General features: G+C 73.6%; 111 protein-coding genes (2 of these 111 cut by a window edge). 52 read left to right on the top strand and 59 right to left on the bottom strand.

The genetic code is table 11. The features are described from left to right. Positions 1-2124 carry the 3' portion of a glycosyl hydrolase 2 galactose-binding domain-containing protein gene (locus ACIBAD_RS04345; RefSeq protein WP_398904363.1) on the top strand. Its footprint begins 579 nt before the window's first position, so 2124 of the gene's 2703 nt are visible here — the last part of the coding sequence; its start codon lies off the left edge, out of view; its stop codon occupies positions 2122-2124. Between the two features lie 190 nt (positions 2125-2314). Next, positions 2315-3418 carry a mechanosensitive ion channel family protein gene (locus tag ACIBAD_RS04350; RefSeq protein ID WP_398904365.1) on the top strand — a complete coding sequence of 368 codons (1104 nt, stop codon included), beginning with the start codon at positions 2315-2317 and terminating at the stop codon, positions 3416-3418. A gap of 9 nt (positions 3419-3427) precedes the next feature. Here the strand turns inward: ACIBAD_RS04350 and ACIBAD_RS04355 are convergent, their stop codons facing one another. Then, on the bottom strand, positions 3428-4003 hold the full coding sequence (locus ACIBAD_RS04355) for a MepB family protein (RefSeq protein ID WP_134068937.1): 576 nt from the start codon (positions 4001-4003) through the stop codon (positions 3428-3430). Positions 4004-4147: 144 nt separating this feature from the next. Between ACIBAD_RS04355 and ACIBAD_RS04360 the strand changes: the two genes are divergently transcribed. After that, positions 4148-4864 carry a hypothetical protein gene (locus ACIBAD_RS04360; protein WP_398904367.1) on the top strand — a complete coding sequence of 239 codons (717 nt, stop codon included), beginning with the start codon at positions 4148-4150 and terminating at the stop codon, positions 4862-4864. A gap of 3 nt (positions 4865-4867) precedes the next feature. Here ACIBAD_RS04360 and ACIBAD_RS04365 read toward each other — a convergent pair whose 3' ends face one another. Continuing rightward, positions 4868-5983, bottom strand: a complete 1116-nt coding sequence (locus ACIBAD_RS04365; protein ID WP_398904369.1) for a sensor histidine kinase — start codon at positions 5981-5983, stop codon at positions 4868-4870. Then, positions 5976-6743: a response regulator transcription factor gene (locus tag ACIBAD_RS04370; protein WP_398904768.1), complete on the bottom strand. Its 768-nt coding sequence runs from the start codon at positions 6741-6743 to the stop codon at positions 5976-5978. The genes ACIBAD_RS04365 and ACIBAD_RS04370 overlap by 8 nt, the downstream gene beginning before the upstream one ends. Before the next feature lie 267 nt (positions 6744-7010). Between ACIBAD_RS04370 and ACIBAD_RS04375 the strand changes: the two genes are divergently transcribed. Together ACIBAD_RS04375 and ACIBAD_RS04380 are read left to right on the top strand one after the other, a co-directional pair. Next, positions 7011-7367: a hypothetical protein gene (locus ACIBAD_RS04375; protein WP_398904371.1), complete on the top strand. Its 357-nt coding sequence runs from the start codon at positions 7011-7013 to the stop codon at positions 7365-7367. After that, complete coding sequence (locus ACIBAD_RS04380; protein ID WP_398904373.1) at positions 7364-8047, top strand: class I SAM-dependent methyltransferase; 684 nt, start codon at positions 7364-7366, stop codon at positions 8045-8047. The genes ACIBAD_RS04375 and ACIBAD_RS04380 overlap by 4 nt, the downstream gene beginning before the upstream one ends. Positions 8048-8116: 69 nt before the next feature. On the opposite strand, the gene ACIBAD_RS04385 is transcribed toward ACIBAD_RS04380, so the two are convergent. Next, positions 8117-8521, bottom strand: a complete 405-nt coding sequence (locus tag ACIBAD_RS04385) for a hypothetical protein (RefSeq protein ID WP_134068942.1) — start codon at positions 8519-8521, stop codon at positions 8117-8119. Then, positions 8521-9669 (bottom strand): molybdopterin-dependent oxidoreductase, encoded by a 1149-nt coding sequence (locus ACIBAD_RS04390; RefSeq protein WP_398904376.1) that lies wholly within the window; start codon positions 9667-9669, stop codon positions 8521-8523. Before ACIBAD_RS04390 ends, ACIBAD_RS04385 begins: the two co-directional genes overlap by 1 nt. A gap of 367 nt (positions 9670-10036) precedes the next feature. Between ACIBAD_RS04390 and ACIBAD_RS04395 the strand changes: the two genes are divergently transcribed. The 4 genes from ACIBAD_RS04395 (at position 10037) to ACIBAD_RS04410 (ending at position 16105) form a co-directional block, all read left to right on the top strand. Then, positions 10037-12346 (top strand): family 20 glycosylhydrolase, encoded by a 2310-nt coding sequence (locus tag ACIBAD_RS04395; RefSeq protein ID WP_398904378.1) that lies wholly within the window; start codon positions 10037-10039, stop codon positions 12344-12346. Between the two features lie 319 nt (positions 12347-12665). After that, the gene (locus tag ACIBAD_RS04400) at positions 12666-13901 is read left to right on the top strand and encodes a cytochrome P450 (RefSeq protein ID WP_398904380.1); all 1236 of its coding nucleotides are present in this window, start codon (positions 12666-12668) and stop codon (positions 13899-13901) included. Between the two features lie 87 nt (positions 13902-13988). Then, the gene (gene mptB / locus ACIBAD_RS04405; protein ID WP_398904382.1) at positions 13989-15482 is read left to right on the top strand and encodes a polyprenol phosphomannose-dependent alpha 1,6 mannosyltransferase MptB; all 1494 of its coding nucleotides are present in this window, start codon (positions 13989-13991) and stop codon (positions 15480-15482) included. 215 nt (positions 15483-15697) lie between these two features. Then, on the top strand, positions 15698-16105 hold the full coding sequence (locus ACIBAD_RS04410) for a VOC family protein (RefSeq protein WP_398904384.1): 408 nt from the start codon (positions 15698-15700) through the stop codon (positions 16103-16105). 98 nt (positions 16106-16203) lie between these two features. On the opposite strand, the gene ACIBAD_RS04415 is transcribed toward ACIBAD_RS04410, so the two are convergent. After that, on the bottom strand, positions 16204-17715 hold the full coding sequence (locus tag ACIBAD_RS04415; protein WP_398904386.1) for an FAD-dependent monooxygenase: 1512 nt from the start codon (positions 17713-17715) through the stop codon (positions 16204-16206). A 128-nt stretch (positions 17716-17843) separates the two neighbouring features. Here ACIBAD_RS04415 and ACIBAD_RS04420 point away from each other — a divergent pair, with 128 nt between their 5' ends. Then, positions 17844-18524, top strand: coding sequence for a TetR/AcrR family transcriptional regulator (locus ACIBAD_RS04420; protein WP_398904388.1), 681 nt, complete (start codon positions 17844-17846; stop codon positions 18522-18524). A gap of 41 nt (positions 18525-18565) precedes the next feature. On the opposite strand, the gene ACIBAD_RS04425 is transcribed toward ACIBAD_RS04420, so the two are convergent. After that, the gene (locus ACIBAD_RS04425; RefSeq protein ID WP_166681991.1) at positions 18566-19435 is read right to left on the bottom strand and encodes a hypothetical protein; all 870 of its coding nucleotides are present in this window, start codon (positions 19433-19435) and stop codon (positions 18566-18568) included. 270 nt (positions 19436-19705) lie between these two features. Here ACIBAD_RS04425 and ACIBAD_RS04430 point away from each other — a divergent pair, with 270 nt between their 5' ends. Next, positions 19706-20260: a DoxX family membrane protein gene (locus ACIBAD_RS04430; protein WP_134068950.1), complete on the top strand. Its 555-nt coding sequence runs from the start codon at positions 19706-19708 to the stop codon at positions 20258-20260. Positions 20261-20288: 28 nt separating this feature from the next. On the opposite strand, the gene ACIBAD_RS04435 is transcribed toward ACIBAD_RS04430, so the two are convergent. Further along, on the bottom strand, positions 20289-20540 hold the full coding sequence (locus ACIBAD_RS04435; RefSeq protein WP_054223381.1) for an EF-hand domain-containing protein: 252 nt from the start codon (positions 20538-20540) through the stop codon (positions 20289-20291). Positions 20541-20741: 201 nt separating this feature from the next. On the opposite strand from ACIBAD_RS04435, the gene ACIBAD_RS04440 reads away from it, so the two are divergent. From ACIBAD_RS04440 to ACIBAD_RS04465, 6 genes are read left to right on the top strand one after another with little or no spacing between them, the layout of a single operon-like run. Then, the gene (locus ACIBAD_RS04440; RefSeq protein WP_398904391.1) at positions 20742-21329 is read left to right on the top strand and encodes a DUF5133 domain-containing protein; all 588 of its coding nucleotides are present in this window, start codon (positions 20742-20744) and stop codon (positions 21327-21329) included. Between the two features lie 59 nt (positions 21330-21388). Further along, positions 21389-21838, top strand: a complete 450-nt coding sequence (locus ACIBAD_RS04445; protein ID WP_398904393.1) for a hypothetical protein — start codon at positions 21389-21391, stop codon at positions 21836-21838. Between the two features lie 2 nt (positions 21839-21840). Next, positions 21841-22176, top strand: coding sequence for a hypothetical protein (locus ACIBAD_RS04450; RefSeq protein ID WP_398904395.1), 336 nt, complete (start codon positions 21841-21843; stop codon positions 22174-22176). Then, positions 22173-22511 (top strand): DUF4288 domain-containing protein, encoded by a 339-nt coding sequence (locus tag ACIBAD_RS04455; protein ID WP_166681993.1) that lies wholly within the window; start codon positions 22173-22175, stop codon positions 22509-22511. The genes ACIBAD_RS04450 and ACIBAD_RS04455 overlap by 4 nt, the downstream gene beginning before the upstream one ends. Positions 22512-22514: 3 nt before the next feature. After that, complete coding sequence (locus ACIBAD_RS04460) at positions 22515-23810, top strand: MFS transporter (protein ID WP_398904398.1); 1296 nt, start codon at positions 22515-22517, stop codon at positions 23808-23810. Continuing rightward, positions 23807-25048: an anhydro-N-acetylmuramic acid kinase gene (locus ACIBAD_RS04465; RefSeq protein WP_398904400.1), complete on the top strand. Its 1242-nt coding sequence runs from the start codon at positions 23807-23809 to the stop codon at positions 25046-25048. The genes ACIBAD_RS04460 and ACIBAD_RS04465 overlap by 4 nt, the downstream gene beginning before the upstream one ends. Before the next feature lie 32 nt (positions 25049-25080). Here ACIBAD_RS04465 and ACIBAD_RS04470 read toward each other — a convergent pair whose 3' ends face one another. From ACIBAD_RS04470 to ACIBAD_RS04485, 4 genes are all read right to left on the bottom strand, one after another. Next, positions 25081-25815: an SOS response-associated peptidase gene (locus ACIBAD_RS04470; protein ID WP_398904402.1), complete on the bottom strand. Its 735-nt coding sequence runs from the start codon at positions 25813-25815 to the stop codon at positions 25081-25083. Positions 25816-26106: 291 nt separating this feature from the next. Next, positions 26107-27324 carry a monooxygenase gene (locus ACIBAD_RS04475; RefSeq protein WP_398904404.1) on the bottom strand — a complete coding sequence of 406 codons (1218 nt, stop codon included), beginning with the start codon at positions 27322-27324 and terminating at the stop codon, positions 26107-26109. Between the two features lie 121 nt (positions 27325-27445). Beyond that, positions 27446-29086, bottom strand: coding sequence for a phosphoglucomutase (alpha-D-glucose-1,6-bisphosphate-dependent) (gene pgm, locus ACIBAD_RS04480; protein WP_398904406.1), 1641 nt, complete (start codon positions 29084-29086; stop codon positions 27446-27448). A gap of 221 nt (positions 29087-29307) precedes the next feature. Further along, a complete protein-coding gene (locus tag ACIBAD_RS04485; RefSeq protein WP_398904408.1) occupies positions 29308-30312 on the bottom strand; it encodes a class I SAM-dependent methyltransferase in 1005 nt (334 codons plus the stop codon). 78 nt (positions 30313-30390) lie between these two features. On the opposite strand from ACIBAD_RS04485, the gene ACIBAD_RS04490 reads away from it, so the two are divergent. After that, positions 30391-31047, top strand: a complete 657-nt coding sequence (locus tag ACIBAD_RS04490; protein ID WP_398904411.1) for a helix-turn-helix domain-containing protein — start codon at positions 30391-30393, stop codon at positions 31045-31047. A gap of 11 nt (positions 31048-31058) precedes the next feature. Here the strand turns inward: ACIBAD_RS04490 and ACIBAD_RS04495 are convergent, their stop codons facing one another. Next, entirely contained in the window at positions 31059-31808 is a 750-nt protein-coding gene (locus tag ACIBAD_RS04495) for an anti-sigma factor domain-containing protein (RefSeq protein WP_398904413.1), read from the bottom strand. Then, a complete protein-coding gene (sigK, locus tag ACIBAD_RS04500) occupies positions 31805-32329 on the bottom strand; it encodes an ECF RNA polymerase sigma factor SigK (protein WP_053693623.1) in 525 nt (174 codons plus the stop codon). The genes ACIBAD_RS04495 and sigK overlap by 4 nt, the downstream gene beginning before the upstream one ends. A 368-nt stretch (positions 32330-32697) precedes the next feature. On the opposite strand from sigK, the gene ACIBAD_RS04505 reads away from it, so the two are divergent. The 5 genes from ACIBAD_RS04505 (at position 32698) to ACIBAD_RS04525 (ending at position 37610) form a co-directional block, all read left to right on the top strand. Then, positions 32698-33960, top strand: coding sequence for an NAD(P)/FAD-dependent oxidoreductase (locus ACIBAD_RS04505; RefSeq protein ID WP_398904415.1), 1263 nt, complete (start codon positions 32698-32700; stop codon positions 33958-33960). Between the two features lie 86 nt (positions 33961-34046). Beyond that, a complete protein-coding gene (locus ACIBAD_RS04510) occupies positions 34047-34814 on the top strand; it encodes a DUF1365 domain-containing protein (protein ID WP_166682112.1) in 768 nt (255 codons plus the stop codon). 38 nt (positions 34815-34852) lie between these two features. Then, complete coding sequence (locus ACIBAD_RS04515) at positions 34853-36112, top strand: class I SAM-dependent methyltransferase (RefSeq protein WP_398904771.1); 1260 nt, start codon at positions 34853-34855, stop codon at positions 36110-36112. Continuing rightward, the gene (locus ACIBAD_RS04520; protein WP_134068961.1) at positions 36109-36918 is read left to right on the top strand and encodes a DUF1295 domain-containing protein; all 810 of its coding nucleotides are present in this window, start codon (positions 36109-36111) and stop codon (positions 36916-36918) included. Before ACIBAD_RS04515 ends, ACIBAD_RS04520 begins: the two co-directional genes overlap by 4 nt. Then, positions 36915-37610, top strand: coding sequence for an alpha/beta fold hydrolase (locus ACIBAD_RS04525; RefSeq protein WP_398904417.1), 696 nt, complete (start codon positions 36915-36917; stop codon positions 37608-37610). Before ACIBAD_RS04520 ends, ACIBAD_RS04525 begins: the two co-directional genes overlap by 4 nt. Before the next feature lie 11 nt (positions 37611-37621). On the opposite strand, the gene ACIBAD_RS04530 is transcribed toward ACIBAD_RS04525, so the two are convergent. Both ACIBAD_RS04530 and ACIBAD_RS04535 read right to left on the bottom strand, forming a co-directional pair. Further along, complete coding sequence (locus ACIBAD_RS04530; protein ID WP_398904419.1) at positions 37622-38242, bottom strand: hypothetical protein; 621 nt, start codon at positions 38240-38242, stop codon at positions 37622-37624. A gap of 135 nt (positions 38243-38377) precedes the next feature. Further along, positions 38378-38788 carry an organic hydroperoxide resistance protein gene (locus tag ACIBAD_RS04535; protein ID WP_119094526.1) on the bottom strand — a complete coding sequence of 137 codons (411 nt, stop codon included), beginning with the start codon at positions 38786-38788 and terminating at the stop codon, positions 38378-38380. 124 nt (positions 38789-38912) lie between these two features. On the opposite strand from ACIBAD_RS04535, the gene ACIBAD_RS04540 reads away from it, so the two are divergent. From ACIBAD_RS04540 to ACIBAD_RS04600, 13 genes are all read left to right on the top strand, one after another. After that, positions 38913-39386 carry a MarR family transcriptional regulator gene (locus ACIBAD_RS04540; RefSeq protein ID WP_134068963.1) on the top strand — a complete coding sequence of 158 codons (474 nt, stop codon included), beginning with the start codon at positions 38913-38915 and terminating at the stop codon, positions 39384-39386. Between the two features lie 177 nt (positions 39387-39563). After that, on the top strand, positions 39564-39950 hold the full coding sequence (locus tag ACIBAD_RS04545) for a VOC family protein (protein WP_134068964.1): 387 nt from the start codon (positions 39564-39566) through the stop codon (positions 39948-39950). A 57-nt stretch (positions 39951-40007) separates the two neighbouring features. After that, a complete protein-coding gene (locus ACIBAD_RS04550) occupies positions 40008-40712 on the top strand; it encodes a class I SAM-dependent methyltransferase (protein WP_398904423.1) in 705 nt (234 codons plus the stop codon). Between the two features lie 202 nt (positions 40713-40914). Beyond that, positions 40915-42522 carry a benzoylformate decarboxylase gene (mdlC, locus tag ACIBAD_RS04555; RefSeq protein ID WP_398904425.1) on the top strand — a complete coding sequence of 536 codons (1608 nt, stop codon included), beginning with the start codon at positions 40915-40917 and terminating at the stop codon, positions 42520-42522. Between the two features lie 58 nt (positions 42523-42580). Continuing rightward, entirely contained in the window at positions 42581-43987 is a 1407-nt protein-coding gene (locus tag ACIBAD_RS04560) for an FAD-linked oxidase C-terminal domain-containing protein (RefSeq protein WP_134068967.1), read from the top strand. Then, the gene (locus tag ACIBAD_RS04565; protein WP_398904427.1) at positions 43984-45411 is read left to right on the top strand and encodes a cytochrome P450; all 1428 of its coding nucleotides are present in this window, start codon (positions 43984-43986) and stop codon (positions 45409-45411) included. Before ACIBAD_RS04560 ends, ACIBAD_RS04565 begins: the two co-directional genes overlap by 4 nt. A 118-nt stretch (positions 45412-45529) precedes the next feature. Further along, on the top strand, positions 45530-46885 hold the full coding sequence (locus ACIBAD_RS04570; RefSeq protein ID WP_398904429.1) for a hypothetical protein: 1356 nt from the start codon (positions 45530-45532) through the stop codon (positions 46883-46885). A gap of 46 nt (positions 46886-46931) precedes the next feature. Next, positions 46932-48842 (top strand): peroxidase family protein, encoded by a 1911-nt coding sequence (locus ACIBAD_RS04575; RefSeq protein ID WP_398904431.1) that lies wholly within the window; start codon positions 46932-46934, stop codon positions 48840-48842. Beyond that, the gene (locus tag ACIBAD_RS04580) at positions 48839-49096 is read left to right on the top strand and encodes a hypothetical protein (protein WP_398904433.1); all 258 of its coding nucleotides are present in this window, start codon (positions 48839-48841) and stop codon (positions 49094-49096) included. Before ACIBAD_RS04575 ends, ACIBAD_RS04580 begins: the two co-directional genes overlap by 4 nt. Positions 49097-49176: 80 nt before the next feature. After that, entirely contained in the window at positions 49177-50223 is a 1047-nt protein-coding gene (locus ACIBAD_RS04585; protein WP_398904435.1) for a cation diffusion facilitator family transporter, read from the top strand. Positions 50224-50438: 215 nt separating this feature from the next. After that, positions 50439-50795, top strand: coding sequence for an SAV_915 family protein (locus ACIBAD_RS04590; RefSeq protein WP_398904437.1), 357 nt, complete (start codon positions 50439-50441; stop codon positions 50793-50795). A gap of 13 nt (positions 50796-50808) precedes the next feature. Then, a complete protein-coding gene (gene lysA / locus ACIBAD_RS04595) occupies positions 50809-52146 on the top strand; it encodes a diaminopimelate decarboxylase (RefSeq protein ID WP_398904439.1) in 1338 nt (445 codons plus the stop codon). A 143-nt stretch (positions 52147-52289) separates the two neighbouring features. After that, on the top strand, positions 52290-53933 hold the full coding sequence (locus ACIBAD_RS04600) for an FAD-dependent monooxygenase (protein ID WP_134068975.1): 1644 nt from the start codon (positions 52290-52292) through the stop codon (positions 53931-53933). On the opposite strand, the gene ACIBAD_RS04605 is transcribed toward ACIBAD_RS04600, so the two are convergent. Then, positions 53858-54652, bottom strand: coding sequence for a DUF4386 domain-containing protein (locus tag ACIBAD_RS04605; protein ID WP_398904442.1), 795 nt, complete (start codon positions 54650-54652; stop codon positions 53858-53860). The two genes, ACIBAD_RS04600 and ACIBAD_RS04605, sit on opposite strands and share 76 nt — an antisense overlap. A 107-nt stretch (positions 54653-54759) precedes the next feature. Here ACIBAD_RS04605 and ACIBAD_RS04610 point away from each other — a divergent pair, with 107 nt between their 5' ends. Continuing rightward, a complete protein-coding gene (locus ACIBAD_RS04610; protein ID WP_134068977.1) occupies positions 54760-55476 on the top strand; it encodes a TetR/AcrR family transcriptional regulator C-terminal domain-containing protein in 717 nt (238 codons plus the stop codon). A 9-nt stretch (positions 55477-55485) separates the two neighbouring features. Then, positions 55486-56106 carry an L-threonylcarbamoyladenylate synthase gene (locus ACIBAD_RS04615; RefSeq protein WP_053693549.1) on the top strand — a complete coding sequence of 207 codons (621 nt, stop codon included), beginning with the start codon at positions 55486-55488 and terminating at the stop codon, positions 56104-56106. Positions 56107-56195: 89 nt separating this feature from the next. Here ACIBAD_RS04615 and ACIBAD_RS04620 read toward each other — a convergent pair whose 3' ends face one another. Next, a complete protein-coding gene (locus ACIBAD_RS04620) occupies positions 56196-56612 on the bottom strand; it encodes a ribonuclease domain-containing protein (RefSeq protein WP_398904444.1) in 417 nt (138 codons plus the stop codon). Positions 56613-56799: 187 nt separating this feature from the next. On the opposite strand from ACIBAD_RS04620, the gene ACIBAD_RS04625 reads away from it, so the two are divergent. From ACIBAD_RS04625 to ACIBAD_RS04635, 3 genes are all read left to right on the top strand, one after another. Continuing rightward, entirely contained in the window at positions 56800-57468 is a 669-nt protein-coding gene (locus tag ACIBAD_RS04625; protein ID WP_398904447.1) for a 1,4-alpha-glucan branching protein, read from the top strand. A 121-nt stretch (positions 57469-57589) separates the two neighbouring features. Then, the gene (locus tag ACIBAD_RS04630) at positions 57590-57817 is read left to right on the top strand and encodes a DUF6296 family protein (RefSeq protein WP_134068980.1); all 228 of its coding nucleotides are present in this window, start codon (positions 57590-57592) and stop codon (positions 57815-57817) included. Between the two features lie 246 nt (positions 57818-58063). Then, complete coding sequence (locus ACIBAD_RS04635) at positions 58064-59485, top strand: Ig-like domain-containing protein (protein WP_398904450.1); 1422 nt, start codon at positions 58064-58066, stop codon at positions 59483-59485. 84 nt (positions 59486-59569) lie between these two features. Here the strand turns inward: ACIBAD_RS04635 and ACIBAD_RS04640 are convergent, their stop codons facing one another. Together ACIBAD_RS04640 and ACIBAD_RS04645 are read right to left on the bottom strand one after the other, a co-directional pair. Beyond that, positions 59570-60232: a DUF4360 domain-containing protein gene (locus tag ACIBAD_RS04640; RefSeq protein WP_134074208.1), complete on the bottom strand. Its 663-nt coding sequence runs from the start codon at positions 60230-60232 to the stop codon at positions 59570-59572. Positions 60233-60282: 50 nt separating this feature from the next. Continuing rightward, on the bottom strand, positions 60283-60939 hold the full coding sequence (locus ACIBAD_RS04645; RefSeq protein ID WP_398904452.1) for a DUF4360 domain-containing protein: 657 nt from the start codon (positions 60937-60939) through the stop codon (positions 60283-60285). 209 nt (positions 60940-61148) lie between these two features. Here ACIBAD_RS04645 and ACIBAD_RS04650 point away from each other — a divergent pair, with 209 nt between their 5' ends. Continuing rightward, positions 61149-61565, top strand: a complete 417-nt coding sequence (locus ACIBAD_RS04650) for a hypothetical protein (protein WP_134068982.1) — start codon at positions 61149-61151, stop codon at positions 61563-61565. A 6-nt stretch (positions 61566-61571) separates the two neighbouring features. Here the strand turns inward: ACIBAD_RS04650 and ACIBAD_RS04655 are convergent, their stop codons facing one another. Beyond that, complete coding sequence (locus ACIBAD_RS04655) at positions 61572-61835, bottom strand: hypothetical protein (RefSeq protein WP_398904454.1); 264 nt, start codon at positions 61833-61835, stop codon at positions 61572-61574. A gap of 674 nt (positions 61836-62509) precedes the next feature. On the opposite strand from ACIBAD_RS04655, the gene ACIBAD_RS04660 reads away from it, so the two are divergent. Then, a complete protein-coding gene (locus ACIBAD_RS04660; protein WP_134074209.1) occupies positions 62510-63349 on the top strand; it encodes a class II glutamine amidotransferase in 840 nt (279 codons plus the stop codon). Between the two features lie 33 nt (positions 63350-63382). Here the strand turns inward: ACIBAD_RS04660 and hypE are convergent, their stop codons facing one another. From hypE to ACIBAD_RS04750, 18 genes are all read right to left on the bottom strand, one after another. Continuing rightward, positions 63383-64444 (bottom strand): hydrogenase expression/formation protein HypE, encoded by a 1062-nt coding sequence (hypE, locus tag ACIBAD_RS04665; protein WP_398904773.1) that lies wholly within the window; start codon positions 64442-64444, stop codon positions 63383-63385. Between the two features lie 4 nt (positions 64445-64448). Beyond that, positions 64449-65585, bottom strand: a complete 1137-nt coding sequence (hypD, locus tag ACIBAD_RS04670; RefSeq protein ID WP_398904457.1) for a hydrogenase formation protein HypD — start codon at positions 65583-65585, stop codon at positions 64449-64451. Further along, positions 65582-65911: a HypC/HybG/HupF family hydrogenase formation chaperone gene (locus tag ACIBAD_RS04675; RefSeq protein WP_134068985.1), complete on the bottom strand. Its 330-nt coding sequence runs from the start codon at positions 65909-65911 to the stop codon at positions 65582-65584. The genes hypD and ACIBAD_RS04675 overlap by 4 nt, the downstream gene beginning before the upstream one ends. Further along, positions 65880-68285, bottom strand: a complete 2406-nt coding sequence (gene hypF, locus ACIBAD_RS04680) for a carbamoyltransferase HypF (protein WP_398904459.1) — start codon at positions 68283-68285, stop codon at positions 65880-65882. Before hypF ends, ACIBAD_RS04675 begins: the two co-directional genes overlap by 32 nt. Then, the gene (hypB, locus tag ACIBAD_RS04685; RefSeq protein ID WP_398904461.1) at positions 68285-69079 is read right to left on the bottom strand and encodes a hydrogenase nickel incorporation protein HypB; all 795 of its coding nucleotides are present in this window, start codon (positions 69077-69079) and stop codon (positions 68285-68287) included. Before hypB ends, hypF begins: the two co-directional genes overlap by 1 nt. Before the next feature lie 3 nt (positions 69080-69082). Continuing rightward, the gene (locus tag ACIBAD_RS04690; protein ID WP_134068988.1) at positions 69083-69514 is read right to left on the bottom strand and encodes a hydrogenase maturation nickel metallochaperone HypA; all 432 of its coding nucleotides are present in this window, start codon (positions 69512-69514) and stop codon (positions 69083-69085) included. A 168-nt stretch (positions 69515-69682) separates the two neighbouring features. Next, entirely contained in the window at positions 69683-69787 is a 105-nt protein-coding gene (locus tag ACIBAD_RS04695) for a DUF6893 family small protein (RefSeq protein ID WP_398904464.1), read from the bottom strand. An 11-nt stretch (positions 69788-69798) separates the two neighbouring features. After that, entirely contained in the window at positions 69799-70347 is a 549-nt protein-coding gene (locus ACIBAD_RS04700) for a hydrogenase maturation protease (RefSeq protein WP_398904466.1), read from the bottom strand. Next, positions 70344-71765, bottom strand: a complete 1422-nt coding sequence (locus ACIBAD_RS04705) for a hypothetical protein (protein WP_134068990.1) — start codon at positions 71763-71765, stop codon at positions 70344-70346. Before ACIBAD_RS04705 ends, ACIBAD_RS04700 begins: the two co-directional genes overlap by 4 nt. Then, positions 71762-72463, bottom strand: coding sequence for a DUF6084 family protein (locus ACIBAD_RS04710; protein ID WP_398904468.1), 702 nt, complete (start codon positions 72461-72463; stop codon positions 71762-71764). Before ACIBAD_RS04710 ends, ACIBAD_RS04705 begins: the two co-directional genes overlap by 4 nt. Beyond that, positions 72460-73077, bottom strand: a complete 618-nt coding sequence (locus ACIBAD_RS04715; protein ID WP_398904775.1) for a DUF5947 family protein — start codon at positions 73075-73077, stop codon at positions 72460-72462. Before ACIBAD_RS04715 ends, ACIBAD_RS04710 begins: the two co-directional genes overlap by 4 nt. 104 nt (positions 73078-73181) lie before the next feature. Beyond that, positions 73182-73703, bottom strand: coding sequence for a hypothetical protein (locus ACIBAD_RS04720; protein WP_398904470.1), 522 nt, complete (start codon positions 73701-73703; stop codon positions 73182-73184). Continuing rightward, positions 73700-75484, bottom strand: a complete 1785-nt coding sequence (locus ACIBAD_RS04725; protein WP_134068993.1) for a nickel-dependent hydrogenase large subunit — start codon at positions 75482-75484, stop codon at positions 73700-73702. Before ACIBAD_RS04725 ends, ACIBAD_RS04720 begins: the two co-directional genes overlap by 4 nt. A 100-nt stretch (positions 75485-75584) precedes the next feature. Next, positions 75585-76643 carry a hydrogenase expression protein HypE gene (locus tag ACIBAD_RS04730; RefSeq protein WP_053693570.1) on the bottom strand — a complete coding sequence of 353 codons (1059 nt, stop codon included), beginning with the start codon at positions 76641-76643 and terminating at the stop codon, positions 75585-75587. A 115-nt stretch (positions 76644-76758) separates the two neighbouring features. Then, entirely contained in the window at positions 76759-78540 is a 1782-nt protein-coding gene (locus ACIBAD_RS04735) for a hydrogenase maturation protein (RefSeq protein WP_398904473.1), read from the bottom strand. Between the two features lie 211 nt (positions 78541-78751). Continuing rightward, on the bottom strand, positions 78752-79342 hold the full coding sequence (locus ACIBAD_RS04740) for an NIPSNAP family protein (RefSeq protein ID WP_134068995.1): 591 nt from the start codon (positions 79340-79342) through the stop codon (positions 78752-78754). A 92-nt stretch (positions 79343-79434) separates the two neighbouring features. Then, positions 79435-81081, bottom strand: coding sequence for an ABC transporter substrate-binding protein (locus ACIBAD_RS04745; RefSeq protein ID WP_134068996.1), 1647 nt, complete (start codon positions 81079-81081; stop codon positions 79435-79437). Between the two features lie 50 nt (positions 81082-81131). After that, positions 81132-83252 carry a hypothetical protein gene (locus tag ACIBAD_RS04750; protein ID WP_398904475.1) on the bottom strand — a complete coding sequence of 707 codons (2121 nt, stop codon included), beginning with the start codon at positions 83250-83252 and terminating at the stop codon, positions 81132-81134. A 266-nt stretch (positions 83253-83518) separates the two neighbouring features. On the opposite strand from ACIBAD_RS04750, the gene ACIBAD_RS04755 reads away from it, so the two are divergent. From ACIBAD_RS04755 to ACIBAD_RS04765, 3 genes are all read left to right on the top strand, one after another. Then, on the top strand, positions 83519-83875 hold the full coding sequence (locus ACIBAD_RS04755; RefSeq protein ID WP_134068998.1) for a hypothetical protein: 357 nt from the start codon (positions 83519-83521) through the stop codon (positions 83873-83875). 91 nt (positions 83876-83966) lie between these two features. Beyond that, entirely contained in the window at positions 83967-85106 is a 1140-nt protein-coding gene (locus ACIBAD_RS04760) for a site-2 protease family protein (protein ID WP_398904478.1), read from the top strand. Between the two features lie 37 nt (positions 85107-85143). Further along, on the top strand, positions 85144-85884 hold the full coding sequence (locus tag ACIBAD_RS04765) for a PP2C family serine/threonine-protein phosphatase (protein ID WP_134068999.1): 741 nt from the start codon (positions 85144-85146) through the stop codon (positions 85882-85884). An 81-nt stretch (positions 85885-85965) separates the two neighbouring features. Here ACIBAD_RS04765 and ACIBAD_RS04770 read toward each other — a convergent pair whose 3' ends face one another. Further along, positions 85966-86793: a LysR family transcriptional regulator substrate-binding protein gene (locus ACIBAD_RS04770; RefSeq protein WP_398904481.1), complete on the bottom strand. Its 828-nt coding sequence runs from the start codon at positions 86791-86793 to the stop codon at positions 85966-85968. Between the two features lie 58 nt (positions 86794-86851). Here ACIBAD_RS04770 and ACIBAD_RS04775 point away from each other — a divergent pair, with 58 nt between their 5' ends. Together ACIBAD_RS04775 and ACIBAD_RS04780 are read left to right on the top strand one after the other, a co-directional pair. After that, positions 86852-87256: a DUF5997 family protein gene (locus ACIBAD_RS04775; RefSeq protein WP_134069001.1), complete on the top strand. Its 405-nt coding sequence runs from the start codon at positions 86852-86854 to the stop codon at positions 87254-87256. A 133-nt stretch (positions 87257-87389) separates the two neighbouring features. After that, on the top strand, positions 87390-88076 hold the full coding sequence (locus ACIBAD_RS04780) for a beta-glucanase (protein ID WP_398904483.1): 687 nt from the start codon (positions 87390-87392) through the stop codon (positions 88074-88076). 83 nt (positions 88077-88159) lie between these two features. Here the strand turns inward: ACIBAD_RS04780 and ACIBAD_RS04785 are convergent, their stop codons facing one another. From ACIBAD_RS04785 to ACIBAD_RS04815, 7 genes are all read right to left on the bottom strand, one after another. Beyond that, positions 88160-88840 carry a hemerythrin domain-containing protein gene (locus ACIBAD_RS04785; protein WP_134069002.1) on the bottom strand — a complete coding sequence of 227 codons (681 nt, stop codon included), beginning with the start codon at positions 88838-88840 and terminating at the stop codon, positions 88160-88162. A gap of 109 nt (positions 88841-88949) precedes the next feature. Beyond that, entirely contained in the window at positions 88950-89708 is a 759-nt protein-coding gene (locus tag ACIBAD_RS04790; RefSeq protein ID WP_134069003.1) for a carbonic anhydrase, read from the bottom strand. Positions 89709-89778: 70 nt separating this feature from the next. Beyond that, positions 89779-90075, bottom strand: coding sequence for an SHOCT domain-containing protein (locus ACIBAD_RS04795; protein ID WP_398904486.1), 297 nt, complete (start codon positions 90073-90075; stop codon positions 89779-89781). Positions 90076-90208: 133 nt separating this feature from the next. Continuing rightward, entirely contained in the window at positions 90209-90874 is a 666-nt protein-coding gene (locus ACIBAD_RS04800; protein WP_398904489.1) for a response regulator, read from the bottom strand. Next, positions 90871-92082 carry a sensor histidine kinase gene (locus tag ACIBAD_RS04805; protein WP_398904491.1) on the bottom strand — a complete coding sequence of 404 codons (1212 nt, stop codon included), beginning with the start codon at positions 92080-92082 and terminating at the stop codon, positions 90871-90873. Before ACIBAD_RS04805 ends, ACIBAD_RS04800 begins: the two co-directional genes overlap by 4 nt. A 122-nt stretch (positions 92083-92204) precedes the next feature. Beyond that, positions 92205-93113, bottom strand: a complete 909-nt coding sequence (locus ACIBAD_RS04810) for a serine hydrolase (protein WP_398904493.1) — start codon at positions 93111-93113, stop codon at positions 92205-92207. Beyond that, positions 93110-94078 carry a LysR family transcriptional regulator gene (locus tag ACIBAD_RS04815; RefSeq protein WP_398904495.1) on the bottom strand — a complete coding sequence of 323 codons (969 nt, stop codon included), beginning with the start codon at positions 94076-94078 and terminating at the stop codon, positions 93110-93112. The genes ACIBAD_RS04810 and ACIBAD_RS04815 overlap by 4 nt, the downstream gene beginning before the upstream one ends. 85 nt (positions 94079-94163) lie before the next feature. Here ACIBAD_RS04815 and ACIBAD_RS04820 point away from each other — a divergent pair, with 85 nt between their 5' ends. From ACIBAD_RS04820 to ACIBAD_RS04830, 3 genes are all read left to right on the top strand, one after another. Further along, positions 94164-95210 (top strand): alpha/beta hydrolase family esterase, encoded by a 1047-nt coding sequence (locus tag ACIBAD_RS04820; RefSeq protein ID WP_398904497.1) that lies wholly within the window; start codon positions 94164-94166, stop codon positions 95208-95210. Positions 95211-95345: 135 nt separating this feature from the next. Further along, a complete protein-coding gene (locus tag ACIBAD_RS04825) occupies positions 95346-96104 on the top strand; it encodes a 3-hydroxybutyrate dehydrogenase (protein ID WP_134069009.1) in 759 nt (252 codons plus the stop codon). 88 nt (positions 96105-96192) lie between these two features. Then, positions 96193-96876 (top strand): HAD family acid phosphatase, encoded by a 684-nt coding sequence (locus ACIBAD_RS04830; RefSeq protein WP_398904500.1) that lies wholly within the window; start codon positions 96193-96195, stop codon positions 96874-96876. Positions 96877-97006: 130 nt separating this feature from the next. Here the strand turns inward: ACIBAD_RS04830 and ACIBAD_RS04835 are convergent, their stop codons facing one another. The 10 genes from ACIBAD_RS04835 to ACIBAD_RS04880 form a co-directional block, all read right to left on the bottom strand. After that, the gene (locus tag ACIBAD_RS04835; protein ID WP_398904502.1) at positions 97007-98248 is read right to left on the bottom strand and encodes a cytochrome P450; all 1242 of its coding nucleotides are present in this window, start codon (positions 98246-98248) and stop codon (positions 97007-97009) included. A 26-nt stretch (positions 98249-98274) separates the two neighbouring features. Further along, positions 98275-99666, bottom strand: a complete 1392-nt coding sequence (locus tag ACIBAD_RS04840; RefSeq protein ID WP_398904504.1) for an NAD(P)/FAD-dependent oxidoreductase — start codon at positions 99664-99666, stop codon at positions 98275-98277. Next, positions 99659-99916: a ferredoxin gene (locus ACIBAD_RS04845; protein ID WP_398904778.1), complete on the bottom strand. Its 258-nt coding sequence runs from the start codon at positions 99914-99916 to the stop codon at positions 99659-99661. Before ACIBAD_RS04845 ends, ACIBAD_RS04840 begins: the two co-directional genes overlap by 8 nt. A 118-nt stretch (positions 99917-100034) precedes the next feature. Continuing rightward, on the bottom strand, positions 100035-100664 hold the full coding sequence (locus ACIBAD_RS04850) for a hypothetical protein (RefSeq protein ID WP_398904506.1): 630 nt from the start codon (positions 100662-100664) through the stop codon (positions 100035-100037). Between the two features lie 108 nt (positions 100665-100772). Continuing rightward, the gene (locus tag ACIBAD_RS04855) at positions 100773-101579 is read right to left on the bottom strand and encodes an IclR family transcriptional regulator (protein WP_398904780.1); all 807 of its coding nucleotides are present in this window, start codon (positions 101577-101579) and stop codon (positions 100773-100775) included. Positions 101580-102529: 950 nt separating this feature from the next. Next, positions 102530-103108: an RNA polymerase sigma factor gene (locus ACIBAD_RS04860; protein WP_398904508.1), complete on the bottom strand. Its 579-nt coding sequence runs from the start codon at positions 103106-103108 to the stop codon at positions 102530-102532. A gap of 422 nt (positions 103109-103530) precedes the next feature. Beyond that, a complete protein-coding gene (locus ACIBAD_RS04865) occupies positions 103531-104142 on the bottom strand; it encodes a nucleoside/nucleotide kinase family protein (protein ID WP_134069014.1) in 612 nt (203 codons plus the stop codon). A 16-nt stretch (positions 104143-104158) separates the two neighbouring features. Continuing rightward, positions 104159-106249 (bottom strand): SpoIIE family protein phosphatase, encoded by a 2091-nt coding sequence (locus ACIBAD_RS04870; RefSeq protein ID WP_134069015.1) that lies wholly within the window; start codon positions 106247-106249, stop codon positions 104159-104161. 132 nt (positions 106250-106381) lie between these two features. Then, on the bottom strand, positions 106382-107587 hold the full coding sequence (locus ACIBAD_RS04875) for a beta-ketoacyl-[acyl-carrier-protein] synthase family protein (RefSeq protein WP_134069016.1): 1206 nt from the start codon (positions 107585-107587) through the stop codon (positions 106382-106384). After that, positions 107584-107835 (bottom strand): acyl carrier protein, encoded by a 252-nt coding sequence (locus ACIBAD_RS04880; RefSeq protein WP_134069017.1) that lies wholly within the window; start codon positions 107833-107835, stop codon positions 107584-107586. Before ACIBAD_RS04880 ends, ACIBAD_RS04875 begins: the two co-directional genes overlap by 4 nt. 154 nt (positions 107836-107989) lie before the next feature. On the opposite strand from ACIBAD_RS04880, the gene ACIBAD_RS04885 reads away from it, so the two are divergent. Then, positions 107990-108772, top strand: a complete 783-nt coding sequence (locus ACIBAD_RS04885; RefSeq protein ID WP_398904512.1) for a lysophospholipid acyltransferase family protein — start codon at positions 107990-107992, stop codon at positions 108770-108772. Between the two features lie 38 nt (positions 108773-108810). Here ACIBAD_RS04885 and ACIBAD_RS04890 read toward each other — a convergent pair whose 3' ends face one another. Further along, positions 108811-109872: a beta-ketoacyl-ACP synthase 3 gene (locus ACIBAD_RS04890; protein ID WP_398904514.1), complete on the bottom strand. Its 1062-nt coding sequence runs from the start codon at positions 109870-109872 to the stop codon at positions 108811-108813. Positions 109873-109893: 21 nt separating this feature from the next. Beyond that, positions 109894-110481, bottom strand: partial view of a hypothetical protein gene (locus tag ACIBAD_RS04895; protein WP_398904516.1) — the end only. The gene runs 906 nt beyond the window's last position; the window shows 588 of its 1494 coding nt (coding positions 907-1494); the start codon falls outside the window, past its right edge; it ends in the stop codon at positions 109894-109896.

Consider the following 110481-nt stretch of genomic DNA (forward strand, 5'->3'; position numbering starts at 1 on the left):
CCGCCCCCGGACCAGAACATGGGCATCGTCCGCGACGTGCTCGTACGGCGCGGCGGCCGCGTCGCCCTGCGCGACGCGCACGTGGTGACCAGCCTGGCGATGCCGTCGCCGGCCTCCGCGGACCTGACGGTGAAGGCGAAGGTCCGCAACGAATCGGCCGAGGACGTCACCGCCGCGGTCTCCGGCACCATCGGGTCGGGCATCGCGTTCCGGCGGGAGGTGCCGCTGCGCGCCCACGAGACGAAGACGGTGGCCTTCACCCCGGCCGACACCCCGCAGCTGCACCTCGACCGGCCGCGGGTGTGGTGGCCGGCCGGAATGGGCGCACAGGAGCTGTACGAGCTCGATCTGACGGTCACGGTCCCGGAATCCGGCTCCGGCTCCGGCTCCGTCGTCTCCGACCGGACCCGCCGCGGCTTCGGCATCCGCAGCGTCCAGGCGCCGCTCAACAAGGACGGCGCCCGCCAGTACTCCGTCAACGGCCGGCCGCTGCTGATCCGGGGTGCCGGCTGGTCCCCCGACGAACTGCTGCGCTGGGACCCCGCCTACGCGGAGGACAGGCTGGCCTACGCCCGGGACCTGGGCCTCAACACCCTGCGCCTGGAAGGACACCTCGAACAGGACGAGTTCTTCGACCTCGCCGACCGGTACGGGATCCTGACCCTGCCCGGCTGGCAGTGCTGCACCAAATGGGAGGGCGAGGTCAACGGCACCGAGGCCGGAGAGGGCTGGACGGCGGCCGACTACCCCGTGGCCAAGGCCTCCATGGCGGCCGAGGCCGCCCGCCTGCGCGATCACCCCAGCGTCATCTCCTTCCTCATCGGCAGCGATTTCGCCCCGGACACGGAGATCGAGCGGGGCTACGTCGACGCGCTGAAGGCCGCCGACTGGCCCACCCCGGTGATCCCCGCCGCTGCCGCCAAGTCGGCGCCGCTCACCGGCGCTTCGGGGATGCGGATGCCGGGACCGTACGAGTGGGTGCCGCCGGGCTACTGGTACGACAAGCGGGAGGGCGGGGCCACCGGATTCAACTCCGAGACCAGCGCGGGCCCCGACATCCCCACCCTCGACACCCTGCGACGCATGATGTCCCCGGCCGAGCTGACCTCCCTCTGGAAGGACCCGGCCGCACCGCAGTACCACCGCTCGCCCTCGCGCACGTACGCCACGCTCAAGCTGTACGACGATGCGCTGAGCGCCCGGTACGGCGCCCCGCGCAGCCTGGAGGACTACGTCGCCACGGCGCAGCTCGCCCAGTACGAGAACGTCCGCGCGCAGTACGAGGCGTACGCGCGCAACGCTACCGACGCCTCGAAGCCGTCGACGGGGGTGATCTACTGGATGTTCAACAGCGGCTGGACCTCGCTGCACTGGCAGCTCGTGGACCGCTACCTCGACCAGAACGGCGCGTACTTCGGCGCGAAGAAGGCGAACGAGCCGCTGCACGTCCAGTACTCGTACGACGACCGCACCGTGGCCGTCGTCAACCGCCGTACGACGGCGGTGTCGGGGCTGACCGCGCGGGTCTCCCTCTTCAACACCGACGGAACGCAGAAGTACGACCGGACGGTGACCGGCCTGGCGGTCGGCGCGGACGGGGCGAAGGCCGTCGCGCTGACCCTGCCTGCGTCGGTGGACGGGCTGTCCGCGACCCATCTCGCGCGGCTGGTCCTGACCGACGCCGCCGGGCGCGAGGTGAGCCGCAACGTGTACTGGCTCTCCACGCGCCGCGACGTCCTCGACTACACCGAGAGCGACTGGTACCACACGCCGACCACGGCCTACGCCGATCTCACCGGGCTGCGGTCGATGGCTCAGGCCGCCGTCTCCGCCACGGCGACGACGAGCACGGGCGGCGACGCGCCGTCGACCTCCACGACGGTCGTCACCGTACGGAACACCGGCACCGGGAACACCCCGGCCCTGCTCACCGACCTCCACCTGGTCGACGGCAAGGACACCCCCGTCCTGCCCGTGCAGTGGTCCGACAACCAGATCAGCCTCTGGCCCGGCGAGTCGGCCACCCTGACGGCGACCTACCGCACCGCCGACCTGCACGGGTCGGCGCCCCGGATCCGGATCTCCGGATGGAACACGCCGACGGCCACGGTCCCGGCCACCTGACACCGGCCCACCTGCAGGGGGCGTCGGGCCATGGGGCAGGATGGCAACCCGTTCCGGAATGCGTACACGCGCCCGAACGAGGCTCCACGCACGAGAAACTGACAGGTGACAAGGTGACGACACACCTCATACGACGGCCCGCCGGGCCCGTCGCCGCTCCCCCGGTCCGGCGCCGAGCGGAGGGCCTCCGTTGAACCGGGAACTCCTCCTGCACGACTGGCTGGTGGCCGGGATCGCGGTGGCCGCGGGCGCCCTGGCCGGGCTGCTGCTGCGCGCCCTGATGCGCTGGCTGGGCCGGCACGCCGAACGGACGCGGTGGACCGGCGACGACATCATCGTCGACGCGCTGCGCACCCTCGCCCCTTGGGCGGCCGTCATCGCCGGCGTCGCGGTGGCCGCCTCGACCCTGCCGCTCACCGCGCGGGTCCTGGGGTTCGTGAACCAGTCCCTGACCGCCGTGCTCATCCTCATCGCCACGCTCAGCGCGGCCCGGGTCATCGCGGGTCTCGTCCAGTCGGTGGCGGGGGCCCGGACGGGCGTCGCCGGATCGGCGTCCATCTTCGTCAACATCACGCGGATCGTGGTCCTCGTGATGGGTGTGCTCGTCGCGCTCGAAACCGTGGGCGTGTCCATCGCACCGCTGGTCACCGCCCTCGGGGTGGGCGGTCTGGCGGTGGCCCTGGCCTTGCAGGACACCCTCGCCAACCTCTTCGCGGGCGTCCACATCCTCGCCTCCAAGACCGTGCAGCCCGGTGACTACATCCGCCTCAGCAGCGGGGAAGAGGGATACGTCGTCGACATCAACTGGCGCAACACCGTGGTGCGCAACCTGTCGAACAACCTGGTGATCATCCCCAACGGGCGTCTCGCACGGACGAACATGACCAACTTCACCCAGCCCGAACAGCAGTTGTCGATCCTCGTCCAGGTGGGCGTGGGCTACGAGAGCGATCTGGAGCACGTGGAGCGCGTGACGCTCGACGTGGTCGACAGCGTGATGGCCGACATCAACGGCGCGGTCCCCGACCACGAGGGCAAGGTCCGGTTCCACACCTTCGCCGAGTCCAGGATCAACTTCACGGTCATCCTGGGCGTCGGCGAGTTCAGCGACCAGTACCGGATCAAGCACGAGTTCATCAAGCGCCTGCACGAGCGGTTCCGGGCGGAGGGCATCTCGATCCCCGCGCCCACGCGGACGGTCCAGCTCCACCACGACGGGCTCCAGGCATCGGCGCTCCCCCCGGTCCCGCACCAGCGCGAGGCCCCGCCCCGTTCCCCCGCCGCCACCGGCTGAGCCGACCCCTTACGGGTGGTACAGCTCCTCGGCGCGGGCCAGGTCGACGGCGCCGTCCTGTGGCAGGTGGAGGAAGTGCTCCACCTGCCACTTCTGAGCGCCCTCAGCCTGGCGGTTTGCGGTGGCCACCCACGGCGGGTAGACGCGGAATCCCCTCTTCCCGCCGGAACCGTCCACCGATACGACGCCGTTCCGCCGGAGGTCTTCCACCGGGAAGACGAACTGGCCGAAGCCGTGGTCGTCGTGGCAGCTGATGACGAAGAGGTCCACGCGATCCGCGGTGTCGAAGGGCTGGATGGGACCGCCCGGGGACCGCTTCCACACGGTGACGAACTGCCCCGCCTTGGTGGGCGTCGTCTTGGCCGCGCGGAACCGGACGGCGCGTGCGTCCAGGGTGAATTCGTGCGCGGCGTACGCGGCGCCCTCGGCCTCGGGAACCGGCTGCGAGCAGGTGAATCCGCACGGGTCGTAGACGCGTGACTTCGCCGCGAGGAGATCGCCGTGGATCCGGAACGCGTCCGGCCACGGTGCGGGGCCGGAAGGGACGGGACGGGGCTCGACGGAGCGCTCGCGGTGGGTCGTCATCCGGCCACCCTGTCATGGATCCGAGACCTCGTGGCCCACGGCGCCTTCGGGCCCCGCCCGATATCCTGGTGGTCCGACATCGGGGGCTTTCCTCTCAGGAAGGGCAGCACGATGAATCGGCAGACGAACCGGTACCGGAGTCTCTTGCTTCTCGCGGCCCCGCTCCTCGCCTCCTCGCTCGCTCTCACCCCCGCCTTCGCGGCCCAGGGCCGCACCGCCGGGGCGGGAGCCGCCCGGGCTCCCATGGCGCCCTCCTGCGAGCTGACTCCGCGCAGCGGCGGCGGCAACCCGGGCGGGAAGATGGGCTACGACCTCCACCTCAGCGGATTCGCCCCGAACCAGTCGGTGCGGGTCGAGGGGAAGTCGTCCTTCCGGACCACGGTGGACGACACGGGCTCACTCGACCGGCAGGGCGTCCGCTACGGCACATATACGGTCAGTTACCGGGAGAGCGGGTCGCGGCAGGGCAAGCACATCGACTGCGCCACGCCGTCGCGGGAGAAGCCGGGTGACGGCAAGGGGGACGTGAAGGTCACCAAGGTCGAGGTGGTGACGCTGACCAAGTCGGGGAGCACCGTCGACTGCACCAGCCCGCCCAAGTTGGAGTTCGACGGCAAGATCACGGCCACCGGGCAGGGGAAGGTCCGCTACTTCTGGACGTACGCCTCCAGCGCCGATCCGATCTCCTCGGGCACGGCCGAGTTCACCCCCGGCATCACAAGCGTCTCCCTCCTCAAGGTGGTGGAGGGGTCCGTGATGGCGAACACTCCGACGGTGAGCGCGTTCGTGACCCTGCACGTGCCGGATTTCAACATGACCGCGCAAAGTGAAACCGTGCACGTCACCTGCAAGCAGCCCTGACCGCTACGCGGGCGCCGGGAGGGTCAGTTCGAAGCGGCATCCTCCGGTGACGTTGCGGACGTGCGCGTGCCCGTCGTGCGCCTCGACGATGCCGCGGACGATTGCCAGGCCCAGGCCCGCGCCCCCGGGAGGCGTACGGGCCTGGGTCCCGCGCCAGCCGGTGTCGAAGACGCGCGTGAGGTCCTCCTCGGGGATGCCGCCGCAGGCATCGGTGACGGACAGCACCACCGTGCCCTCACGGGCTTCGGCCGCGATCGCGACCGTGCCGTCGGCCGGGGTGTGACGAATGGCGTTGACCAGCAGGTTCGACAGGACGCGGGACATTTCCTTGCCGTCCACCTCCACCGGGAGCGAGGCGGTCCCGTCCCCGACCAGCCGTACGCCGTGCTCCCGGGCGAGGGCGTCGGTGCCGGCCAGGGCGTCGCCCACCAGGTCGTGGAGGTTCAACCGGGTGGGGCTGAGGCTCAGGGCGCCCGCGTGGATGCGGGAGAGCTCGAACAGGTCGCCCACCATGGAGTTGAGGCGGTCGACTTCGGTGCGCATCTGCCGGTGGTAGCGGGCGGGATCGGCGGCCATGCCGTCCTCCAGCGCCTCCGACATGGCGCGCAGCCCGGCCAGCGGGGTGCGCAGATCGTGCGAGATCCAGGCGACGAGCTCCCGTCGTGAGGTCTCCAGGGCCCGCTCGCGTTCCCTGGACGCGGCCAGGCGTTCGCTGGTCAGGGCCAGTTCGCGGCTGAGCGCGGTGAGTTCGGCGGGGGCCGGCACGGCGGGTGTGGTGAAGGTGCCCTCCTCACCGAACACGCGTGCTGCGGCGGCGAGTTCACGGCAGCGCAGGACGACCTGGCGCCCCAGCAGCAGGGCCGTGCCCAGCGAGACGGCGGCGGCCACGGCGGCGACGACCGTCACCACGGTCAGGTCGTGGGAGGAGAGGAACATCGCCCAGGCCACGGCGAGCGTGCCGGCGAGCATCGCGAGCACGGCGACGGCGGTCACCACGGTGAGGGAGACGGCGACGCTTCGCCGGCGCAGTATCCGCAGGGCCACGGCGCCCAGCGCTCCGGCGCCGCCCGCACCGAGGAGGGCGTACAGGGCGATCAGCAGCAGGTCCTCGTCAGGCATGTTCATGACCGTCCGCCCTTCTGTGGTCCATGGCGGGGGCCGCCGGGGTGGGGTGGGTGTCGAAGCGGTAGCCGGCGCCCCAGACGGTCTGGATCAGCCGGGGGTTCGCCGCGTCGTCCTCGATCTTGCCGCGCAGCCGGCGGACGTGGACGGTGACGGTGGACAGGTCGCCGAAGTCCCAGCCCCAGACCTCGCGCATGAGCCGCTCCCGGTCGCAGACCTGCCCGGGATGGCTCAGGAAGAAGGCGAGCAGATCGAACTCCCTCAAGGTGAGGGCGAGTTCCTTGCCGTCCTTGCTCACGCGGCGCGCCGCCGGGTCCAGGCTCAGGCCCGCCGCGGTGAGCCGGGGGCCGGCGGCCGGTGCGGCGGGGACGGCCCGGCGCAGGACGGACCGCACGCGCAGGACGAGCTCGCGCGGGCTGAAGGGCTTGGTCACGTAGTCGTCCGCGCCGACTTCCAGGCCCAGGATCCGGTCGTCCTCGTCGCCGCGCGCGGTGAGCATGATGACCGGGACGGGCGGGATCGCGCCCCGGCCACCGTGCGGGTCGGCGGCGCGCTCGCGCGCCCGCAGCCGCCGGCAGACCTCCAGCCCGTCCATGCCCGGCAGCATGAGGTCGAGGACCACCAGGTCCGGGCGCTGCTCCTCGGCGGCGCGCAGGGCGGCCGGTCCGTCGGCGGCCAGGCGCACGGTGAAGCCAGCCCGGTCCAGGTACCCGGCCACGACCTCGGAGACGGTCGGGTCGTCGTCCACGACCAGGATGCTGCCGAGGACGGGGTCCGGTGCGCCCGCCCCGCCCGTCCCGGCCGCCCCGCCCGTCCCGGCCGCCTCGCCCGTCCCGGCCGCCTCGCCCGTCCCGGCCGCCTCGCGGCCGTCGTCCGTATGCTGCGTATCGCTCACTGGCATGGTCACAGCCTGTCATCCGCGGCGGTCCGGGTGCACGGCGCCCTCCTCGGATCGGGCACGGCGTCCGCGTTTCGTAAGGAGTTGAAGCCCCTTTCGTCCGCGCCCGCTTCCTACGGTGTGGACGTGACTGATTCTGCTTGTGTGCCGCCCCGGGCGGACCTCGTACCGCCGTGTCCCGACGAGGCGGAGGCGCTGCCCCGGCTGCCGGCGCGGGTGCCGGCCGGTTGGCGGCCCGGCGTCGCCGGCAACGGCGCCGCCGACGGCTCGGCCGATCTCGCCCCCGGCCCGGGAGTGCCGGTGTCCGTCTCCGACACCGGGATGGTGCGGCGCCCGCGGCCGACCGGGCCGGGGCGGCCCGTACGGGACCTCCCGGCGCTGCGCGACGTCGACGCGCCGTACGACGCCGCCGAGGTCGCCGCCTCCGCGCGCCGCACCCGGTTCGCCGCCCTGCAGGCCGAACTCTCCGCGGCCGTACGGTGACCGCGCAGACGACGGCACGGACGGCCGCGCGGCCGGTGGAGCCCGCCGCCCAGGCCTGGCGGGCCGACCCGTACTCCGATGCCGTGCGCACCGGCCGGGGGCCCCTCTTCCTGCGCCGCAGCGACGGCTGGCTGCTGCCGCTCGACGTGGAGCGCTGGTGCGCCGAGGCCGACGCGGCCGATTCCACCGTCCTGGCCCGCTGCGAGGGCCCGGTGCTGGACATAGGCTGCGGTCCGGGCCGCCTGGTCGCCGCCCTCACCCGCCTCGGGCAGCCCGTCCTCGGCGTGGACGTGGCCCCGGAGGCGGTGGCCCGTACGGTGCGCACCGGCGGCAGCGCCCTGTGCCGGTCCGTGTTCGACCCCCTGCCCAGCGAGGGCCGGTGGGGCACGGTCCTGCTCATCGACGGGAACATCGGCATCGGCGGCGACCCCGGCGCACTGCTGCGCCGGGCCTCGCGGCTCGCGGCCCCCGGCGGCACCCTCCTGGTCGAGGTGGCCACCGTGGACGTCGACGAGCGCGTCGAGGTGCACGTCGAGGACGGGAACGGCGGCCGCGGGACGCCCTTCCCGTGGGCCCGGCTCGGTACCGGCGCGCTCCGTGCCCAAGCGGCGGACGCGGGCTGGACCCGGGCGGTGCCCTGGCGTGCGGCGGGCCGCGCCTTCGTCCAGCTGCGGCGCTGAGGGCTCACCGGGACGTACGGAAAGCGGCTGGCGCGAGAGCGCGTCAGCCGCTTTCGCGTGTCCGGTCGCTCAGGTGCGCCGGCGCGCCGCGCGCAGCGCGGCGCCCGCCGCGAGGTACACGCCCGTGGCCACGGCGATGGCCGCCATCGTCAGCAGCCAGTTGCGCAGGTAGTCCAGCGGCACCACGGTCGGGTTGGCCGCCCCGCCCGGGCGCAGGAGCGGCGGGAGGGCGACCGCGGTCACGGAGCCCGCGACGATCAGGGCGGCGCGCGGGACCCCGCGCAGGCGCAGGCCGACGGCGCCGGTGAGGGCGGCGACCGCGATCACGAGCGGCGCGACCAGTCCGTCGTGCACCACGACCGCACCCGCGAGCCACAGCGCGATCCGCCAGGGCGAGGGCTGCTGGACCAGCAGGGCGCCGCCCAGGCCCATCAGGACCAGGCCGGTGCCGGCCACCGCGTACCGGTACGCCATCACGCCACCTCCAGTCGGCCGACCCACTTGGTCTGGAGCACGCCGGGCCGGTTCGGGGCGATGATCCGCGCCGGGTAGCCGTGGTCCGGGGAGAGTTCCTCGGCGCCCAGGCGCAGCGCGAGCAGGGTGAGCGGGTCCTGGGCGTACTCGGGGCCCATCTCCGTCACCCGGTACGCGCCGACCGGCTCCAGGGACTCCACCCGGGCGCGGGCGTCCGGGCCGCCGCCCGCGCGTTCCAGCAGGTCGCGCACGCGGACCCCGGTCCACCGGGCGTTCTTGCTCCAGCCCTCGACGCACGCGATGGGCAGCGTCACCTCGTGCTGCGGCATCGCGCGCAGTTCGTCGAGGGTGAGGGTGTACGGGCGAGGTCCGGCGACGGTCAGCCGCCAGTCCCGTACGGAGGCCGCGGTGATCCCGGCCGCCTTCGCCGTACGGTTCACCGGGAGCCCCTGCGGTCCGACGGCGGGGTGGCGCGGGGCGAACAGGTCGAGGCGCCCGAGCGCGGTCACGGACTGCCCGGCGGTCGTCAGGGTCACCGCCCCCACCGCCGCGGCGACGCCCGCCAGCAGCGCGCGCCGGTCCGGGCCGTCGGCCTCGGGCAGTGCGAGCGTGCCCGGCGAGGTGCGGGTCCAATGGTCTTGGATCTCGGGCCACTTCACTGCGATGTGCACCATGAGCGCGCCCGCCAGCAGCCAGGACAGCGCGAAGTGGACGGGGACGAAGGAGAAGGGCCAGGGGTACCACTGGAAGGTGTTCAGCAGGCCGGTGAACAGCTCGAAGACGCCTGCCGCCACCAGGACCGCCACAGAGGCCCGTTCGAGCGCGTGCCGCACCGACCGCAGCGGCGGCCATTCGAACAGCCGGGGGTAGACCGCCCACAGCTTCGCCGACAGCAGTGGGATCGCCGCGATCCCGGAGACCACGTGGAGTCCCTGGGTGAACCGGTAGCCCCAGTAGGGGCGGCTCGGTAGCCGGTCGGCGAGCCAGTGCGGCGGGTGCTGGAGGTAGTGGCTGAGCACACCGGTCGCGAAACAGACGGCGAAGGCGAGCCCGAGCCAGCGGCCGATGGCGGTCGCCGTCCGGGCGTCGTGCAGCCGCGCCTTGAAGGTGATGGGCGGTGCGGAAGGAAGAGGGATGGGGAAGCGCATGGACCCATGACACCCCCGGGAAGCCGCTCGGAGGCGGTTCGGACTCCTTACGAAACGCGGACATGGGCGGCGCGGGACCCCGTTGCGCGCCTTCCCCGGAACGCCGCGGCGGTGAACCTGCGTACCGGCCCCTGCCCTTCCGCACTCCCCGCGGTACCGATCGGGGCCGTGAACAACGCGCCCGTCGACGTGCCGGGGGTACTGCCGGCCGTCGGGTACCTCGGCGGATACACGGCGTGCGCGATCCTGCTCGTTGGGGCGGGGTTTCGAGCAGGTATTGACATGCATCCGGCGCTGCGCTGCACTTTGCCTGCACCTTGGCTGCCTCTGTAACTCCCCCTTCCCTCCCATGACTTGGGGACTCGCCATGCGTCTGCTCAGATTGCTGATCGCCGCCGTCTGCGCGGTGGCCGCGCTCTCGTTGCCCGGTACCGCCGTCGCCGCACCCGCACCGACCGCCGCCGGGCCGCCGCAGACCGTTCCGGCGCTGCGGCAGTGGACGGCCGGCACCGGCGCCTACACCTTCACCGGGACCAGCCGGATCGCCGTCGATCCCGCCTACGCCGCCCAGCTGTCCGACGACGCCGCCACCTTCGCCGAGGACCTGGGCGCCCTGGCCGGACGTCCCGTCGCCGTCGTCACCGGGAGCGCCTCGCCCGGCGACATCGCGCTGGGCCTCGGCGACCCGGGGCTCCCCGCCGAGGGCTACCGGCTGACCGTCGGAGCGTCCGTCGCGATCCGGGCCGGAACCGACGCGGGCGCGTTCTACGGCACCCGTACCGTGCTCCAGCTCCTGCACCAGTCCGCCTCGGTGCCCGCCGGCACGGCGGTCGACTGGCCCGCCAAGGCGGAGCGCGGGCTCATGATCGACCAGGGTCGGAAGTTCTTCACCGTCGACTGGGTGAAGCAGCACATCAAGGAGCTGGCCTACCTCAAGCTCAACTACTTCCACTTCCACCTGTCGGACACCTTCGGGTTCCGCCTCGAAAGCTCCACCCACCCGGAGATCGTCTCCGCCGACCACTACTCCAAGCAGGACATCGCCGACCTCGTCGCGCTCGGGCAGAAGTACCACGTCACGATCGTTCCCGAGATCGACACTCCGGGGCACATGAACGCCGTCCTGGCCGCCCACCCGGAGCTCAGGCTCAAGAGCAGTTCCGGCGCGGCCAGTCTCGATTTCATCGACCTCTCGCTGCCGGCCTCGTACACCCTGATCAAGGACCTGGTGAACGAGTACCTGCCGCTGTTCCCGGCCCCGTACTGGCACATCGGCGCGGACGAGTACGTCACCGACTACGCCAAGTACCCGCAGCTGCTCAGCTACGCCCGTGCCCACTACGGGGCGGGCGCCACCGCCAAGGACACCTACTACGGGTTCGTCAACTGGGCCGACGACCTGGTGCGGGCGGCCGGCAAGACCACCCGGATGTGGAACGACGGCATCAAGGCCGGGGACGGGACGCTGACCCCGCACCCCGGAATCCTCGTCGAGTACTGGTACAGCTACGGGCTCACCCCGCAGCAGCTGGCCGCGGCCGGCCACAGCGTCGCCAACGAGTCCTGGACGCCGACGTATTACGTCCTGGGGGGCGCCAAACCCGACACCAAGTGGATGTACGAGACCTGGACCCCCGACCGCTTCGAGGGCGGGGCCACCCTCACCGACCCCTCGAAGAACCCCGGCTCGCTGATCCACGTGTGGTGCGACAACCCCACCGCCGAGACGCAGGAGCAGATCGCCGCGGGCATCATGTACCCGCTGCGCGCGCTGGCCCAGCAGACCTGGGGCTCCCCCAAGCCGGCCGCCACCTACGCCGCGTTCACCCCGATCGCCGCCGCGGTCGGGCACAACCCCGCATGGCCCGGTCTCGCCCAGCCCGGCAACCTCGCCCGCAACCGGCCGACCACCGCCTCCAGCACCGAGACCGCCGACTTCCCGGCCTCGTCGGCCACCGACGGGGACCCCGGCACCCGCTGGTCCAGCGCGTACGCCGACCCGCAGTGGCTCCAGGTCGACCTGGGATCCAGCCAGGCCGTGAGCCGCGTGGTGCTGCGCTGGGAGGCGGCGTACGGAAAGGCGTTCCAGATCCAGCTCTCCGACGACGCCGCGACCTGGCGCACGGTGTACGCCACGACGGCCGGCGCCGGCGGGGTCCAGGAGCTCGCCGACCTGTCCGGATCGGGTCGCTACATCCGCGTGTACGGGACCAAGCGCGGTACCGCCTACGGCTATTCACTGTACGAGTTCGAGGTGTACGGCGGCCCGTTGAGCGGCACCCGGACCCTCGGCGCGGCCGGCAAGGCCCTCGACGACCCGGGGAGTTCGAGCACCGCGGGTACCCAGCTGATCACCTGGACCCCGCACGGCGGCCCCAACCAGCAGTGGCAGCTGGCGCTCAACTCCGACGGCTCCTACTCCATGGTCAACGGGGCGTCGAGGCTCTGCGCGGACGTATCGGGCGGATCCACGGCGCCCGGCGCGGCCGTCGTCCAGGCCGCCTGCACGGGCGGAGACGGCCAGCGCTGGCTGCTCACCGCGCTCGGCGGGGGCGACTACTCGGTGGCCAACAAGAAGAGCGCGCTCCTGCTGACCACCGCGTCCGGGGCGGACGGCGCGCTCGCCACGCAGCAGCCGGCTTCCGGTTCGGCCTATCAGCGGTGGCAGATCGCCTGACCGGACGGCGGTGTACGGGCGTCCCCCCTGCGGTGCGGAGTCTTCGCCCCCCGGGGGGGGACGTTCGGCGTTCGGGGCGGGGGCCCGGGCCGCCTCGGCCGCCAGGTCCGGGCGGCCGCCCGGACCGCGCGCCGTTCCGGGGCGGGGAGCGGCCGGACCTACAGCGAAGCGATCTTCCCGCGCGACCGTCCCAACTCACGGGTAACACCCTGTCCGTCCGCGGAACACCCCGCCCACCACGCACGTTGTGCGGGAGATGGAGAAGCCCTCACACCGCAATGAACACCTCTTACACGACGACCTCTCGAAGGAGTCCCGCGTGAACCAGGCCCCCACCGAACCGCTGGTCCTCGACCCCGCCGGCGCCGACCGGCACGCCGAGCACCGGCTGCTGCGCGCCCAGGGGCAGGCGGCCCGCGTCGACATACTCGGCGTCACGGCCTGGGCCGTCACCGACCCGGCCCTCCTCAAGGAGTTGCTCACCAGCCCTGACGTGTCCAAGGACGCCCGCGCCCACTGGCCGGAGTTCGAGCAGGCCGTCCAGACATGGCCGCTCGCCCTCTGGGTCGCGGTGACCAACATGTTCACCGCGTACGGAGCCGACCACCGGCGGCTGCGGCGGATGGTGGCTCCGGCGTTCAGCGCCCGCCGGGTGGCGCTGCTCCGCGACACCGTCGAGGGCATCGTCACCGGCCTCCTCGACGAGCTCGCCGCCCTCCCGCCGGGCGAGGTGGCCGACCTGCGCGAAGGGCTCGCCTACCCGCTGCCCATCGCGGTCATCGGACATCTGATGGGGCTCCCCGAGGAGCAGCGCGGTGACTTCCGTACGGTGGTGGACGGCGTCTTCGACACGACCCTCACCCCCGAGGAGGCCGCGGCGAACACCGCCCGGGTCTACGAGGTCCTCGCAGAGCTCATTGCCGCCAAGCGCGCCGCGCCCGGTGATGACATGACCTCGCTGCTCATCGCCGCCCGCGACGAGGAGGGCGACGGCTCCGCGCTTTCGGACTCCGAGCTGAGCGACACCCTGATCCTGATGATCAGCGCCGGGTACGAGACGACCGTCAACGTCATCGACCAGGCGGTCACCGCCCTGCTCACGCACCCCGACCAGCTGGACCACGTCCGTTCCGGTCGCAGCAGCTGGAGCGACGTCGTCGAGGAGACGCTGCGGCACGAGTCGGCCGTGAAGCACCTGCCGATGCGCTTCGCGCTGGCGGACATCCCGCTGGCCGACGGGCGGACCATAGCCAAGGGGGAGGCGATCCTCGCCTCGTACGCAGCGGCCAACCGGCACCCCGACTGGCACGGCCCGGACGCCGACACCTTCGACGTCACGCGGGTCACGAAGGACCACCTCGCGTTCGGGCACGGGGTCCATTTCTGTCTCGGCGCCCCGCTCGCCCGGCTGGAGGTCGCGACCGCCCTCGAAGCACTGTTCGACCGATTCCCCGACATCGAGCCGGCGGTGCCCGCCGACGAGCTGCTGCCCGTCACCTCCCTCATCAGCAACGGCCACCGTTCACTGCCCGTCCGGCTCGGCCCGTCGGCATGAGCCGCTTGGAGTAAGGACGCCCGAAGTTCACCTCTCCGACGCCCCGGGCAGGCCGATCATCAGCCTCGGCCACCCTAGGCTGCCGCCATGTCAGAGGTGGGGATCACGGTCCGGGGTTGCCGGCTGCTCGGAACGCTCGGGTCGGTGCTGCTGGCCGCCGGGAGCTGGTCGGCGGGCGCGCTGCCCTTCGGCGTTCCGGACGGAGTCTGGGCGCAGCGGAGCCCTGCGCACACGGTGCTGGGAGCGGCGGCCGCGTACGCCGGGCTGGTCCTGCTCGTGGTCGCCTGGTGGCGGCTGGGCGGCCTGTTGCGGGCCGGGGAGCCGGTCGGCCCGAGACGGCTGCGCTCCGTGCTGTGGCCCTGGGTCCTGCCGCTCGTCCCGGGCCCGCTGATCTTCAGCAACGACGCGTACAGCTACGTCGCGCAGGGCGCGCTGGCCGTGCGGGGCTGGGACGTGTACCGGCTCGGGCCGTCGGTGCTCGGCGGAACCGTCGCCGACAACGTGCCCGAGCTGTGGCAGGACGCACCGGCGCCGTACGGACCGGTGGCCGTGGCGGCGACGCGGGCCGTGGTGGCCGTCACGGGCGAACACCACACGGTGGCCGCCGTGCTGGGGATGCGGCTGCTGGCCCTGTGCGGGCTGGCGCTGATCGTCTGGGGCGTGGGGCGGCTCGCGTCCGAGTGGGGTGCCGAGCGGGGTTCCGCAGTCGGCGGCGGGGAGGCCGGGGCGCTGTGGGCGACCGTGCTCAACCCGCTCGCCCTGGTGCACCTGGTGGGCGGGGCCCACAACGAGGCGCTGATGATCGGCCTGATGGTGGCGGGGCTGGTGGCGTTCAGGCGGGGGCACTGGATGCTGGGCACCGTCGTGCTCGTCGCGGCCGCGCTGGTCAAGGTTCCCGCCGCGGTGGCTCTGCTGTGCGCCGCCGCGTGGTCCGTGGGCGGGCGGCCGGACCGGCGCGCGGGCTGGCTGCGGGCGGCCGGGATCACGCTGGTGGGGCTCGCGGCGCTGGTGCTGGGCGTGGCCGTGTGCGGCCAGGGCTGGGGGTGGCTGTCGACGCTGCGGGGCCCCGCGCAGGTCTACACGGTGCTTTCACCGAGTACGGACGTGGGCCGGGTGCTCGGGCTGCTGTCCGAGGGGCTCGGCGTGGGTACCGCGGCCGATGCGATCGCCGCCGCGCGGTCGGTGGGGATGGTTCTGGGCGTGTGCCTGGTGGGCTTCTGCGCGTGGCGTGCACCGCGCACGGGTCCCGAGTACGCCACCGGCGCGGCGCTGCTGGGGCTGGTGGTGACCGCTCCGGTCGTGCAGCCCTGGTACGTGCTGTGGGGGATGGTGCCGCTCGCGGCGGCTGCCTGGCGACTGCTGGAGAACACGCGGGCACGGCTGGCCATGCTGGTGCTGCTGTTCCTCGTGCTGCCCAGTGGGACGTCGGCGACCTGGTCCTACGGGTTCGCCGCCATCACGGGGGCGACAGCGGCGTCGGCGGCGCTCGTGGCATGGGGTCCGCCGGTGCTCGGGACGCTGCCCGGCCTTCGCCTGCAGGAGCGCGCGTGGGTGCGGGCGGCGGCCAGAACGCGCCGGTGACCCGGCGGGGAAATGCACGTTGCGCAGACCGGTGATGATCACTAAGGTCGACCGGGTGACTGCCGGGTCGGCCATGGGCCATGTACGAGTAGGGTTCCCGGCCTCGGCGTGAGCCCGAGGCGGGCCAGGAGCCCGCCCTTCCTCCGCGTTTCTTGCGCCCGGCGCCCGCGTGCGGCGCCTTTCCACGGGAACCCGAAACCGGAGACACACCACTCATGTCGAACACGCAGCAGTACCCGAACGCCGTCCAGTTGAACCACACCGTCGTCCACGCCAGGGACCGAGGTCTGTCGGCCGAGTTCCTCGCCGTGGTCCTGGGGCTGGAGGTCGGCGCTCCGTTCGGGCCGTTCCTGCCCGTCGACCTCGGCAACGGCGTCACGCTCGACTACTACGCGATGACCGACGAGCCGATCCAGCCGCAGCACTACGCGTTCCTCGTGCCCGACGAGCGGTTCGACGCGATGATCGCCCGTCTGGAGGCGGTCGGGGTCACCTACTACGCCGACCCCCACCACACCGAACCGGGGCGGATCAACCGCCTGTTCGGTGGTCGCGGTGCCTATTTCGCCGACCCGGACGGCCACAACATGGAGATCATGACCCGTCCCTACGTTCGCCCGTAAGGGGCCGGGCGCGGGGCCCGGGCGCGCTTCGCCCGATCGGGCGCGGAAGGTCTGCCGGCCGGCCGCGCCACCCGGTCGCCCGTGCCCTGCGAGTCCCCTCACACACCCGCCCGGGCGGGCCGTGCGACCCGGGATGCCCAGGTGCGCAGGTCGTCGGCCGAGGCTTCGAGCGCGGCGCCGCCGGGACCGGCCCAGGCTATGTATCCGTCCGGACGGATCAGGTACAGGCCGCGTCCGTAGGCCTCGTACGCACCTGTCCGTTCGGCGCGCAGGCCCGGGATCGGCGGGAGGCGCTCCGGCAGCTCGGTGTCGACCGCGAGCAGGGTGAAATGGGGGCCGCGGTAGAGGTCGAAGAGCCGCAGCCCGTCGCGCTTGCCGTCCGGGGCGCGGTCTCCCGCGGTCAGGGCGTCGTCGGCCAGCCCGCTGCGCGTCTCCCGGGTGAGTGAGGAGTCCCGCTGGTCGAGGCCGAGTTGGCGGGTGGCGGCGCCGCGCCGCTCCTGGCCGCGGTGGATGCGGGTGGACAGGCCCAGAACGGCGGCGGCATTGGGGAGCCGCTCCTCCTCATACGTGTCCAGCAGTGCCTCCGGGGCTCCGTCGCGCAGCACGGCGGCGAGCTTCCAGCCCAGGTTGTAGGCGTCCTGGACGCTGGTGTTGAGCCCCTGGCCGCCCGCCGGCGAGTGGATGTGGGCGGCGTCGCCCGCGAGGAAGACCCTGCCGTCACGGAAGCGGTCGGCGAGTGCGGCGTTCACGGTGAAGTCCGATGCCCACAGGACCTCGGTGACCTCCTCGGCCGGTATGTGGGTGAACGCGGCTACCAGCGCGCGCACTTCCTCCACCGTGACCTCCTTGCCCACCGGCGCCGGCTGGGCCACGAACTGGAACTCCCGCGTGTGCGGCAAGGGGCAGAGGACGGCGAAGCCCGTGCCGCCCGCGACGGGCGGGAAGACGTGCCAGTTGTCCCGGTCGAGCGTCGGTATGACCACGTCGGCCACGAGCATCGGGGCGGGGTCGACGCGCTCACCGGTCATCTTGATGCCGACGAGCCGGCGGACCGTGGACCGGCCGCCGTCGGCGGCGACGGCGTATCCCGCGCGGACGGACTTCGGGCTCCCGCCTCCCGCCGGTATGAGGGTGGCGGTCACGGACTCGGCGTCCTGGGTGAGACCGGTCAGCTCCGCTCCGAACACCACGTCACCGCCCAGTTCGCGGAGCCGGTCGAGCAGGATCCGCTGGGTGCGCCACTGGGGCAGCAGCCAGGGCCCGGTGTAGGGCGCCTCCTCGGTCGCTGCGACGTCCTCGAACATGCGGTACTCGCCGGCACGGCATCCGCCCTGCCAGGTCATGCCGATCGGCGCCCGGCCGCCCCATCGCAGGGCTTCCCCCAGGACACCGAGGTCGTCGAAGACCTCCAGGGTCCGCGGTTGGACGCTCTTGCCGCGGGAACCGGGAAACAGCTCCGGCGACCGCTCGACGACCAGCGCGCGCACACCGCGCCGGGCGAGGTCACAGGCCAGTACGAGGCCGGTGGGACCGGCGCCCACGATCAGTACATCGCTCCGGACTTCGCTCCGGACATCGCTCCGGTCCTCTTCGACTCGCCGCTGGTTCATCGATCTCCCCGCCCTCTCCGACACCACTCCTTAACGCCATTAAGGAGCCTCGTCACCCAAGAGTGCCCTTAACGTTGTTAAGCTGTCAACGCCACGGAAGAGTGAACCCCCGGGAGACGGAGCAGACGATGAACGCCAAGCCGCAGCAGACTCCGCCGCGCGTCCCGCCCCTGACCCGCCAGACCGTCGCCGAGACCGCACTGCGGCTGCTCAACGAGGCCGGGCTCGACAAGCTCACCCTCCGCTCCATCGCGCAGGAGCTGGACGTGAAGGCGCCGGCGCTGTACTGGCACTTCAAGAACAAGCAAGAGCTGATCGACGAGATGGCCACGGAGATGTTCCGGCGCATGGTCACGAACCCGGAGGAAGCCTGGCCGGACGGCTCCCCGACGCATTGGCGCGAGCGGATGCTGGCCGCCAATCGCGGTCTGCGCCGGGCCCTGCTCGCCTACCGCGACGGGGCCCGCGTGTTCACCGGCTCCCGCTTCACCGGAACCGAGCACGCGGAACAGTCCGAGACCCATCTGCGCGCCCTGCTGGCGGACGGGTTCGAACTGTCGCAGGCCGTAAGGGCCATGGCGACGACCTTCTCCTACACGCTCGGGTTCGTGATCGAGGAACAGGGCGTCCACCCCGTCCCGGGCGAGCGCCGGGAGGGCTACGAGGTGGCGGAGCGCGGCGAGCACCTGGCCGACTACCCGCTCGCCGCGGCCGCCGGTCCGCACCTCTTCCAGGAGTACGACCAGCACTTCGAAGAGGGTCTGCAGATCGTCATCGAGGGCATCGCCGCGCGGTACGCGATCCGCTGACCGCCGCACCGCGAGCACGGGTGGCCACCGCCTGCGGGGCGTTACGGGACGTTCGCCACGGTCTCGCAGCGGACCGCGACGTCGGCTCCGTCCGTCCCGTCGCAGGTGTCCTTCGCGTCGTCGCCCCCGTCGATGACGTCGTTGCCACCCGCTGCCGCGTCCGGGACGGGCGAGACCGGTGCGACCGGGGCGACGGGCGCGCCCTGCGCGGGCTTCACCGCAGGGGTCGGGCGGCCCGGGCGCGCGGGCTTGCCGGTCAGGCCGCTCCCGCCCTTCCCGTGCGCGGCGTGGCCGGAGTTGCTGTCGCCGATGATGGCGTCGACGCCGGCTCCGCCCAGCAGTACGTCCGCGCCGCGGCCGGTCGCGCTGCCCTCGGCGGACGAGTCGCCGGTGATGCTGTCGTCTCCGGGTCCACCGTCGATGACGTCCCTGCCGCCGCCGGTCGCGTTGATGCCGCCGCGGCTGTCACCGATCATGGCGTCGTTTCCCGCCTCGCCGAACAGGACGTCGTCGCCCCCGCCCGACGCGGTGGAGCCGAAGGCCATGCTGTCGCCGCCCATGCGGTCGTCGCCCGGCCCGCCGAAGAGGACGTCGTTGCCCCCGCCGTCCACGGGAGACCCGGTGGACAGCAGGTCGCCGCGCATGAGGTCAGCGCCTTCGCCGCCGTCCAGCTGGTCGTCGCCCAGGCCGCCGGCGATCGTGTCGTTGCCGCCGAGACCGCAGATCAGGTCGTTGCCGCCGAGGCCGTCGATGGTGTCCGCCTCCGCCGACCCGATGATGACGTCATTGCCCTCCGTCCCGGTGATCGTGCCCGACCCGGTGATGGTCGCGGGCTTCCCGAAGCAGGTGGCGTCGGCCGCGTGGGCGACCGTCGCGGGCGCCCCCAGGGAGAGCAACGCGGCTGCGGCCATCAGCGTGAGTGACGTACGGCAAGGCATACAGACCTCCGGTCGGAGTGTGCACAGCCGTTCCGGCTGTCCAGGGAAGCAGGCTCGAATCCGTGGGGAACGTATGGCGCAAATGCCTTGAATGCAATCAAATGCATAGCCTTTTGTATGCCTTACACCTGGTTGGCCCGCTGCCGGTGGGGCCGGACGAGTACACAGCGCGTGCGCACGCGCTGTGCTCGCGTGAAGCTTGAGACCAGGTGACACGCAACCCCTTCGGAAGGGTCTGTCCTCATGCCGCTCACGCATCGCAAGGATCTCGGACTGCTCGCCCTGCGCCTGGGGGCCGGCGGTGTGCTGCTCGCCCACGGCTCGCAGAAGCTCTTCGGATGGTTCGGCGGGGCGGGCCTCGAGGGCACGGCCCGGGGGATGGAGCACATGGGATTCACCCCGGGCCGGGAGAGCGCGATCGCGGCCGGGCTCGGCGAGGCGGGCGGCGGGGTGCTGCTCGCGCTGGGGCTGGCGACTCCGGCGGCCGGTGCCGCCGCCGCGGGTGCCATGGCCGGCGCCGCCGCCGTGCATGCGCCCGCCGGGTTCTTCGCCCAGGGCGGCGGCTTCGAGTACCCGGCCTTCCTCGGCTTCGTGGCGGCCTGCCTGGGCCTGTCCGGGCCCGGCCGCTTCTCGCTCGACCATGCCACCCGGCACCGCTTGGACCGGCCGGCCACGGTGGTGGCGGCCTTCGCGCTCAGCGCGGCCGCGGCCACCGTCGTACTGAACCGCCGGGCCGCGACGCTCGGCGCCGCCGAAGCGTCCGACCCCGACGGGGACGCCGACAGCCGGACGGCGTAGCCGCCGTCACCGATTCGCCGGGGCGGGGCTACCAGCCGAAGCGGCGGTCGACCTCCCGGGCGAACTCCTCGAACGTCAGCACGTTGTCGCCGTTTTTGTCCGCGGCGTCGAAGAGCGCGGACGAGGCGTCCACGTCCCCCAGGCCCCAGAACGGCAGGTCGCCGTCGGCGGCCAGCGTCGGGCCCTTCGCCCGCAGGGCGGTGATCACTTCCAGGCGGGTCAGGGTGCCGTCGTGGTTGAGATCGAGCGCCTCGAACAGTTTGCGGGCCTTCGCACTCATGCGTACGTCCTTCCGGGAGGAATCGGCAAGGGCTGCCAGCCGCCAGCGTACGGCGCACCGCACCAGGGCCGACGGGGGCGGGGGCGCTGCGGCGGCCGCCCGGGCCGCGGAGCCGTTTCGGCCGGATCCGAACCGACCGGTACACCAGGCCAGGCCGTGCCACACCCCGAACCAGCAGCGGAGGAATGAGGAATCACGCGGATGAGCAAGACACCACCCCAACGGGCCGCGGAGCAGGCCGTCACCGTCCTGATGGCGGTGGTGCCGTGCGGCGCCGATACCGCGCGGCAGATCCTGGGAGTCACGGCGCGGGCCGCCGGTACCGGACTGCGTGAGACGGCCGAGGCCGTGCTCCTCCTGAGAGGCGGCCGCAAGCCCACGGCCCCTCTCGGCCGGGCGCTGGCGGACGCGATGGACGAGGCCCGGTCCGCCGCCGAGCCCGAGACCCGGCCGTACACGCGGCTGCTCCCCGACCCGCAGGCCATCGGCGAGCTGCTGAAGCGGCACCGCGGACTGCGCCGCCGCGCCCTGGCCGCGCCCCACGACCCGGCCGTGCGCGATGAACTCGACGACGCCACGTACACCCTGTGCGTCCTGATGGGGCAACGGAACGCCTACACAGCACTGCGATCGGCCGAACTCCTCCTCGGCGCCGAGTGGCTCGGCACCACGACCTCCGGCACCACGACCTCCGGCACCACGACCTCCGGCACTGCCGCCCCCGGCACCACCGGGCTCCGCAGCCCCGGTAGGCGTCAACAGGACGCCACAGGGCGCGACTTTCCGTAGTCGAACTGCTACCTTTCGTGATCGCCGAGGGAAGTGATCACGCGTAGAAGGGTGCGTCCATGAAGACGGTCGGGAAAACGACCCGTGCACTGGCGTTCGCGCTGGTGGGGCTGCTGGCGGCGGCAGCCGTACCGGCCGGGACGGCCTCCGCCGCGACGGGGCGGGCGGCTGCGTGCCGCAACATCGGAACCTCGTTCACCGACAAGCTGATCCCCGGACAGTGCATCAGCCATGGCGCCAACCGCCTGGAGATGCAGTACGACGGCAACCTGGTCCTCTACTCGGGCAGTCGGGCCTGCTGGGCGAGCGGCACCGACGGAACCGACGGGGTGTACGCCGAGTTCTCGGGCGACTGGAAGCCCGACTCCCCGTACCTTTCCCTGGAATCGCAGTTCGGGCAGCTCAGGAAGTACCGCGGGAAGTACACGGGCCTGCACAAGACCGGCAACGTCAGCATCAACGACAAGGGCGAGGTCTGGATCGCGTACGGAAAGCTCGCGGGCTGCTGATCATGGCCGTCAACGGAAAGGCGGCGCGTGGCGCCGCCGCGCTCGTCCTCGCCTGCGCCGTCCTGTTCGGGGCGCCGACTGCCGCCGGAGCGGCGGGCGGCGCACAGCGGGCACCCGGCACCGCTGCCGTGCAGGTGCGGCCGGCGGACGCGTGCGTGGCGGGCGAGAACCTGGGCGAGATCGCGAACAACTTCATCTCGCGGTGCCGCAGGGGGTCCATCCGGCAGGCGTTCCCCGGGGAGCACTACGGGGACACGCTCGGGTACATCCGCGGCTGCGGGCTCAAGTCCTGCCAGACGGCGTGGAAGCTGCTGAACGACAACCGGTTCAGGAAGTGAGGACGTACGTCGCCGTTCTCGTCTGCGTCGCCGAGGCCGCGGCCTCGGCGACGTCCGGCAGTCGGGCGCCCCTGTACCGGGAGAGCTTCGTCCTGCTGACCGCCCGGACCGAGGACGAGGCCAGATCGAAGGCCCGGGCCCACGGCGAGGGACTGGAGACGAGCTACCGCAACGAGCGGGGTGAGCTGATCACCTGGACGTTCCGGCAGCTCGTGGACGTCGCGGAGCTACCCGCCGAGCGCCTGGGCGACGGAACGGAGCTCTACACGAGACACTTCCGGGACTTCGCCGCGTACGCGGCGTTCGAACCCCTCCTCTCGGGCGAGGACCTCTGACGCGTGAGACCTCTTGAGCTCCGCTCCCCGGCCGTCCGCCGCAGCACGTCCCGGCGGGCGCTGCTCGCCGGATCGGTCGGCAACCTCGTCGAGTGGTACGAGTTCGGCGTCTACGGGTGCCTGGCCACGGTCATCGCCGCGAACTTCTTCCGGCCCGAGGGGAGCAGCGGAGCCGAGGCGCTCGTGGCCGCGTACGCCTCGTTCGCGCTGGCCTTCTTCTTCCGGCCCGTCGGCGCCGTACTGTTCGGGAGGCTCGGCGACCGGCTGGGCCGGCGGCCCACCCTCATCGTGGTCGTCGGCCTCATGACCCTCGCCACCGTGACGATCGGGCTGCTGCCGACCCGCGCCGCCATCGGCTCCGCCGCGCCCTGGCTGCTCACCCTCCTGCGGGTGCTGCAAGGGCTCTCCGCGGGGGGCGAGTTCGGCGGGGCCGTCGCCCTCATGACGGAGTACGCGCCGGTGGGCCGCCGCGGTCTCTTCGGCGCCTGGCAGTCCTTCACCGTCGCGCTCGGCCTGCTCACGGGGGCCGGTACGGCCGCCGCCCTGGCGAGCGCGCTGCCCGCCGGAGCCCTGCACGCGTGGGGCTGGCGCATCCCGTTCCTGCTGGCCCTGCCGCTGGGTGCGGTGGCGCTGTGGTTGCGTACGGCCTTGGAGGAACCTCCCCCGCCGCCGGCTCCCGCGGCGGATCCCCGTCGCGTCGGACCCCGGGAGCTCGCGCGGGCCGTCGTCCTCGGCATCGGCCGGATCATGGGCTGGTCCGCGGCCGGGTACACCTTCCTCGTCGTCCTGCCGTCGTACCTCCAGGCGACCCTGGGCGCCTCCCTGCGCGAGGCCCTGCTCGCCACCGCCCTCGCCAACGCCGGGTTCGCCGCCTCGATCCTGCCCGCCGGGGCGCTCAGCGACCGGATCGGCCGGCGCCCGGTGATGCTGGCCGGGGCCGTCGGCGTCGTGGTGCTCGCCCTCCCCCTCCTGCACGTGCTCCAGTCCCCCGGCGCCTCGCCGTGGTCCAGGGCCGGGGCCGTACTGCTCGCGGGTGCGCTGGTCGGCCTGATGGCCGGACCGGGGCCGGCCATGCTCGCCGAGATGTTCCCGCGCCGGGTGCGCTGTACCGGGCTCGGACTGGCCTACGCCCTCGCCAACGCGGTGTTCTCCGGCTGCGCCGGGCTCGTCATCACCGCACTGACCGCCCGGACGGGAGACACCTCCGTGCCCGCCTACTACGCCGCCGGCGCGTGCGCCCTCAGCTGCCCCGCCCTGCTCGGCCTGCGCAGCCGTGATCACGGGGAGCCGCTGCGATGAGGGTGATCGGGCTGATGTCGGGGACCTCGTACGACGCCGTCGACGCCGCGGCCGCCGACCTCGAACTCTGCGCCGAGGACGGTGCACTGCACCTCGTGCCGCTGGGCATGGTCAGCGAGCCTTACCCGGACGACGTACGGGAGGCCCTCGCCGCCGCCCTGCCGCCCGCGGCGACCACCCTGGCCGAGGTCTGCCGCCTCGACACCCGGATCGGGCAGGCCTTCGCGGCCGTCGCCGCCCGCGCCGACCGGGAACTGTGTGCGGGGCGCGCCGAGTTGGTCTCCTCGCACGGGCAGACGGTGTACCACTGGGCCGAGGACGGCCGGGTGCGCGGCACGCTGCAGCTCGGCGAACCGGCCTGGATCGCCGAGCGCAGCGGCTGCCCGGTCGTCTCCGGATTCCGGCCGCGCGACGTGGCGGCGGGCGGGCAGGGCGCACCCCTGGTGAGTCTGATCGACCTGATGCTCCTGCGCGGGCGCCCCGGCGTGCCGGCCGCCCTGAACATCGGGGGGATCGCCAACGTCACCGTGCTGCCGACGGGCGGCGGTCCCGTGGCGTTCGACACCGGCCCGGGCAACGCGCTGATCGACGCCGCGGTCCGTGAACTGAGCGCCGGGAAGCGCGCGTACGACGCGGACGGCGCGCTCGCCGCCGCCGGGCGCGTCCACGAGGGACTGCTGGAGCGGCTGCTGTGCGGGGAGCCGTACTACCGGATGCCGGCGCCCCGGACGACGGGCAAGGAGCTGTTCCACGCGGACTACCTGCGGACGCGGCTGGCGGGGTTCGGCGAGCTCCGGCCGCAGGACCTCGTCGCCACCCTCACGCGTCTGACCGCCCGGACGGTGGCCGACGCGCTGCGCCCGCTCGGAACCACCGAGGTGTTCGTCTCCGGTGGCGGAGTACGGAACCCCGCGCTGATGGCGATGCTCCGCGACGAGCTGGCGGACGGCACGGGCAGTACGGGCAGTACGGCGGTGCGCATGTCGCAGGAGCTGGGGCTGCCCCCGGAGGCGAAGGAGGCCTACGCCTTCGCGGTGCTCGGGTACCTCACCCTGCACGGCCTCCCCGGCAATGACCCGGGGTGCACCGGCGCCGCGGGGCCGCGCGTCCTCGGGTCGCTCACCCCGGGCAGCCGCACCCTGCGCCTTCCCGGGCGTCCCGGCCGCGCCCCGCACTCCCTGACCGTGCGCGGCCTGCTGGACGGGAACGCGAGCCGGAGTCCTCGTCCCCGATGCTGATGGCGGCCATCGGCGCCTGACCGGGTCCGGTCTCAGCGCTCGGCCGGGGGTTCGAGCAGTTCGGGGCCGTTGTTCCGCACGCTGTTGACCGCCGTGGAGACCGCCCGTACGTCGAGGTGGCCGTCGGACGGGGTGTGGAGCAGCGCCCGGAGCTCGTCGACATCCTCGTGGGCGGGGTCCAGCCAGGCGTCCTGGTCTTCCGCGGCCACGGCCAGGGGCATGCGGGGGTGGATGCGGCCGGCCGCATCGGTGGCCTCGGTCGTGATGATCGTGGTGGTGGTGAGCCAGGCGGCCGGGTCGTCCTCGTCGGTCACGGACGGGTCGCGCCAGAACTCGTACAGCCCGGCCATGGCCATCACCCCGGCGTCCTCGGGAGTGATGAAGTACGGCTGCTTGTACGCCTTCGCCGTGGCGGTGGCGGCCACGGCCTGCCACTCGTAGAAGCCGTCGGCGGGCAGCAGGCAGCGGCGCCGGGTGAAGGCGCGGCGGTAGGCCGGTTTCTCGTGCACCGTCTCCACCCGCGCGTTGATCATCCGGGCGCCCCCGTTCGGGTCCTTCGCCCAGGACGGGACCAGGCCCCACCGCACGGTGCGCAGTCGGCGCTCCACCTCCCCCGTCGTGCGGTCGGGGCGTTCGAGGACGGCCCACACCTCGTCGGTGGGGGCCACGTTCCAGCTCGGTGCCAGCGTCTCCCGGGGGTCCCAGCGGGCCTCGAACAGGCCGGCCAGGTCTTCGGGGGCGCGGCTGGACGCATATCGACCGCACATGGCATCCACTGTCCCACCCCGAGGGCACTTCCGGTGCGGCGCGGCACGGCGCGGCTCCGCACCGTGCCGGCGCCGCGGGCGCGGGGTTCAAGGAGGGGTACGTGCCCGCAGCCACCGGGGCGGCCGCCCGGGCCGCTCACCGCGGACGGCCGCCGTCTCCAGGGTAGGCCGCAGTGCCGCCACCGCGCTCAGTGGCGGTCGGCATGCTGGTCCCGAGCCGGTTCGGGCTCGAAGCGCGTCAGGCGCGCCGGGATCACCGCAGGGCCTGCGGTACGGCTCCTCGGGTACGGTCTACGGCCTCATGGCCTGGCCGCCGATGCCGGCGGCGCCGTCCAGCAGCTCCTGCCACCACGACTCCACCTCGCGGTGGTTCATCGCGGCCCAGGCGGGGGTCTGCTCCACCTGGCCCCGGCCGAGGCGGCGGGCCAGCGCCACCATCTCCCGGCCCGCCGCACCGCGTGCGGCGTGGTACCCGCCCAGCAGCTCGGCCCAGGTGCCGGCCCGGCGCCAGGCGTCCTCGAACGCCGTGGCGTCCTGGAGGGCCTTGGCCACCCCGCTCGTGTTGTGCGGGCGCACCACCGTGGCCGCGTCGCCCGCGAGCAGCAGGCGCCCGGCCGCCGTACGCACGGTCTCGAGGTCGTAGATGGGCTGGACGTAGGTGTCCGCGGGCTCCGTCATGGCGAGCACCCGCGCCCAGTGGGGCGGGAACTCCCGCTCCAGCAACATGCGCAGGTGCGCGGTGAGTTCCTCGGTCACCCGCCCCGGCGGGAAGCTCGTCGGGTCGTCGAACGGCAGTCGGCCGGCCCGCGGGGGCATGGCGTACAGGACCCAGTTCACCCGGGGGCCGTCCGGGCCGGGGATGGGGTAGATCACGCAGCTCCCGCCGGTGAAGCAGATGGTGGTCACCGCGTCGGAGGGCACGCCGCCGTTGCCGAGCGCGGCCGGCCCCCGGGCGTCGAGGTTGCCGCGCCAGCAGACGTACCCGGCGTAGACCGGCCGGGAGCCGGGGCAGACCGCCTCGCGCACCACCGAGCGGTACCCGTCGGCGCCGACGACCAGGTCGAACGTCTCGGCGGTCCCGTCTGCCAGCCGTACCTCGGCACGCCCGCCGGCGGCGGCCACTCCCGTCACCGCCGTGCCCTGCCGGTAGACCACCGAGTCGGGCGTCGCCTCCCGCAGCCCGCGCCACAGCAGGCCCCAGTGGTACGAGTGGAAGGGGAACGGCTGCTCCCAGAACACCCGCCCGGCCGGCCCGGCCGCCGCGTCGTCCCGGACGATCCAGCGGCGCCGGGTCAGGGGGTGCGCGGCGATGCCTGCGGGCAGCGCGCCGCCGGCTGCGAGTTCGGCGGCCCGGCCGTCGTGGATGCAGAGCCCCAGGCCCCGGTCCGCCAGCCGTCCGCGGGTGCGCTCCAGCACGACCACCTCGTCGGCGCCCGCGCGGGCCGCCGCCGAGGCCAGCGCGCACCCGGCGACGCTCCCGCCCACCACCGCGACCGAACCGCCCCGCATGCCTGCCCCCTCCGCGCGAACTCCCGGAGCCCGCCACCCTACTGAGAAATCTCCGGCCGGGGTGGCGGTTCGTCCAAGGGAGGCCGGCGAGGGGTTCGCGGGAGGTCCGCCGGCGGGAGGGTCAGCCGGACAGTGCCGCCGCGACGACGGAACGGGCCTCCTCCTGTACGCGGGCCAGGTGGTCGGCGCCGAGGAAGGACTCGGCGTAGATCTTGTAGACGTCCTCGGTGCCCGACGGGCGGGCCGCGAACCAGGCGTGCTCCGTGGTGACCTTGATGCCGCCGATGGCGGCCCCGTTCCCCGGGGCCGCCGTCAGCACGGACGTGACCGGCTCACCCGCCAGGGTGTCGGCGGAGACCTGTTCGGGGGACAGCCGGCCCAGCACCGCCTTCTCCTCCCGTGTGGCGGGGGCGTCGATCCGCGCGTACGCCGGCTCGCCGAACCGGGCCGTGAGGCCCGCGTACCGCTCGCTCGGGGTCTGACCCGTCACGGCGAGGATCTCCGAGGCCAGCAGGGCGAGGAGGATGCCGTCCTTGTCCGTGGTCCACACCGAGCCGTCGCGGCGCAGGAAGGAGGCCCCGGCCGACTCCTCGCCGCCGAAGCCGATGCCGCCCGCGGAGAGGCCGTCCACGAACCACTTGAAACCGACGGGCACCTCCACCAGTTCGCGGCCCAGGTCCGCGGCCACCCGGTCGATCATCCCCGAGGACACCAGCGTCTTGCCGACGCCCGCGTCCGCCGGCCACTGCTCGCGGTGGCTGTAGAGGTACTCGATCGCCGTGGCGAGGTAGTGGTTGGGGTTCATCAGCCCGCCGTCCGGTGTCACGATGCCGTGCCGGTCGGCGTCCGCGTCGTTGCCGGTGGCGATCTGGAACCGGTCCCGGCCCTCGATCAGCGAGGCCATCGCGTACGGGGAGGAGCAGTCCATCCGGATCTTGCCGTCCCAGTCCAGCGTCATGAACCGCCAGGTCGGGTCGGTGTACGGGTTGACCACGGTCAGGTCGAGGCGGTGCTCCTCGGCGATCCGCCCCCAGTACGCCACGGAGGCACCGCCGAGCGGGTCGGCCCCGATGCGCACGCCCGCGGCGCGTACGGCGTCCAGGTCGAGCACGGACGGCAGATCGCGCACGTACGTGCCGAGGTAGTCGTACGTCCCCGTGGTCGAGGCTGCCGAGGCGCGCGCGAACGGGATCCGGCGGACCTCCTTCATGCCTCCGGTGATGATCTCGTTGGCGCGCTCCTGGATCCAGCCGGTCGCATCCGATCCGGCGGGCCCGCCGTGCGGCGGGTTGTACTTGAAGCCGCCGTCCGCGGGCGGATTGTGCGAGGGGGTGACCACCACTCCGTCGGCCAGGGCCGAGGTGCGACCGCGGTTGTGGGTGAGGATCGCGTGCGAGACGGCCGGCGTGGGGGTGTAGCCGTCGGCGGTGTCGACGAGCACGGTCACGTCGTTGGCGGCGAAGACCTCCAGGGCGGTCACCCGGGCGGGTTCGGACAGGGCGTGGGTGTCCGCACCGAGGAAGAGGGGGCCGTCGATGCCCTGCTGGGCCCGGTACTCGCAGATCGCCTGGCTGGTCGCGGCGATGTGGTCCTCGTTGAAGGCCGTGGCGAGGGAGGAGCCGCGGTGGCCGGAGGTGCCGAAGCTGACGCGCTGGCCGGGATCCGCGGGATCGGGGTGCAGGGCGTAGTACGCGGTCACGAGCCGGGCCACGTCGACCAGGTCCTCCGGGCGCGCCTGCTGCCCCGCTCTGTCGTTGAGCATCCGCCCATTCCTCCGTACTGGATCAAAGAGAACAACAGTGGTCATTGTGTCGCCCCCTGAACGTGCCCGCACCGCCGCGTCCCCACTCGGCCCCCACCTGTGCCCCCGGTCACGCCACCGGGGGCCTCCCGTCCGGTGAGCCGGCCGGGGCGCAGCGGACCGAGGTCGCGTTCGGCTGCGCGCCCCGGTCTTCGCCGCCACGCGCCCTGCCGGGGAGGGTCTCATCGTGCGGTCGGCCCGGTGGCGGCCTCGCGCACGCCGGTGAAGACGGTCGTGGCGGACAGGAGGAAGGCGTCGGGGCGGCGCATGATGCCGTGCCGCGCCTCGGGATCGAGCAGCACGTCGAGGGTGTCGAGGTCGTCCGCGTCGAGCATGTCGCTCGCGGCCTCCCGCAGCCGGGTCAGCTGGGTGTGCAGGAAGGTGCGGGCCGTCCCGCCCAGCGGGGCCGGCAGGTCGAGGAGGTAGGTGAAGCTCCCGACACGGGACAGCCCGGCGCGGCCTAGCATCGCGGGCCAGTCCTCGACGACGGGGGTGCTGCCGGGGAGCTCGGTCCGCATGACCGAGAACCAGTGTTCGTGGACGGCGTCGAGCCGGGCCTGCAGGCCCGGCTTGCCGATCCCGATGTCGCGCGGGAGGAAGCGCATCGGCAGGCCGCCCTCCGCCACGGCGAGCACCCCGCCGGGCCGCAGCGCACCGGCCAGCGCGTCCAGCGCGCCCTGCTGGTCGCCGAGGTGGTGGACGGCCCTGCTGCTCCAGATCAGATCCGCTGTGCCGAGGCCGTCCCCGGCGGCCCCGTCACCGCTGCCCAGGCCTTCGGGCAGTTCCGCGTGCCGCACGGCCACCCTGTCGCCGAGGCCGAGCTTCTCGGCGCGGGCCAGGGTGCGGTCCAGCAGGCCGGGCGTGGCGTCGACGGCCACGGTCTCGGCGCCGGCGAAGGCCTCGGCGAGCACGCAGGTCATCACGCCGGGGCCGCTGCCGATGTCGAGGATGCGGCGGACCTGGGCCGATGGGCCGAGCAGCTCGCCCAGGTGGGCCGCCGTCCGGCGCAGTCCGGGGAGCTGCAGTTCGGCGCCGTTCTCCAGCTGGGTGGCCATGACGTCCCAGTCGAGGTCGGTGCAGTGGTGGCCGGAGCCGTGGCCGGGCGCACGCCCGTGGCCCTGGCCGTGTTCGTGGCCGCTGCCGCTGCCGTTGCGGTGTGAGGGGTGGGAATCGCTGCGTGGGCTCATGGCGCGGAGCCTGCCCCCTGCGGATCCGGTACGACAACTCTTGTTGCTGTTTCCGGGACAGCGCGGTGGAATGCCCCCATGGACACACCAGCCGATACACCAGCCGACGTACCGGCCGACGCCCCGCCGCCCTACCAGAGCGTCCTCGAGGGGGTCGGCCCCCGGCTCAAGCGGCTCCGTGTCAAGCGCGGGCTGACGCTGGCCGCGCTCTCCGAGACCACCGGCATCTCCAAGAGCACCCTGTCCCGGCTGGAGTCCGGGCAGCGCCGCCCCAGCCTGGAGCTGCTGCTGCCGCTGGCCGGCGCGTACCGCGTGCCGCTGGACGACCTGGTGGGGGCGCCCGAGGTGGGCGACCCCCGGGTACGGCTAACCCCGCACGAGCTGCCGGGCGGCGGTACGTTCGTCCCGCTGTCCCGGACTCCGGGACCCCTCCAGGCATACAAGATGATCATCACGGACCGGGGTTCCGAGCCGGATCCGCGTACCCACGAGGGCTACGAGTGGATGTACGTGCTCCAGGGCCGGCTGCGGCTGGTACTCCCCGACCACGACCTGGTCCTCGGCCCCGGCGAGGTCGCCGAGTTCGACACGCGGCTGCCCCACTGGTTCAGCAGCGCCGACGGCCGGCCCGTCGAGGTGCTCAGCCTCTTCGGCCGGCAGGGCGAGCGCATGCACGTCCGCGCGAAGCCCGCTCCGAAACCGGCTGGACCGGGCGGCACCGACCGGCCCGCGTGAAACGGCGCGGGTCAGGCCGGCAGGTTGAGGAGGACCAGCGGGCGGCTGCTGGGCCGGGTGGATCCGCCGGCGGGTTCGACGGTGAGTCCCACCCCGGAGGCGCCCTGGATGCCGCCCTGCATGAGCGTGGCCCCGTCCTGCGTGAGCAGCCCGGCGGGGCGCATCGTGCCGTGGTCCTCGAACCAGAGCTGGTACGTGCGGTCCGCGCCCGGGTCGGGGAGCCCCGCGCCGATGAAGACCGCCCTGTTCTGCGCCTTGGAGCTGACCACGGAGGCGGCCGCGCCGGTGCTGGTGCGGCCCCGTACCGTACGTGCGTCGGCGGCGGCCACGACGGCGGAGACGTCCTGGAGGCGGCGTTCGGTGGCCTGGGCCTGCTGCCGGGCCTCCTCGGCGAGCTGGTTCTGCCGGACGGTGACTCCCCCGAGCACGGCGACCCCGGCGACGCTCGCGGCGATGGCCAGCGTGATCGCCTTGCGGCGCAGGATCGCGGTGAACGTCATCGGCCGGCCCGTGGCCGGGAGCAGCGGGGGCAGTTGGCGGACGGACTCGATGCCGTACAGGACCGCGTCCTTCATGTGCGCGGGCGGCGGCAGGGTGGCGGCCCCGGCCAGGCGGGCGGCGGTGGCGGAGAACTCGGCCACTTCCTGTCGGCAGGACGGGCAGTCGGCGAGGTGTGCGGTGAACACCTCGTGTTCCGTCGGCGTGAGTGCGTGGAGGGCGTACGCGCCGGTGAGGGTGTGCAGTTCCCCGTCGTGCTTCATGTGGTCACCCCCATGCAGTCGCGCAGCCGGATGAGTCCGTCGCGCATGCGTGTCTTGATCGTGGGCAGTGGAGTGCGCAGGGTCTCTGCGACCTCACGGTAGGTCAGCCCCTGGTAGTAGGCCAGGGTGACGGCTTGTCGCTGGATCTCGGTCAGGCCGCGCATGCAGCGCCGTACCTGTTCGCTCTCCAGCCGGGTTTCGACCTGTTCCGCCACTTCGTCGAACGGGCGCGCCTGTTGGCGGGCGGCCTGGTCGTGTTCGCGGTTGATCGCGGCCTGGGCGGAGCGGACGCGGTCGACGGCCCGGCGGTGGGCGAGGGTGGCGGCCCAGGCGGGCACGCTGCCCTGTTCGGGTCGGTAGCGGGCGGCTTGCCGCCACAGGTCGATCATCACCTCTTGTGTCACCTCCTCGGACTGGGCGCGGTCGCGTACGACCCGGACGACCAGTCCGAACACGGTTCCGGACAGGGCGTCGTAGAGGGTGGAGAAGGCGTCCTTGTCGCCGCGGGCCACCCGGGACATCAGTTCTTCGAGCCGGGGGGCCGCGGTGTCGGGGACGCCGAAGGGCAGCGGTTGCCCGGTGGTGGCGGAAGGTCCGCCGGGGTCCGTCCGTCGCATGACAGTCCTTTCCTGTCGAAAGGACCGGCCCTCAACTCAGAGGGCCGACCGCTCCGGATGCTGCCAGGTTCCCGTTCTTGACCGGTCTTCGGAGCAGACATCTGTGCGGATTGGTCAACCAGGTCGCCAATTGCCGATCGATGTGCAACCCCCCGCACCGCTGCTGACTCAGCTTTCGGCAACTGGCACCAATCCGCGGGCCCTGCGGCCGCGAAGCAAGGGGAAACGCCGTCCCGGACGGCGGCGTGGCGACCGGTGGGGAGTGACGGACTGTGCGTACCCAGAGTGTGGCCGTGATCGGCGGCGGGGTTGCGGGACTGACCGCGGCCTACGTCCTGCAAAAGGCGTGCGACGTCACGCTGTACGAGGCGGACCCCCGGCTGGGGGGCCATGCCCACACCCATGAACTGCCGGCCCCGGGCGGTGGCACGGCGCGGGTGGACTCGGGGTTCATCGTCCACAACGAGCGCACCTATCCCCTGCTGATCCGGCTCTTCCGCGAACTCGGAGTGGCCACGCAGGACTCCGAGATGAGCATGTCGGTGCGGTGCGACGGCTGCGGGCTGGAGTACGCCGGTGCCCGCGGGGCCGCGGGACTGTTCACCGGGCGCGCCGCCCTGCGCGGCCGGTACCTGCGGCTGCTGGCGGAGGTGCCGCTCTTCCACCGCCGCGCCCGCCGCCTGTTGGCCGCGGACGGGCTCCCGCAGCAGCTCACCCTGCGCGACTTTCTCGCCGACGGCGGGTTCTCCGCGTACTTCGTCAGCCACTTCATCACGCCGCTGGTGTCGGCCGTGTGGTCCTGCCCCCCGGCGACCGCGCTGGAGTACCCGGCCGCGTACCTGTTCCGCTTCCTCGACCACCACGGGCTGCTGTCCGTGACGGGCTCCCCGCAGTGGAAGACGGTCACCGGCGGCAGCGCGGCCTACGTGGACAGGGCCGCCAAGGAGATCAGCAACGTCCGGACCGGCACCCCGGTCATCCGGGTGGACCGGATACCGAGCGGCGTCCTGGTGGGCACCGAGCACGGCACCACCGACGCCTACGACGCGGTCGTCATCGCCACCCACCCCGATCAGGCACTGCGCCTGCTGGCCGATCCCACCCGGGACGAGCAGCGGATCCTCGGGGCCTTCCGGTACGAGGCGAACCCGACGGTGCTGCACACCGACACGGGCCTGCTGCCCCGCTCGCCCAGAGCCCGGGCCTCCTGGAACTACCACCTCGACGACTGCCACCCGGGGGCGGGCGGGGTCCAGGTCAGCTACGACATGACACGCCTCCAGCGGCTGCCGGGCGCCACCCGGTACGTCGTCACCCTGAACTCCGGCGGGCGGATCGACCCCGAGCGCGTGCTGGCCCGCATGGACTACGCGCACCCCGTCTACACGCCCCGGTCGGTGGCCGCGCAGCGGGCGCTGCCCCGCCTCAACACGCGGGTCACCGCCTTCGCCGGGGCCTACCACGGGTGGGGCTTCCACGAGGACGGCTGCCGTTCGGGGGTACAGGCGGCCGCGGCGCTGGGGGTGCGCTGGTGAGCGGGGTGCAGGCGCCCACGGTGGCGCAGCGGGCGAGCCGGACGGTCCTGGCGGAGCCGAAGGTCCCGGTGGCGCCGGCGGACCCGGTGGCCGCGGCGGTTCCGACGCCCCCCGCCCTGCCCGCGGCCGCCGTGCCGGCCCTGTACGACTGCGTCGTCTCCCACGTGCGGACGGCTCCCGTACGGCACTCCTTCCGGCACCGCACGTACATGTGGCTCGTGGACCTGGACGCGCTCCCCCGCCTCCCCTGGCCGCTGCGACCCCTGGCCCGCTTCGACGCCCGGGACCACTTCGCCGCCGCGCCGACCATCCGGGCCGGCCTCGACGCGTACCTGGCCTCCCGGGACGTGCACCTCGACGGCGGGCAGGTCCTGATGCTGGCCCACGCCCGGGTCCTGGGGTACGTGTTCAACCCGCTGACCCTGTACTGGTGCCACGATCGCGCCGGAGCCCTGGTCTGTGTCGTGGGCGAGGTCCACAACACGTACGGCCAGCGCCACTGCCACCTCCTGCGGACCGACGGCGCCGGCCGGGCCGAGGCGGCGAAGGAGCTGTACGTCTCGCCGTTCTTCCCCGTCGACGGCCACTACCGCATGCGGCTGCCGGAGCCGCGGGAGCGGCTGCAGATCGCCGTCCAGCTCGAACGCGCCGGGCAACGGGCCTTCACCGCGACCCTGCACGGCCGGCACCGCCCCGCCACCTCCCTCGCCCTGCTGCGCGCGGTCGCCCGGCGGCCGTGGTCCACGGCCGCCGTCTGGGCCGGGATCCGCCGGCAGGCCGTCCGACTGCTGCTCCGCGGGCTGCCCGTACAGCCCCGCCCCGACCGCGCTCTCCAGGAAGGCATCCTCCCGTGACCCTTTCGCTCCCCCGCACCGCCGACGAAACCGCCGGGCTGCGGGCCGCAGCCGTCGACACGGGTGCCGACGCCCGCGCCCACGCGTGGCCGGACGTGGCGCGGCCGCCGGCGGCCCCCTTCGGGCACGCGGCCGCCGCCCGCCGGCTGGTCCGGCGTGCCCTGGCCGCCCTGCCCCTGCGCTGCCGCTTCGGCGCAGAACCGGCCCGCGGCATCGGCCCTTCGCTGACCGTCCACGACCCGGACGCCTTCTTCCGCCGGATCGGGGCGCACGGCCTGATCGGCTTCGGCGAGTCCTACATGGCGGGCGAATGGGACAGTGACGACCTGACCGGCCTGCTGACGGTCCTCGCCGTGCACGTCGACGACCTCGTGCCCGCACCGCTGCGCAGGCTGCGCGGAGCGTGGGCGCAGCGCCGGCCCGAGGCGCAGCTGAACTCCCGGGCCGGGGCCCGGGAGAACGTCCAACGCCACTACGACCTGTCGAACGAGCTGTTCGCGCTGTTCCTCGACGAGACCCTGTCGTACTCCTCAGCCGTGTTCACCTCCTTCCCGGCGCGCCACGAGAGCCTGCCGGCCGCGCAGCACCGCAAGATCGACCGGCTGCTGGACCTCGCCTGCGTCGGCCCGGGCGAACGCCTGCTGGAGATCGGCACCGGCTGGGGCGAGCTCGCGCTGCGCGCCGCCGAGCGTGGGGCGCACGTGACGACGGTGACCCTCTCCGCGGAGCAGCAGCACCTCGCCCGCCGCCGGATCGCCGCCGCGGGGTTCGCCGACCGGGTGGACGTGCAGCTGCGGGACTACCGTGATCTGGAGGGGCGGTACGACGCGGTGGTGAGCGTGGAGATGATCGAGGCGGTCGGCAGGGACTTCTGGCCGGCGTACTTCGCCGCCCTGCGCGATGCGGTGGCGCCCGGCGGACGGATCGCGCTCCAGTCCATCACCATGGGGCACGAGCGGATGCTGCGCACCGCCCGTACGCACACCTGGATCAGCAAGTACGTCTTCCCCGGCGGCTTGATCCCCTCCCGCGAGGCCATCGGGGCGCACGCGGCCGGTGCGGGGCTGCGGATCGTCTCCGACCAGGGGTACGGGGAGCACTACGCGCAGACCCTGGCCCTGTGGCGGGAGCGCTTCGCGGAGCGGGTCGAGGCCGTGGCGGCGCTCGGCTTCGACGCGACGTTCCGGCGGATGTGGGAGTTCTACCTGGCCTACTCGGAAGCCGGGTTCCGGGCCCGCTACCTCGACGTCCGGCAGCTGCTGCTGACGCAGGACGTCTCGCTGGGGGCGGGGCAGTGACCGCCGCCTCCCGGGAGGCCCTCGGGAGCAACCTGGCCGCGGCCGCCGGCGCGGCCGCCGCGGTCCTGCTCCTGGCCTTCGCCGTCGGGACGGCCCGGCGCCTGCACCGGACGGCGGACATCGCCTGGGGCCTCGCGTTCGCCGCGATCGCGGTGGTCTCGTACGTCCTGTCGGCCGGCTACGGGGACGGCGGCCGGCGGCTCCTGGTCGCCACCGGCACGGTCGTCTGGGGGGTGCGGCTGGCCGGGCACCTCGCCTGGCGCGGCCGCGGGCACGGCGAAGACCCCCGCTACACGGAGCTCCTGGCCCGGGGGCGGGGGAACCCGCAGGTGCGCGCCCTGCTCACGGTGTACGTGCTCCAGGCGGGCCTGGTCTGGCTGGTCTCCCTGCCCGTCCAGGCCGCGTCGTACGTGGACTCCCCCGTCGGCGTGCTCGACGTACTCGGAGCGGCGCTGTGGGCGGTGGGCCTGGGCTTCGAGGCGGTGGGGGACTTCCAGCTCGCGCGGTTCAAGGCCGATCCGGCGCACCGGGACGCGGTCATGGACCGGGGTTTGTGGGCATGGACCCGCCATCCGAACTACTTCGGGGACTCGCTGGTCTGGTGGGGTCTCTACCTTCCGGTATGCGGGACCTGGCGGGCCGCGCTGCTGTGCGCGGTGTCCCCGGTGGTGATGACGCTGCTGCTGACCGTGGGGAGCGGCAAGCGGCTGCTGGAGGTACGGATGGCCGACCGGCCCGGTTTCGCGGATTACACCGCCCGTACCAGCGGGTTCCTCCCGCTGCCGCCGCGGGGAGGCCGGGCGTGAGGGGGCCGACGGGCGCGCTGGCGCTGCACCGGGTGCCGCAGGACCCGGCGGCCGCGGTGCTCCTGCTGCACGGAGGGCGCGCGGAGGGGCTCGCCGCGCCACCGCGCGCGAACCTGCCGGGGCTGCGGATGCGTCCGTTCGCCCGGGCGATCGCGGGGGCGGGCTCGGCGGCGCGTCGCGTGCTGGTGGCGGAGGTCCGCTACGAGCACCGGGGCTGGAACGGCCACCGCGCGGATCCGGTCCACGACGTGTGGCAGGCGCTGCGCGAGTTGTGCTGCGTGGCCGGGCCGCTGCCCGTGGTGCTGGTGGGGCATTCCATGGGCGGGCGCGCGGCGTTGCGGGCCGCCGCCGACCCGCTGGTCCGCGCGGTGGTGGGGCTCGCGCCCTGGTGCCCGCCGGGTGAACCGGTCCTGCACCTCGGGGACACGGCCGTGGTGCTCCTGCACGACGAGGCCGACCGCGTCACCGATGCCCAGGGGTCGTGGGACTACGTACGGCGGGCCCGTGCCCGGGGCGCCCGGGCCGCGGGCATCGCCATGCCGCACGGCGGGCACGCGATGCTCCGCCGGGCCGCCGCCTGGCACCGGGTCACGACGGACACCGCGCTGGGCCTTCTCGGCCTGGCCCCGCTCCCGGAGGCCCTGTTCACGGACCACGTCCCCGCCGCACCGGCCCCGTCAGCGGCCCGGTGAGGCGGTGGCCGTCAGCGGCCCGGTGAGGCGGTGGCCGTCAGCGGACGCCGGTCCCAGTCGTCGATCTGCCGCCCCAAGGGCGCGAACGCGAGGAGGAACAACAACCCCGCCAGCGGCAGCAGGTCCAGGCTGACACCCGTGGCCACGATGCCGGCGACCACCGCGACGGGCCGCCAGGCGGCTGTCCGGCGCAGGGCCGCCAGCCGGGTCAGGAGCAGCAGGAGGCCGACGTAGAACAGGAGCGGACCGACGGTGTAGACGGCAGGCTCCACACCGGCGTGGCTCTTGACGTGCCGGAAGAGATCGTTCATCGCCTCGCGGTCCTCGCTGAGGAACCCCACGGCCAGGTCGATGACCACCTGCGCGACGACGGCGGCCATGCCGACCAGCGCGGTCACCGCCCCGGCTCCGGCGAGTCCCCGACCGGCCCCGCCTCCACCCGCCGCGGCCATCCTCCGCATCCCCAGCACGATGGGGACGAAGCACGACACGGCAGCCAGGAAGAAGACATGGCCCGAAGACCAGGCCAACCCGGGACCGTGCTCCTCGTCGGTCATCCGGATGAGCCCGTAGGCGGTCATACAGAGCGGACCGGCGCTGAACGCCGCCCGCCCCCATGGTGAGTTCGACATGGATCGATCATGGCCGCGCCGAACCGGCCCGTCCTCGGGGAACGCCCTGACCCGCCCCTGAGGGGGCGGGTCAGGGGCCTTAGGGGACCCCGCCTGGGAGGAGGGCCCCGTCTCGCGTGAGGACCCGCGTCGCGACTACTCGACGACCAGCTCGACCGGGATGTTGCCGCTGGTGGCCTTGGAGTAGGGGCAGACCTGGTGGGCCTGCTTGACCAGCAGCTCGCCCGTCTCGCCGGCGAGGGACTCCGGCAGCTCGACGCGCAGGGTGACGGCCAGGCCGAAGCCCGTGTCGTCCTTGCCGATCGAGACCTCCGCGGTGACCGAAACCTCACCGGTGTCGACCTTCGCCTGCCGGCCGACCAGGCCGAGCGCGCTGGCGAAGCAGGCCGCGTAACCCGCCGCGAAGAGCTGCTCGGGGTTGGTGCCCTGGCCACTGCCGCCGAGGGCCGGGGGCATGGCGAGCGCGAGGTCGATCTGGCCGTCGGAGCTGACCGTGCGGCCTTCGCGGCCGTTGGCGGTGGCGACAGCGGTGTACAGCGCGTCCATCAGGGGTTCCTCTCGCGGTGGTGACCGTTCAGCCGGTGATCGGCTGACCTCCAGAAGTAGAGCACACAATTTAGTTGTGCACAACTAAATGCCTCGCAAGCCATGCCCGGGTACACTTGCGCCCATGAGCGAGCAGCCCACCCCCACCCTCCGCGACGAGGACTTCCTCCGCCTGGACGGCCAGATCTGCTTCGCGCTGAACTCGGCGAGCCGGGCCTTCAACGGCCTCTACCGCGTCGTCCTGAAGGACCTCGGCCTGACCTATCCGCAGTACCTGGTGATGCTGGTGCTGTGGGAGCACGGCACGACGCCCGTCAAGGAGATCGGAAACCACCTCCGGCTCGACTCGGGAACGCTGTCCCCGCTGCTCAAGCGCCTTGAGGCGGCCGGACTCGTCCATCGGGAGCGCAGCACGGAGGACGAGCGGTCCGTCCACGTCGGCCTCACCGGGGCCGGCGCGGAGCTGCGCGCCCGCGCAGTGGAGGTGCCGCGCCGGATCGCGGCCGCGACGGGCTTCGAGCTCGCCGAGATCCGCGATCTCCAGATCCGCCTGCAGCGCCTCACCGCGGCCCTGGACGCCGCCGTCCCCGAGGCCTGACCGGCCCGGGCGGAACCGGTCGAAACGCTTCCCGGACGCTGCGCCGGCTCCCGGGACCGTGCGCGGCCACCACCGGGCCGCACGCACTCTCCGTACGCCCCGGGCCGCGGCTGACCCGCGCCCCGGCCGGGGCCGTCCGCCGGGCAATGCGCCCGCGCCGGGAGTAGGTTCGTCGGCATGGTGCACGTACTCGGCAGCCGCGTCCTGCTCACCCCCGCGGACCCGGAGCGCTCGCGCGCCTTCTACGGCGCCACCCTGGGGCTCGCCGTCTACCGGGAGTTCGGCACCGGGCCGGAACGCGGGACGGTCTACTTCCTGGGCGGCGGCTTCCTGGAGGTCTCCGGGCGCGCCGACGGCCCGCCCTCCCCCGGGCTCCGGCTGTGGCTCCAAGTCGCCGACGCGCAGGCGGCGTACGAGGAGCTGCTGGCGCGCGGCGCCGAGGTGCTGCGGCCGCCCCGGCGGGAGCCCTGGGGGCTGATCGAGATGTGGATCGCCGACCCGGACGGCGTCCGCATCGCCGTGGTGGAGGTCCCGGCGGACCACCCGCTCCGCTCCCGACCCTGAGTTCCGGGCGCCGGCGCCCCCGGCCCGGCGCGCCCCCGCGCAGTACGATGGCCGCGTATGGACGACCTCGGCCGGCAGATCGCCTACTGGGACACCGCAGGCGCCGCCAAAACGTTCACCCACCCCCTGGACCTCACCTGGCTGGCGGGGGTGGGCCGCAGCGCCCGGGTCCTCGACTACGGGTGCGGCTACGGGCGCACCATGGCCGAACTGAGCGACCACGGCTTCCGCGACGTCTCCGGCGCGGACCTGTCCCCCGCCCTCGTCGACCGCGGCCGCCGGTCCCGCCCGGATCTGCGCTTCACCGTGCTGGAGGATCCCCCGGGGCTGCCGTACCCGCCGGCGAGCTTCGACCTCGTCCTGCTGTTCGCGGTGCTGACCTGCGTCCCGGACGACGCGGCGCAGCGCGAGCTGGTCGCCGAGCTGGTCCGGGTCCTGGCCCCCGGCGGCCTGCTCTACGTCAGCGACATGCCCCTCCAGGACGACGCGCGCAGCCGAGAGCGCTACGCCGCCGCCCGCGCCGCCGATCCGGGTACGCCGTACGGGGTGTTCACCACCGGCGACGGCGCCGTGGTCCGCCACCACGAACCGGCCCGGCTGCGCGCGCTGCTGCGCGATGCGGGCCCGAATCCCGGTCCCCGTCCCGGTCCCGGCCCCGGTCCAGGCCCCGGCCTCGACCTCGTGCACGAGCGGCCGATCGACGTCACCACGATGAACGGGAACCCGGCCCGGGCGCTCCAGCTCCTCGCCCGCAAGCGCTGAGCCCCGTCCACCCATCGGGGGGACATCGGGCGCGCCCCCTGGACACGGCGTCAACCCCGCCCGGCCCAGTGGCCAGTAGGGGGGCGGGCACGCAGCACCCGCATAGCAGAGATGAATATGCCGTGGAGGGCTTTTGTAAAGATCAACTCAGTGTGCTGGATTGATCACCGACAGTGCCCCCTGCTGCGCGGAAGGACACCGAATGCGCACGGTTCGCGAATCAGTCCTGGACGTTCTACGAGCACGTGGTATCACCACGGTCTTCGGCAACCCCGGCTCGACCGAACTGCCGATGCTCAAGCGGTTCCCCGAGGACTTCCGGTACGTACTCGGCCTGCAGGAGGCCGTCGTCGTGGGCATGGCCGACGGATTCGCCCTCGCCTCCAGAACCACCTCCCTCGTCAACCTGCACACCGGGCCCGGCACCGGCAACGCGATGGGCGCCATCCTGAACGCCCGCGCGAACCGCACCCCGATGGTCGTCACCGCGGGCCAGCAGGTACGCGCCATGCTCACCATGGAGGCCCTGCTCTCCAACCCGCAGGCCACGCTGCTCCCCCAGCCCGCCGTCAAGTGGGCCTACGAGCCCCCGCGCCCCGCCGACGTCCCGGCCGCGCTGGCCCGCGCCGTGCAGACCGCCGAAACCCCGCCCCACGGGCCGGTGTTCCTCTCCCTCCCCATGGACGATTTCGACGCGGAGCTCACCGAGGAGCAGGACCTGGCCGGCCGGGCCGCCGCCGCCCGCCGGATCACGCACGCCGCCGCGCCCGACGCCGCCACGGTCGCGGCGCTCGCCGACCGGATCTCCCGCGCCCGCTCCGCCGTCCTCGTCGTCGGCGACGACGTCGACGCCTCGGGCGCCTGGGACGCCGTCCTCGCCCTCGCCGAGCGCACCGGACTGCCCGTCTGGGCGGCGCCCGTCTCGGCCCGCGTCTCCTTCCCCCGCAGCCACCCGCAGTTCCGGGGGGACCTCGCCCCGGCGATCGGGCCGCTCGGCCGGCAGCTCGCGGGCCACGACCTGATCGTGGTGGTCGGAGCCCCCGTGTTCCGGTACTACCCCTACGTCCCCGGCCCCCACCTCCCTGAGGGCGCCGAGCTCGTGCTCCTCACCCGGGACGCCGAGGAGGCGGCCCGGGCCCCCGTCGGGGACGCGGTCGTCGCGGACCTGGCACTGACCGTACGGGCCCTCGCGGAGCGGCTCCCGGCCGCCGGTTCGGGCGCGCCCGCACCCCACGAGCAGGTGCGGTTCCCCGAGTCGGCCGACGGGGCCCTCACCCCGCTCGCCGCGCTGACGGCGATCGCGCAGGGCGCACCGGAGAACACCCTCTGGGTCAACGAATCGCCCTCCAACGTCCCGCAGTTCCACGAGGCCACCCGCATCTCCGCCCCGGACTCCTACCTGTTCTCCGCGGGCGGCGGACTCGGCTTCGGGGCCGCCGCGGCCGTCGGCGCGCAGCTCGGCGCGCCCGACCGGCCCGTGGTCTGCGTCATCGGCGACGGCTCCATCCACTACGCCGTGCAGGCCCTGTGGACCGCGGCCGCGTACCGGGTCCCCGTCACCTTCGTCGTCCTCAGCAACGCGAAGTACGCGATCCTCCACTGGTTCGCACAGCTCGAACACGCCCAGGGCGCCCCCGGCCTCGACATCCCCGGCCTCGACATCACGGCCGTCGCCGACGGCTACGGGGTGCGCACCCACCGAGCCCAGGGCGCGGGTGAACTCACCAAGCTCGTACGGGACGCCGCGGCCCAGCAGGACGGGCCGGTGCTCATCGACGTCCCCGTGACCACCGAGCTCCCCTCCCTCTGAGGCCCGGCCCCGCCGCAGCCCGGACGCCAGCCTCCCCCACCACCGTCAGAAGGCCCTCATGTCCCCCGAAACCCCTCTCCTGTCACGCCTGCGCACCCTCCTCACCGACCACGCCGACGTGCTGCACACCGACCCGGAGACCCTCGCCGCGCACGCGCGCGACGCCGCGCCGTTCTCCGCGGCCGGCACCCCGGCCGTCGTCGCCTTCCCGCGCACCGCCGAGCAGGTCCGGCACATCATGCGCACCGCGTACGAGCTCGGTGTGCCCGTCGTCCCGCAGGGTGCCCGCACCGGCCTCGCGGGCGCCGCGAACGCGATCGACGGCTGCGTCGTGCTGAGCACCGCCCGGATGGACCGCATCCTGGAGATCGACCCCGCCAACCGGCTCGTGCGCTGCGAGCCCGGCGTGGTCACCAAGCGCCTGAACGACGCCGTCGCCGAGCACGGCCTCTCCTACCCTCCCGACCCCGCCTCCTGGGAGCACTGCACCATCGGCGGGAACATCGCCACCGGCGCCGGCGGGATCTGCTGCGTCAAGTACGGGGTCACCGCCGACTACGTCCGCGGCCTGGACCTCGTCCTCGCCGACGGCCGCCGGATGCGGACCGGCCGGGACACGGCGAAGGGGGTCGCCGGGTACGACCTGACCCGGCTGCTCGTCGGCTCCGAGGGCACCCTGGCCGTCATCGTCGGCGCCACGCTCGGCCTGTGCCCCGTACGGCCGCCCGCGCTGGCCATGCTCGCCCAGTTCCCGACGCTGACGGCGGCCGGGGACGCCGTCGCCGCGATCACCGCGGCCGGCCACGTCCCGTCCGCCCTCGAACTCCTCGACCGGGCGACGTCCCAGGCCGTCGCCGACCACGGGCACCCGATGCTGACCCCGGGCGCCGCGGCCACGCTGATCATCGAGAGCGACACCGCCGAGCCCGCCCGCGACCTCGCGTCGATGGCCCTCCTGTGCAAGGAGGCCGGTTCCCGGAACGTGGTGACCGCCACCGGTTCCGAGGAGTCCCGGCAGGTCATCGAGGCACGGCGGCTGGTCACCCCGGCCCTGGGCGCGTTCGCCGCGACCCTCGGCGGCCGGCCGACCGCCTTCATCGAGGACGTGGCCGTACCGCGCTCCGAACTGGCCAAGTTCATGGGCACGATCGAGGAGATCGCCGTACGCAACCGGCTGCGGATCTTCACCCTCGGCCACGCGGGAGACGGCAACCTGCACCCGACCGTCGTCTTCGACGAATCGGACGCGGACGAGTTCCGCCGCGCCCAGACCGCGTACGACGACATCATGGCCGCGGGCCTGGCCCTCGGCGGCACCAGCACCGGCGAGCACGGCATCGGCACGCTCAAGCGCGAATGGCTGACCCGTGAACTCGACCCGGTGAGCCTGGAACTCCAGCGCGGGCTCAAGCGGCTCTTCGACCCGAAGAACCTGCTCAACCCCGGCAAGGTCGTGGAGGCATGACCGACTCCGTGGCCCGTTCCGAGGCCGCTGACGAGAACACCACCCCGGCCGCCGGGATCCCGGACCAAGCCGCGGGCACCGGCTCCCCCTCCCTCCCCGTACCCCGGCCCGCCCGGGCCGGGCGCGCCGAGACCGTCCGCTTCGCCGCCACCCACACGCTGCCCGCCTTCGTCCGCGGGGCCTTCCACCTGCGGCCGCGGGTGGTGGCGGCGCAGGCGGCCCTCGGCCAGCAGGGCTGGTCGGCGGCGACGCTGCGCGCCATGCGCGCCCGGCACGGCGGGGCGCCCGTCGAGGTGCGCGGCGTGTCCGGGCCGCTGCTGGTCCTGCTGGACCACGCCGACGTCCGGCGGTTCTACGAACTGCCGGTGCGCACGCTCGCCATGGACGCGCCCGACAAGTACAAGGGGCTGTCGCTGCTGGAGCCCACGGGCGTCATCTGCTCCCACGGCGACACCCGTGAGGAGCGCCGGCGCGTCAACGACGAGGTGCTCGCGGCCGACCGGCCGGTACACCCCTCGTGCGAGGAGTTCCGGGCGGTGATCGCGCAGGAGGTCCCCGCGCTGGTCCAGGGCCCCGAGCTGGACTTCCCGCTGCTGCGGCGTACGGTGGCGCGGATCGTGCGCCGCATGGTCCTCGGCGACGCGGCGGCGGGGGACGAGGAGCTCGCGCGGTGGCTGCTCGCCATCCGCGAGGAGTCGAACTGGATGCGGATGCGCAGGCGGCGCGCCGCAGCCGCGGAGGCGCTCTACCGGAAGGCCGCCGCCCGTGTCGAGGAGTACGCCGCCCGCGCGGAGCCGCACACCCTGACAGCGCTCGCCCGCAACCACCCGGCTGCCCAGGGACCCGGCGCCGCCGCGCTGGACGCGGTGGGTCAGGCCCACCACTGGCTGCTCGCCCTCGACACGGTCGGCCCGATCGTGGCCCGTACGCTCCTGCTGCTCGCCGCGCATCCGGCCGAGCAGGAGGCCCTGCGGGCGGAGGTCGACGGCGGGGGCGCGGAGCTGCCGCGGCTGCGGGCCTGTGTGGAGGAGACCCTGCGGCTGTTCCCCATCGTCCCGGACCTGCTGCGGGTCACCCGCGCCGAGACCGAGTGGGGCGGGGTCCACTATCCGGCGGGTACGGCGGTGCTCGTGCCCGCCCTGTTCCACCAGCGGGATCCCGAACACGTCCCGGCCGCGCACCAGTTCGTGCCCGCCCGGTGGCTGCGGCCCGGGGCGGCACAGGACATCCGGATGGCGCCGTTCAGCCATGGCGGCGGGCGCTGCCCGGGCGAGCACCTGGGCGTGCTGACGGCGGCCGTGCTGATCGCGGCGGTGCTGCGGGGCCACCGGGTCACCGGCGGCAGGCCCGCAGTGGACCCCTGCCGCCCGCTGCCCGGCATCCTCGCCTCGGCCGGCATCCGGCTCACCCTCGCCAAGCGCTGAGCTCCTCCGGCGGCGCGGACCGGCCGCCCGCCGGGCCCCGCGCCGCACGTCGTCGGCCGCACCCGCGACCAGGGCCGGCCCGCCACCCGCACCCCACCATGCCCCGGAGGGCACCTGCATGACCGATGCCACGACCGCCGTCACCGGGCAGGAACCCGATGTCGGCTCCCTGCACCACCTGTGCCGCGTGCTCGCGGAGGCCGCCGAAGGAGTGGGGGACGCCTCCCGGTACGCCTCCGAACTGGCCCTCGGCGCCCGGCTGCCGCGCGCCGCCCGCGGCGGCGCCGCCCGGCGCACCCTGCTGCGGACGATCACCGACCCCAAGGGGCTGGGCTGGGCCCCGCGCGGCCGCGGCCTGGCCCGGATCGGCTGGCTCGCCGGGGTGTTCACCAGCCGGGAGAGCCTCGCCGTCAGCCTGGCCGTGACGGGTCTCAAGGCCCGCATCCGGGCTGCCGCCGTGGCCCACCCCGAACTGCTCGGCGACCCGGACACCGCGCGCGTGCTGCGGGCCGTCCAAGAGGACCGGCAGCGCGAGGCGGTCCGCGTCTTCCGCTCGCTGCTCGGCACCAAGGGCGCCGAGCGCACCTTCGCCCTGCTGGCCCCCGTCTTCGCCGACATCCTCGCGTGGAACGCCCTCACCGACGAGAACCCGCTCAACGACGGCGCCGGCTGGGAGATCGCCACCGGCCGCACCCTGGCAGGCGCCGAGCCGGTCCTCGGCATCAGCGCCCGCGTCTGGGCCCTGCTCGACCGCGGACCGGGCCGTGCCGAACCCCTCGTCCCCTCCCCCGCACTCGCCGAACGCCTCGACACCACCGGCACGATCGCCGGGTACGTCCGCAACATCGGCGCCGTGGGCACCGACGGAACGCTGCTGGTCCAGCAGGTCGTGGGGCCCGACGGCGTCCAGCGGTACGTGGTCCAGCTCGCCGGCATGTCGGGCGTCAGCGACAAGAGCCCCCAGGACCTGCTGGGCGCCGTACACGCCGTCGCGCGGCCCGCCACCCCGTACTCCAGGGCCGTCTCCAAGGCGCTGCGCCGGCTGCTCCCCTCGGGCTGCGAACTCGCCCTGGTGGGCCACAGCCTGGGCGGGATCACCGCCATGAACCTGGCCGCCGACCGGGACTTCTGCGGGATCCACCACGTCACGCACGTCGTCGCGATCGGCTCCCCCATCGACGGCAAGCGCCCGGCCGATCCGCGGACCCGGGTGTACTCGCTGGTCAACGAGCACGACGTGGTGCCGAGCCTGGAGGGCCGCTCCTCGGTCTCCGCGTACGCGCTGCCCGAGCAGTTCACCGAGTTCACCTGGACCGACGACACGCACTCCTTCCCGCTGTGCCATGCCGCGGAGCGGTACGCGCACAACCTGGAGCACACGGTCCCCGAGGCGAGCGCCCGCGTGGACGCCGACCTCGCACCCTTCCGGGGGCAGGTGACCGCCGCCCGCTTCTTCCGGCTCTACGACCGCTGACCGCGCACCGCCGCTCTCCCACCGCCGCCGACCGCTGAGGAACGCCATGACCGACACCACCTCCACCGAGCCGAGCGCGGCCCCGAGCCGTGAGACCCCGGGGGCCGCGGGCTTCCCCGCACAGGCCGCCCACCCCGGCCAAGCACCCTCGTACGGCCCGCCCGGGCTCCTCGAACGCCTCGGCTCGGCCGCCTTCGCCCGCGTCAACCGCACCCGCGAGTGGCACGAACTGCCGCTCCCCCTCGGGCTGCTGAACCTCCGGGTGCTCCGCGACGACCTGCGCCGCAAGAACCTGTACGACACGTACGGCGCGGGCGGGGAGGGCCGCCGGCGTCCGACCGCCGCGCTCGCGCCGTTCCGCTCGTACGACGGCTCGGGCTACGACCCGTACGACGAGGACATGGGCCGGGTCGGCACCCGGCTCGACCGCAACGCCCCGCTGCACCTGGCCTTCCCGGACTCCGAAGAGGAGCTGATGTCGCCGAACCCGCGCGAGATCAGCAGGCAGCTGCTGGCCCGCAAGGGGTTCGTGCCCGCGCCCACCCTCAACCTGCTGGCCGCCGCCTGGATCCAGTTCGAGAACCACGGCTGGGCCAACCACGGCGACAACGAGGAGGCCGAGCCGTTCACCGTCCCGCTCGCCGAGGACGACGACTGGGCCGAGCACGGCGGCAGCTGCCCGATGCGCGTGAACCGCACCCGCCCCGACCCGGTCGCGCACACCGTGGCCGATGCGCCGCCCACGTACCAGAACACCGTCACGCACTGGTGGGACGGCTCGCAGATCTACGGCTCCGACGAGGCCCGGTGCCGGGCGCTGCGCACGGGCGAGCACGGGCGGCTCATCGTCGAGGACGGCCGGCTGCCCGCCGATCCGCGGCCCGGGAGGTCCTGCCTGGACTGGACCGGCATGAACAGCGACTACTGGGCGGGCCTGTCGCTGCTGCACACGCTGTTCGCCAAGGAGCACAACGCGATCTGCGACTACCTGCGCGCGCACTACCCGACCTGGGACGACGAGCGGCTCTTCCACACCGCGCGGCTGGTCAACACCGCGCTGATGGCGAAGATCCACACGGTGGAGTGGACGCCCGGCGTCCTCGACACCCCGGTGCTGCGGCGCGCGATGGACGCCAACTGGTACGGAGTGCTGCCGCGCTGGGTCAGCCGGACGTACGGGCGCGTCGGCAAGGGCGAGATGCTCAGCGGGATCCTCGGCTCCCCGACCGACCACCACGCGGCGCCGTTCTCGATGACGGAGGAGTTCGTCTCCGCGTACCGGCTGCACCCGCTGATCCCGGACGAGCTGGCCGTACGGGACCACCGCGCGGGCGGCGTCCGCGCGACCATCGGATTCGACGACATGCAGGGCGCGACCACCCGCAAGGCGGTCGACGCGTACGGCATGAGCGACCTGTTCTACAGCTTCGGCACGGCCCACCCCGGGGCCCTCGTGCTGCACAACCACCCGGACGCGCTGCGCAATCTGGCCCGTCTGACCGGCGAGCACACCGACCTGGGCACCGTCGACGTCCTGCGCGACCGCGAGCGCGGGATCCCCCGCTACAACGCGTACCGGCAGATGCTGCGCAAGCGGCCGGTCACCTCCTTCGAGGAGCTGACGGGCGGGCATCCGGGTGACACACCGCTGCTGAAGGAGCTGTACGAGGGGCGCCTCGACCGGGTGGACACGCTGGTCGGCAACCTCGCCGAGCCGCGGCCGGCCGGATTCGGCTTCAGCGACTCCCTGTTCCGGATCTTCATCCTGATGGCGAGCAGGCGGCTGAAGAGCGACCGCTTCTTCACCACCGACTACCGGCCCGAGGTGTACACGGCGGAGGGCCTGGAGTGGGTGGACCGGGGCGGCATGGTCTCCGTACTCCTGCGCCACCACCCCGAACTGGCCCCGGCCCTCGACGGCGTGACCAACGCCTTCGCCCCGTGGAGGGCCCTGTGACCGGCGTTCCGGCGCCGCGCTCGGAGCGGGAGGCCCGGTGGTGCGGGTCGGCGGAGGGGCTGCGGGCCCACTCCGCGGCGCTGCTGCGGCACGCGGAACGGCTGCGGGCGGGGGCCGCGGCGCTGGACTGGAGGGGGCCGCAGGCCGAGGCCTTCCGGTGGCGGATCGAGGCCCTGGCCGACCGCTGCGCGACGGCGGCGGACGGCCTGGCACGGTCCGCCGAGCAGTTGGACGCGGCCGTGCGCTCCCGCTGACGGCCGGGGACACAATGGGCGGGTGGGCAGTCCGTCGGGCCCACCCGTTCCCTGTCGTCCTCGTCGAAAGCGAGCACGCCGTGAGCCACCACCACGAGCACCAGCAGGGGCCCTTCCGGGCAGGGCTGCTGCACCGGCTGCGACACCGGCTGGGCCATCTGGCGCACGCGTTCACCCCGCACGGCCACGAGCCGGCGGCCAAGGTCGACCCGGCGATGGAGACCTCCCGGCAGGGCATGCGCACGCTGTGGCTGTCCCTGGGCGTCCTGGGCCTGACCACGGCCGTCCAGGCCGGCGTCGTCGCCCTGTCCGGATCGGTGGCCCTGCTCGGCGACACCGTCCACAACGCCGCCGACGCGCTGACCGCCGTTCCCCTCGGCATCGCGTTCGTGCTCGGGCGGCGGGCGGCGAACCGCCGCTACACCTACGGCTACGGCCGGGCCGAGGACTTGGCCGGGATCGTCGTCGTGCTGACCATCGCGGCCTCCTGCGCCCTCGCCGCGTACCAGGCCGTGGACCGGCTCCTGCACCCGCGCGGGATCAGCCAGCTCTGGGCGGTCGCGGGCGCCGCGGTGGTCGGGTTCCTCGGCAACGAGTGGGTGGCCCGCCAGCGCATCCGCACCGGCCGCCGGATCGGCTCCGCGGCGCTCGTCGCCGACGGGCTGCACGCCCGTACGGACGGGTTCACGTCGCTCGCCGTCCTGCTCGGCGCGGGCGGCGCCGCGATCGGCTGGAAGAGCGCCGACCCGATCGTCGGCCTGCTGATCACCGCGGCCATCCTCATGGTGGTGCGCGACGCCGCGCGCGAGGTCTGCCGGCGGCTCATGGATTCGGTCGATCCGGCGCTGGTCGACACCGCGCACGGCGCGCTGCTCGGCGTGCCCGGCGTACGGGGCACCGGGCAGGTCCGCATGCGGTGGATCGGGCACGCGCTGCGGGCCGAGGCCGACATCGTCGTCGACCCGCACCTGACGGTGGTGCAGGCGCACGCCCTGGCCGTCGAGGCCGAACACGCCCTGATCCACGCCGTCCCCCGGCTGACCGCGGCCACCGTGCACATCGACCACACCGCGGACCGCGAGGACCCGCACGCCGCCCTGGCCCACCACACGGGCCGGGCGGGCTGACGCCGGGGCGCCCCCGGGGCGCGATCCCTTGCCGGTGATGCCGGGCCGGGAGGGCGTCAGCGGCGTGTATGGAGTGGGCCGATTCCCGTCAAGGCGGCGTCAGGACCCCGCGCGCGGGGCCCCGAGCGGGGATAGCTTCGAAGTCGCGCCCCGGACCGCCTCCCCGCACTCGGGGCGCCACCAGTCGCCTCTTGCGGTTCCTCAGGGAGGGCCCCATGTGTCTGTTCCGGTACGAAGACGATCCCGAGCCCGAGGAACGGGTCCCGGCCGGACTCCTGTACGTGCCCGTCCGGCCGGGAAGAGGAGCGGAGGCGGTGATCCGCCTGTTCCGCACCCCGCTGGGCGCCCGTACGGCCGTCGGCTTCACTCGGACGGATCTGCTGGCCGCGACGCTCGGTGAGGGCCAGGGCTACATCCGGCTGTCGCGGTCCGTGCTGCGGGAGCTGTGCGAGCCGCTCGGCGCGGACCTGATCACCGTCGACCCGGCGCTGTCGGCCCCGGCGGCCGCTCCGGCGGCCCCGGCCGCCGCGGCGCCGCTGCGGCCGGGCCGGTTCCCGGCCCAGGCCGTCTGAGGGGAGGAGTGCCATGACCACCGTCACCCTGTCCGAGATCGCCGCGGGCGCCGCGGACGAGCTGGCCGTCTGGCCGGCCTCGACGACCCGCCTGCCGCAGGGGGGCCTCGCCGTCGGCGGGGTCCCGCTGACCGAGATCGCCGAACGCTTCGACACCCCGGCGTACGTACTGGACGAGGGCGAGGTACGGGCCCGCTGCCGCACCTACCGCGACGCCTTCCCCGACGCCGAAGTACTCTACGCCGCCAAGGCCTTCCTCTCCCGCGCCATGGTCCACTGGGTCGCCGAGGAGGGCCTCGGACTCGACGTCTGCTCGGCCGGCGAACTCGAACTCGCCGTCACCGCTGGATTCCCGCCGGACCGCATCCTCCTGCACGGGAACGCCAAATCGCCGCGCGACATCGAGACCGCCCTGCGGCTCGGCGTCGGCCGGATCGTCATCGACGGCCCTTCCGAGATCGCCCGCCTCGCCGCCGCCGTCGGCCCGGGCGGACCCCAGAAGGTCCTGGTCCGCGTCGTCCCCGGCATCTCGGCCGGCGGCCACGAGAAGATCCGCACCGGCACCGACGGCCAGAAGTTCGGCCTGTCCCTCACCGACGGCTCGGCGCAGCACGCCATCACCCGCATCCTGGGCCGGCCACAGCTCGAACTCGTCGGCCTGCACTGCCACATCGGCTCGCAGATCACCGACGTGAAGCCGTACCTGACGGCGCTGCGCCGCGTGGTCGGCCTGACGGCCCGCATCCGCGACGCCCACGGAGTCACGCTCCCCGAGCTCGACATGGGCGGCGGCCACGGCATCGCCTACTGCCCGGGCGAACCCGCTCTCGACCTCACGGCCCTGGCCGGCCGGCTGCGCGCCGAGCTCGTCGAGAGCTGCGCGGCGGCCGGGCTTCCCGTGCCCCGGCTCGCCATCGAGCCGGGGCGGGCGATCGCCGGTCCGGCGGGGGTGGCCCTCTACCGGGTCCTCGCGGTGAAACGCACCGGGGACCGGGTGTTCGTGGCCGTGGACGGCGGCATGAGCGACAACCCCCGGCCGGCGTTGTACGGGGTCCGGTACGCGCCTCGCCTGATCAGCCGCCACTCCACCGCCGGGCCCCGTACGGCCACGGTGGTCGGCCGGCACTGCGAGGCGGGCGACGTCCTCGCCGCCGACGTCGAACTCCCCGGCGACGTCCATCCGGGAGACCTCCTCGCCGTGCCGGTGGCGGGCGCCTACCAGCTGTCCATGGCCTCCGGCTACAACATGGTCGGCCGTCCCCCCGTCGTCGCCGTCGACCACGGCACGGCGCGGCTCCTCGTACGCCGCGAAACCCTGGACGACTTCCGCCGCCGGGACATCGGCGACTGAGGTCGGGCGGGGCACCGGTCGGGCCGCCGGCCGACCGGTGCCCCGGCCCGCGCGGTCGCGGACCGGTCCGATCGCCGGGGGCGGGTGTCCGGGCGACCATGGAGGAGATCCGTATCCACGGGGAACCCGCCCGGGAGGCGCCGATGGTGCACACCGATGGAGCGGCCGCGGACGTCCTGGTGGCGGGGGCCGGCCCGGTCGGGCTGACGGCGGCCGCCGAGCTGCGGCGGCGCGGCATCGCCTGCCGGATCGTCGACCGTCTGCCGGCGCGGCTGCCGTACGCCAAGGCGGTGGGGATCCAGCCGCGGACCCTGGAGATCTGGGACCGGATGGGCTTCGTACGGGCCGCGCTGGAGGCGGCCGTGCCGATGCGCGGGCAGCTCACGTACGTGAACGGCGTGGAGCAGCCCCGGCTGGACCTGGTGCTGCCGCCCGAGATCCCGTACCGCTTCGCCGCCCTGCCGCAGTACGAGACCGAGCGGATCATCGAGGAGTTCCTGGAGGGTTTCGGAACGCGTGTCGAGCGGGGCACCGAGCTGGTGTCGTTCGTCCAGGACGCCGACGGGGTGACCTGCCGGCTCACCACTCCCGCCGGGGAGGAGGAGTTCCGCACCCGGTTCCTGGTGGGCTGCGACGGCGCGCACAGCGCCGTCCGCAAGGGGCTCGGCCTGGCCTTCGAGGGCGGCGCGTTCCCCGAGGAGTACATGCTCGCCGACGTGGAGCTCGACTGGGACCTGCCGTACGCGTACGGGGTGCGGGCCATGCACCACGACGCCCGGGGCGCCGTCGACGACCTGCTGGTGTGCATCCCGCTGCCGGGCGCCGGCCGCTACCGGGTGTCGATGTTGGTGCCGCCCGAGCTGTCCGCCGCTCCCCCGCAGGGCGGTGACGCGGTGGCGCACGGGCTGGAGGGCGGCCGGACCCCCGAACTCGGCCATGTCCAGGCCGTCCTGGACCGGCTGTCCCCGCAGCCCACGACGGCGTCGGCCATGCGCTGGTCGTCGGTGTTCCGGATCAGCCACCGGCTGGTCGACCGGTACGGGCAGGGTCGGGTCTTCGTGGCGGGGGACGCGGCGCACATCCATCCGCCGACCGGGGCACAGGGCATGAACACGGGGATCCAGGACGCCTGGAACCTGGCCTGGAAGCTGGCGCTGGCCGTACGGGGCGCCGGCGCCCCGGGGCTGCTCGCGAGTTACGACGCCGAGCGGCGGCCGGTGGGCGAGGAGGTCGTCGGCCGTACCGTGCGGCAGGCCGCCGAGGGCGTCCAGGCCGATCCGGAGGACGCGGACACGCTGTTGATGCGCGAGGCCCAACTGCTCGTCGGCTACCGGGGCAGCCCCCTCGTACAGCCGGCGGGCCCGGAGGACGACGGCGGGCCCGGGCCGCGGCCCGGCGACCGGGCACCTGACTGCGGCGGGCTCTCCGGGCAGATCGCCGCGTACCCGCTGCGGCTGTACGACCTGCTGCGCGGCCGCGAGCACATGCTGCTGCTGTACGGGCCGGGCCCGGCGCGGGACGGCTTCGCCGAACTCGCGTCCTCGGTAAGGGGTTTCGCGACGGGCCGGGTCGGGGTGTGCGCGATCCTCGCCGAGGCCGGGGCCGAAGCGGACCGGGGGACGCCGGTGCCCGCGTACCGGGACGGCCGGGGCGAGTTCGCGCGGATGTACGGGGTTCGGGAGCCGGCGGCGTTCGTGGTCCGGCCGGACGGCTACCTGGGTGCCAGGCTGTGCCCGCCGACCGTCTCGGGGCTGGCCGCCCACTTCTCCGGGGTGTTCGGGAGCTGAGCGGGACCGCCGGGCACCTCGGCCCCGGTCCCTTCCGCTCCCGTGCCCTCTGCCCCGTCGAACCTCTTGGCGAGGAGCCGGACGGCCAGGCCCACCTCCCAGGCGAACACCGGCAGTGCGGCGAGCGATCCGGCGACCGAGACCTGCTCGTAGAGGCCGAACAGGACCGCGGTGGCCGAGGCGCAGATCAGTGCGCCGCCGACGAGACCCAGCACGGCGAGGGGCCGCGGGACGAGCCGTGAGCGGTACATCAGGCCGGCCAGGACGAGGGTGTTGGCGCCGAGGACGAAGTTGGGCCCGAGGAGGAACGTCCAGTCGTGGACCGCCACGAGGGCGTGGGCGGCCGTGAGGAGGGATGCGCCGCCATCGTCCGGCGCCGCCGCGGATTCCCGGCGCAGCGTCACCACCGACAGCACGCCGACGGTGCCGACGAGGATGACGGCGGCTTCCAGCAGCCGCCCGCAGACGTAGCCGAGCGCGGCGCCCTCGTTCCGCCGCTTGACGACCGGGTAGAGGGCGACCCCGGTGCCGATGACGGCGAGTGCGAGGACGAACTCGGACAGGGCCCCGAGGAACACCCGGGCGTCGGCGCCGGGGCCGAGTACGTAGCCGGCGTCGTGCAGCACGGGGCCGTACAGCGCGAGCCCGGCGACGGCGGCGACCTCGGTGACGAGGAACAACACCCCTGTGACGAGTGCGGTCTTTCTGGTCGAGCCCATGCGGAACACTCCCTCTTGAGAGGTGTACGGCGTACACCTGCGCCACACGTTAGGTGTACGGCGTACACTCGTCAAGCCGAGTACCGACGACGAAGGAGCCGACCGACATGACCCGCCGGCCGGAGGCCGCGCCCCGGGCGCCGCTCAGCAGGGACCGGGTGCTGCGCGCCGCCGTCGAACTGGCCGACGGCATCGGGATCGAGGCGCTGAGCATGCGCAGGCTCGCCCAGGAGCTGGGCGTGGTCCCGATGGCGCTCTACAAGCACGTCGCCAACAAGGAGCAGCTCCTGGACGGCATGGTGGAGGCCGTCGTGGGAGAGATCGATCCGCCGGCCCGCGGATCCGACTGGCAGGGCGCGGTCCGGCAGCGGATCCTCTCGGCGCGGGCAGCCCTGCTGGGACACCCCTGGGCGGCCCGGGTGATCCGCTCGCGCAGCGGGCCGACACCGGCCGTGCTCGCGTACCTGGACTCGGTGATCGGCATGTTCCGCGCCGGGGGCCTCTCGGTCGATCTCACCCATCACGTGATGCACGCGCTGGGCAGCCGCGTCCTGGGGTTCACCCAGGAGGTGTTCGACGCCGCCCCGGACCCGGATCCGGCGGCCCGGGCGGCCATGCCGCCGGAGGCCGCGGCGGCCTACCCCCATGTCGCGGAGCTGGCCGGGGCAGCCGCCCACGACGGGGAATCCGTCGTGGGCGGCGGCTGCGACGACCAGTTCGAGTTCGAGTTCGCGCTGGACCTGCTCCTGGACGGCTTCGAACGCCTCCGCCGCCAGGGCTGGACCTCAGGTGCCGGGCGGGCCGGGGGTGGCCCGATCGCGTAGGCTCGGCCAATGGCCAAGTACTTCGACGTGCACCCCGAGAACCCCCAGCAGCGCACCATCGGCAGTGTCGCTGAAAGCATCCGCTCCGGCGCGCTCGTCGCGTACCCGACGGACTCCTGCTACGCGCTGGGCTGCCAGCTCGGCAACCGTGACGGCCTCGCCCGGATCCGGTCCATCCGCAACCTCGACGACCGTCACCACTTCACCCTGGTGTGCCAGGACTTCGCCCAGCTGGGCCAGTTGGTGCAGATCGACAACGACGTGTTCCGCGCGATCAAGGCGTCCACCCCGGGCAGTTACACCTTCATCCTGCCCGCGACGAAGGAAGTGCCGCGCCAGCTGCTGCACCCCAAGAAGAAGACGGTCGGCGTACGCATCCCCGACCACGCGGTGACGCAGGCCCTGCTCGCCGAGCTCGGCGAGCCGCTGCTGTCCAGCACCCTGCTCCTGCCCGACGAGCCGGAGCCGCTGACGCAGGGCTGGGAGATCAAGGAGCGGCTCGACTACCTCGTCGACATCGTGGTCGACTCCGGCGACTGCGGGACCGAGCCGACCACCGTCATCGACTTCTCCGGCGGCGAGGCCGAGATCGTGCGGCGCGGGGCGGGCGACACCACGCGGTTCGAGTGACGCGCCCCCGTCCGTCCGCCGCGTGACCCCGCCCCCGCCCGCCACACGCGGCGGGCGGGGGCGGGGTACGAACAGCCGGATCGGCGGGATCAGCAGCCGAAGTCGACGCGCCGGAACGAGGCGTAGTGGTCGGCCGTGTAGTAGTCCTCTTCCCACTGCTGTCCGGTGATGATCCGGCGCGCCCCGCGGGTCGGCGAGCCCGGGGTGATGACGGTGTACTCGTGGTAGTAGCCGCTGCCGTGGATCGGCAGCAGCCGCTCGCGGTTCTGGAAGACGACGCCGTCCTGGGAGTACGGGAACGGGCCGCCCTGGTCGATGAGGTCGAGGGTGTCGTGCGCCTGCGAGGGCAGCGCCGAATAGCAGATACTGCCGACCGATGCCGCGGCGGCGGTCGTGGCGGAGACGGGGGCGGAGACGGGGGCCGCCGAGGCCGCCGGTCCGGTGAGGAGCGCGCCGGCGATCGCCGCGGCGCCGACCAGGGTCACGAAGCGTGGGGGGATTCTCATGCGGCCCATGATGACGCGCGTAGAGCAGCTGCCGTCAACGCCAACTGCATTGAGTTGCCTGCCTGTTCACCGGCCGTGGACGGCGCGTGACACGAACGTCGGCGCCCCGTAAGGCGGACGCAACCTGAGGGCCGCCGCGGAGCCGATGGCAGGATGAGCCGAAGTCGACCGAGAGAGGTGCCGCACCATGGCCGTCGTCCACCGGACCACGATGACCCCGGGCAAGCTGGAGCTGCTCGCTTCCTGGCTTCCCACCCAGTCCTGGTACCAGGTTCCCCGCACGGGGAGTGCCCCGCAGCCGGCCAGGGTCGGGGGCTTCCGGCTCGACGACCCGCAGGGCGAGGTCGGGATCGAGTTCATGGCGGTCTCCGACGGCGCGGGAGACCGGCCGGTCACCTACCACGTGCCCCTCACGTACCGCGGGGCGCCGCTGGACGGGGCGGAGCACGCCCTCATCGGCACCTCCGAGCACGGTGTGCTGGGCCGGCGCTGGATCTACGACGGGACCCACGACCCCGTGCTGGTCGAGCGGTTGTACGCGCTCGTACGCGGCGAAGCGGAGCCGCAGGCGCAGAGCGAGAGCGACAAGCCCGACCCGTCCGTCACGGGCTGGTCCGCGGGGACCGGCGACCCGGGCCCGGTCACGGTCCTCGGCGTGTCCGCCGGGCCGGAGACGACCGACGTGCTCGTGCGGACCCCGGGCGGGCAGCTGACCCTCGGCGTGCAGCGCGTCCTGCGGCCCGAACCGACGCGGGACGACACCGCGGGGCGGCAGCCGCTGGGGCACGTCACTGCGGAGTGGACGCTGCCGGACGGCACGAGGGCGCGCGGCCGGTACGCCGTCGTCCGCGCGTAGGCCCGGAGCGGGCGCGGGCGGGCGCGGGCCGGGCGGCGGCGCGCGGGGCGGCGCGGACCGGCCGCCGCGCGCATCATGGGAGGTGGTGAAGGCTCCTTCCGCCCGGCAGAGGAGGGCACGGATGACTGCCCAGCGCTTCGAGCTGGTGTTTGCCGAGGGCCCGGACACGAGCGAGGACGTCGTCGTGGTGACCGCCACCGGCCAGGCCGGGCCGGGCGGCCACCCGGTTTACGCGGACGCGACCGGCATCGTCCGTGCGGAGATCAGCGACCAGGAAGAGGTGCGCATCCTGGCCTCCGGCGGCGGCCAGGACCCGGCCCGCGTGGTCCGGGTCCGGCCTCTGCCCTGAGCACGTCCTGAACGCGTCCCGAACGCGTCCTGAACGCACCGTTGCTCCGTCCGAGTTCTCTTGCGTGCCCGTTCGGTCGCACCACCCGAGCGCATGATCATCATTTAGCCGCGCAATCGTTTTGATGCTCCCAACGTGCCGTGGGCGAGCTGGGAAGGCTGCGTGGCGATGTCATCGACGCACCGTGCACAAAAGGAACGACGCGTACGACGGGCCCGGGGGGCACCGGGCACCAGGACGTGGAGCGTGGTGGCCGCCGTGACCGGCGCGGCACTCGTCGTCGCCGCGGCCCCGGGCCGGGCGCCCGAGCAGGATGCCGCGGGGCGCCCGGCCGGCGCCCCGGACGCCGCCGTGACCCTGCTCGTGGGCCGGGCCCTGGACCAGGGGGACGGCGGCATCGCCGCGCGGTGCGCCCTGGAGGCGTTCCGGGACGGCCTGTGCACCGGCTGGCGGCAGCAGCGCGTGCGCGCAACCTCCCGGGGAGCCGGGTCGGTCCTGCGCGGGCCCTCGTCCCGGGAGGCCGGGGGAACGGATCGTACGGTCGTCCTCCCCACGAACTCCGGCGGCCCGCTGGAGATCGCGCTCGCCGAGGCGGGGCAACTCACCGACGTCACCGTCCACGACGGCCACGGGCGCTACGTGGGCGGTGAACTCGCCCCCAGGAGTCGCCATTGGACCAACACCGAGCCGCTGCGGGCCGGCGAGCTCTACACCGTCCAGGTCGGCGCCCAGGACGCGGCGGGGACCCCGGTCGGCGTCACCATGGCGTTCCGGACCGCGTCGCCCCCGGACGAGGGCCGGCTCACGGTGGAGTTCGGGCCGCGGCCCGGCACGTACGGCGCGGGGCAGATCGTGACGGCCGCCCTGAGCCGGCCGGTTCCCGCCGCCGACCGGACGGCCCGGGCCCGGGTGGAGCGGGCGCTCCAGGTCACCTCGGAGCCGGCCGTCGAGGGCGGCTGGCACTGGGTGGACGATTCGACGCTGCACTACCGGCCGCGTACGTACTGGCCGGCGCATGCCGAGGTGCACGTGACGAGCGGTCTCGACGGGGTCGAGGTGGGCGACCGCGATTACGGCGGTCCCTCCGACTCCACTGAGTTCACCATCGGGGACCGGATCGAGGCGGTCACCGACGCCGAGGCGCACGAGATGACCGTACGCCGCAACGGCAAGGTGATCCGGACGATCCCGGTCACCACCGGCAAGGCGGGATTCCGGACCCGCAGCGGCATCAAGGTCGTGCTGCGCAAGGAGTACCAGGTCCGGATGCGCGGGGACTCCGTCGGCATCAAGCGCGGCACGAGCGAGTTCTACGACCTGCCGGTCTTCTACGCGACGCGGGTGACGTGGAGCGGCGAGTACGTGCACGCCGCGCCCTGGTCGGTCGCGTCGCAGGGCGAGGAGAACGTGAGCCACGGCTGTACGGGCATGAGCACGACGGAGGCCGCCTGGTTCTTCCAGACCGTACGGGAGGGGGACATCGTGCAGGTGGTGAACAGCGAAGGCGAGCCGATGGCGCCGTTCGAGAACGGCTTCGGCGACTGGAACCTGGACTGGCGGGCCTGGCAGGCCGGCAGTGCCCTCACCTCCTCCGACGCCCCCGTCTCGGCGGCCGTCCTGCCGGCGGTGTCCCACCACACCGCGACCCGGCTGCGCCCCTTGACGTGAGCGACGCGCCAACGCGGCCCGGTGCCGTACCCGGCGGATCCGCCGGGTACGGCACGGGACCTCGGGCGGGCAGCCCCCTGGGAACTACTTGGGCGTGGGGCAGACCTGCCAGGCGAGGTGGTAGAGCGTGCTCACGCTCGCGTCCGTGGAGTCCATGGCCATGAAACTCGTGGCGGTCTGCGGATTGGACGTGCCCGCATTCACGCGCAGTTCCGTATTGATGTTGAAGTTACGTTTCTCTCCGCACGGGGCCCAGACCAGATCCGCGTACTCGGTCTTGTCGCTCGACTGCCAGTTGTCGTTGTGCGGCCCATTGAACTGATGGGTGCGCTGGGTCGTCTGGGGCATTCCCTGGAAGTAGTAGTTCGCCCGCTCCTGACCCCACGCCCCGGGCTGGAGGAATGCGAATCCGCGGTAATCCGCCTGGACGATCGCATAGGTGAATCCCGAAGGAACGTGGACGCGGAGATTGAGCTGGCAGTTCTTGCGGAATGCCGTGGGCGGCGCGCCGGGCCCCACCTGGGCCAGATAGTCACTGTAGGTGACCGTGAAGGCGGTGTTGTCGGGTGCGACGGCCACTTCGGCGGTGCCCTCGCGGCAGCCCGACCCGTTGACGGTGGCGAGTTCGATCACGATCTTGTCGGGCGGGGCGGTGATCTGCGGGGTGTGTCCGGCGGCCCCGGCGGAGGTCGCCGCCGTGGCGATCAGCACGGCCGCCGCGCCACCGGTGAGCAGGGTACGAGCCAGGGAATGAGACATCGTTGTCACTCCTGATCATCGATCGGTGTTTCCTGCGCTCACGCCGCGTCGGCCGCCGCCGGGCACTCCTTCCACTCGAAGTGGTAGACCGTGCTGACGCTGCCGTCCGTCGAGTCCATGCTCATGAAGCTCAGGGCCTGCGGGTTCGACGTCCCCGCGTAGACCCGCAGTTCGCTGTTGACGTTGAGGTTGCGTTCCTCGCCGCAGGGCGCGAAGACCAGGTCCTGGTACTCGGTCCGGTCGCTCGCCTGCCAGTCGTCGGAGTAGGGTCCGCCGAACTGGTGGGTCGTACGGGCCGTCTGCGGCATGCCCTGGAAGTAGTAGCTCGCGCGCTGCTGGCCGTAGGCCCCGCGCTGGAGGTGGGCGAAGCCTCGGTAGTCGGCGCGGGCGATGGCGTACGTGAAGCCCTGCGGTACGTGGATCTGGAGGGCGAGCTGGCAGTTCTTGCGGAACTCGGTGCCGCCGGAGCCGGCGCCGGCCTGGGCCAGGTAGTTGCTGTACGTGACGCTGAACGAGGTGTTGTCGGAGGCCGCGGTGACGCCCGCGGTCCCCTGCGGGCATCCCGATCCGTTGACGCCGACCACCTCGACGGTGATTCTGCCGGGCGGCGTGTCCACGGTATCGGCCTGCGCGGGTACGGTCAGGGCGCATAACGCCGCGACCGCCGCGCCGACGGTGAATCTGCGGAGCGACATCGTCGTTTCTCCATTCATTCGGTCCGGCAGAACCGGAACCGGAACCAGTGCGAATTTCGGCATGCACATGCCACCACAGCGGGTGCGTGCTGGGAAGGACGCGAAACGGCCAACACCTCCGTTCCGCACCGCCCTGGCCGAATTCGGGCACCGCGGGACCGGACGCCGGCGGTGGGTGTGCGGAGGGCGCGGATGGGCAGGCGCTGGGTATGGCCCTCCAGCACCCGGCGGAACGCGCCGACGAGGGGCGCGCCGCCCGCTTCGAGAAGCTGGCCGAGCTCGCCTCCAATTTCACGAGTTCCGCCGTCTTCTCCGTACTGTGCGTGCTCTTGGTGGCCGGTTTCGTCGTCGTACACCTGGCGGGGCTGTCCACGGAGTGGCAGCACCTCGCGGGCGACGCCATGGCCGCCGTGTCCCTGCTGCTGCTGGCCTTGCTGAAGAACTCCGAGCGCCGCGCCGAACACGCGATCCAGCGCAAACTCGACGCGATCGCCGCGGCGCTGCTGGAGCAGCAGGAGGAAAGGGCAGGCCGGGCAGGCCAGGAAGGGCAGGGTCGGGGCGAGGACGCGGCGGGCAAGGCCCACGAGGACCTGGAGTCGGCCATCCGGATGGAAGAGCGGTTGTAGGGGCTCCTACGGCCGTGAGGCCAACTCCGGCAGCATGGCGGCCGCACCCACGGCCAGCCAGGCCAGGTAGTCCCCGACCGGCACCGGATGCAGGCGGCGCAGCGGCGGCCGGCCCGCGGCGGCCGCCGCCCTGCGGGGGCCCGCGCCGCCCGGCCACCACAGCGCGGCCTCGGCAGCCCCGGCCAGCAGGCACGCCAGGCCCGCCGGGGCCGGGCCGAGGCACCGCGCCCTTCGCGGTCCACTCCGCCGGGACGGCTTCCGCCGCCGCACCGCCGCCCGGGATCCCGCCGCCGGCCGCCGCGGCCGCGTGCCCGGCCCGGTCCGTGAAGAGCGCCGCGCCGTGGCCGAGACTCTCCGCCACCGCCGGACCGCCCCGGCGAGCAACCCCGGGAAGAGCAGTCGCGGAGCCCCGACCCGGGGCGGGTTCGATGCCTTCCGCGGCTCCCATCCGGTTCTCCCGCTCCCCACTGGTCTCGGCATCCGTGAGCACCGGGCTCGGGGGCCCCGCCCGCGCCCCGGAAGATCCGGGCGGCCGGCCACCGCCGAAGCCAGGAGGAACACCGGCAGCAGCACGGTTCCCGCCGCCTCCTCGCCGAACGCCTTCCCCAGGCCCGCGCCGGGGCGAACAGCAGGCCCCCGGGGGCAGGGCGCACGCCTTGCCGTGGAGGCCGCGCCCGTCCACCGGTCCGTACTGGTCGAGCAGGACCCGCACAGCCCGAAGAGCGCCCCCTTCGCGCAGCCGCGGCCGGCCACGTACACGGCCGTGGCGCCGGTGCACGCAGACTCTCGGCACCGGCCCGCCGCCCGCCCTCCGGCGCGGCGTCCGGCGCGGGAGATGCCACCCGTTCGGCGAAAGCACATGGAGGGCGTGTGCGTCAAGGCGCGAGGCGGCGGGAGGGCGGCCGCGATAGGCTCGTACGGGGCGCAGGAGAGGGATGATGCGGATGTGTCGCTGGCTCGCCTACTCCGGTTCACCGATGCTGCTCGACGCTGTTCTCTACCAGCCGGAACACTCGCTGATCGATCAGAGCCTCCACGCCCGGATGGGCGTCGAGTCGACGAACGGCGACGGTTTCGGCATCGGCTGGTACAGCGCCGACGGCGACGGCACACCGGCGATCTTCCGGGACATCGGACCGGCCTGGAACAACCGCAACCTGCGGGAACTGGCAGCGCACGTCCGCTCGACGCTGTTCTTCGCACATGTCCGCGCCTCCACCGGCTCGGCCGTTCAGCAGACGAACTGCCACCCGTTCCGCCACGGCCGCTGGCTGTGGATGCACAACGGCGCCATCACCGACTTCCACCGCCTCCAGCGCGATCTGTGCATGGCCGTCGACCCCGCGCTGTTCCCGTGCATCGAGGGCTCCACGGATTCCGAGGTGATGTTCTACCTGGCCGTCACCTACGGCCTCGACCAGGACCCTCCTGGCGCGGTCGCGCGGATGACGGGGCTCGTGGAGCGCGTCGGCAAGGAGCACGGCGTCGCCGACCCGATGCAGATGACGATCGCGGTCAGCGACGGCGAGCGCGTCTGGGCCTTCCGCTACTCCAGCGCGGGCACGTCCCGTTCGCTGTTCTACAGCAGCAGGGCCGACACGGTCCGGCAGCTGTACCCGGAGCTGCCGTTCCTGCGGGAGGTCTCGGACGCGACGCGGCTGGTGGTCTCCGAACCGCTCGGCGACCTCCCCGGGGTGTGGAACGAGCTCCCCGAGGCCAGCTACGCCGTCCTCCCCTCCGCGGCCACGGAGGACTACCACCCCTTCATCCCCGAGCTCCCCTGAGGTCGCGGACCGCCGCCGCGCCGCGTCCCGTCGTCAGCAGATGCGGGGCAGCTGCTCCCCGATCGGCAGGTCGACCACGCGGGTCCCGCCGAGGCCGGTGCGGGCCACCACCAGGCCGGGGTGGGCCTCGACCGCCTCGCCGATCACCGTGGCACCGCGGCCCAGCGGGTGCGCGCGCATCGCGTCGAGGACGGCGTCGGCGTGCTCCCGGGGTACGAACGCGACCAGCTTGCCCTCGTTGGCCACGTAGAACGGGTCGAGGCCGAGGATCGCGCAGGCGTTGCCGACGGCCTCCGGGACCGGCACCCGGCCCTCGTGGACGACGACCCCGGTGCCCGAGGCGGCCGCGATCTCGTTCAGCGCGGCCGCCAGCCCGCCGCGCGTGGGGTCGCGCAGGACGTGCAGGTCGGGGGTGACCGCGAGCATGGCCTGGACGAGCCCGCCCAGCGGCGCGCAGTCGCTCGTGACGTCCACCCCGAATTCGAGGCCTTCGCGGACGCTCATGATGGCCACGCCGTGCAGGCCGATCTCCCCGCTGACGATGACGACATCGCCCGGCACGACGCGCTGGGGGCGCAGGTCCACCCCGTCGGGGATCAGCCCGATGCCGGCGGTGTTGAGGTAGATGCCGTCGCCGTGGCCGGCCTCCACGACCTTGGTGTCGCCGGTGGCCACCTCGACGCCCGCGGCCCGCGCGGCCGCGCCGAGGTCCTCGGAGACCCGGGCCACCACGGAGAGCTCGACGCCCTCTTCGAGGATGAACCCGCACGAGAGGTAGGCGGCACGGGCGCCGCTCATGGCCAGGTCGTTGACCGTGCCGTTGACGGCGAGGTCTCCGATGCTGCCGCCGGGGAAGAACAGCGGCCGCACCACGTACGAATCGGTCGAGAAGGCGAGGCGGACCCCGCCCAGGGTGACCGCGGCGGAGTCACCGAGCCCGGCGAGCACCTCGCCGCCGAAGGCGGGGGCGAAGATGTGCTGGACGAGCTCGGCGGAGAGCGCTCCGCCGCCTCCGTGGCCCATCACCACCCGGGGGCGGTCCCGCAGCGGGGCCGGACACGTCCAGCCCGTCACGTCGAGTACGGCGTCGGACAGGGCTTCAGACAACGGGGCTCGCCTCCAGCGGTGCGGTCCGGGCGGCCGGCGCGAGGTCGAGGCGCCGGTAGAGGTAGTACGCGGCGCACGCGCCCTCGCTGGAGACCATCGTGGCGCCCAGCGGGGTGCGCGGGGTGCAGGTGGTGCCGAACGCCTCGCACTCGTGCGGCTTGATCAGACCCTGGAGGACCTCTCCGCTGCGGCACTCGGCGGGCTCCTGCGTGGCGATGCCGGTCACCGAGAAGCGGTGCTCGGCGTCGTAGTCGCGGTAGCGGGCGGACAGCCGCCAGCCGCTGCGGGGGATGACGCCGATGCCGCGCCAGGCGCGGTCGGTGACCTCGAAGACGTCCTCCAGCATGGCGAGGGCGGCCGGGTTCCCCTCCGGGCGCACCGCGCGCGCGTAGGCGTTGTCGACGGTGTGCTCGCCCCGCTCCAGCTGCCGTACCGCCCGGCGTACGCCTTCGAGGATGTCCAGCGGCTCGAACCCGGTGACCACGATGGGGACCCGATGGCGCGCGGCCAGCTCCGGGTACTCCCCCATGCCCATCACACTGCACACGTGCCCGGCGGCGAGGAAGCCCTGGACCCGGCAGCTCGGGGAGGTCATGATCGCCTCGATGGCCGGGGGCACCCGGACGTGGGAGACGAGCAGGCTGAAGTTGGTGATCCCGAGCTTCTTCGCCTGATGGACCGTCATGGCATTGGGCGGCGCGGTGGTTTCGAAGCCGATGCCGAAGAACACCACCTGGCGCGACGGGTTCTGCCGGGCGATCCGCAGGGCGTCGAGAGGGGAGTACACCACCCGTACGTCGCCGCCCTCGCTGCGCACCTGGAACAGGTCGCGGCCGGATCCGGGCACGCGGAGCATGTCGCCGAACGAGCAGAAGATGACATCGGGGCGGGAGGCGATCTCCAGCGCCTTGTCGATGACCTCCAGCGGGGTCACGCACACCGGACAGCCCGGTCCGTGGATCAACTCGACCTGTTCAGGCAACAATTGGTCGATCCCGTGCCGGATGATGGTGTGCGTCTGGCCGCCGCAGACCTCCATCAGCGCCCAGGGCCGGGTGACGGTGGCGTGGATGTCGTCGAGCAGGCGGCGCGCCAGCTCCGGGTCCTGGAACTCCTCGATGTACTTCACTGCTGCTGCGCCTCCTGCTGCGCGATGTCTTCCGTGAAGGGCCAGTCCGATACGCCCGCCTCGGCCGCCGCCCGTTCCCAGGGGTCACCGAACTCTTCCTGGAGCATGCCGAGTTGTGCGAAGAGTTCGAGGGTCTGCCGGGCCGACTCCTCGTCGAGGCGCTGGAGCGCGAAGCCGACGTGGACGATGGCGTACTCGCCGACCTGGAGGTCCGGCAGGTACTCCAGGCACACCTCCTTGACCACACCGCCGAAATCGACGGTCGCCATGCGGGTCCCGTCCTTCTCCCCGATGTCAAGCACTCTGCCGGGTACCGCCAGGCACATGGCCCTCTCCTTGCTGTGGGTGTTGCGGGGCGCAGGCCGCCACCATGAGCTGGCCGAGGGCCAGCCCCCCGTCGTTCGGCGGGACGCGGTGGTGGCGCAGGACGGTGAAGCCGCGCTCGCGCAGCAGGCGGGCGCAGGCGGAGGAGAGCACGGTGTTGGCGAAGACCCCGCCGGTCAGGGCCACGGTGTCGAGGCCGTGCCGCTCGCGGGCGAGGACGGCCAGCGTGCCCACGAGATCGGCCACGGCCGCGTGGAAGCGGGCGGCGACCACGCCGGGCGCGAGACCCGCGCGTACGTCGCGGACCACCGCCGCCAGCACGGGGGCCGGGTCCGCGGCCAGCGGGGCTGCGCGGCCGCCGGGCGCGGGGGCCCGGAGGGCGAACGCGTAGCCCGGACCGGCGTCCGCGCCGCTCCCCGGGCCGCCCGCGCCCGCGGTGAGCGCCGCGCCCTCCAGTTCGACGGCGGCCTGGGCCTCGTACCCGGCGTGGTGGCAGATGCCCGCCAGGGAGGAGACGGCATCGAAGAGGCGGCCCATGCTGGACGTCGGCACGCAGTGCAGGTTCCGCTCCAGCTGGCGCCGGAGCAGCCGCAGTTCCTCGGGCGGGCAGGCCGCCGTGCAGGGCAGGTCCGGGTCCCAGTCGAGCCCGGCGGCGCGCAGGTGGGACAGGGCCATCCGGTACGGCCGGCGCACGGCGGCGTCGCCGCCCGGCAGCGGGACGTAGGCGAGGTGCGCGAACCGGGTGTAGCCGGCGTAGTCCGCCAGCAGCACCTCCCCGCCCCACACCGCCCCGTCGTCGCCGTATCCGGTGCCGTCGAAGGCGACGCCGATCACCTTGCGGGTGCCGCTGGTGCCGTGTTCGGCCATCGCGGACGCGATGTGCGCGTGGTGGTGCTGGACTCCGAGGACCGGTCGGCCGCCGGCCCGGCCGCGGACCAGGCGGCCCGAGCGGTAGCCGGGGTGCCGGTCCACGGCGAGCAGCCCGGGCGTGACCCCGGTGATGGATTCCAGCTGCTGCTCGGCGCGTTCGAAGGCGTACTGCGTGGCCAGGTCGTCCATGTCGCCGATGTGCGCCGACAGCCAGGCCTTGCGGTCCTCGCCGAGGCAGAAGGCGTTCTTGAGGTCGCCCCCGGCGGCGAGCGCGGCGGGCACCGACAGCGGCAGCGCGAGGGGCAGCGGTGCGAGGCCGCGGGAGCGCCGCAGGGTCAGCATCTCGCCGTCGCAGACCCGGACCACGGAGTCGTCGCAGGGGACGTGGATGGGCCGGTCGTGGGTGAGCCAGGCGTCGGCGAGCCGGGCGAGCCGGTCCAGGGCCTCGCTGTCGTCGGTGACGATGGGCTCGCCCGACAGGTTGCCGCTGGTCATGACGAGCAGCCGGGGACCGGGCGGGTCGCCGGGGAGCCCGAGCAGCAGATGGTGCACGGGGGTGTAGGGGAGCATCACGCCGAGGTCGGGGCTGCCCGGGGCGACGGCGTCGGCGATGAGCTCCTGCGGGCGGGCTCCGGGGCGCCTGCGCAGCAGGACGATGGGCCGGACGGGCCCGGTGAGCAGGGCCCGTTCGGCCTGGCCGAGGTGGACGAGGTGCTCGATGTCGGCGGGTTCGCGGGCCATCAGGGCGAAGGGCTTGTCGCCGCGGGCCTTACGGCGCCGCAGCTCGGCGACGGCTCCGGCGTGCGCGGCGTCGCAGGCGAGGTGGTAGCCGCCGAGGCCCTTGACCGCGAGGATCGCCCCGTCGGCCAGCAGCCGGCGGGCCTCGGCCACGGGGTCGGCCCCGGCGGCCTCGCGCGGCGGCGATCCGGCGAGGAGGCGCAGCCGGGGTCCGCAGGCGGGGCAGGCCACCGGCTGGGCGTGGAAGCGCCGGTCGGCGGGGTCGGCGTACTCGCGGGCGCAGTCGGGGCACATCGGGAAGCGGGCCATGGTGGTGTGCGCCCGGTCGTACGGCAGTCCGGTGACGATGGTGAAGCGGGGGCCGCAGTGCGTGCAGGTGATGAAGGGGTGGCGGTGGCGCCGGTCGGCCGGATCGGCCAGCTCCGCGAGGCAGTCCGCGCACGTGGCCACGTCCGGGGAGACGAGGGTGCGGGCGAGGCCGCCGGAGCGGGAGGCCACGATGGTGAAGCCCGCGCCGCCGGATACGGGGACCTCGTGGTGGTCGACGGTGTCGACGACCGCCAGCGGTGGGGCGTCGGCCGCGAGCCGCTCGCAGAAGGCCGATACGGCCGCCGGCGCGCCCTCGACCTCGGCGACGACCCCCTCGGGTGTGTTGGTGACGTGCCCGGCGAGGCCGAGACCGGTCGCGCGGGTGTACACGTACGGCCGGAAGCCGACGCCCTGCACCACTCCGCGCACGATGACCCGGCGGCGCTGTACGGCTTCCATCAGCGGGTCGGCACCGCGGCGGAGTGCGCCTGATCCTCGGCGTGGTGGCCGTGGTCGTGGTCGTGGTGCTGGTGCGTGTGGTGCTGGTGCGTGTGGGCCTGGTGCGGCTGCTGGGCCATGACCGGGGCGTGCACCGCGCCGCCGGCGCCCACCGCCAGCGCCCGGTCGAGCAGGAGGCCCGCGCCCTCGCCGCCGCGGGCCGAGGTCAGTACCACCTCCACTCCGGGGTTGACCTGCTGGACGTGCGCGCGGAAGGCGGCCTCGTCGAATTCCACGGCCTGCGCGATGTCCGTCTTCGTGATCACTACGAGCTGGGCCAGCCCGAAGGCCGTCGGGTACTTGAGCGGTTTGTCCTCCCCCTCCGTCACCGAGGCCAAGACGACGCGCAGCGACTCGCCGAGGTCGTACGAGGCGGGACAGACGAGGTTGCCGACGTTCTCCACGAACAGCAGCCGGGTGTCCTCGGGCAGCCAGCCGTCGAGGTGCCGTCCCAGCATGGCCGCTTCGAGGTGGCAGAGCCCGTCGGTGAGCACCTGCTTGACGGGAACACCCGAACGCGCCAGCCGCAGCGCGTCGTTCTCGGTGGCGAGGTCGGCGGTGAGCGCGGCGACCGGTACGCCGCGCTGGCGCGCGAGGCCCAGTTCGCGCTCCAGCAGGGCGGTCTTCCCGCTGCCCGGGCTGGAGAGGAGGTTGACCACCGTGGTGCCGCGGGCGGTGAGTTCGGCGCGCAGGGCGTGCGCGGCCGAGTCGTTCTTGGCGAGGACCGCCTGCTTCAGGTCGACCACACGGCACATGGTTCAGCGCTCCTCGGAGATCGGTTCGCGGGTGGGGGCGGGGGCGGTGGCGGTGGTCCGGAGGCGGTCTTCGCCGGGGCGGGGGCCGTCCTCCCAGTGCACGCTGAGGATCTGCAGCTCGCGCCCGGTGAGGAGTTCGACCTCCGTCGCCTGCCCGCAGCCCGGGCAGACCAGCCGGGGCGGCATGCCGACCGCCCAGTCGTCCGTACAGGAACGGCAGTGTGCGCGGGCGGCGACCGGCTCCGTCACCAGCTCGGCGCCTTCGAGGAGCGTCCCCGCGCAGGCCAGTTCGAAGCAGAAGGAGAGGGCGTCGGGGACCACCCCGGCCAGCTCTCCCACCTGGAGGCGGACCGAGGTGACGGCGGTCGCACCGCCGGCCACGGCGGCTTCCTCCACCTGGCCCACCACGGCCATGGCGATCGACATCTCGTGCATGGGACTCCGTCCTGCCGGGCCTCATTAGACCGGCCGGCGCCGTGCGGGGGGCTCGGGCACGCCGACGCGCCGACGCCCCGTACGCCATTCGGGCGCCGGGGCGGTCGCACGTCAGGGATCGCACGTCAGGGATCGCAGGGATCACAAGTCACGGGTCACGGGTCACGGTCACATGCGGCGGATCCTCAGATAGCGCTGGAGGTCGGGGAGCACCACGCACAGTGCGGCGACGAGGGCGGCGGCGGCCGCGCCGCCGATGATGGCCTTCTTCATGGGGGTTCTCCTCAGTTGGCGGCGGCGCTCTGTTCTTCGTCGAGCGGCCTGTCTTCTCCGAGCGGCTCGCCGTCCGGGCGGCGGACCAGGTCCAGGACCATCCGTACGGCCTCCGGAACCGCTGCGGCCACCGGGGCGCTCAGACCGATGCCCTCCTCCAGACAGCCGGGTTCGCAGCCGACGACCCAGATCCGCCGGGGCGGCGCGGTCCCGGTTCCGGCGCACAGGGTGTCCAGCAGGGCGAGCACCGCGTCGGGCGACATCTGGTGGCCGTCGAGTACGGGGGCCTGCGGGGCGAGGGAGCCAGGCCCTGCGGCCTCGATCAGGTACAGGGTGCCCGGGGCTCCGCCGCGGGCGGTGGCGTCCACCAGGACGAGCGTGTCGTAGCCGTCGAGGAGCTGGTAGGCGAGGTGGACCCCGCGTACCCCGATGTCCACCACCTCGACGTGCTCGGGCAGCGTGTGCCCGGGCCCGGCCAGCATCCGGACGGCCTCGACGCCGAAGCCGTCGTCGCCGAGGAAGACGTTGCCGATGCCGGCGATCAGGACGCGGCCGCTCACGCGCCCTCCAGGGGGGCGACCTCGTCGGGCTGGAAATAGAGGAACCGGCCCTGTTCGCGCCGGATGTCGGCGCCCGGGTCCCCTTCGACGGTGACGGCGAGGTGCACTCCGCCGTCCACGTCGTGGAGGACGGCCTCGACCTGGGCCGCCGCCCCCTGGAGGAACAGGTCCTGGGCGTCGGTGCGCCGCAGGCCCGGGCGCAGCAGCACCCGGCTGCCGGGGCCCACCGAGGTCCCGTCGATCAGGATCCGGTCGCGGGCCGGGTCGGCGGGATCCGCGTGCGCCGGGTCCCACCAGGGGGTATCCGGCTTGAACACGGCGTCCTCGTCGAACAGTTCGGTGAACGATTCGGGGGTGGGCGCACCCGGGTCGGTGATCTCGCGGAGCGCCCGGACCGCGCCGTGCAGGCGTTCCAGCACCTCGGGCGGCATGGTGTCGGCCATGTCGATGACGGCGGCCGCGCGGGCGTCGGTGCCGCGGGCCTCCCGTTTCTCCTGGTCGGTCAGGGCCGCCGTGCGCAGGGCGAGGATCTCGTCGATCTCGGTGGCGTCGTACATGGCCCCGATGCTCTCGGGCGCGATGCCGGGGTGGTCCTCCAGGATGATCGGAGAGGAGAGCACCACGTCGCTGCTGCCGGGTTCGCCGGCGAGGACGGGCCAGGTGTGCCGGTTGGCACAGGTGGCGACGGAGGCCTTGGCCCACTCGGGCGGGTCGGTCATCGAGAGGAAGGACCCGGCGCTGAGCCCCAACAGGAGGTGGGCCGCCACCAGGGAGCGGGGCAGTACGACGTCGCGATCGGCGCCGGCCGCGTCCGGTGTCCAGTCGCTCGTGTTCTCGACCACCGCCGTGAGCTTGAACGCCCGGTACGGGACGTCCAGTTGCTCCGCGCGCAGCCGCAGCACCCCGTCGGCACGCTCGGTGCGCCGCACCAGGCGGCCCACTTCCCGGCCGTCGGCGCCGAGGACGGGCTCGGTCTCCTCACGGGCGGGCCGGACGAAGGGCAGGCAGACCTCGCCCTCCTCCAACTCGGCGACCGGCACCACCATTTCGACCCGCTCCTCCGTCCCCTCGTCCCAGGGGACCAGGACGCGGTCGGGCAGGTGCAGCTCGGGCACGGTCGCGAACGAGCCGTCGGCGCGGACCTCTTCGACCGTACGCCGCTGCGCGTGCAGGAAGCGAAGCTCGACGGCGAGGGTGGCCGCGCCGCGCGGTTCCATGACCACTTCGGTGCGCTGGAACGAGTGCTCGCCGTGCGCGGGGCCCCATGCGGGCGGAACCAGGACGCCGAACTGCCAGCGCAGCCGGTTCTTCGCCGCCGACGCCCGGTAGGGGTAGAGGACGTAGCCCTCGAAGAGGACGGCGTCGGCCACCTGCCGGGCGACGGCGAAGCGCGAGTCGGGCAGGGCCGTCGTCGTCATGGCGCGGTCCTCTCGGCGGCCCGCGGCAGTACCGCGCCGGCCCAGGCGGGGTCCGGGGGCGGCGGCTCGGCGGTCGACGCCGCGTCCAGCAGGGTCCTTACGGTCGCCTCCCAGGAGGCGAGCGCGTGGCGGGAGCGGTAGGCGAGCAGGTCCGCCATGGTGTCCCGGGGCAGCCGCAGCCAGCCGCAGCCGGGGAAGTGCTGTTCGACCATCTCCCGCCACACCTCGGCGGGCATCCGGAACGGGGCTTCACGGTCCCAGGGAACGGGCTCGACCCGGAAGCCGCCCGCCCCGGTGAAGGCCGTGCCGGAGAACAGCATGAGCAGCGGTGCCTCGCCGTCCTCCAGGGCGCTGAGGTAGCGGCCGGAGGCGATGTCCATGTCGTACGAGCACGGCACGACGACGTCGGTCTCGGTCTCCCCGGTGAAGCTGGGGACCATCACCGAGACCTGGGCGAACTGGAGGGGCTGGAGGGTGGTCCCCCAGCGGGCCCGCTCGCCGAACAGGTCGTGGAGCGCGGCGGCTTCGCCGGCGCCGTAGCCGCGCTTGGCCGGCTCGATGCGGATCTGGCAGCGCAGCGCGAGGGCGTGGACGCGCTCGTCGGCGGCGGTGGTGATGCGCAGCCGGAAGACCAGGGTGGGGCCGGCCGCGTACGGGTCGGCGCGCACCCCGGTGCAGGCGAAGGCGAAATCGGTCACGGCCGCCCCTCCCCCGCCCCGGCAGGGACCTTGGCCTTGCGCTCCACCTGCGCGAAGAAGGAGTTCAGCGCGGCGCGGGCCTCGGCCCCGCCGTCGAATCCCTGCCACAGCAGCCGCATCCGCCCCACCAGCTCGTAGCAGACGTCGATGGGGACGAGGTAGCACTCCGTGCGGCCCTCGGTCCGGCGCAACAGCAGCGCCTCCACGTCGGGTTCGAGCAGCGCGGCGAGCGCCCCGCCACCGAGTACGTCCTGCCAGGTCGCCGGGTCCAGTTCGCTCTCGGTGGCGCCGGCCGGGCTCGGGTAGAGCGCGACCAGCCGGTCGAGGGCGGCGTTGCGGAAGAAGAAGGCCACGCCGACCGGGATCTGGAGCTGCTCCCAGGCGCCCTCGCCGAGCCGGTGTTCCGGGTCGGTGAGGTAGCGGTCGGGGACGGCGCGGAAGCGCCCGGTGGCGGCGCCGGGCCGGTCGAAGAGGAGGGCGCACGCGGTGCAGGCGCAGACCAGTGCCCGCTTCTCGATCTCCACCAGGTGGCGGTGGCCGTCCTCGGGGACCGCCACCGCGCACAGTTCGCAGCGTTCGGGCCGGGGCGGCCGGGGCCCCGTGAACCGGCGCAGGCCGCGCGCGCCGCGCAGCCCGGCTGAGTGGGGGGGCCCGGCCTGGTGAAGGGGCCCGGCGGAGCCGGCGGCCGGCTCCGCCGTCGCCCAGGGCTGCGGCGCGTTCACCGGGCCCGCGCCGGGGCCTGCGGGCGGGTGCCGATCTGGAGCAGGGGCAGGGGCGGCTCGGCCGCTTCGAGCTCCACCGAGGTCACCTCGGGCGCGAAGCAGGCCAGGGCGTCCTCGACGGCCTGCGGCACGGCGTCGCCGCCGGAACCGCAGCCGCAGCCGCCGCCCGGCGCGGACCGCAGGCGCAGCACCCCGGTGGCCGCATCGAAGCCGATCAGCTCCACGGGGTCCCGTACGGTGTCCAGGGCGCGGGCGATCCGCGTGTGGACGTCCTCGGGGTGCAGGTCGTGCAGGGCGAGCAGGCTCGCGACGAGCTCGTCGTCCAGCAGCCCGCCGAGGCGCTCCACGCCGAGCCGCTCCACGATGCGGGCGAGCCCGGCCCCGTAGAAGTCCATGAGCACGCGCACCAGTTCCTCGGCCGCGGCGCAGGCCTCGCGGTCGCCGGAGGCGGCCAGCCGGTCGAGGACCTCGTCCACCCGCCGGCCCGCGTCATGGGCGTCGGTCACCGTCGCGCTCATCCGCCCAGTCCGCTCAGGCCGGTGGGCACGTGCATCTGCTTGACCGTCTTGCCGCCGCCGACGTACATGTGGACGCCGCAGGGCAGGCAGGGGTCGAAGCTGCGCACGGCGCGCATGATGTCGATGCCCTTGAAGTTCTCCGGGGAGTTCTCCTCGAAGATCGGGGTGTTCTGGACGGCGTCCTCGTACGGTCCGGGGGTGCCGAAGGTGTCGCGGGTGCTGGCGTTCCACGGGGTGGGCGGGTACGGGTGGTAGTTGGCGATCTTGCCGTCGCGGATCACCATGTGGTGCGAGAGCACGCCGCGCACGGCCTCCGTGAAGCCGACGCCGATGGACTCGTCCGGGACCTCGAACTTCTCCCAGGTCTGCGTGCGTCCGGCGCGGACCTCGGCCAGGCCCTTCTCGGCGCAGTGCAGCGCGATGGCGGCCGCGTACGCCTGGAAGTACGTGCGGGCGCGGTTGCGCTCCAGCGCGTTGCTCCACTGCGGGATCTTCCACTCGAAGCGGGTCTCGGGCTTGGTCATGGTGCGGGGCAGGGTGATGACCACGCTGTGGCCGGTGGCCTGGACGTAGTCGGTGTGGACGAGCCCGGACAGGGCGGTGGACCACAGGCGGGCGATGGGGCCGCCGCCGGTGTCGAGGGCGAGGTGGTCCTTGCCGTCGAACCAGCGCGGGGACATCACCCAGCTGTACTTGTCGTCGAAGTTCCGCTTCTGCGGGGCCGGGATGGTGTGCTGGTTCCACGGGTGGCGGGCGTCGACCGGGTTGCCGAGCGGGTCGTGGGTGACGAACTTCTCCTGGCCCTGCCAGTCGTCGTAGTACGAGCTGCCGAGGAGGATGCGGATGCCGAGGTTGATCTCGGTGAGGTCGTTGGTGACCAGTTTCCCGTCCACCACCACGCCCGGGGTGACGAACATCTTCCGTCCCCAGTCGGTCATGTTGGCGTATGTGAAGTCGCAGTACTCGGGGTCGTTGAGCGCACCCCAGCAGCCCAGCAGGACGCGCCGGCGGCCGACCTCCTCGTACCCGGGCAGGGCCTCGTAGAAGAAGTCGAAGAGGTCGTCGTGGAGCGGGACCACGCGCTTCATGAACTCGCAGTACCGCATGAGGCGGCTCATGTAGTCCGTGAAGAGCTGGACGGAGGCGATGGTGCCGACGCCGCCCGGGTAGAGGGTGGAGGGGTGCACGTGGCGCCCCTCCATCAGGCAGAACATCTCTCGGGTGTACCGGCTGACCTGGAGGGCCTCGCGGTAGAACTCGCCCTCGATGGGGTTGAGCGAGCGCATGATGTCGGCGATGGTGCGGTAGCCGTGGTCGCCGGCGTGCGGGGCCTCGGTGCGCTCGGCGAGTTCGAGGACGCCGGGGTTGGTCTCGCGGACCATCTTCTCGCAGTAGTCGACCCCGACCAGGTTCTCCTGGAAGATGTTGTGGTCGAACATGTACTCCGCCGACTCGCCCAGGTTGATGATCCACTCGGCGAGGTGGGGCGGCTTCACCCCGTACGCCATGTTCTGGGTGTAGACGGAGCACGTGGCGTGGTTGTCGCCGCAGATGCCGCAGATGCGGCTGGTGATGAAGTGCGCGTCGCGGGGGTCCTTGCCGCGCATGAAAACGCTGTAGCCGCGGAAGACGGACGAGGTGCTGTAGCACTCCGCGACCTTCTTCTGCTTGAAGTCGATCTTCGTGTGGATGCCGAGACTGCCCACGATCCGGGTGATCGGATCCCAGGCCATCTCCACCAGGCCGCTGCCGTCACCGGCCGCCTTCGTCTTCGGTGTCATCTTGTCTGCCGTGACCCTTCTTGGAGACGGGAGCTGGAGGTTGGGAGAGGCGCAGCGGTGGGGTGCGGGCCGGGTGGACGCGGGGCCGCGGGTGGCGCGGTCACCAGGGCTTGCGGTAGCCGGTGGTCAACTGCCGCCCCGGATGGCGCCACTTGGGCTCCTGGTCCACGGTGTGCTCGGTGATCGACCTGAGCTTGCGGATCAGCGTGCCGTAGACCCCGCTGGCGGTGGCGGAGACCTTCGCGCCCGGAGGCTCGTCCATGAACGGCATGAACTTGTCGGGGAAGCCCGGCATGGTGCAGGCGATGCAGATGCCGCCCACGTTGGGGCAGCCGCCGATGCCGTTCATCCAGCCGCGCTTGGGCACGTTGCACTTGACGACCGGGCCCCAGCAGCCGAGCTTGACCAGGCACTTGGGCGAGTCGTAGGTCTGGGCGAACTCGCCCTGCTCGTAGTAGCCGGCCCGGTCGCAGCCCTCGTGCACGGTGGCGCCGAACAGCCAGGTGGGGCGCAGCTTGTCGTCCAGCGGGATCATCGGCGCGGAGCCCGCCGCCTGGTAGAGCAGGTAGGTCAGGGTCTCGGAGAAGTTGTCCGGCTGGATCGGGCAGCCCGGGACGCACACGATCGGGATGCCGGCCTTCGAGGTCCAGTCCCAGCCGAGGTAGTCGGGTACGCCCATGGCCCCGGTGGGGTTGCCCTCCATCGCGTGGATGCCGCCGTAGGTGGCGCAGGTGCCGATCGCGACCACGGCGAGGGCCTTGGGCGCGAGGCGGTCGATCCACTCGCTGGTGGTGATGGGCTGGCCGGTCTCCGGATCGTCGCCGAAGCCGCACCAGTACCCCTCGGGCTTGATCTTCTCGTTGGGGATGGAGCCTTCGACGACGAGCACGAAGGGGTCGATCTCCCCGCGCTCCCCCTTGAAGAACCATTCGATGAACGTGTCGGCGCCTCCGACCGGTCCGCACTCGAAGTCGATCAGCGGCCAGTGCACGGCGATCTTGGGCAGTCCGGGGAGGACGCCCATGACGATCTCCTCGATGCTGGGCTGCATCGCTGCCGTCAGGGACACCGAGTCGCCGTCGCAGCTCAGTCCGGCGTTGATCCAGAGGATGTGGATCGGGGGGTCCTCTACTGCCGTGCTCGGCGTTGCTGCATCCATGAGGATCGCTCCTTGGGAAGGGATGCGGGGGGGGTGGGTGGGGCGGGGACGCGGAGGGGGTGCAACGGGGACGGGGCGGACGGGCAGGTGCTCCGCGCCGGCCTCACCCTTCTTGCTAGCAGCCGGCCGGGCCCGGTGCCCTGTCTTGTACGGCCGGTCCAGTGACCGGGGGCCGCCGGGAGGGCAGGGCTGCGGTGCGCCGTCCGGGCACGGTCCGCTCCAGGTGGGCCGGGGTGCGGTCGGCCGGCTCCTTGCGTACGAAGGCGCGGCGCAGGGCGTGGTACGAGGCCTGCGGGTCGAAGAAGGTCTCCCGCATCCGCGCCAGCTCCGCCTCCCGGTAGGCGGCGAGCGGCCGGACGCTCTCGTCGGCGTCGCGGCGGGCCTTCTTGCCGGCGATCCGGGACAGGATGGCGGGCGAGTCCGCCACGCGGACGGCGAGCCGGGAGGTCTCGTCGGCGAAGGCCTGCGGGGCGCAGTCGATCGTACGGTCGACCAGCCCCAGTCGGCGGGCGGCTTCGGCGCTGATCGGCAGGGCATCGGCGGTGAGGCGGTCGGCGACGCCGGTTCCGGTCCGGCGGGGCAGCGTGTAGGTCCAGTACTCGGATCCGTACAGGCCCATCAGCCGGTAGTGCGGGTTGAGGACCACGCCCGTACGGCACCAGACCTCGTCGGCGGCGAGGGCCAGCATGGCCCCGCCGGCGGCCGCGTTGCCGCCGAGCGCGGCCACCACGAACCGGTCGGTGGTGGTCAGGACGGCCTCCACCAGGTCGTCCATCGCGTTGATGTTGGCCCAGGACTCCTCGGCCGGGTCGGCGGCCGCCTCGATGACGCCGAGGTGGATGCCGTTGGAGAAGAAGTCGCGTCCGCCGCCGAGCACGAGGACGGAGACGGGCCGGGTGCAGGCCTCCCGGTAGGCGGCGAGCAGGCGCCGGCACTGCGCCGTGCTCATCGCGCCGCCGGGGAAGGAGAACGTGAGGAAGCCGGCCCCGCCCCGCTCGCGGTAGGTGATGTCGGACCAGGTGCGCGCGCCGTCCGCGTCCTGCTCGGCGGTGTACGGCGGCGCGGGGATCTCGGGGAGGGGCGGCAGCCGGTCGCCGAGGGCGAGGGTGGCCGGGAGTTTGACGGGGGCCGGCTCACCGGGCATGCGCCGCGCCCGGAGCTCGGGGATCCACACGGCTCCGTCGGCGGTCGCCCGGCAGATCGCGCCCGCGCGGGTGGCGATCAGCTCGCCGGGGCGGCCGCGCAGCCGGCCCTCGGCGTACCCGCCGTGCAGGAACCACTGGCTGCCGAGCAGCTCGTCCAGGACGCCCGGCTGGGAGTCGGCGGCGCGCAGCGCGCGGACGACGCGCTCCGTGGAGTCGTTCGCCCAGTCGATCCGGCGCAGCTCCTGGCGCAGGTACGGCCGGGCGCGGCCGGATCGTTGCCGCTCGGGGACGTGGGTGCCGGAGGCGAAGCGGGCGACGGCCGTCAGCACGGCGGACAGCGCGGCGTCGGCGATCTCGCCGCGGTACGCGTCGCCCTTGGCGACGGGCGGCAGCGGGCAGTCCGCGGTGGCCCAGACGTCGCCCGCGTCCATCTCCTCGCAGGCCTGGAGCACCGTGACGCCCCAGCGGGTCGCCTCCTCGGTGACGGCCCAGTCGAGCGAGGAGGGCCCGCGGTCACCCACGGGCCCCGGGTGGACGATCAGACAGGTGTGGGCGGACCAGACCTCTCGGGGGATGGGCGTCTTCAGCATGGGCGCGAGCACGAGGTCCGGCCGGTGGCGGTCGACGGCTTCGGCGAGGGAGACGCCGGGCAGGGCGAGCTCGACCGCCACGCTGTGCCCGCGGTCCCTCAGCTCGGCGTGTACGCGCTGAGTGAGACTGTTGAACGCGCTGGCGGCGAGCAGGATGTGCACGTGATCTCCCAAGCGTCCGGCCCCCGGCGATCTGCGGCCGCGGCAGGTACGGCCGCTGGCGATCGTCGACCACGCGAGGCCGCGGGCCGGTGAGGCCTACGGGGGTGTCACCCGGAAGTGGCCACCCGGAGCCGCCACCTGGTGGAAGGGCGACGGCCACGGCCCGGTGGTCCCGGCCGGCCGGGGCCCGGGCGGCGCGACGGGGTCCGGGTCAGCCGACCGGGGCGAGCCGCAGGTGGTGCGGATCCCGGGCCAGGTGCGCGGAAAGGTCCGGGAGGGGCGGAGCCTCCCCGGCCGTGAACCAGACCAGCACGTCCTCGCCGGTGCGTACGGGCAGGGCGGGGAAGGTGTTCCGGGCGTGCTCGCTGCGGTGGACCGCCATCGGCGCGCGGCCGGCGGCGGTCAGCCTCGGCCGCAGGACCCGCTCGAAGTGACCGGCGAAGGACGGGGCCGAGGGGTGGCAGACGGTCACCGCGACCGGTCCGCCTCCGGCCGGGGCTGCGAAGCCCGGGCCCCGCAGGAGCAGGACGTCGTCGGAGTCCGCCATGGTCGCGTTGGCCCGGTCCCGGTGCTCCTGCCAGACGGGGCCGCCGTAGAAGGCGCGCAGCGAGCGTTCGCGCTGCTCCATGTCCGGGAAGGCGCGCAGCCAGACGAAGCGGTCAGGGTCGTCCAGGTCCCGGAACCGCCCACCGACGGTGATGCCCGCCGCCTCCTGTCCGGTGACGAACTCGCGCTCGAAGAGCGCGATCAGGGTGTCCCGGGCGCCCGGGTGCAGGGTGTACTGCCTGAGTTCCACGATCATGCGCGCAGACTAGGGCCGGTCCACTGACACCTTCCGTCAGTGGACCGGGCCCGGTACCGGCCCCGCCGGTGGACCGACCGGTCCCGGCCCGGTCAGCAGCCGGGGGCGCCCGTGCCGCCCCGCTGAGGCAGGCTCAGGTTGGGAGCGGAGCTCGGCCAGGTGAGGGTGACCGTCTCCGTCGTCCCGTCCGGGCCGAGCTGGACGATGGGGGTGGGCTTGCCGACCGGGTTGCCGTCGGCGCCGAACGAGAGCCAGCCGCTCGCCCCCGGAAGCATCTGCGCGCAGTAGAACTGGTGGAGGATGCCGGTCTCCAGCCCCGGGTTCTTCAGGCCCGCCTCGTCGTGCCGGGCCGCGCTGATCGCGGCGACGGCGGCGTCGTGCGAGAGCATCGCCTGCCCGCTGGCGAGGTCCGCGGGGTCGAACGACAGGGGCGTCGCGCCGGACCGAGTGGTGGCCAGAGGCTGCTTCGTGCACGGGTCGGGCCGCCCGGTGAACGCCGACCAGAACTGGTCGTAGTTGCGCTTGGCGTCCGATCCGGGGCATTCGGTCCCCCACTCGTCCGGACTGGCCAGGGCCGTGTACGCCACCGTGACCCGGCCGGAAGCCACGCCCTTGAGGACCGCGTCGTCGCGGATGGCCTCGGAGGCGTCGTCCCCGACCAGGATGCGCAGCTGGGGGATGCCGCAGGGAGTGCCCTGCACCCAGTTCTGCACGAAGGCTCCGAGGTCGCGGCCTCGGCCGGCGAAGTAGACGACGGACGGTGCGGCCTGGCAAAGGTTGGCGTGCATCAGGTTGAACTGCTGGACCAGGTAGTCCTGGCGGCCGGCCCCGCTCGGCAGGCTGCGGGGCGAGGTGTACGGGAGCACCGTCACCGTGCGGCCCGGTGCCTGGAAGCGGGTCTTGGCCTCCGCCGCCAGCGTGGCCGTGTAGTCGTCGTCGGCGACGCTGTCGGCCACCACCGCGAGCGAGGTCACGGCCGGGTGCAGTCCCGTCACGTACTGGCCGGCCGCGACGACGGAGTCGGAGTTGGTGGGCGAGACCCGGAACATGTCGGGGATCAGCCGCTTGCCCGCCGGGTCAGAGGGGTCCACGTTCATGGAATTGCCGGTGACCGTCGATCCGATGACCGGGATGTGCAGCTGGGTGGAGATGGCCGCGGCGGCCTGCCGGGCCTGCTCGGTGCTCTGGCCGAGGCCCACGACCGCCGAGACGTGCTCGGCCTCCGCGTACTTCCGGACCGCCTCGACCGCCTGGTGCCAGGACCCGTACTGGCTGCCCATGTTGGCCAGGTACAGCTTGACGCCGGGTGTACTGCCGTACGCCGCCGTGTTGTTGGCGCGCCAGACGGCGGCCAAGGCCCCCTCGATGTTGGGGTACAGCGATTCGTAGGTCAGCGTGTCCACGTCTTCCACGGGTGAGAGGTTCAGCATCAGCACGACGCTGGTGGAGTTCCCCTTCACCGCCTGGTTGGCGGTGCGGACCGCCTCCTCCAGCTTGCGCATGCGCGCCGGTTCGCCCTTGGTGAAGGGCGTGCTGTCGAGGTTCACGCCGACGCACGCCGGCGGTTTGCCGGCGGCGGTCATCCCGGCCCCGCACGACAGGGCGGGCGGGAACAGCACGCGGTAGCCCCATGTCCCGCCGAATGCGGCACCGGCCAGGAGGAGGAGGGCGGCGGTCAGTGAGAGCACCGGATGGCGGCGCAGCCTGCCGAGTCGGGGGTTGCGTACACCTGCGGGCATGAGGACTCCTTGCGGTGCGCACGGCCACGCGGCGGCGTGGCGCGGAGGGGTCAGGCGAACAGCGCGCCCGCCTGCTGGAGGGCGCTGACGTCGAGCAGGCGGGAGTTGTGCGCGAGCCGTTCGAAGCCCTCTTCGATCTGGGCGTCCCAGCGCCGGCTGCGCTCGGTGAGCGGATCGTTGTACAGCCACAGCAGGGCCAGGAGCTTGGCCGTGGCGACCGCCACGACGTCCCGGCCGGTCTCCTCGACACCGGCGAGGAGGACCGCGTACGACTCCTGGGCGGAGCGCTCGTGGACCAGGCGGCACGGCGCCGAAGCCAGGTAGTCGAGGAGGCGCACCCAGGCGCGGTGGTCCCGGTCGAACCGGTTGGCCAGTGCCCCGGCCACGGGGGCGAACGCGCCCAGGGCCAGGTCGTAGAAGAGCTGTTGTTCCTCGCGGGCGACGCCGCCGCCCGAGCCGTTGTGGGTGGCGGCCAGGGAGGCCAGGGCCTGGGCCTGGCGGGTGAAGACCTCGTGCCACGGGTCGGCGGGGCGTCCCCCTTCGGCGTCGTCGGCGGCGTCCGGCGGCGCGGCGGCGGAGAGGGCGGTGAGCGCGCAGCGGCTCAGCCAGGGGTGCAGTACCGGGGGTCTGTCCGCGTCGCCCCAGCCGACTTCGCGGATCCGCGAGGGGCGGTGGTGGAAGGTGCTGACCCACAGGTTGCGGCGCAGCAGTTCCAGGCTGCGCGGCAGGTCCGCCATGTCCGGCGGGACGCGGGGGTCGTCGGCGGTGCGCATGTCCGCCAGGTAGGCGGCCGCCAGGACCGCGGGCGGCGGGGCGCTCCGGCCCGGCGCCGGCGCGGCGAGCCCTTCGGGGAGGCAGGCTTCCAGGGCACGCGCCCACAAGGGTCTGCCGCTCGCGTCGACCGCGGCGGGCAGGGGTCTGTCCCGTACCGCGGCATCCGCGTCCGGCGGCGTGCCCTCGCGCTGGTCCTGGAGGGCGAGGGCCGCCCCCCAGTGGCCGCCGGTGAGGGCGTGGACGACGGACGCCGCGACGGGCGCGGCCAGGGAGGCGGTGTCGCCGGTGACGTACGAGACCCGCTCCTCGGACATCGGGTCGAGCCACACCGGGTACCAGTAGTGCGCGGCCGAGGCGGGGTCCGGTCCGGCGCCGGCCTCCTCCTGCCGGGTCCAGCGCGTACGGGTGGCACGGGTGAGGAGGGGGACCCTGCGCTGCGGGGTGTCCGGCAGGGGGGTGGTGCGCCAGGGCTCGCACCACCGGGTGGTCCACTCCGGCTGCCACTGGTCGCAGGCGGCGAGGACGACGAGCGGGTCGGCGGCGGCGCCCGCGCCCGGCTCGTTCTGCTCGTTGCGTATGCGGGCGGCGACGAGCGCGGCGAGGAACCGCCGGCCGGCCGGGGTCTGAGCGCCGTCCACGAAGAGGACCCACGCGTGGTCGTGCCGGGCGGCCCGGCCGGCGTATTCCTGCGGCAGCTCGCAGGAACAGGCGGAGCGCAGCGCCGGATGCCGTTCCGCCTGGTCCTTGGCATCGGCGAGGAACGCCGCCAGCAGCGGCCCGACCGCGGCCGAGCGCGAGGCGGAACTCAGCCTGATCAGCGCGTCCAGGGAGCCGGCGGCCTCCGCCTCCGGGATGCCGACGTGCCAGCGCAGCGCGTCGCGCAGGCCCCAGCGGGCGGTGCTCTGGAGCAGCGATCCGATCACCGGCCGGGCGCGGTCCCGTACGGCGGTGACCACTTCGCGTGCCTGGCCCTGCACGAGCGGGCTGAGTACGCCGGTCGCCACGACGTCCATCGTGGCGTCCACCGCCTCTTCCAGCCGGGTGGCGAACCTGCCGCGGCGGGTGCCCCGCGTGTACTGCTGGATCAGCCCTCTGATCTGGTCCGTGGCCCGGGCACGGTCCGGCTCCAGGTTCTCGTTGAGGGCCAGCAGCCCGAGGGCGAAGCGGTGGAAGACGGGGCTGCGGCGCAGCGTGTCCCACCCCCGCATCATCTGGAAGGCCACGAGGGCCGCTGCGGACACCGGGTCGAGCGGCGTCTCGTGGAAGTCGAGGTGGGCGTGGACCACCGTGGAGCCGCACCCCTGGGACAGGGAGCGGAGCATGCTGGTCTTGCCCGACTGCCGGGGGCCGAGCAGGGCCACCACCGGCTGCCGCAGGTCCGGGTACCGCCAGATCATGTGCCGTAGAAAAGCGTCGGTCCCTTCCACATGGCCGAGCTCCGTCGTTGCGCTCACCATTCCCCCCGCCCCCGACCGAAAAGTGCGACGCACGCGCCGACGACACGGAAGGTAACACCGTGAGGACACGCCGCAATGGGGAATGCGGGGGAAGCCTTCGCGGCATTCCGGGACCGCCGCCCGCCGGCACCGGATCTTGAGCGGATATTCTGCATCCGCGCCGGCGAGCAGCCGCGGCGCCCGGAAGCAGACGAGATGGAGCCCCGATGGACGTGCAGCACTTCGAGCGGATCACCGCATTCATCGAGGCGCGGCTGACCCCGCTGTTCGACGAGGCCACCGGCAGCGAGCGCGGTTTCGCGATGGACGACACCTCCCGGGCGCTGCGCGCGCTGCGCAACGCCGTGCTGGAGGCTTCCGCGGTCAAGGGGCTCATCGAGAAGCGGGCGACGGCCGAGCCGGCACTGCGCCGTGTGATCGACCAGTCGGTGGAGCACCACTGGGACGTGCTGCGCGGTATCGCCCGCCAGTGGGAGGACCACGGCGACTTCCTGCGCGAGTACAAGCGGCACGCGTGGGAGCTCGACGGGGCCCTGGCCGCTCCGGCCGCCACGGAGGCCTGAGCCCCGCGGCACCGGTCGCTCCGGGTACGGGTCCGCCGTCCCGGGGCGACAATGGGGGGTGGACCCACTGCCGAGCCGGCAGGAGACGAAGATGAACGGCTCGGTCCCCATCGGACGTGTCGTCGGAGTGCCGCTGCGCATGCACTGGAGCGTGCCGCTGCTCGTGGTGCTGTTCGCGTACGGCCTCGGCCGCCAGACCCTCCCCGTGTGGACTCCGGGGCGCTCGAACGCCGTGTACACCGCCGCCAGTGTCGTGGGGGCCCTGCTGCTGATGGGCAGCCTGCTCCTGCACGAGACGGCGCACGCCGCGACGGCCCGCCGGAAGAAGATCTCCGTCGAGGACGTCACCCTGTGGGCGCTGGGCGGGATGACCAGGATGGGCCGGCCGCAGACCGCCCCGGCGGCCTTCGCGGTCGCGGTGAGCGGCCCCCTCACCAGCCTGGTCATCGGCGGCGCCGCGGTCGGCGCGGGGATCGGGCTGCACTCCCTGCCCGGCTGGGCGGTGCCCGCCGCCGTCCTGGTCTGGCTCGGCTGGACGAACCTCTTCCTCGCCGTCTTCAACCTGCTGCCGGCCTCGCCGCTCGACGGCGGGCGGGTGCTCCAGGCCCTGCTGTGGTGGCGTACGGGCGACCGGGACCGGGCGGACCGGGCGGCCTCGCGCATGGGGCAGGTCATGGGCGTGCTGCTGACGGCGGTGGGCTGGATCTCCTTCCTGCGCGGGACGTCGAGCGGGCTGTGGCTCGTCTTCATCGGCCTCTTCATCACGTTCGTCGCGGGCGCGGAGCGCCAGCACGCCGTGCTGCGGACGGGGCTACGGGGTGTGCACGTGGCCGATGCCATGTCCAGCCCGGTGGCGACCGGCGCCGACTGGCTGAGCGTGCGGCGGTTCATCGACGAGGTGGTCGTGAGCTCCCGGCATTCCGCCCTGCCGCTGATCGATTTCGACGGCCGCCCCAGCGGGGTGGTGCACGTACGCGGGCTGGCCCGGCTCCCGCGGGCGCAGCGCGAGGAAGTGCGCGTGCGGGACGTGGCGACACCGCTGGAGCGGTGCGCGGTGGCGGCCGCGGGCGATCTGCTGGGCGAGGTCCTGGACGCGCTGCGGCCGGGGACCGGACTGCCGCTCCTGGTGGTGGACGCGGACCGGCTGGTGGGGATCGTCACCGCGAAGGACGTCATGCGGCTCATGGAGCGGCAGGCGCTCGGCGGGGGCGGGGGCCGGGAGCCCGAGTAGCGCGCCGGCGGGCCGGCGGCGGGACAATGGGGGTGCGATGACGTACATAGCCGTGAGCGCCCTCAGCCATGCCGGGCTGGTACGCGACCACAACGAGGACAGCCTCGTCGTCGGGCCGTGGACGCTGTGCGCCGGTGTGACCCGCAATCCGCAGACCTTCGTGTTCCCGCTCGGTTCGCCGCTCGTCGTCGCGGTCGCCGACGGGATCGGCGGACAGCCGGCGGGTGAGGTGGCCAGTGCGCTGGTCGTGCGCGAACTGGCGGTGCTCGGGCCCTCCTTGGACAGCGAGGGCGCCGTCCGCGAGGCGCTCGCCCTGTGCAACCACGCGGTCCACGCGGCCGGCGGCAGCGATCCGGAGCTGGCCGCCATGGGCACCACCGTGGCGGGTGCGGTCGTCCTGGAGGACTCGCTGATCTCGTTCAACGTCGGCGACAGCCGGGTGCTCGACGCCACGGCGCAGGAGGTCCGGCAGGTGAGCGTGGACGACAATCCGCCGCTGGAACCGGGGCAGCGCACCACGTCCGTGCTGACCCAGGCGCTCGGAGGCGCCCGCCGGCACATCGGGATCACCCCGCACGTGTCGACGGAGCCACTGTCGGCCGGAGCCCGCTACCTGGTCTGCTCGGACGGCCTGACCGATCCGGTACCGCCCGAGGAGCTCGAAGAGCTGCTGCGGGTGCACGACGACGGCAAGGCGGCTTTCGAGCTGTGGAGAGCCGCCATCGGGGCCGGCGGCCCCGACAACATCACGCTCGCCCTGGTCAGGATCGGCGACTAGCTGGTCAGGATCGGCGACCAGCGACCCGCGACGCTCGGACGGTCACCGCGTGTGACCGTATGCGGCCCCGGGCGGCCGCCGCTACGGCCGGCGGCGGGGCTTGCCGCCCTTGGCGCTCTTCGCGCCCTTGCCGCCCTTCGCGCCGCCCTTCGCGCCGCCGGAGCCGCCGCGCGGGTTCTTGCCGCCCGACTTCCCGGCCCCGGACCCCCGCCCCGCGCCCGCCGCGTCGGGCCGCTTGCGCTGCTTGGGCTGCGGCGGGGTCGGGGCGCCGCGGCCGCGCGTGCTGTTGACGGTCCGGCCGCGCACGATCCCGATGAACTCCTCGACCAGGTCGGTGGGTTCACCGTCGAGTTCGAGGAACGACAGGGCCACCCGGGACTGCGGGGCGTCCGTCACCGTCCGGTACGTGAGGTCCTTGCGGTGGTGCAGCCGGGCGAGGGACTGCGGGACGACGAGGACGCCGACCCCGGCCGCCACCAGCTCGATCGCGTCCGCCGTCGTGTCGGGGCGCTCCAGCGCGGGCCGCCCGGGCAGGCCCTCCCAGGCCAGCGTGTCGTCCAGCGGGTGCAGCACGATCTCGTCGGCGAGGTCCTCGGTGGAGACCTCTTCCACGGCGGCCACGAGGTGGTCCTTCGGGACGACGACGACCGTGTTCTCGGTGTAGAGGGGGATCGCGGCCAGCCCCGTCCGGTCGATCGGCAGCCGTACGAAGGCGGCGTCGGCGCCGCTGCCCCGCAGGACGTCCGGGGCTTCGGCCGCGGACACCTGGAGGAGGGTCAGCGGGACGTCGGGCAGGCGCTCGTTCCAGATCCGCACCCACTTGCCGGGCGTCACTCCGGGGACGTACGCGAGCCGGAACGAGGGAGACGCCGTGGGCGATGCCGTGGGAGATGCTTCCGAGCCTGTCACCCGCCCAGGTTACCGGCCGTGGTCAGAAGTAGCGCACACGCTCGATACCCTTGACCCCATGACGTCGCACAAGACCACCCAGACCATGAAGCCCGCCACCGCGGCGAAGAAGCTGGGTGTGTACCTCGAAGCCACCCCCGCTGAGTTCCAGGAGGGTGTCGTGACCCGCAGCGAGCTGAACGCGCTGCAGGCCGAGCCGCCCCAGTGGCTGCAGGAACTGCGACGCAACGGCCCGCACCCCCGGCCCGTGGTCGCGTCCAAGCTCGGCGTCTCGATCGCCGGCCTCGCGCGCGGCGGGGTCACCGAGGCCCTCACCACGGAGCAGATCGACGCGCTGAAGCAGGAGAACCCGGAGTGGCTCCAGAAGGAGCGCGCCACCCAGGCCGACGTCCGCAAGGAAGCGGTCCGCATCAAGGAGAAGCAGGCCGAGCAGGCCGAGCGCCGGCAGCAGTCCGGCTCCTGACCCACGTGCGCCGGTGCGCCGCGGCGGCGGGGCGGCGCACCGTCCGCCGGAAGTGCCCTGAAGCGCCCCTGCCGTCCGCATTTCGACAAAGATCGCCGGAATGCGGACGGCGCGTCCTGGGCAGAGCTGCGGTGTGATCTCCCAACTCCTCGCCCCGTTCCGGCGCTCCCGCACCCTCGTCTTCTCCGCCGACTTCGGATCGACCACCCGCTGGGTCGCCGGCCGGACCTCGGCCTTCCCCGACAACGGCCCGGTCAATCCGGGCGACAACAAACTCGATCATCTGGTCGACGACCCCTCCTACAGCCGCGGCGGGGCCTTCCGCGCCACACGGCGGCCGGACGGCAACTGGGACTCCGGACTGCTGACCACCGAAGGCAGCGACGAGGGCTTCCTGCTGCGCGCCGAGGACGTGCTGGAGGCCCGGGTCCGACTGCCGGAGGCGCTCGGCGCCTGGCCCGCGATCTGGACCTGGCGGGACGGCGGCCAGGAGGTCGACGTCTTCGAGTACCACCCCGACAACCCGGACCTGCTGGAACTCTCCAACCACGTCCGGGGCGGGGGCTCGCACTACTTCCACGACCCCGCCATCCGACCGGGCGCATGGGTCGACCTCAAGGTCAAGTTCGGTGCGAACACGGTCACCTGGTGGGTCAACGGCACCCGCGCGTACTCCGACCACAGCGGGGTGGGCCGGCGCTGGCGGGCGTACCTCATCGTGAACCTCTCCGTGTGCGCGGGCCGCTACCACCCGGCCCCCGATCCGGACGTCTCCGAGATGTCGTACGAGGTCTCGGACCTGCGCGTGTACCGCAGTTAGGGACGGCGTGCCGTCCGCCCGAAGCGCACGGACCACGACCCGGAACCGGCCGGGGTCCACCGTGTTCGCCGAGCAGAAGCGGCCTAACCATGGCCCACCGCCGCCGCCAGGCGCTGTTCCAGGCGGTGGAAGTTGCGTTCGCCGACCGCCCGCCAGAGCACCCGGGGCGGCAGCGGCAGGTGGCCCATGATCAGGATCTGCTCGCCCGGGTCCGTCTCCTTGAGGATCATCCCGAGGACGGTGAACAGCTTGCTCTTGGGTACGGCGGCGCTGGCCGCGTCACCGATCTCGTCCCACTCCCCCTGCGACACCACCCCCGCGACGAGCGGCAGCGCCTCGCGCTCCTCCTCGTCGAAGTGGTCCCCGGCGGCCTTGGACACCTGGTCGAGCGCTTCGGCCAGCTCCTCCCGGTGCGTACTCCCGCCGGCGGCCGCCCACGGGCCGAGCAGGGCGCCCGCCCGTGCCAGGTGGGCCGACAGCTCGGCGTGCTGGCCCCGCATCCGCTTCCACAACTCGCCCTGATCGGGCCGGCGTTCGGCGAGCTTGGGCCACAGCAGCCGGTCCTCGCCCTCGTGGTGGTGGTGCAGGGTGTCGAGCAGCAGCTCCAGCCGCTCCGCGACCAGCCTGACCTGGGCGCGGCTGCCGTGGCGCACTCCGCGCACCCGGCCCGCCGCCTCCCCGAACTCGCGCCGGAACATCCTGTGGACCACCACCATGTCGTGCGTGGTGATCGGTTTCCCCTGGTTCTCCATCGACGTCGACATCGACCATGCCCCCCGTCCTGGTGGGTGTACCGGGCTCCAGCGTGGCGGGCGGCCGGCGGTCTCCACCAGGGGCGCACAGCGGCGCTCCAGCGCCCCCGGGGAGCCCGGCCTATCCCAGGGTGCGCACTTTCTGGTCACGGAGGTCGTAGCGGGCGGCGACGACGGCCAGCTCGCCGGCGGCCATGCGCCGGGCGATGGCGGGTTCGGCCGCCAGCCGGTCACGGGTGCGCCGGGCGTGCGCGTCGATGGTGGCGTCGATACGGGCCTCGCCCTGCCGGGTGTGGTCGATGGACGGCCGGATCTGATCGGCCAGGTACTGGATGTGCGGGGGCAGCGGCTCGCCGGTCTCGTCCGCGCGGACCGCGGCGCCGACCGCCCCGCAGGACTGGTGGCCGAGCACCAGCACCAGGGGGATCTTCAGTTCCAGGACCCCGAACGCGACGCTGCCGAGGACGGCTTCGTCCAGTACCTCGCCCGCCGATCGTACGGTCAGGAGGTCGCCGAGGCCCTGGTCGAAGACGAGCTCCGGGGGCACGCGGGAGTCGATGCAGCCGAGGACGACGGCGTAGGGGTGCTGGGCCTTGGTGAGCCGCAGCCGTAAGAAGGCCGACTCGTGCGGGTGCTCCTGCCCGTACGTACGCCAGCGCCGGTTGCCGGCGGTCAGCCGGCGCAGAGCCTCCTCCGGGGAGACGGGGCCGGCGGCGGCCACGGCTTCGACGGGCGGCGCGGGGGCGGGAGCGGCGGACGCGGGGAAGGCGGCGGCGAGGGGGAGGACGGACCCCACGGCCGCCGAGCCCGCCGCGGCGGCGAGGAGCAGGCCGCGGCGGCTCGGCGAAGGGGTGTTCAGTGTCTGCGTGTTCGAATCCATCGCGGGACGGTAACCCCGCCCCGGGTGCCCCTGCCCGGGTGCGGGGCGGAATACCGCAAGTCCGGCCGGCTCAGCCGGCCCCGCCCCTGGCGTCCGGGGCCGTCCGGCCGAACTGCTCGTCCAGGACGGACAGCCGGCGCCAGTACTCGTCCTCGTCGATCTCGCCGGTGGCGAACCGGCGGCCCAGGATGGCGATCGGCGAGTTCTCGCCGTACGAGCCCCGGGTCGCCCACGGTCCGCGCGGGCCGCGGCCGCCGCGCCACACCGTGCGGCGCAGGACCGTGACGACGCCGAAGACGACGGCCGCCCAGATCAGCGGGACGAAGAGGATCCACGGGCCGGGCCCGTCGTAGGCCAGGGTGTTCATCTCGGTTCAGCTCCTCGGAAGGGGTTGCGGTTCCTTGTCGCTTCCGAGACTCGCCCCGGGAGGGTCCCCGGGTCGTCGTACGGCCGGCGGCACTGCACGTACGGCTGCGGGAGTAGCCCCGGCGGGAGCGGCCTCAGCCGAGCCAGCCGGGCCGGACCAGACCCGTCTCGTACGCGAGCACCACCAGCTGGGCCCGGTCCCGGGCGCCGAGCTTGATCATGGTCCGGCTGACGTGCGTCTTCGCCGTCAGCGGGCTGACCACCAGCCTGCGGGCGATCTCCGCGTTGGACAGGCCGAGGCCGACCAGGGCCATCACCTCGCGCTCCCGCTCGGTCAGCCGGTCCAGCCCGGCCGCCGCCGCCGGGGCCTTCGACCGGGCCGCGAACTCCGCGATCAGCCGGCGCGTCACCCCGGGCGAGAGCAGCGCGTCGCCCGCGACCACCGCCCGCACCGCGCGCAGCAGTTCCTCCGGCTCGGTGTCCTTGACCAGGAAGCCGGACGCACCGGAGCGGATCGCCTCGAAGACGTACTCGTCGAGCTCGAAGGTGGTCAGCATCACCACCTTCACCGCCGCCAGTGCGGGGTCCGAGGTGATCGTGCGGGTGGCGGCGAGGCCGTCGAGCTCCGGCATGCGGATGTCCATCAGGGCCACGTCCGGGCGCAGTTCCCGCGCCCGGCGCACGGCCTCGGCCCCGTCGGCGGCCTCGCCGGCCACCTCGATGTCCGGCTGCGCGTCGAGCAGGGCGCGGAAGCCGGCCCGTACCAGCGCCTGGTCGTCGGCGAGCAGTACGCGGATCACTCCTGGTCCTCCCTCGACGCCGGGTTCGCCGGCGATCCGGTGTCCGTCAGCGGGAGCCGCGCCAGCACCCGGAAGCCGCCGTCCGGCCGGGGGCCGGCCTCGATGGTGCCGCCCTGCGCGGCGGCCCGCTCACGCATCCCGATCAGGCCGGTGCCGGTGCCGCCGGCGTCGCCGCCGGTGGCCGGCCCGTCGTCGTCGACCTGCAGCTCCAGCGCACCGAGCGGGCGGGTGACGCGGATCCGGGCGGCCCGCGAGCCCGAGTGGCGCACCACGTTGGTGAGCGCCTCCTGGAGGATCCGGAACGCGGCGAGATCCGTGGCCGGCGACAGTCCCCGGGCCTGCGCCTCCCCCGTCACGGAGACGGTGAGCCCGGCCGAGGCCGCCTGGGCGACCAGTTCGGGGAGCCGGTCGAGGCCGGGGGCGGGGGCGCGGGGGGCCTCGCCGGGGGCGCGCAGGGTGTTCAGGACCTGCCGGACCTCGCCGAGCGCCTCCTTGCTGGCCGCCTTGATGGTGGTGAGCGCGGTACGGGCCTGCTCGGGGTCCGTGTCGAGCAGGGCCAGGCCGACGCCGGCCTGCACGTTGATCACGGAGATGCTGTGGGCCAGTACGTCGTGCAGTTCGCGGGCGATCCGCAGCCGCTCCTCGTCCACCCGGCGCCGCTCGGCGGCCTTCCGCTCCGCCCGGTCCCGGGCCCACTGCTCCCGGCGCACACGGACCACCTCGGACGCGGCGAGCACGGCGATCGCCCAGGCGGTGATGCCGCCCTCCGTCCCCCAGGGGGCCGGACCGTCGCCGGGCGGCGGCAGCCAGCGGTACAGCCAGTGTCCGATGACCAGATGTCCGGCCCACAGGGCGCCCACCGCGCCCCAGGCGGCATAGCGGTGTCCGGAGACGACGGCGGCGAGGCAGGCCAGGGCGACGCTGAGGAATACGGGGCCGTACGGGTATCCGCCGGCGAGGTAGCCGAGCGTGACGGCGCAGACTCCGTAGAGGACGGGCACCGGGTAGCGGTGGCGCAGCACCAGCAGGGCGGGCCCGAGGAGCAGCAGGAGCCGCCCGAGTGCGCCGACGGGCTCGCGGCCGGGCTGGACCTGCTGCACCCACCCGGTGGCCGCCTGCGCGAACACGGCCACGAGGAGCGAGGACCGCCACGGCAGCCGTCCGTCGCGGGTGCGCTCCGCCCAGTACTCCCACCGCCGCTCCGCCATGCGGCCACGCTAGACGCCCGGGCCCGCCGCCGTCGTCCGCCGGGCGGGCCGATCGGGCGTACTCCCGGCGGAGTACGCCCGGGCCAGCGGTCAGGCCGTCAGGCGGTCAGGCGGTCAGGCGGTCAGGCGGTCAAGCCGTCAGGGTCCGGAAGGACCTGCCTCGCGCGCAGGGCGTCGACGGCGATGCGGGCGGTGGTGCCGATCACCGCGTCCGCCGCGGGGAGGGTGGCCGCGGGGCTGGCGGCGCGGGTGAAGACGGCGACGGCGTAGCGGCCGCCGTCGGGGTACTCGATGACGCCGACCTCGTTGCGCACGGTCGGCAGGCTGCCGGTCTTGCCGGCCACGTGCACGTCGTCGAAGGGGAATCCGGCGGCCATCCGGTGCGGCCACACCTGGAGTCCGAGCAGTCGGCGGATCGCGGCACCGTGTTCGGGGGTGCAGGCCTCGTCGCGCCAGACGGCGGTGAGCAGCCGGGTCATGTCGCGGGGCGTGCTGCGGTTGCTCCGGGCCGGGTCGAGGGCGCGGAGCCGGGCGAGGACCTGCGGATCGGCGAGGGCCTGGGCGCCCGCCGGGCCCGCGTCCTCCCGGACGGTGGCGAACAGGGAGCGGAAGGAGGTGTGGACGGCGCGGGTGCGGGTCAGGCCGAGCCGCGCCGTGGCCCCGTTGACGGCGTCGAGGCCTATCCGTGCGAGGAGCAGGTCGGCGGCGGCGTTGTCACTGACGGCCGTCATCAGGTAGGCGGCGTCGCGCAGGGACATCCGTACGGGATCCAGCATGGCGGCGAGACCGGTGGGCCCGGCGGCGCGGTCGGCCGGCGGGCACTCGACCTGTTCGGTGAGGTCCAGCAAGCCGGCGGCGGCCTGCTGGTGCAGGGCGACGAGCAGGCAGAGCTTGTGCACGCTGGCGGTGACGACCGGGTGGTCCGCGCCGGCGTCGATCTCCGTACCGGAATCGATGTCCACGGCGTGCAGCCGGCCGCTGACGCCTGCTTCGGCGAAGGCCGCGGCGATGCGGCGGAGGGTGTCGTTCACAGCCAGTACTCCGCCGCCGGGCGCAGGTGGAGCGGCCGTGCGGGTGCGTCGGCGGTCACCGCCGCAGTGTTCCACAGGGCGCGCGTGGTCGCTTCGGCGAAGGCCCCGACGGCCGCGTCGCCGCGGCCCCGCGGCCAGGCGACGCTGTGGCGCCAGGCCAGCGGGGCGCCGGCGAGGGGCCTCCAGACGATGTCCGCGTGCGGGCCGGCGGCATCCTCCGGCGCGGTGTCGCGCGGGGCGAAGGCCACGGCGTTCGCGGAGAGGACGAGGCCGCGCACGAACCCGGTGCCGCTGCCCTGGCGGACGGTGGCGGGGGTGTAGCCGCCGCGGGCGCAGGTGTTCAGGACGTCGTCGTGCAGGGCGGGGGCCTCGGCGCGCGGGAAGAGGACCAGGCCGTATCCGGTGAGGGCGGCGAGCGGTACCTCGTCCAGGGCAGCGGCCGGTGCTTCGCGGGGCAGCAGTACGCCGAGTTCGCGGCGCAGGACCGGCCCGAGCTCCAGCCCGGCGAGGTCGCAGGGATGCCGGACGAGCCCGACGTCGAGCTCGCGGGAGGTGAACCGGGCCAGCTGCTCGGCGGTGGACAGTTCGTGGAGCTCCAGATCCACGCCGGGGCGGTGCTGCCGGAAGGCGGCCAGGATCGCGGCGACCGCCTCGGCGGCGAGGTCGGGCGGCAGCGCGGCGCGCAGGAGTCCGCTCTCGCCCTCGCGGATGCGGCGGGCGGTGGCGGTGAGGGCGTCCGCGCGGGCGAGCAGCAGGCGCGCGTCCTCCAGCAGCATCGTGCCGGCCGCGGTGATGGTCACCTGGCGGCTGGTGCGCTCGAAGAGGCGGACCCCGAGCTCGCGTTCCAGGCGCTGGATGCGCTGGGACAGGGGTGGCTGGGCCATGCCGAGCAGCTCGGCGGCACGGCCGAAGTGTCTTTCTTCTGCAACAGCCACGAAGCACTGCAGATGCCGGATCAGGTCCACGATCAGCAACGATATCGGAGATTGATCGATCTGAGATTCATACCGATCTTGGACGGAGGGCGGCCCGCGGTGGTCTGCTCCGGGCATGTCCTCGAACCCTTTCCCCCCGTCCTCCCGCCGTGCGGCGGCCCGGCGCACGGCCATCCGTCGCGCCCCGTACGCCGCCGCCCTGGCCCTCGGCCTCGCGCTGACGGCCGCCGGGCTCACCGGCTGCTCGACGGACTCGCGTCCGCCCGCCGCGGCCGGGGCGAGCGCGACCCCGGGCGCCTCGGTCCCCGCTTCCGCCCCCGCCGTCCCCGGCGTCGACAGCCGGGAGCGGCTGAGCGTGGACGGCGGCACCCGGGAGTACCTGGTGCACCGCCCGGCCGCGGCGGACGGCGGACCCCGGCCGCTCCTGATCGCCTTCCACGGGCGCGGGGCCGACGCCGCGCAACTGCGCGAGCAGAGCGGCCTGGACAAGGCCGCCGAGGCGCGCGGCATGCTCCTCGTCTACCCGGAGGCCCTGGGCAGGGCCTGGGGCGCAGGCAGCGCGCCCTCCCCGCAGCGGCCCGATCCGGACGCCGACGTCCGCTTCACCGAGGCGCTGGTCGGCGAGCTCGTGCGCACCGGCCGGGCCGATCCGCACCGGGTCTACGTCGCCGGGTTCTCCAACGGCGGTTCCATGGCGCTGCGGATGGCGGCGCAGCGCCCGGAGCTGGTCGCGGGCGCGGTTTCCGTCTCCGGTGAACTCCCCACCGGGGCCGCCGCGGTGAAGCCCACCGGCCCGGTTCCCGTCCTCACCGTCTACGGGGCGGAGGACCCCGTGCGACCGCCTGCGGGTCTGCCGACTCCCGGGCCGGCCGCTCCCGGCGAGGAGCCCATCACGCCCACGATGTCCGCCCGGGCGGGCATGGAGGCCTTCGCCGCCGCGGCCGGGGCCGGGGCTCCCGTGGAGGAGGGCAAGCCCGGCTACGACTCGGTCACCTGGCCCCCCGGCCCGGCGGGGGCGACGGTGCGACTGCTCCTCATGCACGGGGCCGGCCACACCTGGCCCGGGTCGACGATGGCGCCGCCCGCGGGCTTCGGGTCCGTCAGCACCGCACTGGACGCGAGCAGCACCCTGCTCGACTTCCTCACCGCACAGAAGCGCTGACCGCGGCCGTCGCCGCAAGCTGACCGCGGCCGTCGCCGCACGCCCTCGCCCATGGCGGCGCGCACCACACCTTCGTCCCGGAGTGTGGTGTGCGCGGCCATGGGCGCTGCCGTCCGCCCTCCCTAGGGTTCAGCCATGACGAGCCAACTTCCTTTCCTGCGGGAGCGCGTCGCGCTGGTGACCGGCGGCGGCAGCGGCATCGGGCGGGCCTGCGCGATCGCCCTGGCCGCAGCGGGCGCCACCGTGCACGTGGCCGACATCTCCGAGGAGTCGGCGAAGTCCGTCGCGGAACTCGTCGGCGGGGAGGCGCACGTCGTCGACCTCGCCGATCCGGCCGCGATCGAGCGGCTGCCGACCGCGGTGGACATCCTGGTCAACAGCGCGGGCCTGCAACACGTCGCCCCTATCACCGAGTTCCCGCCCGAGCGGTTCGCCCTGATCCAGCAGGTGATGGTCACCGCGCCGTTCCTGTTGCTGCGGCGCGTGCTGCCGCACATGTACGCGGCCGGCTGGGGGCGGGTCGTGAACATCTCCAGTGCCCACGGCCTGCGGGCCAGCGCGTACAAGTCCGCGTACGTGGCCGCGAAGCACGGGCTGGAGGGGTTGAGCAAGGTGGCCGCGGTCGAGGGCGCCCCGCACGGGGTGACCAGCAACTGCATCAGCCCCGGTTACGTCCGTACCCCCCTGGTCGAGGCGCAGATCGAGCAGCAGGCCGCCGCGCACGGCATCGGGCCCGGCGACGTGGTGTCCGAAGTGCTGCTGACCCGGTCCGCGATCAAGCGGCTGATCGAGCCCGAGGAGGTCGCGGCGGCGGCGGTGTGGCTCTGCGGGCCCAACACCGGCTACCTCACGGGAACCTCACTCCCCCTCGATGGTGGCTGGACGGCCACCTGAATTTAACTACCGACCAGTAGACAGGGGGTTCGATCGCACGGATTCTGGCTCCGTACATGTCAAATTCGGCCCCTAGGAGCGCCCCCACATGCGCAGCACCCGCGCCCGCCTGCTCGGCACCGCCACCGCCACGGCTGCGGCCACCGTCGTCCTGATGCTGGCCCCCGCGGCCTCCGCCGAGGCCGCGCCCGCTCCTGTCCCGGCCCCGGCCCCGGCGGCCGCCCCTGCAGCGGCCACCGCGTCCGCGCCCGGCGGCAACGCCCTCCTGCGCGGTGTCGACTACGGCACGTGGAAGCGCGATGTCGCCACCGTCATGACCACGGCCCGCCCGTACGTCGAGCAGCGCATCGCCCAGTCGCCCGCCGGCGAGAAGCCCGCGATCGTCCTCGACATCGACAACTCCTCGCTGGAGACGGACTTCCACTGGTTCTGGACGTTCCCGACTCCGGCGATCTCCGAGGTCCGCGACCTGACCCGGTACGCCGACGAGCACGGCGTCGCCATCTTCTTCGTCACCGCTCGCCCCGGGATCATTCAGTCCCTCACCGAGCACAACCTCAAGGCGGTCGGCTACCCCGTCACGGGGCTGTACGTCCGGGACCTGCCCGACCTCTTCGACGAGGTCAGCGCGTACAAGACGGGCAAGCGCGCCGAGATCGAGGGCCGCGGCTACACGATCATCGCCAACATCGGCAACAACAACAGCGACCTGGTCGGCGGCCACGCCGAGCGCACCTTCAAGCTGCCGGACTACGACGGCAAGCTCTCCTAGCCGGTTCCGTGCCGACCGCCTGCGCACAGGCCGACGGCCGGCACCGGCACCCCTCGTCCCTCGCCATCCCCGCGCCTCGGCCCTCGCCGCCCGCGCGAGGAGCCGCGGGCCGCGGAACCGGCCCGCGGCTTCAGGAGGGGCGGACCCCGTCACTCGCGATCCGCAGGTGGCGCGGGCCGCGCAGCACCGCATTCTGCCGGTAGGGCGGCGGATCCTCGACCAGCCGCGGGTTCTCCAGGCGGCGGGCCAGCTCGCTCAGCGCGAGTTGCGCCTCCAGCCGGGCCAGCGGGGCCCCGAAGCAGCTGTGGATGCCGCTGCCGAGGCCCAGGTGCTGGATGTCCTTGCGGTACGGGTCGAAGCGGTCCGGGTTCTCGAAGCGGTTCGGGTCCCGATTGCCGGAGGCGAGGATCAGCCACATCGAGGAGCCCTTGGGGATGGTGACCCCGCCGACCTCGATGTCCACGAGCGGGGTGCGCTGCGGCAGCAGCTGCACCGGCGGCTCGAACCGCAGCAGCTCCTCCACCAAGGGCACGACGAGGCCGGGCGTGTCGCGCAGCTGCTGCAGCACGTCCGGATGGCGCAGCAGGGTGAGCATCCCGTTGGTGATGAGGTTGACGGTGGTCTCGTGGCCCGCGATGAGCAGCAGGGCCGCGGTGCTCAGCAGCTCCATCGTGCTCATCGTCTCGTCCTGGCCGTGTCCGACGGCGAGTTGGGAGAGCATGTCCTCGCCGGGGTTCTTGCGGCGCTCCTCGATCAGCCCGGCCAGGTACATGCCCAGTTCCATCCGGGCGTCGTGGGTCTTCTTCTCCCGCTCCTTCGGGTCGGCGTCGGGATCGGGGTCCAGGCTCGCGGCCAGGGTGTCCGCCCAGACGTGGAAGCGGGCCTCGTCCTCGCGCGGTACGCCGAGCAGCCGGCAGATCATGGTGACGGGGAACGGGTAGGCGAACTGGTCGACCAGGTCGATCCGTTCCGGGTCGCCGAGGTTGTCGATGAGTCCGGTGACGGTGGTGCGGAGGAAGTCGCGCATGTCGTCGACGCGGTGCGGGGAGTGCGGCGGCCCGAAGGGGCGGTTGGTCATCCGGCGCAGCCGGTCGTGCTCCGGCGGGTCCAGTTTGAGGAAGCTCGGCGGCAGGGCCGCAGCTCCCTCGTCCTCGGCGCCGGCCAGCGGGTCCCCGGCGCTCGCGGCCAGGTTGCGGGCGTCGGAGCTGAGCCGCGGGTCGTGCAGCAGGCTCTGGATGTCGTAGTACGTGCTGATGACGTACGGGCCGTCCCCGTCGTGGAAGACCGGGGTCTTGCGCAGTTCCGCGTACAGCGGGTACGGGTTCGCGCGGTTCGAGTAGTCGAGGATGTCGCTCAGGATGCCTTGCTTCATGCCGGGTCCTCCGGGGGGCGGGCGGGTCAGTGCCCGGCGGGGGTGAACGTGAGGCGCCGGTCGGCCGGCGAGTATCCGCTGAGGGTGACGGTCGGCCCGTGGGTCGGCACGGACGGGTCGGGGAAGTCCGCGGGGAGGGGCTTTTGCCCTTCGGGGCGCCGGTCGACCGTGGGGAACGGCGGCGGGAAGGGCGCGGTGGCCTCGATCTGCTGCTGGTAGAACTGCAGCCAGCGCGAGTTGTCGAAGGTGACCGCGCCGATGACCCGGCCCTGGTAGCCGTAGACGCCGGTGAAGCGGCGTTCGGCGCGCGAGCCCTGGGTGATCATGATCTCGGTTCCCATCGAGGGCACGCCGACCGATTTGATGCTCACCCCGAACTGCGAGGACCAGAAGGCCGGCACCCAGATGTGCGGGCGGCGATCGGTGCTCTCGCTGAGCATGTTGTGGGCCGCGGTCTCCGCCTGGGAGACGGCGTTGCCCCAGTGCTCCAGGGACAGGAACTGGTAGCCGAACAGCGGGTGCGGGGAGCGGGCGACGTCGCCCGCGACGAAGATGTCGTCCGTGACGATGCCGCGGATGTCGAAGGCCCGGCAGCCCGCGTCACAGGCGATGCCCCGGGGGCCGGCGCCCAGTCCGGAGCCGTTCAGCCACTCGGTGTTGCGCTGGGCGCCGAGCGAGACGACCACGACGTCGCACTCCAGCGAGGTGCCGTCGGAGAAGTGCGCGGCGCGGACGCGTCCCGTGGCGTCGCCCTCCAGGGCCGTGACCATGACGCCGGTGCGCAGGTCGACGCCGTTCTCCCGGTGGAGTTCGGCGGCGACCGCGCCGATGACCCCGCCGAGGGCGCCGACCAGGGGCGCGTCGGCGCGCTCCGCGACGGTGACCTCCACGCCGCGCTCGCGGCAGGCGGAGGCGATCTCGGACCCGGTGAACCCGGCGCCGATGACCAGGACCCGGCGCGGGCCGGCGTCGAGCCGCCGGGCCAGGGCGGCGCCGTCGTCGCGGGTGCGGAGCACGAACACGCCGTCGAGCTCGCCCTCGGCCTGGATCGGCCAGGGCCGGGCCCGGACGCCGGTGGCGATCAGCAGCCGGTCGTACGGGACCTCGTCCCCGTCGGCGAGCTTGACCCGCCGGGCCGCCATGTCGAGGCCGCTGGCCCCGACTCCGAGGCGCCATTCGGCGTCGATGTCGAGGCGGCGGGGCAGCGCGGTGCCCTCGGCCGTACCCATGCCCAGCAGCGCCTGCTTGGACAGCGGCGGCCGGTCGTACGGCTCGTGGGGCTCGTCGCCGATCATGGTCAGCGAGCCCTTGAAGCCCTTCTCGCGCAAGGTCTCGGCGCCGCGCAGCCCGGCGAGCGAGGCGCCGACGACGACGATCCGGCCGACCGCCTTGAGGCGGTCCAGGGCTGTGTCAGCCATCGGACGCCTCCCCGGTGCGCGCGGCGCCGCCCAGTGTCCCGGGCGCGGTGGCGGCCATGTCCAGCTCGTCCACGAGGATCGCCTGCACGGGACAGGCGGCGACCGCCTGGGCCACGCGCTCGCGGTGCGCGTCCTGTGCCTGCGGGTCGTAGAGCAGCCCCTCGTCCCCGTGCATCGCGAAGACGTCGGGTGCGAGGAAGGCGCACTGCGCGTACCCCTGGCACCGGTTGAGATCGACGACAAGCCTCAGCAAGGTCCAGTCCTTTCGTTGGCCCCTCCGGCTCCCCGGCCAGCGTGCGGCCCCCGGAGCGGGACGGCCCGTCCGGCAATGCCATTGGGGTGACGGGGGGAGGCGCGGCGGCCGGACGTCACGCGGAGCGGCGGGCGGCGCGCAGGATGTACAGGCTGATGAGCAGCGCCCAGGCCGGGAAGACGAGCTCGCAGTACGGCACGGTGGAGCCCACCGCCAGCAGGACCACTCCGGCCAGGGTCCCGATCAGGACCAGGGGTCTGGGCAGGACCCCGAGCTTGCGCCCGATGGTCGAGGTCGCGAGGACGAACACGGCCGCCATCCGCATCCCGTACGTCGTGAGCAGCGTGTACGCGAAGTGGCTGCCGAAGCCCGTGGGGTCCTCGGCGTCGAGCACGGTCCCGGCGGCGGCGACGGCGCCGAAGAGGCAGGCGACGAAGACCAGTCCGCTGCCCAGGAACACGGTGGCGATGAACCGGTCCTCGGCGTCCCCGGTGTGTTCGCGCAGTGCGCCCATGAACCACAGGAAGGCGATGCCCGCGAACGGGACGAGCTCGGTCGCCGTCTGAAGGGCCCCCCGCTTGCCCGGGGCGATCTCGATCTGCTCGCCGGCGCCCCCTTCGGGCAGGGCGATCCGGGCGAGCACGATCGCCGTCGCGAGCAGGACGGCGAAGACCACCCCCGCCAACCCCGCGGCCTTGGGGGTGCTCAGGGCTTGTTGCCGGGTCCCCGGTGCTCGCTCTGTCATTCCTCCAGCAAGCCGCCCTCCGCGCCCCCGTGCCAGCGGGACAGCGCGGTCGGGTGACGCCCCCGGGGGGTCTGCGGGAGACGAGACCCCCCGGTCCGAGGCCGCCGGCTAGGTGGCGGTGAGCAGGATGCTGCCGGTTTCTCCCGCTTCCTCCTCCCGCTGCGGCGCCGGCCCGGACGGGCCCGGGCCGGTGCCCGCCACGATCAGGGCCAGCAGCACCGCCGCGGCCTCGCTCTGCAGGATCCGGGCGGCCTGCACGAGGCGGTGCGGGTCGGGGGCCGGGATGGACAGGGCCAGGCATTCGGCGTTGGGGCCCGAGGTGATCGGGACGGCCGCGCAGACCGTGCCCACGGCGTACTCCTGGAGGTCCAGCAGGGGGCCTCCCGGGCGGCGGGTGTCGAGCTGGCGGAAGAGGTCCTCCTGCCGGGTGATGGTGTGGGCGGTGAACCGCGCCGCCCGGTGCCGGGACAGGTGGTCCTTGCGGCCGTCGGGCCCGAGCTGGGCCAGCAGGGCCTTGCCGACGGCCGAGGCGTGGGCGGCGGCACGGAAGTCGACCCACTCGTCCACGAGCGGTGTCGCGGGACCGTCGGCGTACTGGGTGATGCACACTTCGCCGTCGGTGTAGCGGGCCACGTAGACGGCGGCGCCGACGGCGTCCCGGACCCAGGCGAGCGTGTCCTGCAGGTGTCCGCGCCCGTCTCCGGACGCCGCCCCGGTCAGTAAGAGCGCCCGGCCCGCGATGTACGCCCCGGGGCCGGCCTGGGCCGCCAGGTTGGCCCGTACGAGCTGCTCCAGCACCCGGGCCAGCACCAGCTGCGGCAGCCGCGTCTCGCGGGCGATCTGGGCGAGGCTCACCCCGCCCGAGTACCGGCCCACGACCTCCAGGACGCGCAGCGCCCGGTGGACCGCCTCCATCGCGACCGGAGCCGGCCTCCCTTGGGACGGGCCGTGCGCGGCCCCGGTCAGCGGCGGGTGCCTGAGGGCTTCGAGCGCCCAGGCGTTCGCCTCGTCCGTCAGGTGCAGGATGTCGAGCCGCGCGTGCTGGGCGATGGCCACCGCCACGTGCGGGCCGGGGAGGAACACCTCCCCCTGGTCCTGGTCGTCGTTCCAGCTCAGGGCGGTGACGGCCCGCCGGAGACGGGCGGGCAGCCGGTACGGGGGCCGCCCGCCGTGCCCTCTCACCGCCGTGAGCGAGGTGAGGTCCTGGGTGCTGATCGGCGGTGAGGTCCAGATGACCGAGGCGCCGAGGGCCTCCTCCAGGTTCTCCGGGACCTCCGGCAGGTGCGGCATTCCCTCCTCCGGGGGCAGCGCCACGGCCAGCGCCTTCCAGTGCCGGGCGGTGTCCACCTCGGCGCGCGCGAGGTGGTGGAGGTGCAGGAGGCGCGCGGCCGTCCGCGAGCCCGCCCCGGCCGCGTACTGGAACCAGAACTGCGCGCCCTCCATCCGGTCGGCCAGGTGCAGGAGGCAGCCGAACAGCAGCGCCGGTTCCGCTCCGTGCGGCCAGGTGCCGGGTGCCAGGGCCAGTTCGGCGAAGGACCGGCTCTCCGCCAGCGACCAGGCCAGGTCGTCCAGTGCCCGGGCGGCCCGTACGTGGCAGGCGGCGTCGAGTACGAGGTCGTCGGCCAAGGTGGGCACGGGCCGGGGCAGCGGAGCGCGGCCGGCGAGGGAGGCCGGTGCCGGGAAGCCGCCCCGGCCGGCGGCGCCGGTCGCCGGCCGGGCCCGGTCCGCCGCGATGCGGCGGGCGACGCGCCGGCGGGCGGCGTCCTCGTCGTAGCCGGCGTACTCCTCCACCAGCACCTCGGCCTCCTCCAGTGCCGCCGCCAGCGTCTCCCCCGGCACGGCGTCGTGGTCGGCCGTCATGTCGCTCACCGGCCCTTCCCCTCTCCAGGAGCCCAGTCCGCCCCGAGTTTCTGCGACAGGATTCGGCTTGCGCCTCGAATGTGCGAACGGACCGCCGCGGGGGAGATCCCCAGCATCCGGCCGACGGTGCCGTTGTCGTACCCCAGCAGAAAGGCCAGCAACACCACGTCGTAGTGCCGCTCGGGCAGGCACGCGATCGCCGCGTACAGGCCCAGCTTGGACTCCAGCAGTTCCATGCGGTGCCGGGACGCGCGGCGCAGGGCGGCGAACCAGGCCGTCTCGACCATGGCGGCCGGCCGGCCGAGGAGCGCGAGCCTGCGCGCGACGTGTTCGCGCAGCACCGCCCAGGCGAAGCCGTGCAGGCTCGCCTCCTTCAGCGCCTGGCGCCACACCTTCAGCAGGAACGTGAACACGTCGTCGACGACGTCCTCCGCGTCCTGGCGGGATCCCAGCTGCAGGTGTGCGTAGCGCAGGTAGGCGCGGTGGTGCTGGGAGTGGAACGCGCTGAACTCCACCGGTAGCACGCCGGCCAGCTCGCTGGAGACAGCCCGGTCCCCGGACGGGTCGAACTCGCCCTCACTCATGCGCTCCTCCAGGGATGCCGGCCGTCGCCGGCACGAGCGGTCGCTGCCCGGGGCCTCGCACCCGGCAGGCGTGGGTGTCTCCTGACGGCGTCGACGGCGTCGAAAGCGACGAGTATCAGCACGGGAGCGAAGGTCTGGACAGGAATCACGTCGGCGGGAAGCCTTCCGGTGAGCGAACGGAACGGGCATGCCTGCCCCCCACATCCAGCGGCCGGTCGGACCGGCCGCTCCCCCAACACCACCCCATCGGAAAACACGCCCGAATGTGCACGGCTGTCGACGGAAATCTTTCGGGAAATGGCGCATCTGATCCGCTGCGCGCCCCCTTGCCGCCGCGTACGCCCCTGGGGTGCCCTTCCCCCTGCCCTGCCCTGCCCTCCTGCGGATCAGGGCGGGCCCTGCCCTGATCCGCAGGGCACCCACTACTCCACCACCAGGTCGGCCCGGCTCCGACCGTCGGCGATCAGCCGGGCGTTCGCCTCGTCCGAGCGCGCCACCCACTCCTCGGCACGGGCCGGCGCCTTCCCGTGGCGTACGTGGCGGTCGACGAGCCGGCGTACGCGCAGGGCGTCGTCGGGCGCGAGGAACCAGACCTCGTCGAGGAGCGCCCGTACCCCCGCCCACTCCCCCGCCTCGTACAGCAGGTAGTTGCCCTCGGTGATGACCAGGCGTACCGCCGGGTCGACGGGGATGCTCCCGGCGACGGGCTCCTCCAGCGACCGGTCGAAGGCGGGGGCGTAGACCACGGCGGCAGCGGGTGTGCGCAGCCGGGCCAGCAGCGCCGCGTACCCGGCGGCGTCGAACGTGTCCGGGGCGCCCTTGCGGTCGGCCCTCCCCAGCCGTTCCAGTTCGGCCCGGGCGAGGTGGAACCCGTCCATCGGTACGACCACGGCCCGTTCGGGCCCGAGCACCTGCGCGAGGCGGGCGGCGAGGGTGGACTTGCCGGCCCCGGGCGGTCCCGCGATGCCGAGGATCCGGCGGCCGCCCGAGGCCGCGAGCGTGCGGGCCCGCTCCTCCAGTTCGATGAACTCCATCCCCCCATCCTGCCCGTCAGGGAGGCGGGGGCGTGGGGGGGTCGGAGCCGATGCGGGCGACGAGCAGGGCGATGTCGTCGTCCGCCGACGCCGGGACCAGGTGCGTGATGAGCGAGTCGCACAACTGGTCCAGCGAGCGCGGCGGTTCGGCGAGCAGCCGGGTCAGATCGGCCAGGCGCTCGTCGATGTCGCTGCCGCGGGCCTCGACGAGGCCGTCGGTGTACATGACGAGGAGGCTGCCCGGGGGCAGGGTCAGGTCCGTGGTGGAGTACGCGGTCCCGCCGACTCCCAGCGGGATGCCGGGCGGCAGGTCGAGGAGGCGGACCGTGCCGTCGGGGCTGACTGCTGCGGGCGGCGGGTGGCCGGCGCGGGTGATGCGGCAGCTGCCGGTCCCCGGGTCGATCACGGCGTACAGGAAGGTGGCGATCATCGGATCGGCGAGGTCGTCGAGGGTCGCTTCCAGCTGGTGCATCAGGGCCTCGGGGGCGAGGTCAAGGCGGGCGAGGGCGCGCACGCTGGCGGAGAGCCGTCCCATGACCGCCGCGGCCGCGATGCCGTGGCCCATGACGTCGCCGATGAGCAGGGCCGCCTTGCCGCCGGGCAGCTGCAGGACGTCGTACCAGTCGCCGCCGATCTCGTTGACGTCGCTGGCGGGCAGGTAGCGGTGGGCCACCTCGATGCCGGGCGGCGGGGTGATGTGCTGGGGCAGCATGCTGCGCTGGAGGATGACGGCGGTCTCGTGTTCACGGTGGTAGAGGCGTGCGTTGTCGATGCTGATGGCGGCCCTGACCGCGAGCTCGCCGGCGAGCGTGACGTCGTCGGGTCCGAACGGGCCGACCGGGCTCGTGCGGTAGAAGGTGGCGACGCCGAGCACGAGGTCCCGCGCGATCAGCGGCGCCATCATGAACGAATGCACGCCGACGGGCAGGAGCTGCGCGGGCTTGTTCGTGTGGCGGGCGGCGGAGGCGACGGCCTGCTCGTCCAGGTGCGCGATCAGGAAGGGCCTGCGGGCGGCCAGGGCCTGGGTGTAGGGGGCGGCGGCCGGGAAGACGAGGGTCCTGCCCAGCGGGGCCAGGATGCCGATCACGGCGGAGCCGGTCAGCGGTGCCTTGCCCAGGCGCCGCAGGCCCACACCCCCCGCCAGCCCCGGGCCGGGCTCGTCACCGCGCGCGAGGGTGTCCAGTACGTCCACGGTGGCGGCGTCGGCGAGCTGCGGGACGGCGAGGTCCGCCAGCTCCTGCGCGGTGCGCTCCAGCTCCAGGCTCGCCCCGATGCGGACGCTGGCCTCGCTGAGCAGTGCCAGCCTGCGGCGGCCTGCCTCGGCCTCGATGTGGTCGTGCTGCTGCTCGGTGATGTCGAGCAGGGAGGCGATCACGCCGATCGGGCGGCCGCCGGGGTCCTCCACCCGGACGTACGAGCACGACCAGACCCGGTCGCGGGAGGGTTCCGCGGGGGTGCGCCCCGAGCGGCGGCGGTCCAGGACCGGCTCCCCCGTGGCCAGGACCTGCCGCATCGCGTCCTCCATGTCCTCCGCGTTCACCTCCGGCAGGACCTGCGCCAGGCGCCGTCCGATGTGGGCGGACTCCGGGAGGCCGTTCATCGCCTCCAGGGCCGGGTTGACCTGGAGGAACCGCAGCTGCGTGTCGAGGATGGCGATGCCGACGGGCGAGCGGGCGAATAGACCGTCCCAGACCGCCGACGATCCCCGGATCCGGCGGGCGGCGTGGGCGTCGGCGGCGAAGACCAGGACCGCGGAGGCGCCGTGGCGCCGGCTGGGCACCGGGCAGGCCCAGATCTCCAGCTCCAGCGGGTGCCCGTCCTGGTGCCAGGCGGTCACGGTGCCCATCACCCCGCGCCCGGTGACGGCGGTCTCCCACAGGGCGCGGCCGAGGCTGCGGTCGGCTCCGGGGTGGAGGAGGTCGGCGATGTGGCGGCCGACGATCTGCGGCGGGGCGTAGCCGAGCAGCTCCTGCGCCGCGCGGTTCCAGCGGACGATCGTCCCGTCGGCGCCGGTGGCCAGCTGCGCCACGGGCAGGGAGCCGAGCCAGCCTCCGGCGTCCTGGGCGGCGCCGCTGATCAGATCCTCGATGGGCATCTGCTCGGTCATGGCGCACCTTCCACACCCCCATGGTCGCCCTGCCCGCCCGGTGCCGCTTCCCGGCGCCGGGCGGGCAGGCCGGAGCGGACCGGGCGGTCGGGGACGGACCGGAGCGGTCACGGGCGGGGCGGCCGGGGAGGGTCAGGGCCGGGCAAGCACCGCCACGGCGTTGTGGCCGCCGAATCCGAAGGAATTGCTGACGGCGACCGGCGCGGCGTGGTTCCTGGCCGTACCGGCGACGACGTCGATGTCCGTCCCCGGGTCGGGCTCGGCCAGCCCTGCCGTGGGCGGAACGATTCGCTCGGCCAGCGCCAGGACGGTCAGGGCCGCCTCGATGGCGCCCGACGCCCCGAGGGTGTGCCCCAGTGCCCCCTTGGCCGAGGTGACGGGCGGCCGGTGGGGGAAGACGCGGCGCAGGGCGGCTGCCTCGATGGCGTCGTTCTGCCGGGTCGAGGTGCCGTGCGCATTGACGTGGCCGACGTCCTCGGGGGCGACCCCCGCGTCCGCGAGGGCGGCGCGGACGGCCTGCTCGGCCCCGCGGCCCTCGGGGTGCGGGGCCACCAGGTGGTGCGCGTCCGTGGAGGCGGCGTGGCCGATGAGGCGGGCGAGGGGCCGGGCCGCCCGGGCGGCGGCGTGCTCGGGGCGTTCCAGGACCAGCGCGCCGGCGCCCTCGGCGATGACGAAGCCGTCGCGGGTGGCGTCGAACGGGCGGGATCCCGTGTCCGACAGGGCCCCCAGCTGAGAGAACCCGGTCACCACCAGCCGGGTGACGCCCGCCTCGGCACCGCACACGAGGGCGATGTCGCACTGACCGGTCGCCAGCAGGTCCCGGGCGAGTCCGAGGGCGGTGGTGCCCGAGGCACAGGCCGTGGACGTGGCCAGGGCCGGTCCGGTCACCCCGAAGCGCAGCGCGATGTTGGCGCAAGTCATGTTGGTGAGATAGCCGGGGAGGAAGTACGGGGAGACGAACTCCGGGCCCTGCTCCCGGAGTCGGGCGAGCGCCTTGTCCTGGGTCAGGACACCGCCGAGGCCGCCGCCGGTGACGACGGCGACCCGGCTGCCGTCCCACTCCCGGGGGTCGAGCCCGGCGTGGTCGAGGGCCTGCGCGCTGGCCACCAGGCCGAACCGGTCGACCGGGTCCAGGTGGGCCGAGCCGCGCCACTGCAGGACCGGGTGGTCCACCTCCGGTACACGACAGCTGAGGGAGACGGGCAGACCGCGCAACAGGGGGTCGGGGGCCGCCGTGGCGCGTCCGGCGCGGACCGCCGACCACGTGGTGTCCCGGTCGCATCCGGCTGCCGTGACCAGGCCGAGCCCGGTCACGACGGCCTCGGGGCGTCCGGTCAACGGTCCGCCAGCCGTTCGTCGACGGCCGCGGCGAACTCCGCGAGGGTGGCGGCGCGGAGCTCCTCCTCCTCGACCTTGACGCCGAGCGTCTCGTGAACGGCGATGGCCATCTCGACGATCATGAGGGAATCGATCAGCAGTTCACGCATCGGGGCGTTTCCCCGTACCTCCTCGGCGGGGACTTCGAACTTCTCGACGAGCAGTTCGCTGATCACGTCGAGGACGGTTTCCTGCGCGGAAGTGGTCACGGGATCTCTCTCATTTGCGGTGGCGGTGCGGTTGCAGCACGGTGCGGGGGCGGGGCTTTCTCGTGCTCAAATAGGTACCACGGCAGGGTATTTACTCAAAACCCGTCCCTGCCGGGCTTGTTGATGATTCGAAATGTGAGAGTGGAGATCATTCGTGTCGGAAAGCATGACCGATGTGATCGAGGTGGCCGGGGCCGAGCTCAGAAACGCGCGGCGGCTGCTCGGTGACGCCGGGGAGGGTGCCTGGGACCGCCTCCTGGACTGGCTCGTCGACGACTACTTCCGGCTCGAAGTGGCCGGGGTGGACAACATCCCGGCCGAAGGGCCCGCGGTCGTCGTCGCCAACCACTCGGGCGCCTGGGGGCTCGACGCCTTCGTCCTCCAGAAGATTTTCACCCGCAGCCTCGCTCGGCCCCTGCACGTTCCCGCGGCGCCACTGCTCTTCCGATTCCCGATCCTCGGCCCGTACGCCCGAAAGAAGGGCGCCATTCCCCTCGATCCGACGCTGGGAATGGAACATCTGACCGCCGGGGAACTCGTCGGGGTGTTTCCCGAGGGGCTTTCCGGTCTGGAAAAGCCCTTTCGCAAGCGCTATCAACTCCGGCCGTTCAGCCCGGGATTCGCGGTCACGGCGGTCCGGGCGGGCGCCCCCGTGGTCCCGGTGTCCGTCATCGGCGCCGAGGAGGCATGCCCCCGGATCGGCGAGATCCCGGCCCTGGCACGCCTGTTCGGCCTCCCCTACTTCCCGATCACCACGGTCTTCCCGCTGCCCGCGAAGTGGCTCGTCACGATCGGCGAGCCGATCCCCGCGCCCGCCCGGCCCGAGTCGTACGCCGCCCGGGCCGCCGCGGCCCGGCTGCTGTGCGCCGAGTCGCAGGCCGCCGTACAGACCCTGGTGGACCGGGAACGGCGCAGGCGGGACACGCCTTTCTGGTAGTCGACCCGTCGGGGGGCCGGCCCGGTCCGGGAGCCGGCTCAGCCCCCCTCGGCCACCGCCCGAACCTCGGGCCAGACCAGGGTGGTCGAACCCCAGGCCAGCCCGGCTCCGTACGCGGTGAGCGCCACCCGCAGGCCGGGCGACAGCGTCCCGGTGGCGGCCGCCTGGGCCAGCAGTACGGGCACCGAGGCAGCACCGGCGTTCCCGTACGCCTCGATGTGCGACAGCACCTTGCCGGGCGCCAGGCCCAGCTCGGCCGTGAGCCCGTCCAGGATGCGCTGGTTGGCCTGGTGGGCGACCAGCACGTCCAGGTCCGCCGGCCGCCAGCCGGCCCGGTCCAGGGCCCGCGTCACGGAGTCGCACATCCCGACCACGGCCTGCTTGCGCACGACGGGCCCGTCCATCCGGAAGTACGGGGAGAACTCCGCCGTCGGGTCGGCCAGTTGCCGCTTCCTGGCCCGTGCGCCGCCGCCGGGGATCTCCAGCAGGTCGGCCTGTGCGCCGTCGCTGCCCAGGTCGAAGGGGCCGAACGCACCGGGCGTGCCGGCCTCGGCGACGCCCAGCACCACCGCGCCCGCCCCGTCGCCGAAGATGGCGGACATCAGCCAGTCCTGGGGATCCAGGAACGCGCTGAAGACGTCCGAGGCGACCAGCAGCACACGGTCGAAGGCGCCGCCGGTGATCATCGAGGTCGCCACGCCCAGGCCGTACAGGAACCCGCTGCAGCCCGATGACAGGTCGAACGCCGGTACCGTGCCCAGCCCGAGGCGCGCGGCGACCTCCGGGGCCCCGGCCGGCATGAGCCGGTCCGGGGAGATGGTGGTCAGGACGACCGCGTCGGCCGCGGTCACCCCGGCCGCCGTCAGCGCGTGCCGGCCGGCCCGTACCGCCAGGTCGACGGTGGCCTCACCGTCCGCGATGCGCCGGCTCGCCACACCGATGCGCTCGCGGATCCACTCGTCCCCGATGGGCCGCTGCCCGCACAGCTCGGCGTTGGTGAGGGCGCGCGGGGGCACGTACGCGCCGAGCCCGGCGAGGGCCGCGGCGCGGCCGCCTGCCGCCATGGGCGCGGGCGCGCGCAAGGATGCCGAAGTGTGCATGGATCAGTCCGTCCCGGTCCGTCAGTCCGTCAGCCGCTTCGCTGCCCGCCGTACGCCGTCGGCGGCCGTGGCGCACCGCTCGGCGTGGCCCAACAGGATCATGCGGAACCGCTCGCCCTCTTCGTCGGTGTTCCAGCCGCTGTTCCCGGCGCAGGCGGCGAGGCTCTCCGCGTGCCGCTCCAGCCGGTCGGCGCTGGCATGCGCCAGGGCCCCGTACGCGGCCGGGGCGTAGCCGAACGCCGAGACGGGCACCGCCGTCGGCATGGCCACCGCCACCCGCCCGTCGCCCTGCCGGGCGGTGAGGTCCTCCAGCGCCACCACCAGCGTCCGCGGATCGAGCGTGTCCGGCAGCCGGTCGGCGGTGAACCGCGGCGCGATCAGCAGCGGGCGGACGTTCTCGGTGACGGCGCGCACGACGTGCTCGGCGACGAGTGCCGCGAAGCGCGTTGCCGCGCACCCGGTCGGGGCCCCGCACAGCGGCGGCATCCCCGGGGTCCCCGCCGCGGCCGACGTGCCCGCCGGCGCCTGGTCCGGGCGGTCCTCGCCGTCCAGACCGCGCAGCCAGCCGGGCACCCGCAGGATCTCGGTCCCGGCCCCGACCTCCAGGTC

This window comes from Streptomyces sp. NPDC051109 (assembly GCF_044455885.1).
GTDB lineage: Bacteria > Actinomycetota > Actinomycetes > Streptomycetales > Streptomycetaceae > Streptomyces.

What these genes read in the sequence shown, in the direction of transcription:
- ACIBAD_RS04705 (WP_134068990.1), bottom strand. Translation starts at nt 71,765, where the DNA reads ATGACGACGACGGCCCTGCCCGACTCGCGCTTCGCCGTCGCCCGGCAG.
- pgm (WP_398904406.1), bottom strand. Translation starts at nt 29,086, where the DNA reads ATGCTCAACGACAGAGCGGGGCAGCAGGCGCGCCCGGAGGACCTGGTC.
- ACIBAD_RS04745 (WP_134068996.1), bottom strand. Translation starts at nt 81,081, where the DNA reads ATGCCCGCAGGTGTACGCAACCCCCGACTCGGCAGGCTGCGCCGCCAT.
- ACIBAD_RS04450 (WP_398904395.1), top strand. Translation starts at nt 21,841, where the DNA reads ATGGCCGTCAACGGAAAGGCGGCGCGTGGCGCCGCCGCGCTCGTCCTC.
- ACIBAD_RS04805 (WP_398904491.1), bottom strand. Translation starts at nt 92,082, where the DNA reads ATGGCGGAGCGGCGGTGGGAGTACTGGGCGGAGCGCACCCGCGACGGA.
- ACIBAD_RS04485 (WP_398904408.1), bottom strand. Translation starts at nt 30,312, where the DNA reads ATGAGCCCACGCAGCGATTCCCACCCCTCACACCGCAACGGCAGCGGC.
- ACIBAD_RS04795 (WP_398904486.1), bottom strand. Translation starts at nt 90,075, where the DNA reads ATGAACACCCTGGCCTACGACGGGCCCGGCCCGTGGATCCTCTTCGTC.
- ACIBAD_RS04740 (WP_134068995.1), bottom strand. Translation starts at nt 79,342, where the DNA reads ATGATCGTGGAACTCAGGCAGTACACCCTGCACCCGGGCGCCCGGGAC.
- ACIBAD_RS04695 (WP_398904464.1), bottom strand. Translation starts at nt 69,787, where the DNA reads ATGAAGAAGGCCATCATCGGCGGCGCGGCCGCCGCCGCCCTCGTCGCC.
- ACIBAD_RS04675 (WP_134068985.1), bottom strand. Translation starts at nt 65,911, where the DNA reads ATGTGCCTGGCGGTACCCGGCAGAGTGCTTGACATCGGGGAGAAGGAC.
- ACIBAD_RS04465 (WP_398904400.1), top strand. Translation starts at nt 23,807, where the DNA reads ATGAGGGTGATCGGGCTGATGTCGGGGACCTCGTACGACGCCGTCGAC.
- sigK (WP_053693623.1), bottom strand. Translation starts at nt 32,329, where the DNA reads ATGTCCCGGGTGGCCCGCGGCGACAAGGACGCCTTCTCCACCCTCTAC.
- ACIBAD_RS04835 (WP_398904502.1), bottom strand. Translation starts at nt 98,248, where the DNA reads ATGAAGCAAGGCATCCTGAGCGACATCCTCGACTACTCGAACCGCGCG.
- ACIBAD_RS04535 (WP_119094526.1), bottom strand. Translation starts at nt 38,788, where the DNA reads ATGGACGCGCTGTACACCGCTGTCGCCACCGCCAACGGCCGCGAAGGC.
- ACIBAD_RS04825 (WP_134069009.1), top strand. Translation starts at nt 95,346, where the DNA reads ATGACGAGCCAACTTCCTTTCCTGCGGGAGCGCGTCGCGCTGGTGACC.
- ACIBAD_RS04820 (WP_398904497.1), top strand. Translation starts at nt 94,164, where the DNA reads ATGTCCTCGAACCCTTTCCCCCCGTCCTCCCGCCGTGCGGCGGCCCGG.
- ACIBAD_RS04530 (WP_398904419.1), bottom strand. Translation starts at nt 38,242, where the DNA reads ATGTCGAACTCACCATGGGGGCGGGCGGCGTTCAGCGCCGGTCCGCTC.
- ACIBAD_RS04545 (WP_134068964.1), top strand. Translation starts at nt 39,564, where the DNA reads ATGGTGCACGTACTCGGCAGCCGCGTCCTGCTCACCCCCGCGGACCCG.
- ACIBAD_RS04890 (WP_398904514.1), bottom strand. Translation starts at nt 109,872, where the DNA reads ATGCACACTTCGGCATCCTTGCGCGCGCCCGCGCCCATGGCGGCAGGC.
- ACIBAD_RS04625 (WP_398904447.1), top strand. Translation starts at nt 56,800, where the DNA reads ATGGCCGTCGTCCACCGGACCACGATGACCCCGGGCAAGCTGGAGCTG.
- mptB (WP_398904382.1), top strand. Translation starts at nt 13,989, where the DNA reads ATGTCAGAGGTGGGGATCACGGTCCGGGGTTGCCGGCTGCTCGGAACG.
- ACIBAD_RS04755 (WP_134068998.1), top strand. Translation starts at nt 83,519, where the DNA reads ATGGACGTGCAGCACTTCGAGCGGATCACCGCATTCATCGAGGCGCGG.
- hypB (WP_398904461.1), bottom strand. Translation starts at nt 69,079, where the DNA reads ATGTGCCGTGTGGTCGACCTGAAGCAGGCGGTCCTCGCCAAGAACGAC.
- ACIBAD_RS04690 (WP_134068988.1), bottom strand. Translation starts at nt 69,514, where the DNA reads ATGCACGAGATGTCGATCGCCATGGCCGTGGTGGGCCAGGTGGAGGAA.
- ACIBAD_RS04475 (WP_398904404.1), bottom strand. Translation starts at nt 27,324, where the DNA reads ATGCGGGGCGGTTCGGTCGCGGTGGTGGGCGGGAGCGTCGCCGGGTGC.
- ACIBAD_RS04355 (WP_134068937.1), bottom strand. Translation starts at nt 4,003, where the DNA reads ATGACGACCCACCGCGAGCGCTCCGTCGAGCCCCGTCCCGTCCCTTCC.
- ACIBAD_RS04420 (WP_398904388.1), top strand. Translation starts at nt 17,844, where the DNA reads ATGAACGCCAAGCCGCAGCAGACTCCGCCGCGCGTCCCGCCCCTGACC.
- lysA (WP_398904439.1), top strand. Translation starts at nt 50,809, where the DNA reads ATGACCACCGTCACCCTGTCCGAGATCGCCGCGGGCGCCGCGGACGAG.
- ACIBAD_RS04870 (WP_134069015.1), bottom strand. Translation starts at nt 106,249, where the DNA reads ATGACCGAGCAGATGCCCATCGAGGATCTGATCAGCGGCGCCGCCCAG.
- ACIBAD_RS04760 (WP_398904478.1), top strand. Translation starts at nt 83,967, where the DNA reads ATGAACGGCTCGGTCCCCATCGGACGTGTCGTCGGAGTGCCGCTGCGC.
- ACIBAD_RS04540 (WP_134068963.1), top strand. Translation starts at nt 38,913, where the DNA reads ATGAGCGAGCAGCCCACCCCCACCCTCCGCGACGAGGACTTCCTCCGC.
- ACIBAD_RS04445 (WP_398904393.1), top strand. Translation starts at nt 21,389, where the DNA reads ATGAAGACGGTCGGGAAAACGACCCGTGCACTGGCGTTCGCGCTGGTG.
- ACIBAD_RS04600 (WP_134068975.1), top strand. Translation starts at nt 52,290, where the DNA reads ATGGTGCACACCGATGGAGCGGCCGCGGACGTCCTGGTGGCGGGGGCC.
- ACIBAD_RS04495 (WP_398904413.1), bottom strand. Translation starts at nt 31,808, where the DNA reads ATGAAGCACGACGGGGAACTGCACACCCTCACCGGCGCGTACGCCCTC.
- ACIBAD_RS04365 (WP_398904369.1), bottom strand. Translation starts at nt 5,983, where the DNA reads ATGCCTGACGAGGACCTGCTGCTGATCGCCCTGTACGCCCTCCTCGGT.
- ACIBAD_RS04610 (WP_134068977.1), top strand. Translation starts at nt 54,760, where the DNA reads ATGACCCGCCGGCCGGAGGCCGCGCCCCGGGCGCCGCTCAGCAGGGAC.
- ACIBAD_RS04390 (WP_398904376.1), bottom strand. Translation starts at nt 9,669, where the DNA reads ATGCGCTTCCCCATCCCTCTTCCTTCCGCACCGCCCATCACCTTCAAG.
- ACIBAD_RS04645 (WP_398904452.1), bottom strand. Translation starts at nt 60,939, where the DNA reads ATGTCGCTCCGCAGATTCACCGTCGGCGCGGCGGTCGCGGCGTTATGC.
- ACIBAD_RS04850 (WP_398904506.1), bottom strand. Translation starts at nt 100,664, where the DNA reads ATGACAGAGCGAGCACCGGGGACCCGGCAACAAGCCCTGAGCACCCCC.
- ACIBAD_RS04620 (WP_398904444.1), bottom strand. Translation starts at nt 56,612, where the DNA reads ATGAGAATCCCCCCACGCTTCGTGACCCTGGTCGGCGCCGCGGCGATC.
- hypF (WP_398904459.1), bottom strand. Translation starts at nt 68,285, where the DNA reads ATGGAAGCCGTACAGCGCCGCCGGGTCATCGTGCGCGGAGTGGTGCAG.
- ACIBAD_RS04395 (WP_398904378.1), top strand. Translation starts at nt 10,037, where the DNA reads ATGCGTCTGCTCAGATTGCTGATCGCCGCCGTCTGCGCGGTGGCCGCG.
- ACIBAD_RS04440 (WP_398904391.1), top strand. Translation starts at nt 20,742, where the DNA reads ATGAGCAAGACACCACCCCAACGGGCCGCGGAGCAGGCCGTCACCGTC.
- ACIBAD_RS04860 (WP_398904508.1), bottom strand. Translation starts at nt 103,108, where the DNA reads ATGAGTGAGGGCGAGTTCGACCCGTCCGGGGACCGGGCTGTCTCCAGC.
- ACIBAD_RS04790 (WP_134069003.1), bottom strand. Translation starts at nt 89,708, where the DNA reads ATGGATTCGAACACGCAGACACTGAACACCCCTTCGCCGAGCCGCCGC.
- ACIBAD_RS04840 (WP_398904504.1), bottom strand. Translation starts at nt 99,666, where the DNA reads ATGGCTGACACAGCCCTGGACCGCCTCAAGGCGGTCGGCCGGATCGTC.
- ACIBAD_RS04575 (WP_398904431.1), top strand. Translation starts at nt 46,932, where the DNA reads ATGACCGACACCACCTCCACCGAGCCGAGCGCGGCCCCGAGCCGTGAG.
- ACIBAD_RS04785 (WP_134069002.1), bottom strand. Translation starts at nt 88,840, where the DNA reads ATGTCGACGTCGATGGAGAACCAGGGGAAACCGATCACCACGCACGAC.
- ACIBAD_RS04730 (WP_053693570.1), bottom strand. Translation starts at nt 76,643, where the DNA reads ATGGATGCAGCAACGCCGAGCACGGCAGTAGAGGACCCCCCGATCCAC.
- ACIBAD_RS04435 (WP_054223381.1), bottom strand. Translation starts at nt 20,540, where the DNA reads ATGAGTGCGAAGGCCCGCAAACTGTTCGAGGCGCTCGATCTCAACCAC.
- ACIBAD_RS04565 (WP_398904427.1), top strand. Translation starts at nt 43,984, where the DNA reads ATGACCGACTCCGTGGCCCGTTCCGAGGCCGCTGACGAGAACACCACC.
- ACIBAD_RS04490 (WP_398904411.1), top strand. Translation starts at nt 30,391, where the DNA reads ATGGACACACCAGCCGATACACCAGCCGACGTACCGGCCGACGCCCCG.
- ACIBAD_RS04385 (WP_134068942.1), bottom strand. Translation starts at nt 8,521, where the DNA reads ATGGCGTACCGGTACGCGGTGGCCGGCACCGGCCTGGTCCTGATGGGC.
- ACIBAD_RS04615 (WP_053693549.1), top strand. Translation starts at nt 55,486, where the DNA reads ATGGCCAAGTACTTCGACGTGCACCCCGAGAACCCCCAGCAGCGCACC.
- ACIBAD_RS04415 (WP_398904386.1), bottom strand. Translation starts at nt 17,715, where the DNA reads ATGAACCAGCGGCGAGTCGAAGAGGACCGGAGCGATGTCCGGAGCGAA.
- ACIBAD_RS04590 (WP_398904437.1), top strand. Translation starts at nt 50,439, where the DNA reads ATGTGTCTGTTCCGGTACGAAGACGATCCCGAGCCCGAGGAACGGGTC.
- ACIBAD_RS04630 (WP_134068980.1), top strand. Translation starts at nt 57,590, where the DNA reads ATGACTGCCCAGCGCTTCGAGCTGGTGTTTGCCGAGGGCCCGGACACG.
- ACIBAD_RS04660 (WP_134074209.1), top strand. Translation starts at nt 62,510, where the DNA reads ATGTGTCGCTGGCTCGCCTACTCCGGTTCACCGATGCTGCTCGACGCT.
- mdlC (WP_398904425.1), top strand. Translation starts at nt 40,915, where the DNA reads ATGCGCACGGTTCGCGAATCAGTCCTGGACGTTCTACGAGCACGTGGT.
- ACIBAD_RS04410 (WP_398904384.1), top strand. Translation starts at nt 15,698, where the DNA reads ATGTCGAACACGCAGCAGTACCCGAACGCCGTCCAGTTGAACCACACC.
- ACIBAD_RS04765 (WP_134068999.1), top strand. Translation starts at nt 85,144, where the DNA reads ATGACGTACATAGCCGTGAGCGCCCTCAGCCATGCCGGGCTGGTACGC.
- ACIBAD_RS04725 (WP_134068993.1), bottom strand. Translation starts at nt 75,484, where the DNA reads ATGACACCGAAGACGAAGGCGGCCGGTGACGGCAGCGGCCTGGTGGAG.
- ACIBAD_RS04550 (WP_398904423.1), top strand. Translation starts at nt 40,008, where the DNA reads ATGGACGACCTCGGCCGGCAGATCGCCTACTGGGACACCGCAGGCGCC.
- ACIBAD_RS04775 (WP_134069001.1), top strand. Translation starts at nt 86,852, where the DNA reads ATGACGTCGCACAAGACCACCCAGACCATGAAGCCCGCCACCGCGGCG.
- ACIBAD_RS04560 (WP_134068967.1), top strand. Translation starts at nt 42,581, where the DNA reads ATGTCCCCCGAAACCCCTCTCCTGTCACGCCTGCGCACCCTCCTCACC.
- ACIBAD_RS04470 (WP_398904402.1), bottom strand. Translation starts at nt 25,815, where the DNA reads ATGTGCGGTCGATATGCGTCCAGCCGCGCCCCCGAAGACCTGGCCGGC.
- ACIBAD_RS04750 (WP_398904475.1), bottom strand. Translation starts at nt 83,252, where the DNA reads ATGATCTGGCGGTACCCGGACCTGCGGCAGCCGGTGGTGGCCCTGCTC.
- ACIBAD_RS04865 (WP_134069014.1), bottom strand. Translation starts at nt 104,142, where the DNA reads ATGGAGTTCATCGAACTGGAGGAGCGGGCCCGCACGCTCGCGGCCTCG.
- ACIBAD_RS04430 (WP_134068950.1), top strand. Translation starts at nt 19,706, where the DNA reads ATGCCGCTCACGCATCGCAAGGATCTCGGACTGCTCGCCCTGCGCCTG.
- ACIBAD_RS04570 (WP_398904429.1), top strand. Translation starts at nt 45,530, where the DNA reads ATGACCGATGCCACGACCGCCGTCACCGGGCAGGAACCCGATGTCGGC.
- ACIBAD_RS04425 (WP_166681991.1), bottom strand. Translation starts at nt 19,435, where the DNA reads ATGGCCGCAGCCGCGTTGCTCTCCCTGGGGGCGCCCGCGACGGTCGCC.
- ACIBAD_RS04650 (WP_134068982.1), top strand. Translation starts at nt 61,149, where the DNA reads ATGGCCCTCCAGCACCCGGCGGAACGCGCCGACGAGGGGCGCGCCGCC.
- ACIBAD_RS04720 (WP_398904470.1), bottom strand. Translation starts at nt 73,703, where the DNA reads ATGAGCGCGACGGTGACCGACGCCCATGACGCGGGCCGGCGGGTGGAC.
- ACIBAD_RS04855 (WP_398904780.1), bottom strand. Translation starts at nt 101,579, where the DNA reads ATGGAGGCGGTCCACCGGGCGCTGCGCGTCCTGGAGGTCGTGGGCCGG.
- ACIBAD_RS04605 (WP_398904442.1), bottom strand. Translation starts at nt 54,652, where the DNA reads ATGGGCTCGACCAGAAAGACCGCACTCGTCACAGGGGTGTTGTTCCTC.
- ACIBAD_RS04830 (WP_398904500.1), top strand. Translation starts at nt 96,193, where the DNA reads ATGCGCAGCACCCGCGCCCGCCTGCTCGGCACCGCCACCGCCACGGCT.